General features: G+C 61.2%; 105 protein-coding genes, 1 tRNA gene, 1 rRNA gene and 2 pseudogenes. 59 read left to right on the forward strand and 50 right to left on the reverse strand.

Annotated features, from left to right (window positions below; all coding sequences use genetic code 11):
- Nucleotides 1-103: ribosomal RNA gene (gene rrf, locus CKW07_RS14675) — 5S ribosomal RNA — on the forward strand; the annotation flags it as partial.
- A 131-nt stretch (nt 104-234) separates the two neighbouring features.
- Here the strand turns inward: rrf and CKW07_RS14680 are convergent.
- The 4 genes from CKW07_RS14680 to potE form a co-directional block, all read right to left on the reverse strand.
- Entirely contained in the window at nt 235-723 is a 489-nt protein-coding gene (locus CKW07_RS14680; protein WP_095145536.1) for a copper chaperone PCu(A)C, read from the reverse strand.
- A complete protein-coding gene (locus CKW07_RS14685) occupies nt 723-1,328 on the reverse strand; it encodes an SCO family protein (protein WP_095145537.1) in 606 nt (201 codons plus the stop codon). Before CKW07_RS14685 ends, CKW07_RS14680 begins: the two co-directional genes overlap by 1 nt.
- Before the next feature lie 140 nt (nt 1,329-1,468).
- Nucleotides 1,469-2,374, reverse strand: coding sequence for an amino acid ABC transporter substrate-binding protein (locus CKW07_RS14690; RefSeq protein WP_095145538.1), 906 nt, complete (start codon nt 2,372-2,374; stop codon nt 1,469-1,471).
- Nucleotides 2,375-2,417: 43 nt separating this feature from the next.
- Complete coding sequence (potE, locus tag CKW07_RS14695) at nt 2,418-3,758, reverse strand: putrescine-ornithine antiporter (protein ID WP_095145539.1); 1,341 nt, start codon at nt 3,756-3,758, stop codon at nt 2,418-2,420.
- A gap of 313 nt (nt 3,759-4,071) precedes the next feature.
- Here potE and CKW07_RS14700 point away from each other — a divergent pair, with 313 nt between their 5' ends.
- The 4 genes from CKW07_RS14700 to CKW07_RS14715 all read left to right on the forward strand — a co-directional run bounded on the left by CKW07_RS14700 (nt 4,072) and on the right by CKW07_RS14715 (nt 9,263).
- Nucleotides 4,072-5,676, forward strand: coding sequence for a tetratricopeptide repeat-containing response regulator (locus CKW07_RS14700; RefSeq protein WP_095145540.1), 1,605 nt, complete (start codon nt 4,072-4,074; stop codon nt 5,674-5,676).
- Nucleotides 5,673-6,365, forward strand: coding sequence for a sensor histidine kinase KdpD (locus CKW07_RS14705; protein ID WP_095145541.1), 693 nt, complete (start codon nt 5,673-5,675; stop codon nt 6,363-6,365). The genes CKW07_RS14700 and CKW07_RS14705 overlap by 4 nt, the downstream gene beginning before the upstream one ends.
- A 199-nt stretch (nt 6,366-6,564) precedes the next feature.
- A complete protein-coding gene (locus tag CKW07_RS14710; RefSeq protein ID WP_176465328.1) occupies nt 6,565-7,806 on the forward strand; it encodes a glutamine synthetase family protein in 1,242 nt (413 codons plus the stop codon).
- Between the two features lie 71 nt (nt 7,807-7,877).
- The gene (locus CKW07_RS14715; protein ID WP_095145543.1) at nt 7,878-9,263 is read left to right on the forward strand and encodes an MFS transporter; all 1,386 of its coding nucleotides are present in this window, start codon (nt 7,878-7,880) and stop codon (nt 9,261-9,263) included.
- A 57-nt stretch (nt 9,264-9,320) separates the two neighbouring features.
- Here CKW07_RS14715 and CKW07_RS14720 read toward each other — a convergent pair whose 3' ends face one another.
- The 4 genes from CKW07_RS14720 to flgA all read right to left on the reverse strand — a co-directional run bounded on the left by CKW07_RS14720 (nt 9,321) and on the right by flgA (nt 11,918).
- Nucleotides 9,321-10,067, reverse strand: a complete 747-nt coding sequence (locus CKW07_RS14720; RefSeq protein ID WP_095145544.1) for a flagellar brake protein — start codon at nt 10,065-10,067, stop codon at nt 9,321-9,323.
- A 94-nt stretch (nt 10,068-10,161) separates the two neighbouring features.
- Nucleotides 10,162-10,629 (reverse strand): flagella synthesis protein FlgN, encoded by a 468-nt coding sequence (locus CKW07_RS14725; RefSeq protein ID WP_095145545.1) that lies wholly within the window; start codon nt 10,627-10,629, stop codon nt 10,162-10,164.
- 49 nt (nt 10,630-10,678) lie between these two features.
- The gene (flgM, locus tag CKW07_RS14730) at nt 10,679-11,005 is read right to left on the reverse strand and encodes a flagellar biosynthesis anti-sigma factor FlgM (protein WP_095145546.1); all 327 of its coding nucleotides are present in this window, start codon (nt 11,003-11,005) and stop codon (nt 10,679-10,681) included.
- 151 nt (nt 11,006-11,156) lie between these two features.
- The gene (gene flgA, locus CKW07_RS14735; RefSeq protein ID WP_095145547.1) at nt 11,157-11,918 is read right to left on the reverse strand and encodes a flagellar basal body P-ring formation chaperone FlgA; all 762 of its coding nucleotides are present in this window, start codon (nt 11,916-11,918) and stop codon (nt 11,157-11,159) included.
- A gap of 81 nt (nt 11,919-11,999) precedes the next feature.
- On the opposite strand from flgA, the gene CKW07_RS14740 reads away from it, so the two are divergent.
- The 6 genes from CKW07_RS14740 (at nt 12,000) to flgE (ending at nt 17,229) form a co-directional block, all read left to right on the forward strand.
- Complete coding sequence (locus CKW07_RS14740; RefSeq protein WP_095145548.1) at nt 12,000-12,932, forward strand: chemotaxis protein CheV; 933 nt, start codon at nt 12,000-12,002, stop codon at nt 12,930-12,932.
- A 45-nt stretch (nt 12,933-12,977) separates the two neighbouring features.
- Nucleotides 12,978-13,805 (forward strand): protein-glutamate O-methyltransferase CheR, encoded by an 828-nt coding sequence (gene cheR / locus CKW07_RS14745; protein ID WP_095145549.1) that lies wholly within the window; start codon nt 12,978-12,980, stop codon nt 13,803-13,805.
- A gap of 445 nt (nt 13,806-14,250) precedes the next feature.
- Entirely contained in the window at nt 14,251-14,658 is a 408-nt protein-coding gene (gene flgB / locus CKW07_RS14750) for a flagellar basal body rod protein FlgB (protein WP_095145550.1), read from the forward strand.
- 3 nt (nt 14,659-14,661) lie between these two features.
- The gene (gene flgC / locus CKW07_RS14755; RefSeq protein WP_095145551.1) at nt 14,662-15,105 is read left to right on the forward strand and encodes a flagellar basal body rod protein FlgC; all 444 of its coding nucleotides are present in this window, start codon (nt 14,662-14,664) and stop codon (nt 15,103-15,105) included.
- A 15-nt stretch (nt 15,106-15,120) separates the two neighbouring features.
- Nucleotides 15,121-15,846 carry a flagellar hook assembly protein FlgD gene (flgD, locus tag CKW07_RS14760; protein ID WP_095145552.1) on the forward strand — a complete coding sequence of 242 codons (726 nt, stop codon included), beginning with the start codon at nt 15,121-15,123 and terminating at the stop codon, nt 15,844-15,846.
- 30 nt (nt 15,847-15,876) lie between these two features.
- Nucleotides 15,877-17,229: a flagellar hook protein FlgE gene (gene flgE, locus CKW07_RS14765; RefSeq protein ID WP_095145553.1), complete on the forward strand. Its 1,353-nt coding sequence runs from the start codon at nt 15,877-15,879 to the stop codon at nt 17,227-17,229.
- 70 nt (nt 17,230-17,299) lie between these two features.
- On the opposite strand, the gene CKW07_RS14770 is transcribed toward flgE, so the two are convergent.
- Complete coding sequence (locus tag CKW07_RS14770) at nt 17,300-18,733, reverse strand: M48 family metalloprotease (protein ID WP_095145554.1); 1,434 nt, start codon at nt 18,731-18,733, stop codon at nt 17,300-17,302.
- A gap of 97 nt (nt 18,734-18,830) precedes the next feature.
- Between CKW07_RS14770 and CKW07_RS14775 the strand changes: the two genes are divergently transcribed.
- Nucleotides 18,831-19,070 (forward strand): sulfurtransferase TusA family protein, encoded by a 240-nt coding sequence (locus tag CKW07_RS14775; RefSeq protein ID WP_095080359.1) that lies wholly within the window; start codon nt 18,831-18,833, stop codon nt 19,068-19,070.
- A gap of 32 nt (nt 19,071-19,102) precedes the next feature.
- Nucleotides 19,103-20,173 carry an AI-2E family transporter gene (locus CKW07_RS14780; RefSeq protein ID WP_095145555.1) on the forward strand — a complete coding sequence of 357 codons (1,071 nt, stop codon included), beginning with the start codon at nt 19,103-19,105 and terminating at the stop codon, nt 20,171-20,173.
- A gap of 74 nt (nt 20,174-20,247) precedes the next feature.
- Here CKW07_RS14780 and CKW07_RS14785 read toward each other — a convergent pair whose 3' ends face one another.
- Nucleotides 20,248-20,721, reverse strand: a complete 474-nt coding sequence (locus CKW07_RS14785) for a peroxiredoxin (protein WP_095145556.1) — start codon at nt 20,719-20,721, stop codon at nt 20,248-20,250.
- 11 nt (nt 20,722-20,732) lie between these two features.
- Nucleotides 20,733-21,293 carry a glycine cleavage system protein R gene (locus tag CKW07_RS14790; RefSeq protein ID WP_095080353.1) on the reverse strand — a complete coding sequence of 187 codons (561 nt, stop codon included), beginning with the start codon at nt 21,291-21,293 and terminating at the stop codon, nt 20,733-20,735.
- 328 nt (nt 21,294-21,621) lie between these two features.
- Between CKW07_RS14790 and dapA the strand changes: the two genes are divergently transcribed.
- The 5 genes from dapA to CKW07_RS14820 all read left to right on the forward strand — a co-directional run bounded on the left by dapA (nt 21,622) and on the right by CKW07_RS14820 (nt 25,308).
- Nucleotides 21,622-22,500, forward strand: a complete 879-nt coding sequence (gene dapA / locus CKW07_RS14800; RefSeq protein ID WP_095080349.1) for a 4-hydroxy-tetrahydrodipicolinate synthase — start codon at nt 21,622-21,624, stop codon at nt 22,498-22,500.
- Nucleotides 22,501-22,517: 17 nt separating this feature from the next.
- The gene (gene bamC, locus CKW07_RS14805; RefSeq protein WP_095145558.1) at nt 22,518-23,630 is read left to right on the forward strand and encodes an outer membrane protein assembly factor BamC; all 1,113 of its coding nucleotides are present in this window, start codon (nt 22,518-22,520) and stop codon (nt 23,628-23,630) included.
- A gap of 4 nt (nt 23,631-23,634) precedes the next feature.
- Nucleotides 23,635-24,393: an MBL fold metallo-hydrolase gene (locus CKW07_RS14810; RefSeq protein ID WP_095080341.1), complete on the forward strand. Its 759-nt coding sequence runs from the start codon at nt 23,635-23,637 to the stop codon at nt 24,391-24,393.
- 28 nt (nt 24,394-24,421) lie between these two features.
- Nucleotides 24,422-25,135 carry a phosphoribosylaminoimidazolesuccinocarboxamide synthase gene (gene purC / locus CKW07_RS14815; protein ID WP_047526793.1) on the forward strand — a complete coding sequence of 238 codons (714 nt, stop codon included), beginning with the start codon at nt 24,422-24,424 and terminating at the stop codon, nt 25,133-25,135.
- An 83-nt stretch (nt 25,136-25,218) separates the two neighbouring features.
- Nucleotides 25,219-25,308 (forward strand) — tRNA-Ser (locus CKW07_RS14820).
- A gap of 183 nt (nt 25,309-25,491) precedes the next feature.
- Here the strand turns inward: CKW07_RS14820 and nadS are convergent.
- Nucleotides 25,492-25,779 carry a NadS family protein gene (nadS, locus tag CKW07_RS14825; RefSeq protein WP_095145559.1) on the reverse strand — a complete coding sequence of 96 codons (288 nt, stop codon included), beginning with the start codon at nt 25,777-25,779 and terminating at the stop codon, nt 25,492-25,494.
- Nucleotides 25,780-26,042: 263 nt separating this feature from the next.
- Between nadS and CKW07_RS25980 the strand changes: the two are divergent.
- The 4 genes and pseudogenes from CKW07_RS25980 to CKW07_RS14845 form a co-directional block, all read left to right on the forward strand.
- A pseudogene (locus CKW07_RS25980) lies at nt 26,043-26,294 on the forward strand (nickel permease); the annotation flags it as partial.
- A 210-nt stretch (nt 26,295-26,504) separates the two neighbouring features.
- Nucleotides 26,505-27,686, forward strand: a complete 1,182-nt coding sequence (locus CKW07_RS14835; RefSeq protein WP_095145560.1) for a pyridoxal phosphate-dependent aminotransferase — start codon at nt 26,505-26,507, stop codon at nt 27,684-27,686.
- A gap of 100 nt (nt 27,687-27,786) precedes the next feature.
- Nucleotides 27,787-28,707 carry a LysR family transcriptional regulator gene (locus tag CKW07_RS14840; protein WP_095145561.1) on the forward strand — a complete coding sequence of 307 codons (921 nt, stop codon included), beginning with the start codon at nt 27,787-27,789 and terminating at the stop codon, nt 28,705-28,707.
- 78 nt (nt 28,708-28,785) lie between these two features.
- On the forward strand, nt 28,786-29,151 hold the full coding sequence (locus tag CKW07_RS14845; RefSeq protein WP_095145562.1) for a 5-carboxymethyl-2-hydroxymuconate Delta-isomerase: 366 nt from the start codon (nt 28,786-28,788) through the stop codon (nt 29,149-29,151).
- A 16-nt stretch (nt 29,152-29,167) separates the two neighbouring features.
- Here the strand turns inward: CKW07_RS14845 and CKW07_RS14850 are convergent, their stop codons facing one another.
- From CKW07_RS14850 to CKW07_RS14870, 5 genes are all read right to left on the reverse strand, one after another.
- Nucleotides 29,168-30,103 carry a LysR family transcriptional regulator gene (locus CKW07_RS14850; protein ID WP_095145563.1) on the reverse strand — a complete coding sequence of 312 codons (936 nt, stop codon included), beginning with the start codon at nt 30,101-30,103 and terminating at the stop codon, nt 29,168-29,170.
- A gap of 144 nt (nt 30,104-30,247) precedes the next feature.
- Nucleotides 30,248-31,165: a DMT family transporter gene (locus CKW07_RS14855; RefSeq protein WP_095145564.1), complete on the reverse strand. Its 918-nt coding sequence runs from the start codon at nt 31,163-31,165 to the stop codon at nt 30,248-30,250.
- Nucleotides 31,162-32,376, reverse strand: a complete 1,215-nt coding sequence (locus tag CKW07_RS14860; RefSeq protein ID WP_095145565.1) for a cyanate transporter — start codon at nt 32,374-32,376, stop codon at nt 31,162-31,164. The genes CKW07_RS14855 and CKW07_RS14860 overlap by 4 nt, the downstream gene beginning before the upstream one ends.
- Before the next feature lie 593 nt (nt 32,377-32,969).
- Nucleotides 32,970-33,440 (reverse strand): cyanase, encoded by a 471-nt coding sequence (gene cynS, locus CKW07_RS14865; RefSeq protein WP_095145566.1) that lies wholly within the window; start codon nt 33,438-33,440, stop codon nt 32,970-32,972.
- 37 nt (nt 33,441-33,477) lie between these two features.
- Nucleotides 33,478-34,137: a carbonic anhydrase gene (locus CKW07_RS14870; protein WP_095145567.1), complete on the reverse strand. Its 660-nt coding sequence runs from the start codon at nt 34,135-34,137 to the stop codon at nt 33,478-33,480.
- A gap of 108 nt (nt 34,138-34,245) precedes the next feature.
- On the opposite strand from CKW07_RS14870, the gene cynR reads away from it, so the two are divergent.
- The 7 genes from cynR (at nt 34,246) to CKW07_RS14905 (ending at nt 41,740) form a co-directional block, all read left to right on the forward strand.
- Nucleotides 34,246-35,127 carry a transcriptional regulator CynR gene (gene cynR, locus CKW07_RS14875; RefSeq protein WP_095145568.1) on the forward strand — a complete coding sequence of 294 codons (882 nt, stop codon included), beginning with the start codon at nt 34,246-34,248 and terminating at the stop codon, nt 35,125-35,127.
- Between the two features lie 365 nt (nt 35,128-35,492).
- A complete protein-coding gene (locus tag CKW07_RS14880) occupies nt 35,493-36,875 on the forward strand; it encodes a glutamine synthetase family protein (RefSeq protein ID WP_095145569.1) in 1,383 nt (460 codons plus the stop codon).
- A 168-nt stretch (nt 36,876-37,043) separates the two neighbouring features.
- Nucleotides 37,044-38,693, forward strand: a complete 1,650-nt coding sequence (locus CKW07_RS14885; protein ID WP_095145570.1) for a phosphoethanolamine transferase — start codon at nt 37,044-37,046, stop codon at nt 38,691-38,693.
- A gap of 143 nt (nt 38,694-38,836) precedes the next feature.
- Nucleotides 38,837-39,142, forward strand: coding sequence for a hypothetical protein (locus tag CKW07_RS14890; protein ID WP_095145571.1), 306 nt, complete (start codon nt 38,837-38,839; stop codon nt 39,140-39,142).
- Nucleotides 39,143-39,260: 118 nt separating this feature from the next.
- Nucleotides 39,261-40,394 carry a ribonuclease D gene (gene rnd, locus CKW07_RS14895; RefSeq protein WP_095145572.1) on the forward strand — a complete coding sequence of 378 codons (1,134 nt, stop codon included), beginning with the start codon at nt 39,261-39,263 and terminating at the stop codon, nt 40,392-40,394.
- Nucleotides 40,391-40,684: a YcgL domain-containing protein gene (locus tag CKW07_RS14900; protein WP_095145573.1), complete on the forward strand. Its 294-nt coding sequence runs from the start codon at nt 40,391-40,393 to the stop codon at nt 40,682-40,684. The genes rnd and CKW07_RS14900 overlap by 4 nt, the downstream gene beginning before the upstream one ends.
- A gap of 123 nt (nt 40,685-40,807) precedes the next feature.
- Nucleotides 40,808-41,740 (forward strand): D-2-hydroxyacid dehydrogenase, encoded by a 933-nt coding sequence (locus CKW07_RS14905; RefSeq protein WP_095145574.1) that lies wholly within the window; start codon nt 40,808-40,810, stop codon nt 41,738-41,740.
- A 69-nt stretch (nt 41,741-41,809) separates the two neighbouring features.
- Here the strand turns inward: CKW07_RS14905 and CKW07_RS14910 are convergent, their stop codons facing one another.
- Entirely contained in the window at nt 41,810-42,403 is a 594-nt protein-coding gene (locus CKW07_RS14910; RefSeq protein ID WP_095145575.1) for a nitroreductase family protein, read from the reverse strand.
- Between the two features lie 279 nt (nt 42,404-42,682).
- Between CKW07_RS14910 and CKW07_RS14915 the strand changes: the two genes are divergently transcribed.
- Both CKW07_RS14915 and CKW07_RS14920 read left to right on the forward strand, forming a co-directional pair.
- The gene (locus tag CKW07_RS14915) at nt 42,683-43,132 is read left to right on the forward strand and encodes a YcgN family cysteine cluster protein (RefSeq protein ID WP_095145576.1); all 450 of its coding nucleotides are present in this window, start codon (nt 42,683-42,685) and stop codon (nt 43,130-43,132) included.
- Between the two features lie 39 nt (nt 43,133-43,171).
- Nucleotides 43,172-44,401: a hypothetical protein gene (locus tag CKW07_RS14920; protein WP_095145577.1), complete on the forward strand. Its 1,230-nt coding sequence runs from the start codon at nt 43,172-43,174 to the stop codon at nt 44,399-44,401.
- Between the two features lie 32 nt (nt 44,402-44,433).
- Here CKW07_RS14920 and CKW07_RS14925 read toward each other — a convergent pair whose 3' ends face one another.
- The 4 genes from CKW07_RS14925 to CKW07_RS14940 all read right to left on the reverse strand — a co-directional run bounded on the left by CKW07_RS14925 (nt 44,434) and on the right by CKW07_RS14940 (nt 46,643).
- On the reverse strand, nt 44,434-44,799 hold the full coding sequence (locus tag CKW07_RS14925; RefSeq protein ID WP_095145578.1) for a DUF2892 domain-containing protein: 366 nt from the start codon (nt 44,797-44,799) through the stop codon (nt 44,434-44,436).
- A 78-nt stretch (nt 44,800-44,877) separates the two neighbouring features.
- Nucleotides 44,878-45,348 carry an RNA methyltransferase gene (locus CKW07_RS14930; RefSeq protein ID WP_095080264.1) on the reverse strand — a complete coding sequence of 157 codons (471 nt, stop codon included), beginning with the start codon at nt 45,346-45,348 and terminating at the stop codon, nt 44,878-44,880.
- A gap of 182 nt (nt 45,349-45,530) precedes the next feature.
- Entirely contained in the window at nt 45,531-45,908 is a 378-nt protein-coding gene (locus CKW07_RS14935) for a YajD family HNH nuclease (RefSeq protein WP_095080263.1), read from the reverse strand.
- 48 nt (nt 45,909-45,956) lie between these two features.
- Entirely contained in the window at nt 45,957-46,643 is a 687-nt protein-coding gene (locus CKW07_RS14940; RefSeq protein ID WP_095145579.1) for a spermidine synthase, read from the reverse strand.
- A 99-nt stretch (nt 46,644-46,742) separates the two neighbouring features.
- Between CKW07_RS14940 and CKW07_RS14945 the strand changes: the two genes are divergently transcribed.
- A complete protein-coding gene (locus CKW07_RS14945; RefSeq protein WP_095145580.1) occupies nt 46,743-47,033 on the forward strand; it encodes a hypothetical protein in 291 nt (96 codons plus the stop codon).
- Here the strand turns inward: CKW07_RS14945 and CKW07_RS14950 are convergent.
- Nucleotides 47,030-47,503 (reverse strand): cyclic nucleotide-binding domain-containing protein, encoded by a 474-nt coding sequence (locus tag CKW07_RS14950; protein ID WP_095145581.1) that lies wholly within the window; start codon nt 47,501-47,503, stop codon nt 47,030-47,032. The genes CKW07_RS14945 and CKW07_RS14950 overlap by 4 nt on opposite strands.
- 134 nt (nt 47,504-47,637) lie before the next feature.
- The gene (locus CKW07_RS14955; RefSeq protein WP_095145582.1) at nt 47,638-49,692 is read right to left on the reverse strand and encodes a S9 family peptidase; all 2,055 of its coding nucleotides are present in this window, start codon (nt 49,690-49,692) and stop codon (nt 47,638-47,640) included.
- A 100-nt stretch (nt 49,693-49,792) separates the two neighbouring features.
- Here CKW07_RS14955 and CKW07_RS14960 point away from each other — a divergent pair, with 100 nt between their 5' ends.
- The 3 genes from CKW07_RS14960 to CKW07_RS14970 are packed head-to-tail and all read left to right on the forward strand — an operon-like array spanning nt 49,793 to nt 51,652.
- Nucleotides 49,793-50,290 carry an MFS transporter gene (locus CKW07_RS14960; RefSeq protein WP_095145583.1) on the forward strand — a complete coding sequence of 166 codons (498 nt, stop codon included), beginning with the start codon at nt 49,793-49,795 and terminating at the stop codon, nt 50,288-50,290.
- A 30-nt stretch (nt 50,291-50,320) separates the two neighbouring features.
- Nucleotides 50,321-51,097, forward strand: a complete 777-nt coding sequence (locus CKW07_RS14965) for a class II glutamine amidotransferase (RefSeq protein WP_095145584.1) — start codon at nt 50,321-50,323, stop codon at nt 51,095-51,097.
- Nucleotides 51,098-51,109: 12 nt separating this feature from the next.
- Nucleotides 51,110-51,652 carry a DUF2937 family protein gene (locus CKW07_RS14970; RefSeq protein WP_095145585.1) on the forward strand — a complete coding sequence of 181 codons (543 nt, stop codon included), beginning with the start codon at nt 51,110-51,112 and terminating at the stop codon, nt 51,650-51,652.
- A gap of 55 nt (nt 51,653-51,707) precedes the next feature.
- On the opposite strand, the gene CKW07_RS14975 is transcribed toward CKW07_RS14970, so the two are convergent.
- From CKW07_RS14975 to CKW07_RS14990, 4 genes are all read right to left on the reverse strand, one after another.
- Entirely contained in the window at nt 51,708-53,819 is a 2,112-nt protein-coding gene (locus CKW07_RS14975) for a TonB-dependent receptor (RefSeq protein WP_095145586.1), read from the reverse strand.
- 14 nt (nt 53,820-53,833) lie between these two features.
- Nucleotides 53,834-55,045, reverse strand: a complete 1,212-nt coding sequence (locus tag CKW07_RS14980; RefSeq protein WP_095145587.1) for an MFS transporter — start codon at nt 55,043-55,045, stop codon at nt 53,834-53,836.
- The gene (locus CKW07_RS14985; protein ID WP_095145588.1) at nt 55,035-56,957 is read right to left on the reverse strand and encodes an IucA/IucC family siderophore biosynthesis protein; all 1,923 of its coding nucleotides are present in this window, start codon (nt 56,955-56,957) and stop codon (nt 55,035-55,037) included. Before CKW07_RS14985 ends, CKW07_RS14980 begins: the two co-directional genes overlap by 11 nt.
- 108 nt (nt 56,958-57,065) lie before the next feature.
- The gene (locus CKW07_RS14990; RefSeq protein WP_095145589.1) at nt 57,066-57,995 is read right to left on the reverse strand and encodes a LysR family transcriptional regulator; all 930 of its coding nucleotides are present in this window, start codon (nt 57,993-57,995) and stop codon (nt 57,066-57,068) included.
- Between the two features lie 141 nt (nt 57,996-58,136).
- Here CKW07_RS14990 and CKW07_RS14995 point away from each other — a divergent pair, with 141 nt between their 5' ends.
- The 4 genes from CKW07_RS14995 to CKW07_RS15010 all read left to right on the forward strand — a co-directional run bounded on the left by CKW07_RS14995 (nt 58,137) and on the right by CKW07_RS15010 (nt 61,867).
- Nucleotides 58,137-59,429 carry an MFS transporter gene (locus tag CKW07_RS14995; protein WP_095145590.1) on the forward strand — a complete coding sequence of 431 codons (1,293 nt, stop codon included), beginning with the start codon at nt 58,137-58,139 and terminating at the stop codon, nt 59,427-59,429.
- A gap of 70 nt (nt 59,430-59,499) precedes the next feature.
- Nucleotides 59,500-60,252, forward strand: coding sequence for a 5-oxoprolinase subunit PxpA (locus CKW07_RS15000; protein WP_095145591.1), 753 nt, complete (start codon nt 59,500-59,502; stop codon nt 60,250-60,252).
- Nucleotides 60,249-60,953, forward strand: coding sequence for a 5-oxoprolinase subunit PxpB (gene pxpB / locus CKW07_RS15005; protein ID WP_095145592.1), 705 nt, complete (start codon nt 60,249-60,251; stop codon nt 60,951-60,953). The genes CKW07_RS15000 and pxpB overlap by 4 nt, the downstream gene beginning before the upstream one ends.
- Entirely contained in the window at nt 60,950-61,867 is a 918-nt protein-coding gene (locus CKW07_RS15010; protein WP_095145593.1) for a biotin-dependent carboxyltransferase family protein, read from the forward strand. Before pxpB ends, CKW07_RS15010 begins: the two co-directional genes overlap by 4 nt.
- 75 nt (nt 61,868-61,942) lie before the next feature.
- Here the strand turns inward: CKW07_RS15010 and CKW07_RS15015 are convergent, their stop codons facing one another.
- Both CKW07_RS15015 and CKW07_RS15020 read right to left on the reverse strand, forming a co-directional pair.
- On the reverse strand, nt 61,943-63,121 hold the full coding sequence (locus tag CKW07_RS15015) for a VWA domain-containing protein (protein ID WP_095080245.1): 1,179 nt from the start codon (nt 63,119-63,121) through the stop codon (nt 61,943-61,945).
- 33 nt (nt 63,122-63,154) lie between these two features.
- The gene (locus CKW07_RS15020; protein ID WP_093413295.1) at nt 63,155-64,000 is read right to left on the reverse strand and encodes a MoxR family ATPase; all 846 of its coding nucleotides are present in this window, start codon (nt 63,998-64,000) and stop codon (nt 63,155-63,157) included.
- Nucleotides 64,001-64,371: 371 nt separating this feature from the next.
- Here CKW07_RS15020 and cysK point away from each other — a divergent pair, with 371 nt between their 5' ends.
- The 3 genes from cysK to CKW07_RS15035 all read left to right on the forward strand — a co-directional run bounded on the left by cysK (nt 64,372) and on the right by CKW07_RS15035 (nt 66,863).
- Complete coding sequence (cysK, locus tag CKW07_RS15025) at nt 64,372-65,346, forward strand: cysteine synthase A (protein WP_095145594.1); 975 nt, start codon at nt 64,372-64,374, stop codon at nt 65,344-65,346.
- A gap of 377 nt (nt 65,347-65,723) precedes the next feature.
- Nucleotides 65,724-66,587, forward strand: coding sequence for a DMT family transporter (locus CKW07_RS15030; protein WP_095145595.1), 864 nt, complete (start codon nt 65,724-65,726; stop codon nt 66,585-66,587).
- Between the two features lie 42 nt (nt 66,588-66,629).
- Entirely contained in the window at nt 66,630-66,863 is a 234-nt protein-coding gene (locus tag CKW07_RS15035) for a hypothetical protein (protein WP_256577054.1), read from the forward strand.
- Between the two features lie 62 nt (nt 66,864-66,925).
- Here CKW07_RS15035 and CKW07_RS15040 read toward each other — a convergent pair whose 3' ends face one another.
- The gene (locus CKW07_RS15040; protein ID WP_095145596.1) at nt 66,926-67,828 is read right to left on the reverse strand and encodes a DMT family transporter; all 903 of its coding nucleotides are present in this window, start codon (nt 67,826-67,828) and stop codon (nt 66,926-66,928) included.
- Between the two features lie 130 nt (nt 67,829-67,958).
- Here CKW07_RS15040 and aceK point away from each other — a divergent pair, with 130 nt between their 5' ends.
- The 7 genes from aceK (at nt 67,959) to CKW07_RS15075 (ending at nt 78,818) form a co-directional block, all read left to right on the forward strand.
- Nucleotides 67,959-69,680, forward strand: a complete 1,722-nt coding sequence (gene aceK, locus CKW07_RS15045; protein ID WP_095145597.1) for a bifunctional isocitrate dehydrogenase kinase/phosphatase — start codon at nt 67,959-67,961, stop codon at nt 69,678-69,680.
- A 96-nt stretch (nt 69,681-69,776) separates the two neighbouring features.
- A complete protein-coding gene (hrpA, locus tag CKW07_RS15050; RefSeq protein ID WP_095145598.1) occupies nt 69,777-73,688 on the forward strand; it encodes an ATP-dependent RNA helicase HrpA in 3,912 nt (1,303 codons plus the stop codon).
- 310 nt (nt 73,689-73,998) lie between these two features.
- Nucleotides 73,999-75,120: a beta-ketoacyl-ACP synthase III gene (locus CKW07_RS15055; RefSeq protein ID WP_095145599.1), complete on the forward strand. Its 1,122-nt coding sequence runs from the start codon at nt 73,999-74,001 to the stop codon at nt 75,118-75,120.
- Nucleotides 75,120-75,728, forward strand: coding sequence for an RNA polymerase sigma factor (locus tag CKW07_RS15060; protein WP_095145600.1), 609 nt, complete (start codon nt 75,120-75,122; stop codon nt 75,726-75,728). Before CKW07_RS15055 ends, CKW07_RS15060 begins: the two co-directional genes overlap by 1 nt.
- Nucleotides 75,722-75,964 carry an anti-sigma factor gene (locus CKW07_RS15065; protein ID WP_095080234.1) on the forward strand — a complete coding sequence of 81 codons (243 nt, stop codon included), beginning with the start codon at nt 75,722-75,724 and terminating at the stop codon, nt 75,962-75,964. The genes CKW07_RS15060 and CKW07_RS15065 overlap by 7 nt, the downstream gene beginning before the upstream one ends.
- 239 nt (nt 75,965-76,203) lie before the next feature.
- Nucleotides 76,204-77,547, forward strand: coding sequence for an OprO/OprP family phosphate-selective porin (locus CKW07_RS15070; protein ID WP_095145601.1), 1,344 nt, complete (start codon nt 76,204-76,206; stop codon nt 77,545-77,547).
- A 146-nt stretch (nt 77,548-77,693) separates the two neighbouring features.
- Entirely contained in the window at nt 77,694-78,818 is a 1,125-nt protein-coding gene (locus CKW07_RS15075) for a GNAT family N-acetyltransferase (protein ID WP_095145602.1), read from the forward strand.
- A gap of 20 nt (nt 78,819-78,838) precedes the next feature.
- Here the strand turns inward: CKW07_RS15075 and aqpZ are convergent, their stop codons facing one another.
- The 5 genes from aqpZ to CKW07_RS15100 all read right to left on the reverse strand — a co-directional run bounded on the left by aqpZ (nt 78,839) and on the right by CKW07_RS15100 (nt 84,016).
- A complete protein-coding gene (gene aqpZ, locus CKW07_RS15080; protein ID WP_095145603.1) occupies nt 78,839-79,537 on the reverse strand; it encodes an aquaporin Z in 699 nt (232 codons plus the stop codon).
- A 249-nt stretch (nt 79,538-79,786) separates the two neighbouring features.
- Entirely contained in the window at nt 79,787-81,619 is a 1,833-nt protein-coding gene (locus CKW07_RS15085) for an ABC transporter ATP-binding protein (protein WP_095145604.1), read from the reverse strand.
- Between the two features lie 88 nt (nt 81,620-81,707).
- Entirely contained in the window at nt 81,708-82,271 is a 564-nt protein-coding gene (locus CKW07_RS15090; protein ID WP_095145605.1) for a peptidylprolyl isomerase, read from the reverse strand.
- A 3-nt stretch (nt 82,272-82,274) separates the two neighbouring features.
- Nucleotides 82,275-83,078: an alpha/beta fold hydrolase gene (locus CKW07_RS15095; RefSeq protein ID WP_095145606.1), complete on the reverse strand. Its 804-nt coding sequence runs from the start codon at nt 83,076-83,078 to the stop codon at nt 82,275-82,277.
- A gap of 14 nt (nt 83,079-83,092) precedes the next feature.
- Nucleotides 83,093-84,016, reverse strand: coding sequence for a LysR family transcriptional regulator (locus CKW07_RS15100; protein WP_095080403.1), 924 nt, complete (start codon nt 84,014-84,016; stop codon nt 83,093-83,095).
- A 49-nt stretch (nt 84,017-84,065) separates the two neighbouring features.
- Here CKW07_RS15100 and CKW07_RS15105 point away from each other — a divergent pair, with 49 nt between their 5' ends.
- The 3 genes from CKW07_RS15105 to CKW07_RS15115 all read left to right on the forward strand — a co-directional run bounded on the left by CKW07_RS15105 (nt 84,066) and on the right by CKW07_RS15115 (nt 86,220).
- Nucleotides 84,066-84,383 carry a 3-phosphoglycerate kinase gene (locus tag CKW07_RS15105; protein ID WP_095145607.1) on the forward strand — a complete coding sequence of 106 codons (318 nt, stop codon included), beginning with the start codon at nt 84,066-84,068 and terminating at the stop codon, nt 84,381-84,383.
- A 152-nt stretch (nt 84,384-84,535) separates the two neighbouring features.
- Entirely contained in the window at nt 84,536-85,135 is a 600-nt protein-coding gene (locus tag CKW07_RS15110; RefSeq protein ID WP_095145608.1) for an FMN-dependent NADH-azoreductase, read from the forward strand.
- A gap of 218 nt (nt 85,136-85,353) precedes the next feature.
- Nucleotides 85,354-86,220 carry a carboxylate/amino acid/amine transporter gene (locus CKW07_RS15115; RefSeq protein ID WP_095145609.1) on the forward strand — a complete coding sequence of 289 codons (867 nt, stop codon included), beginning with the start codon at nt 85,354-85,356 and terminating at the stop codon, nt 86,218-86,220.
- A 68-nt stretch (nt 86,221-86,288) separates the two neighbouring features.
- Here CKW07_RS15115 and CKW07_RS15120 read toward each other — a convergent pair whose 3' ends face one another.
- Nucleotides 86,289-87,587 carry a mechanosensitive ion channel family protein gene (locus CKW07_RS15120; protein ID WP_095145610.1) on the reverse strand — a complete coding sequence of 433 codons (1,299 nt, stop codon included), beginning with the start codon at nt 87,585-87,587 and terminating at the stop codon, nt 86,289-86,291.
- 193 nt (nt 87,588-87,780) lie between these two features.
- On the opposite strand from CKW07_RS15120, the gene CKW07_RS15125 reads away from it, so the two are divergent.
- Complete coding sequence (locus tag CKW07_RS15125) at nt 87,781-89,127, forward strand: DEAD/DEAH box helicase (protein WP_095145611.1); 1,347 nt, start codon at nt 87,781-87,783, stop codon at nt 89,125-89,127.
- Between the two features lie 124 nt (nt 89,128-89,251).
- On the opposite strand, the gene CKW07_RS15130 is transcribed toward CKW07_RS15125, so the two are convergent.
- From CKW07_RS15130 to CKW07_RS15145, 4 genes are all read right to left on the reverse strand, one after another.
- Nucleotides 89,252-89,983 (reverse strand): thioredoxin family protein, encoded by a 732-nt coding sequence (locus tag CKW07_RS15130; RefSeq protein WP_095145612.1) that lies wholly within the window; start codon nt 89,981-89,983, stop codon nt 89,252-89,254.
- Between the two features lie 183 nt (nt 89,984-90,166).
- Nucleotides 90,167-91,036 carry a DUF6279 family lipoprotein gene (locus tag CKW07_RS15135; protein WP_095145613.1) on the reverse strand — a complete coding sequence of 290 codons (870 nt, stop codon included), beginning with the start codon at nt 91,034-91,036 and terminating at the stop codon, nt 90,167-90,169.
- 66 nt (nt 91,037-91,102) lie between these two features.
- Nucleotides 91,103-91,819 carry a TorF family putative porin gene (locus CKW07_RS15140; RefSeq protein ID WP_095145614.1) on the reverse strand — a complete coding sequence of 239 codons (717 nt, stop codon included), beginning with the start codon at nt 91,817-91,819 and terminating at the stop codon, nt 91,103-91,105.
- 265 nt (nt 91,820-92,084) lie between these two features.
- A complete protein-coding gene (locus CKW07_RS15145; RefSeq protein WP_030131898.1) occupies nt 92,085-92,273 on the reverse strand; it encodes a hypothetical protein in 189 nt (62 codons plus the stop codon).
- A gap of 351 nt (nt 92,274-92,624) precedes the next feature.
- On the opposite strand from CKW07_RS15145, the gene CKW07_RS15150 reads away from it, so the two are divergent.
- The 3 genes from CKW07_RS15150 to CKW07_RS25730 all read left to right on the forward strand — a co-directional run bounded on the left by CKW07_RS15150 (nt 92,625) and on the right by CKW07_RS25730 (nt 94,898).
- On the forward strand, nt 92,625-93,461 hold the full coding sequence (locus CKW07_RS15150; protein WP_095145615.1) for a S1 RNA-binding domain-containing protein: 837 nt from the start codon (nt 92,625-92,627) through the stop codon (nt 93,459-93,461).
- 208 nt (nt 93,462-93,669) lie between these two features.
- On the forward strand, nt 93,670-94,602 hold the full coding sequence (locus CKW07_RS15155; protein WP_095145616.1) for a DMT family transporter: 933 nt from the start codon (nt 93,670-93,672) through the stop codon (nt 94,600-94,602).
- 167 nt (nt 94,603-94,769) lie between these two features.
- A complete protein-coding gene (locus CKW07_RS25730; RefSeq protein ID WP_256577055.1) occupies nt 94,770-94,898 on the forward strand; it encodes a PA1414 family protein in 129 nt (42 codons plus the stop codon).
- A gap of 94 nt (nt 94,899-94,992) precedes the next feature.
- On the opposite strand, the pseudogene CKW07_RS25735 reads toward CKW07_RS25730, so the two are convergent.
- The 6 genes and pseudogenes from CKW07_RS25735 to speB form a co-directional block, all read right to left on the reverse strand.
- Nucleotides 94,993-95,244, reverse strand: a pseudogene (locus CKW07_RS25735) (acyl carrier protein).
- 70 nt (nt 95,245-95,314) lie between these two features.
- Nucleotides 95,315-96,040, reverse strand: coding sequence for an MBL fold metallo-hydrolase (locus tag CKW07_RS15165; RefSeq protein ID WP_095145617.1), 726 nt, complete (start codon nt 96,038-96,040; stop codon nt 95,315-95,317).
- A gap of 88 nt (nt 96,041-96,128) precedes the next feature.
- The gene (locus tag CKW07_RS15170; RefSeq protein ID WP_095145618.1) at nt 96,129-97,508 is read right to left on the reverse strand and encodes a sodium:solute symporter; all 1,380 of its coding nucleotides are present in this window, start codon (nt 97,506-97,508) and stop codon (nt 96,129-96,131) included.
- A 115-nt stretch (nt 97,509-97,623) separates the two neighbouring features.
- Nucleotides 97,624-99,135, reverse strand: coding sequence for a cytosine permease (locus CKW07_RS15175; protein ID WP_095145619.1), 1,512 nt, complete (start codon nt 99,133-99,135; stop codon nt 97,624-97,626).
- A 55-nt stretch (nt 99,136-99,190) separates the two neighbouring features.
- A complete protein-coding gene (locus tag CKW07_RS15180; RefSeq protein ID WP_095145620.1) occupies nt 99,191-99,598 on the reverse strand; it encodes a nuclear transport factor 2 family protein in 408 nt (135 codons plus the stop codon).
- A gap of 9 nt (nt 99,599-99,607) precedes the next feature.
- Nucleotides 99,608-100,558 carry an agmatinase gene (gene speB, locus CKW07_RS15185; RefSeq protein ID WP_095145621.1) on the reverse strand — a complete coding sequence of 317 codons (951 nt, stop codon included), beginning with the start codon at nt 100,556-100,558 and terminating at the stop codon, nt 99,608-99,610.
- 216 nt (nt 100,559-100,774) lie between these two features.
- Here speB and CKW07_RS15190 point away from each other — a divergent pair, with 216 nt between their 5' ends.
- Nucleotides 100,775-101,668: a LysR family transcriptional regulator gene (locus CKW07_RS15190; protein WP_095145622.1), complete on the forward strand. Its 894-nt coding sequence runs from the start codon at nt 100,775-100,777 to the stop codon at nt 101,666-101,668.
- A gap of 13 nt (nt 101,669-101,681) precedes the next feature.
- Complete coding sequence (locus CKW07_RS15195; protein WP_095145623.1) at nt 101,682-102,275, forward strand: tRNA-uridine aminocarboxypropyltransferase; 594 nt, start codon at nt 101,682-101,684, stop codon at nt 102,273-102,275.
- A 174-nt stretch (nt 102,276-102,449) separates the two neighbouring features.
- Here CKW07_RS15195 and CKW07_RS15200 read toward each other — a convergent pair whose 3' ends face one another.
- From CKW07_RS15200 to CKW07_RS15210, 3 genes are read right to left on the reverse strand one after another with little or no spacing between them, the layout of a single operon-like run.
- On the reverse strand, nt 102,450-103,829 hold the full coding sequence (locus CKW07_RS15200) for an HlyD family type I secretion periplasmic adaptor subunit (RefSeq protein ID WP_095145624.1): 1,380 nt from the start codon (nt 103,827-103,829) through the stop codon (nt 102,450-102,452).
- A 9-nt stretch (nt 103,830-103,838) separates the two neighbouring features.
- Nucleotides 103,839-105,998, reverse strand: coding sequence for a type I secretion system permease/ATPase (locus CKW07_RS15205; protein WP_095145625.1), 2,160 nt, complete (start codon nt 105,996-105,998; stop codon nt 103,839-103,841).
- Nucleotides 105,999-106,016: 18 nt separating this feature from the next.
- Nucleotides 106,017-107,381 carry a TolC family outer membrane protein gene (locus tag CKW07_RS15210; protein ID WP_095145626.1) on the reverse strand — a complete coding sequence of 455 codons (1,365 nt, stop codon included), beginning with the start codon at nt 107,379-107,381 and terminating at the stop codon, nt 106,017-106,019.
- A gap of 583 nt (nt 107,382-107,964) precedes the next feature.
- Here CKW07_RS15210 and CKW07_RS15215 point away from each other — a divergent pair.
- On the forward strand, nt 107,965-110,191 hold a 2,227-nt coding region (locus CKW07_RS15215), incomplete at its 3' end, for a retention module-containing protein (RefSeq protein WP_141234454.1).

Consider the following 110,191-nt stretch of genomic DNA (forward strand, 5'->3'; position numbering starts at 1 on the left):
GAGCATTGGAACCACCTGATCCCATCCCGAACTCAGCAGTGAAACGATGCATCGCCGATGGTAGTGTGGGGTTTCCCCATGTGAGAGTAGGTCATCGTCAAGATTAAATTCCGAAACCCCTATCTGCATCTGCAGGTAGGGGTTTTGTTTTTGTGCGCGAAAAAGTTTCAGCCAAAACAAAGGGCCCTATGAGGGCCCTTGTTTGTACCAAGGTTGTGTTCGAGCCTTGAGCAATCAATGCATCATGCTGTGATCTGCCATGTTCAGTGCCCGCGCCTGGGCCTCGACCGTGATCGACTCTTTCTCGCCTTTGGCATTCTCGACCGTCAGGGTCAGCGGCACCTTGTCGCCTTCTTTGACCTGGGCAACCAGATCGATAAGCATCACGTGATAGCCGTGCGGGTCCAGCGAGACGGCTTTGCCGGCAGGCAATGCCACGAACGCCACCGGTTGCATTCTCATCACGTCGTTCTTCATGGTCGACTGGTGGATCTGCACGGTTTTAGCCACCGGCGACGCGACACTCAGCAGCTTGCTGTCGTCGCTTGCGGTGATGGTCATAAAGGCTCCGCTCGCTTGTTGTCCCGCGACGGTTGCGCGAACCCAGGCGTCGTCAACCTGGGTCTGGGCCGAAACCTGGCAGGCCAGCCCCAGCAGGGAAAGCCCGAGCAGGGCATGTTTGACGCGCTGGGTGATGCCGGTTTTATTGGCCGTTGAGTTCATTAGCAAACCTCCATGACGGTGAGCAAATCTTCCGCGCACTCTTGCGCGGTAAGTGAGTGGGACAAGCCAAGGCGCAACGTTCCCCTGGAGTCATAGACATAACTCGTGGCGGTGTGCGAAAGGGTATAGGTGGACCCACTGGGTATTTTTTCGTAGAACACATCGAACTCTTTGGCGGTGGCGGCCGTTTCCTCCAGCGTCCCGTAAAGCGCGACAAATGAAGGGTCGAAGGTTTTGACGTAGGCATCCAGTACGTCCGGCGTATCACGCTCGGGGTCCAGGGTGATGAAGATCACCTGCAGGCGGTCGCCATCCTTGCCCATCAACTTCTTGGCCTGTACTGCGCGAGCCAGGGTCGTGGGGCAGATTGCCGGGCATTGGGTGAAGCCGAAGAACACCATCGGCATCAGGCCGCGAAAGCTGGAGAGCGTTCTTGTGTTGCCCTCGGTATCTTTCAACTTGAAGGTACGCCCAAGGATCTTGTCGCTCAGGTCCTTGCCGTACTTGTAGGACAGCTGGCCTCGACTGTCGCAACCGCTGAGGAGGCCAAGGCCCAGCAGACCCATACCTGCAATCACCTTTCGGCGAGTCAAATCAACACTCATCTAGTACCGCCCTTTGAATGGCCCGACGGTCCTGAGATCTGTCGAGGCGTGTCATCTTCAAATTGCGACATGGTATCAAAATGACGGTGATCAATAGCTTGCTAATGGACGATAGGTCACACGTTTACCGTCGACGGGTACTAAGGCAATGCATAAATTTTGAACAGCTTCTTCACCGTATCGCTGGCTCCCCCCAAGTACTTGGCATACGCCTGTTCCATCGCTCCCGAGCGGTAGGCTTCGCTGAGTGCGGTATCGACCAGCAGGCGCAGGTCCTCATTACCGCGCTCCATGACCATCGAGGCCGGTGCGTATTCGTAGATGCGGTCAAGCACCATCAGGTTGCCGTCGGGATAGTCTGCCGCCAGCTGGTTCTTGAGCAGCATACGCTCGGCGAAGAAAGCGGCAACCTTGCCATCGGCCACTTGCTTGAGCCCTTCGTGGCTGTTCTCGACCGTGACCAGGGTGGTAATGACACCCAGGGTGCGCATCTGCCCACGAATCCACTGTTCGGTGACACCGCCTGCCGGTGCGGCAAAGGTCTGGTTGGACAGGCCGCGGTTGAGGGTTGCGCGCCAGGTCGGGCCGGTATGGGCCTCTTGGCCGTTGAGCACATTGAGCAACGCAGGCGGCGCGTCCTGGCGGACCACGGCCGAGAGACCGGCGGTGTAGATCGGCACGGAAAAACTCACGCTTTTGCGTCGTTCGAGACTTTGCGGGGTGGGTGTGCAGAGGATGTCGATCTTTCCTGAGCGCACGGCACTGATTTCATCGGCCTGCCTGACCGCCTGATAGCGCACCTGCAGCGCGGGCAGCGCTAGTTCGGCCTTGAATTTGTCGACGACGGTCTGGCACAGGTCGATGGCAAAGCCTTTGGCCTTGTCACCGTCCTGGGTGCTGAAGGGCGCAAAGTCATTCAGGTAACCGAGGGTGAGGCTGTTGCTGGCCCGCACCCGCTCCAGGGTATCGGCCCGGGTCGTGATGGGCAGCAGCACGAGCATGCAGGCAAGCAGCATGGGGGTAAGGGGTGGCCTCTTCATGTTCATGTTTTTCCCGTGATCAGTTGTCGTGCCGTCCTGATGGGCGCCACTAAGCGTCCCCAACCTCGCTCAGGGGCGGCGGCGGGGTGCCGACAAAGCGCTTGGCAATGGAGGCATAGAGCAGGTAGCCGATCACCAACACCAGGGTGCCGCCGAACACGGCCTCCATGCCACAAGAGTAAAGGGCATAAAACGAGTACGTCAGCGCCACCAGCAACACCAGGCTGTTGCGTACATACACCGAGGCACTGACCTTGGCCTTGTACATGATCACCAGCAGGCCTGTCAGGGCGGTGACGTAGGGCACCAGGTTGGTCACCGCGGCCAGGCTCACCAGTTTGCTGAACTGGGCACTGGCATTGGGTGAAATGGTTGAGAGTGCCATCAGCGTCTGCAGTACGGCGCACACCGCCATGCCGATGATCGGTGCGTTCATTGCCGTGACCTTGCTGAAAAAGTTGGGGAACATGCCCTGGTCGGCGGCCATCTTTGCCGTTTGTGCCAGGGTGAACTGCCAGCCCAGCAGTGAGCCGATGCAGGCCATGACGGCCAGCACCATGATGATGTTGCCGATCATGGGGGTGAACATCCGGGCATAGACGAGGGCGAAGGGCGCGGAGGAGTTGGCCAGCTCCGCATTGGGAATGATGCCCTGGATGACGGTGGTCGACAGCACATAGATCACGGCGGCACCCAGTGTCCCGAACAGGCAGGCCAGGGGCACCGTGCGCTTGGGGTTTTCCACCGCATCGATGGCTTGAGCGGCGGATTCCATGCCCAGGAACGCCCACAGGGTCAAGGGAATGGTCCTGCTGACGGCCTCGGAGATCGGCAAGTTGTTCGGGTTCCAGGCGGCCGTCAGTACCTCGGGCTTGAACCAGAACCAACCGATGATACACAGGCCCGCCACTGGAATGATCACCCCCCAGACCGTGATCGCGCCGATCCTGCCGGTAATGCCGGGGCCGCCAAAGTTGGCCAGGGTGGTTACCCAGATCAGGCCGATCGTGCCGATGAACAATGGGATGGCACCGCTGCCCAGCCATGGCAGGAACTCCGTCATGTAGCCCACGGCGGAAATCGCCACCGCCACGTTGGCGATGGCCAGCGACAGGAAGTAGAGGTAGGAGCACAGAAAGAAGCCCGACTTGCCATGGGCCTGTTCGGTGTACGCCGACATCCCGCCCGAACGAGGGCAAAATATCCCGCATTGGGCAAAGCAATAGGCGATGGCCATTGAGCCTATTGCGGTGAATACCCAGGACAGCAACGAGACGGCCCCAAGCTGGGCCATGTTGGTGGGCAGCATGATGATGCCCGAGCCCATCATGTTCACCGCCACCAGTGTGGTCAGCCCCGTGAGGCTCATTTTCTTGCCTGACTCAGCCATTGCTGACTCCTTGCCCGGTTCAAGGCATTGACCATGAGTCCGGCGCAATACGACGGGCCATTGGCAGTCTGCGATCGAGGGGGGATCAACACCCGCAGTACTGGGTATAGATCAAATTGGCCCGTCGTCATGCCATCGGCCATGGGATTTCCCGACAAATTCGTGATTGTTTGCCGACGCCTTCAAGGGAATGCCCATTGCGGCCGATAACCCGACGGGTCGTTGTCCTGCGCTGCGCCAAACCGGGCCGCGACATTGAGCTGGCTGTTGCATGTGTCTTTGGGTTCATCTTCTTAATTGCCTGGAATCTTCGATGCTGGCGTACCACCAAAAAAGTTTTTTGATCGTCGATGATTTCTCGGATTTCCGCAGTTCCGTCAGGTCGATGTTGCGTGAGCTGGGGGTCAAGGATGTCGACACGGCCGACACCGGCGAGGCCGCGCTGCGCATGTGTTCGCAAAAGCGCTACGACTTCATCCTGCAGGACTACCACCTGGGCGATGGCAAGAAAAACGGTCAGCAGGTACTCGAAGACCTGATGGTCGATAAGCTGATCAGCCACGAAAGTGTGTTCCTCATGGTCACCGCCGAGAGTAGCCAGGCGATGGTGCTCAGCGCCCTTGAACATGAGCCGGATGCCTACCTGACCAAGCCGTTCAACCGCGCCGGGCTTGCCCAGCGGCTGGAGCGGCTGGAGCAGCGCAAGACCTTGCTCAAGCCGATCATGCAGGCGCTGGATCGGGGCAAGCCGGTCGAGGTGCTGAACGCCTGCATTGCCCTGTGCAAGCAGGACCCGCGCTATTCGCCGCTGTGCCTGCGCTATCGTGCCGATGCGCTGCGCGACATGAACCAGAACGAGGCACTGGAGCGGCTGTACAACAGCATTCTGGCGGACCGCCCGCTGCCTTGGGCCTATGCCGGTCTGGGGCGATTACTGTTCAAGCGTGGTCAGCCCGGTCAGGCCAAGGCGCTGTACGAAAAGGCGCTGAAGGTGTTCCCGATGATGCCCGGGTTGTACGACGGACTGGCCGATGTGCTGGTGGCCCAGGGCGACACCAGGACGGCACAACGCGTACTGGAGGAGGCGGTTCGCCTTTCCCCCCTGGCGGTACGTCGACAGGCCCTGCTGGGCAAGCTGGCGATGACCAACGAAGACTTCGACACCTCCGCGCGCGCCTATCGCCAGGCGGTATCCCAAGGTGCGCAGTCGCGCTTCAAGGACCCGGAGAGCAACCTCGGCCTGGCGCACGCGCTGATCAGCAAGGGCAGCGAAAGAGGCCTGGATACCCGCACGCGCCTTGAGATCAACCAGACGTTGAGCGCGGTCGCCAAGGACAATCCCAATGACCCGGGCCTGCAGATCCGGGCCCGCCTGATGAAGGCCACCAGCCTGCTGATCAACGATGCGGAAACCGCGGACAAGCTCACCGAGCAAGCGATGATCCGCCTCGATGGCATGGAGCAGTTCATGAGCGCCGAAGCGGCGTTGCTGGTGGCCAAGCAGTTGAAGATGCTGGGGCAGGCTGAAGCCGGTAATTCGATGTTGAAAAACTGCGCGGAAATCTACGGTGACGACCCGGTGGTGATGCAGGGCATTGCCAAGCAGACCGACGACCCTGCGATTCTCAATTCCGGTACCGCGGCGGCCGACCTCAACCGGCAGGGCGTTCGCAGCTACAAGGCCGGTGCGCTGACCGAAGCCCGGGAATTGTTTCGCGGTGCGCTGCTGCTGCAACCGAAGAACATCAGCATCGCCCTCAACATGGCGCAGTCGCTGCTGCACGGGAGCACGGCCAGCCTTGACGCGACGCTACTGGACGAATGCCGTCGCTGCTTGAAGATGGTCGGCCTGATGCCCGAGAGTGACCTGCGGTATCCGCGTTATCAAAAGTTGCGAGACAAGGCGTTTGGCGAATGAATGAGAGTGAACCGGGGCTCGATTTTTCCACGGTGATTGCCTCCACCGTACACGACATGAAGAACTCCCTGGCCGTGCTGATGCAGGCGCATGGTCAGTGGCTGGCTCGCTTGCCAGAAGCGCAGCAGCAAAGCTGTGAGCAGGGCGTGATCGACTTCGAGTTCGCCCATCTCAACGGCATGCTGGTGCAGTTGCTGGGGCTCTACAAACTGGGCGTCAACCAGTTGCCATTGCGCCCGGACTACCATGAACTGGACGATTTCATCGAAGCGCAATTGGCCGCGCATCAAGAGGTGTTCAAGAGTCGCGGCATTCTGGTGACGTACGAGGTCGACCCCTTGAGCCCGCTCGGATTCTTTGATCGTGAGTTGATCGGCACGGTACTGGCCAACGCCATCAACAATGCCATCCGCTATGCCCGCAGTTCGCTGCTGATCAGTGTGGGCGAGGAAACCGGGCAGTTGGTGCTGACGATCAATGACGATGGCGAGGGCTACCCGGCCCGGATGATCGAGCGTCAGGCTGACTATGTGCAGGGCATCAATCCGGCCAGTGGCAGTACCGGGCTGGGTCTGTATTTCGCCGCGCGCATTGCCCGGCTGCACCAGCGCAATGGCGTGCAGGGGCGCACCGAGATCAGCAATGGCGGACCGCTGGGCGGCGGTCTGTTCAGCCTTTACCTGCCGTAGGCGCTTTATTCGTTGGGCCTGCTTGATATTCCGAACGGCTGAAGCCTATTTTGTACATGTCGCCGTTCGCGGCCCGCATTACAACAAGGATTGAGTCATGACGACCGATGGCCAGAGCTCACTCGCGCAGCGATTGACCGGCATTGATGAGATTGAGTGTGTCACGCCGGACCTCAATGGCGTGCCGCGCGGCAAGGTAATGACCGCTGAGGGCTTCCTCGAGGGGCGACGTTTGCAGATGGCGCGGGGCGTGCTGCTGCAATGCATCATGGGCGGTTACCCGCCCGCACGCTTTTACGGCAGTGACGACGGCGACCTGGCGCTCAACGCTGACCCGCAACAGATCCATCGTTTGCCCTGGAGCCAGCCGCCTCGTGCATTGGCCATCTGTGACGCCGACGAGTTGAGCGGTACAAGCTCGCAACTGTCCACTCGCGGCCAGTTGAAAGCAGTGATCGCCCGTTATGCTGCGCTCGGCCTGGCACCGGTGGTGGCGACCGAGATGGAGTTCTTCGTGTTTGCCCCCAACACTGACCCGACCCAGGCCTTCCAGCCGCCTGTCGGCCTGGATGGGCGCCGGGAGAACGGTCAGTCGGCCTTCAGCGTCTGTTCCAACAACGGCTTGCGGCCGTTTTTCACTGAAGTCTACGAATGCATGGCGGCGCTGGGGTTGCCGCGCGACACCTTTATGCACGAGATGGGCGTCAGCCAGTTCGAGATCAACCTGTTGCACGGCGATCCCTTGCTGCTGGCCGACCAGACCTTCCTGTTCAAGCACCTGCTCAAGGAAGTGGCGCTCAAGCACGGCTTGACCGTGGTGTGCATGGCCAAGCCGCTGCCGCATACGCCGGGCAGTTCGATGCACATTCACCAGAGCGTGGTCGAGATCGGGACCGGGCGCAACGTGTTCAGCGATGAGGCCGGGCAACCGACGGCCCGGTTCCGGCACTTCATTGGTGGCCAGCAGGCGGCCATGGCGGATTTCACGGCGCTGTTCGCGCCGAACGTGAACTCTTATCAGCGGCTGTGCCATCCTTACGCATCACCGAACAACGCCTGCTGGTCTCACGACAACCGGGCGGCCGGCTTGCGGATTCCGGCCAGCGCAGCGGTTGCACGACGGGTCGAGAACCGCCTGCCGGGTGCTGACGCCAACCCGTACCTGGCCATTGCCGCCAGTCTTGCGGCGGGCCTGCACGGTATTGAGAACCAGCTGGAGCCAACAGCGCCCATCCAGGGCGAATTTGAAGTGCCAGAAAGTTTGTCGCTGCCATGTACCTTGCATGCGGCTCTTGAGCGTCTGAAACGTAGCCAGTTGGCGAAGGAACTGTTCGGCAAGGAGTTCATCGAAGGCTACATCGCTTCGAAGACCATGGAGTTGACCAGCTTCCTTGATGAAATCACTCCCTGGGAGCGGCGCGTTTTAGCAGCCCAGGCATAACCGACCCGTCGCCGTCGGGCTATCGTTGACGGTAGCCCGACACTCACTGCAAGGAGCCGCCCGGAACGCCGATGCGCCAAATCTGGAAATCCTTTCGAGCGCTTTATTTCGCCTCGCTGATGATGTTGATCGGTTCGGGCTTACTCAGTACCTACCTGGCGCTGCGCCTCGCTGCGGACCATGTCGACGGTCTGTGGGTTGGTGCATTGATGGCCGCCAACTATTTCGGCCTGGTGCTGGGCGGAAAAATCGGTCACCGGCTGATTGCCCGGGTCGGGCACATACGGGCTTATTCGGCCTGTGCGGGGATCGTCGGCGCGGCGGTACTCGGTCACGGGTTGGTCGACTGGCTCCCGGCCTGGCTGATGCTGCGGGTGGTCGTGGGGCTGGGCATGATGTGCCAGTACATGGTCATCGAGAGCTGGCTGAACGAGCAGGCCGACGCCAAGCAGCGTGGCGTGGTGTTCAGCGGCTATATGATCGCCTCTTACCTGGGCCTGGTGTTGGGCCAGCTGATTCTGGTCATGCACCCGGCCCTGGGGCCGGAGTTGCTGATGCTGGTGGCGCTGTGTTTTGCCCTGTGCCTGGTGCCGGTGACCCTGACCCGGCGCATTCACCCGGCGCCCTTGCACCCAGCCCCCATGGAGCCACGCTTCTTCATGAAGCGGGTGCCGCAGTCGCTCAGCACGGTACTGGGGGCAGGGCTGATTGTCGGCTCGTTCTATGGTCTGGCACCGCTCTATGCCTCGCAGCAGGGCTTGTCCACCGAGCAGGTGGGTCTGTTCATGGGCAGCTGCATCTTTGCCGGCCTGGTGGTGCAGTGGCCGTTGGGCTGGTTGTCGGACCGCTATGATCGGGCACTGCTGATTCGCAGCTTTGCGATTTGCCTGGCGCTGGCGGCCTTGCCTCTGGCGATCATGCCGCAGGTGCCGCTTGAGGTGCTGTTCATCGCCGGCTTCGCCTGCTCGCTCGTGCAGTTCTGCTTGTATCCGCTGGCGGTGGCGTTTTCCAACGACCACGTCGAGGGCGATCGCCGGGTGTCGCTGACGGCCATGCTGTTGATGACTTACGGCGTAGGCGCGAGTATCGGGCCGCTGGTGGCCGGTGTGCTGATGAAGTATTTCGGCAGCCAGATGCTTTATGCGTTTTTCAGTTTCTTTGCCCTGGTCCTGGTGTGGCGAATTCGCCCGAAAGCGGTGACCAACCTGCATCAGGTCGATGATGCGCCGCTGCATCACGTTGCGATGCCCGATAACATGACCAGCTCACCCTTGGTGGCGGCGCTCGACCCGCGGGTGGATGAGCAGGTGGTGCAGGATCAGATGCAAAACGGTGCCAGCCCTGAGCCGGACCCTGAGTCCGGGGTACAACCGGATAGCCAGGCCGATGAGTCCGGCACCGACCCCGAGGATCCGCCGCCGGAGTATCCGTCAGGCCTGAGCGGGGCCAGGCCCTGAGGGCAAAAAAAACGGGCAGTCACCGTCAGGGACTGCCCGTTTTTTGATGCCGTCGGATCAGAAGTCGTCTTTGTCGAAGCGACGTGCCTCGCGCTGCAACTGATAGACAAAACGCTCGACCTGGCGCTGCACCAGACCGCTCATGTTGTGAAAACGCACGCCGGCGAAGGTGGTGTCGATTTTTTCTTCGTGATGCAGGTAACGCAGTTCTACCGGGGCCGTCATGCTGCCGAAGGGCAGGGCGGCGACAAAGCGCTCGTAGACCTGGCCCAGTTGCAGGCCGTTGGTGATGTTACCGTCAAAACGCAGCTTGCAGCCGGTTGCCGAAATGTCCAGCAACTTGCCGTTCAAGGGCGTCTTGAGTTTTTCGCCAGCCAGTTCGATGTTGACCAGTTGCGCCAGTTTCAAGGCGGCACGAAAGGCATTGCGACGCTGGTGGTACACCACCTCATCGGGCAGCGTGCCACGGTAACAGCGACCACCCGTGGATTCGTCGATGGTCAACGGGCCGTTGCTTTCCCAGGCAATACGTACGCCTTCGTGAAAGCCTTCGATGCGGAAAGGTTCGCCTGCCAGCAGGAAGCGCTCGCCATCGCGGGGGATCATTTCGTCCAGCGCGAGCATGTTGTTCTCGCGATCCACTTCGACCAGATAGCTCTGGAAACGCTGGCTGCGTTCATGGAACGTAATGATCAGGGGATCGTGGCTCTCTTGCAGCATTCGCAGATGACTGGCGATTTCCAAAGGGGTCGCGAGCACCTTTGGTGGCTGCGGAGCATCTTCCGCGTTTGAGGCGTTGAACACGGCTTTTCAATCTCCAGGCAGGATACGGTCACACGCAAGGCTAGCATTCTGCCGGCATGTTTGGCGCCTTCATAGGGCGCACTGAATGATGGGGTCAGGCCTGGCTGAGTGGGCGAGGCTTCACCAGCATGGCGGTTGATCCGCGAGCGTCGTAAAGGGTTGGAGACTCGCCTCCGTTGAGGATTTTCAACTGATGGGCGGTGCTGGCTTGTTGCACCTGGATCGAGCGGCCATTGCGCTCATTGGCGGCCTGGCAGTCTTTGAGCAGTTGATTGAGCACATCGCTTTGCGCCAACAGTTCCTGGCCAATGCGGGAGTGGGCGGCGAGTTGCTCCAGGCCGCTGCGGTCAGTCGGCAGGTTGAGGCTGGCCAGCACTTCGCTGCGCCGGCGGCCATGCTGCTCCAGCAGAATGATCAGGCCTTGCTTGCTGGCCAGAATGGTCTCCAGCAGCGGCATGTCGCGACCGTGCAGGGCAAGGGATTCTTGCTGCAGCAAATCCAGCAACTGTTGCGCTGGAGCAAAATCGTCGGTGATCAGTTGCAGTAAATTAGTATCGTGCATGGCTGGCCTTGGGTTTTTAGCGTCCAAAAGCCCTGGCGCCGGCCGTCGGCTAGCGCTGGGCTTCGAAGTTGAGCAGTTTGCTGGCGACGCGGTTGCTGTCGACTTTATAACTGCCATCGGCAATGGCGGCTTTCAACTCGGCCACGCGGGCCTTGTCGACGGCAGGCTCTTCGCGCAGCGTGTCCGTGATCTTCTGCAACTGCTGAGCCTCGTTGCTGAGGTGTACCGATTCCCCGCTCTGGCTGGCCCCGACCTGTTCGGTCTGGGTCGACAGCGGCGCGGTTCTGGCGGCTTCACCGGTTTCCTGGGGGGCGCCGGTACGCGAACTGCTCGTGAGCGTGGGTGCGCTGTTTATGCGGCTGAAATCAATGACCATGGTAAAAAAACCTCTGGGAATTTGGACGCTTGCCATGTTTTCGGCCAATCCCGAAAAAACTTTAGGCTCATTTATCCATGAGCGCGGGCGCGTCGGTATTTGCCCTGCGTGAGGCACAGTTTAGGGAATGGGTCGATTACGCGCCAGTGCTCTACATGGCGACTTCAACCTGGCCGGGCGCGGTCACTTGCGCTTTGATGACCCGTTGAGAGTTCAGGTTCTTGACCCGGATCTGCTCGTTCAAACCGCCATTGGCCAGTGCTTCGCCCGGCATCCGTACGCTGAGGGTTCCGCTGCGGGCGGTGATCACGACCTGGTCGCCCTTGCGCACGACTTCTGCCTGTTCCATGTGAACCAGGGTAATGACCTGGTCATTGACCATGGAACGGACAAGTTTTTGCCCGATCGCCTGATCCACGTTCGTCAGGTACCCCTGGTTGATCAGGCTGATGTCGCGCTCGCGCAGCATCACGTCGAAAGGCTCGATGATTCCAGCGCGCTTGAGGGGCCGGGTGGTGGTCACGACCTCGCGGAACAGGCGGACCTGGGCGGGGACGAAGACTGTCCAGGGGGAGGCGCCGTCACATCGCACCCGCACCGTGACGCGTCCCAACGGCTTGGCGGGGCTTTCCAGCGTCGCTGTCAATTCCTTGTCGCACATGGGCATGCGCAAGCGCGGGTCGAGTTGATTGACCTCGATTTCATAGCGGCCTTCGGTTTGACTGGTGGCCAGATAGTCTTCTACGGTGAATTCAAGAAAGCCCTGAGTGACGCCGATAAGTAGATCAGGCAAGGTAACCGGGTCGGCAAGGGCAGTGCTGCCAGCGTTGAAAACACACGCCGCCGCAACCATGCAGCGCCATCGGCGGCAGGTTGAGGTCAGGCGTCGGAATAATGTCGTGTTCACGTTCATGGCAGTTCAAAAGCAAGCGCCGTGCCGTTTAGTGATGAATGTGCGTCGCAACACACTTAGCGTTGGTGTAGGAGTCTGGGCATGGCTGGTGTAATGGATGCAGTAAACCAGCGCACGCAACTGGTAGGGCAGAATCGCCTGGAGCTGTTGTTGTTCCGTCTCGACGGCCCACAGCTCTACGGGATTAACGTTTTCAAGGTCCGGGAGGTGCTGCAATGCCCGAAACTGACCGTGATGCCCAAATCCAACCCTGTCGTGTGCGGTGTCGCCAATATTCGGGGGGCGACCATTCCGATTCTGGATCTGGCCATGGCCACCGGGTCGGGCGGGTTGAAGGATCAAAGTAATCCCTTTGTGATCATCACGGAGTACAACACCAAGACCCAGGGCTTCCTGGTGCGCTCGGTGGAGCGCATCGTCAACATGAACTGGGAGGAGATCCATCCGCCACCCAAGGGCACGGGGCGCGATCACTACCTGACCGCTGTGACTCGAGTCGACAATCAGTTAGTCGAAATCATCGACGTGGAGAAGGTGCTGGCGGAAGTGGCGCCCACACCGGAGGCGATTTCCGTCGGCGTGGTGGATGTCGAGACTCAGCACAAGGCGTTGTCCTTGCGAGTGCTGACGGTCGATGACTCGTCGGTGGCGCGCAAGCAGGTCTCGCGTTGCCTGCAGACGGTGGGGGTCGAGGTGGTCGCGTTGAACGACGGTCGCCAGGCGCTGGATTACCTGCGCAAGCTGGTCGAGGAAGGCAAGAAGCCGGAAGAAGAGTTTCTGATGATGATTTCCGACATCGAAATGCCTGAGATGGACGGCTACACCCTCACGGCCGAGATACGCAACGACCCTCGCATGCAAAAGCTTCATATCATCCTGCATACTTCGTTGTCGGGTGTGTTCAATCAGGCGATGGTCAAGAAAGTCGGTGCCGATGACTTCCTGGCCAAGTTTCGTCCTGATGACCTGGCATCCCGGGTAGTCGACCGGATCAAAGCAGCAGACATCAGCTAGGGGGCTTTGCCCCTGGCGGTCAACACGATTTAAGAGGCAGCATCATTGTCTACGGGTAATTTGGATTTTGAACAGTTCCGGGTCTTCCTGGAAAAAGCCTGTGGCATTTTGCTCGGTGAGAACAAGCAGTACCTGGTGTCGAGCCGTCTTAACAAGCTGATGGAACAGCAAGGCATCAAGTCCCTGGGGGAGCTGGTCCAGCGTATCCAGGGCCAGCCACGCAGTGGCCTGCGCGAAATGGTCGTGGACGCGATGACCACCAACGAAACCCTCTGGTTTCGTGACACCTACCCGTTTGAAGTCTTGAAGAACAAAGTCCTGCCCGAGGCCATCAAGGCCAGTCCCGGCCAGCGTCTGCGGATCTGGTCGGCCGCTTGTTCGTCGGGGCAGGAGCCGTACTCGTTGTCGATGTCGATCGATGAGTTCGAGCGCGTCAACATGGGCCAGTTGCGGATGGGGGTGCAGATTGTTGCCACCGATCTGTCCGGCACCATGCTGAACAACTGCAAGACCGGCGAGTACGACAGCCTGGCCATTGGCCGTGGGCTGTCGCCCGAGCGCCTGCAGCGCTACTTCGATCCGAAAGGGCCGGGGCGCTGGGCGGTCAAGGCGCCGATCAAGAGCCGGGTGGAGTTTCGCTCGTTCAACCTGCTCGACAGCTACGTCAGCCTGGGCAAGTTCGACATCGTGTTCTGCCGCAACGTGTTGATCTACTTCTCCGCCGAAGTGAAGAAGGACATCCTGTTGCGCATTCACAGCACGCTCAAGCCGGGGGGCTACCTGTTCCTGGGGGCCTCCGAGGCACTGAACGGTTTGCCGGATCACTACCAGATGGTCCAGTGCAGTCCGGGAATCATCTACCAGGCCAAGTGATGGTCGGGTGACAAAAGCGGGAGTCCTCAGGGGCCAATGCCAGTCAGTTAAGCGAACGTCGACCTTTGTAGGAGCGAGCGTGCTCGCGATGGACATTAACGATAACGCGTGTTTTCTGATTAAACGCGTTGCTCTTGAGTTCATCGCGAGCCCGCTCGCTCCTACACATTCGACCTCATCTTCTTAACTGATCGGCATTAGTCAGGGACTCCCTTTTTTTGCCCGATACAGGCTTCTGGACGGTCGCGCACACCGGGTGTGCTGTTGAGGCGGTGCGCTGTTCAGGGCGGCAGAAAAGCGGCAGGTGACGGAAATCGATTGCCGCTTTTCTGGCATTGCCGCGTTGCCGCCGCTGGCAAAGCCCCTATTTACGGGGTTTTACCAGCTGGCACGGGGCTTGCTAAGTACCTGGTACGAAAAATCAGGTCACCCAAAGGTTTCCGACATGAGCATCAGCTTCGATAAAGCGCTCGGTATCCACCAGCAAGCCCTGGGCTTCCGCGCCCAGCGTGCCGAAGTGCTGGCCAACAACATTGCCAACGCCGACACCCCGAACTACAAGGCTCGGGACCTGGACTTCTCGGCCGTCCTGGCCGCCGAGAACGACAAGCACAAGAACGGCACCTTTGCCTTGAACATGACCAACAGCCGTCATATCGAAGCGCAAGGCCTGAGCAGTGGTGACGAGACGTTGCTCTATCGCACACCGATGCAACCGTCGATTGACCAGAACACCGTGGATGCGCAGCTGGAACAATCCAACTACGCCGAAAACTCGGTGAACTTCCAGGCCAGCTTCACGCTGCTCAACAGCAAATTCAAAGGGCTGATCTCGGCCCTGCGCGGAGAGTAATCCATGTCCCTATCCAGTGTTTTCAATATTGCCGGTAGTGGCATGAGTGCCCAGACCACTCGCTTGAACACCGTGGCCAGTAACATCGCCAACGCCGAGACCGTCTCCTCGAGCATCGACCAGACCTACCGTGCCCGGCATCCGGTGTTCGCCACCATGTTCCAGGGCGGCCAGTCGGGCGGCAGCGACTCGTTGTTCCAGAGCCAGGAGGCCGCGGGCCAGGGCGTTCAGGTGCTGGGTGTGGTCGAAGACCAAAGCAACCTGGAAGCCCGCTACGAGCCGAACCATCCGGCGGCTGACGCCAAGGGTTATGTGTTCTACCCCAACGTCAACGTGGTCGAAGAAATGGCCGACATGATTTCCGCCAGCCGTTCGTTCCAGACCAACGCGGAAATGATGAACACCGCCAAAACCATGATGCAGAAGGTCCTGACCCTCGGTCAGTGATAAGGGGCAACTCAGATGAGTGTTACCGATACCACAAGCGGCCTGAGCCTCAAGGACATTCTTGCCAATTCCTCGAAGAAGACGTCCACCACCAACAATGATGGCCTGGCGGCCGCCACCAACAGCAAGACCGGCAAAAACGAACTGGGCAAGGATGCGTTCCTGCAATTGCTGGTGACCCAGCTCAAGAACCAGAATCCGCTGGATCCGCAGGACAACAGCGCATTCGTGGCGCAGTTGGCCCAGTTCAGCAGCCTGGAAGGCATCACCACGTTGAACACCTCGGTGAACAACATTTCCAGTGCGTTCGGTTCCTCGCAAGCCTTGCAGGCCTCATCGCTGGTGGGGCGCTCGGTCATCGTTCAAACCGGCTCGGCCTATGTCGACACCAGCAAGAGCATGACCGGCTCGGTGGTCGTGCCGGCTTCGGTGGCCTCGTCCACGGTGACCATCACCGACAAGGACGGCAAGGCGGTGAAAACCATCGACCTGGGTAGCCAGCCGCAGGGTAATGCCAGCTTCGTCTGGGACGGTACCAATGCGGCGGGCGAAAAAGTCGAGCCGGGTACCTACAGCTTCAAGGCCAGTGCACCGATCGACGACAAGCCTGTCGACCTGATCACTTACCTGCCTGCGACAGTCAACAGCGTGACCGTGAGCCAGACCGGCGGCGAGATGATGTTGAACCTCGCCAACATGGGCACCATCGCACTGTCCAAAGTACAAACTATCGGTCTATAGCGCCGGCTAACGCGGCACAAGGAGTGGAATATGGGTTTTAACGTCGGCCTCAGCGGCCTCTCTGCAGCCAACAAGCAGCTGGACGTTACCGGCAACAACATCGCCAACGTCGGCACCACCGGTTTCAAATCCTCGCGTGCGGAATTCGAAGACGTCTACTCGGCGACCAAGTTGGGTACCGGCAGCAAGAGCATTGGCAATGGCGTGCGCCTGGGCAACGTTTCCCAGCAATTCAGCCAGGGGGACGTGAGCAACACCGGCAACGTGCTGGACATGGCCATCCAGGGTTCGGGGTTCTTCGTGCTCAACGACAGCGGCTCGCTGACCTACACCCGTGCCGGTACCTTCAGGGTCGACAAGGACGGCTTCGTCACCAACAGCGCCGGTACCGCGCGCCTGCAAGGCTATGGCGTCGATGCCAATGGCAAGATCATCAACGGTGTGCTCAGCGACCTGAAAATCGACCAGTCGAACCTGGCGCCGAAAACCACCAGCACCATTTCTTCGAGCATCAACCTGAACTCGAGCAAGCCGAACATCGATCCGGCCGTGACGCCGTTCGACCCGAACAAGCTCGAGACCTACACCGAGATGTTCAGCACGCCGATCTATGACAGCCAGGGCAACCAGCACACCATGGACCAGTATGTGGTCAAGACCGGTGCCAATACCTGGCAGACCTACACCCTGGTGGACGGTCGTAATCCTGACGGCGGCGCCTACGTACCCGCCGGTACTGGTACACCGCCCGTGACGCCGAGTAATCAGGAACCGATGACAATGAACTTCGGTTCGGACGGCAAGCTGCTGAGTATCGTGCCGCCAGCCTCTGGCAGCCCGTACACGGTGAGCGGCACCTCGGTCGTCATGGGTGCGGGTGTCTGGACCCCCGGCACCGTCACCGACGGTGTGTGGGCGGCGAACGGGGCGGTGGGTAACGCCACCGGTATCAGCAACGACCTGACCAAGACCACCCAGTTCAACTCCGAGACGGTACGCAACCTGCCAACCCAGGACGGCTACGCCACGGGCCAGATCACCAACCTGAGCATCGACGGCACCGGCACGCTGTTCGCCAACTTCAGCAACAGCAAGTCCAAGGCCATCGGTCAGATCTCCCTGGCCAGCTTCAACAACGAGCAGGGCCTGCAGCCGGTAGGCGGTTCGGGCTGGAAGGAAACCTACGCGTCTGGTTTCGCCGCCTACGATACCGCTGAAACCGGTACCTTGGGCTCGGTGGTGTCCAACTCGCTGGAAGAGTCCAACGTCAACCTGACCAATGAGCTGGTGGACCTGATCAAGGGCCAGAGCAACTACCAGGCGAACGCCAAGACCATCTCGACCCAGAGCACCATCATGCAGACCATCATTCAGATGGCCTGATGCCGCCGGGCTGACCGCGCAACAGAAAAAGCCCCTCGTCGAGGGGCTTTTTCATTGGGGTCGCGAAGGGTCAGCCCATCATGTCCTTGATCAAGCGCTCTTGCTCCATCAGCTCGCGCTGACGGGCATCGATACGTGACGACAGCGGGAAGTTGTTGCCAGCCTTGCGCTTGGCGAAGTCCAGTTGCTGGATGGCCTGGCGGTAGTCGCCCACCAGTGCGAAGTACTCGGCGCGCGCCTGGTGCAGGCCGATGATGTTGCCGGACTGGCCACGGGTTTCGGCCACCATGTACCAGATGTCCGGATCGTCCGGCCGGGTCTTGAGCAGGGCTTCCAGGGCTTTTTCGGCGTCGGCGGGGCGGTTCTGCTTGAGCAGCAGGTCGACACGTACCTGGTTCAGCGGATAGTTGCCGGGGAATTGCGCCAGCATCCGGTCGACCCGCGCCTGCGCATCTGCCAGGCGATTGTTGGTCATGTCGAGATCGATCTGGGCCAGGTTGTAGATGATTTCGTTGGGGGCCTTGGCCAGCAACGGCTTGAGACTCTCACGTGCGTCGCTCAGCTGTCCTCCCTTGATCTGGGCGATCGCCAGGCCGTAGCGCGCCACGTCGTTTTTAGGGTTGTCATCGAGCTGGGCGCGAAAGCGCTTGGCGCCAAGGCCTGGGGTTTCCTCGTAAATCAGCTGCACGCGTGCGCGAATCAGTTGGTACGTCAGGCTGTTTTCCTTGCCGCCCGGTGGCGCCTGGTCTGCGCGGTTGCGGGTGTCGGCGATCCGCGATTCGGTCACCGGGTGAGTCAGCAGGAATTCCGGCGGCCTGGCATCGAAGCGGTACTGACGCATCAAGCGCTCGAACATGGTGGGCATCGAACGTGGGTCGTAACCGGCTTTTTCCAGGTTGATGATGCCGATGCGGTCGGCCTCCTGCTCATTCTGCCGGGAGAAGCGTCGTTGTTCCTGGATGGCGGCGGCCTGGGTGCCGGCAATCGCGGCGATACCGGCGTCACCGCCACCGGCTGCGGCGACGATGATCCCGGCGAGCAGGGCGGCCATCATCGGCACTTGCATGCGCTGCTGGGCTTCAACGCCGCGGGCAAAGTGGCGTTGCGACAAGTGAGCCAATTCGTGGGCCATGACCGAGGCGTATTCGCCTTCGGTCTGGGCGTTGAGAAACAGACCGCCATTGACCCCGACAATCCCGCCGGGAGCGGCGAAGGCGTTGAGCTGCGGGCTGTTGATCAGAATGAATTCCAGCCTCCGGTCGTTGAGCTGGCTGGTTTCCACCAGGCGGTAGACACTGGTTTCAACGTAGTTTTTCAGCTGTGGATCGTTGAGTTGCGAAACCTGGCTGCGCAACATGGCCAGCCAGGCACGACCCAGATCGTGCTCTTGCTGTGGCGATACGATGGCAGAACTGGCGTCGCCAAGTGACGGCAAGTCGTCGGCGAAGCCTGGCGAGGCGAGCAGGCAAGCGAGCGTCAGCAGCGTGGGGCGCAGAAAAGTCATGCACAAAGCCTTAGTCGACAAAGACCTTACTGTAGCCGGACACTTGCGCTGCGACCAGATATTCTAGGTAACTCAATCACCTATCCGGAGTGAAGCAATGACCGACGCTGTAGAGCATGATGCCGAGCTGGACGCCAGCGGACTCAATTGCCCGTTGCCGTTGCTCAAGGCCAAGATGGCGCTCAACGGGCTGGCCAGCGGTGCGGTGCTCAAGGTGATTGCCACCGACGCCGGCTCGCAGCGGGACTTTCGCACCTTTGCCCGTTTGGCCGGTCATACGCTGCTGCATGAAGAAGACGAGGCCGGGGTTTATCGCTACTGGCTGAAAAAAGCCTGATGATTCAGGGCGCTGACTGATAGGGATCATTAATGTTCAAAGTGCTTCGCGACTGGGTCCAGCGCTACTTCTCCGATGAAGAAGCGGTGGTGCTCGCCGTTCTGCTGGTCCTGGCCTTCACCGCCGTCCTGACCCTGGGCGGCATGCTGGCCCCGGTACTGGCGGGGATGGTGCTGGCCTACCTGATGCAGGGGCTGGTGAGCACCCTTGAGCGTCTGCGCCTGCCGGGTGGCGTGGCGGTGGGGCTGGTGTTCGCGTTGTTCATGGGGCTGTTGCTGGTGTTCATGGTTGTGGCGGTGCCGCTGCTCTGGCATCAACTCATTACCTTGTTCAACGAACTGCCCGGCATGCTCGTCAAATGGCAGTCGCTGCTGCTGTTGCTGCCCGAGCGCTATCCACACCTGGTGTCGGATGAGCAGGTGTTGCGCGCTATCGAGGTGGCCCGCAGCGAGATCGGCAAGTTCGGTCAGTGGGCATTGACGTTCTCGCTGTCCAGCCTGCCACTGCTGGTCAACATCATGATCTACCTGGTGCTGGTGCCGATCCTGGTGTTCTTCTTCCTCAAGGACCGGGTGATGATCGGGCAGTGGGTGCGCGGTTATCTGCCGCGAGAGCGTGCGCTGATTACCCGGGTCGGCCAGGAAATGAACCGGCAGATCGCCAACTACATTCGCGGCAAGGTCATGGAAATGGCCATCTGCGGCGGGGTGACCTACATCGGTTTCATCGCGCTGGGCCTCAACTATTCCGCCTTGTTGGCGTTGCTGGTCGGCGTTTCGGTGGTGGTGCCCTATGTCGGCGCGGTGGTGGTGACGGTGCCGGTCATGCTGATTGCCTTGTTCCAGTGGGGCTGGAGCGATCAGTTCATCTACCTGATGGCGGTCTACGGGATCATCCAGACCCTGGATGGCAACGTGCTGGTGCCGTTGCTGTTCTCGGAGGCGGTGAACCTGCACCCGGTGGCGATCATTTGCGCGGTGCTGCTGTTTGGCGGGCTGTGGGGATTCTGGGGGGTGTTCTTCGCGATCCCGCTGGCGACCCTGTTCAAGGCCGTGCTGGATGCGTGGCCCCGCAAGGAACCGGTGGTGTCGCCGCTGTTGTAACGCGAGAACGCTGTCCCCGTGGCGAGCAAGCTCGCTCGCCACGGTGTGGGAGGGGCTGAACAGGCGTTAACGCATCAGGCCTTGTTCAGCGCCTGGGCTGCGGCCAATACCGCATCCACATGCCCCGGTACCTTCACGCCGCGCCATTCCTGGTGCAGCACCCCGTTCTTGTCGATCAGGAAGGTGCTGCGGTCTACGCCCATGTATTCCTTGCCATACAGCTTCTTGAGCTTGATCACGTCGAACAGCTGGCAGAGGGCTTCGTCCTTGTCGCTGATCAGCTCGAAGGGGAACGCCTGCTTGCACTTGAAGTTCTCGTGAGACTTCAGGCTGTCGCGGGAGACGCCGAACACTTCGGTATTGGCGGCCTGGAACTGCGCGTACTGATCGCGAAAGCCCTGGCCCTCGGTGGTGCAGCCCGGGGTGCTGTCCTTGGGGTAGAAGTAGATCACCGCCTGCTTGCCCTTGAGGGCGGCCAGGCTAATGGTCTGCCCGCTGGTGGCGGGCACTTCGAAGTCGGTGACCGGTTGGTCGAGTGTGACGGCCATGAGCTAGGTCCTTACATCGGGTTCTGTGGGCGCCAAGGTTCGATCAGCGCGTCGAGGTTCAGCGCGTCGGCGAAATCCAGGAACTGATCGCGCAGCCAGCTGATTTGCACGCCGGCCGGCAAGGTCACGGTGAACGTGGCGTTGAGCATGGTGCCGCCGGTTTGCGGGGCCTGGTAGGTGTCACAGGTCAGGTTTTCCAGCTCGACGTTATGGTCGATGAAGAACTGGCACAGCTCATTGACGATGTCCGAGCGGTAGGCGGAGCTGACATAGGCCACATACGGCAGGGCTTGCGGGCGGTTTTCCAGCGCGGCGCTGCGCACCACGTTGACGGTGAAGGCGTGTTTCTTGGCCAGGCTCGGCAAGCCGGCTTCAAGGCGCGCCAGGGCGTCCCAGGAACCGGAAATCTCCAGGATGAGCGCGCTGCACTCGCCATGGCGAGTCAGGCGGGAGGTGACCACGGCACAGCGATTTTCATGGCTGGCGCGGCACAGGACGTTAGTCAGCTCCATGGGGTTGGCGCCGAGGGCACTGATGACAAGGAATTGTTCGCGAACTGTGGGGGTGGACATGCAGCCTTCCTAAAGCGATGAGCGGTCGGTACGTCCATGGACTGATGTGTCGGGCGTGCGTCCATATGCGAAATCAACAAAGCCCGTTCCAGACGGTTGCTTCGAGCTCAAACAGGGCGAGTTCGGGGAGTTGGCAACGCAGGAACGGGGCTTGTGAGGCCGAAAATGGAGGCTTGCACCCGGCGCTCGAGCCTGTCGGTACGGATCAAAGTCTGAAGGGTAGCGAAAACCGGCGCCAAGGGGAATGGCACGAGCGCAGTACTTCGCTTGTGCAAGCATCTTGGCGCCAGTACCATTACGGCTCTCTTTTTCCGGCAGGAGCGGTTGCATGATTGCGGGCAGTATGGTGGCACTGGTCACACCCATGGATGCACAGGGTCGTCTGGACTGGGACAGCCTGAGCAAACTGGTGGACTTTCACCTGCAAAACGGCACCCACGCCATCGTGGCGGTCGGTACTACAGGCGAGTCGGCAACCCTGGACGTCAACGAACACATCGAAGTGATTCGTCGCGTGGTCAAGCAGGTCAACGGTCGCATTCCGGTGATCGCCGGCACGGGCGCCAACTCGACGCGCGAGGCGATCGAGTTGACCACCAATGCGAAGACTGCCGGCGCCGATGCGTGCCTGCTGGTAACGCCGTACTACAACAAGCCGACGCAAGAAGGCCTGTACCTGCACTTCAAGACCATCGCCGAAGCCGTCGACATCCCGCAGATCCTCTACAACGTGCCGGGTCGTACCGCGTGCGACATGCTGCCGGAGACGGTCATCCGCCTGTCGACCGTGAAGAACATCATCGGCATCAAGGAAGCCACCGGCGACCTGTCCCGCGCCAAGGCCATCATCGATGGCGTGAGCGAGGACTTCCTGGTGATTTCCGGTGACGACGCCACGGCGGTCGAACTGATCCTGATGGGCGGCAAAGGCAATATCTCGGTCACCGCCAACGTTGCCCCTCGCGAGATGGCCGATCTGTGCGACGCTGCCCTCAAGGGCGACGCCGAGACCGCGCGCGCTATCCACGAAAAACTGATGCCACTCAATAAAACCCTGTTTATCGAGTCCAACCCTATTCCCGTGAAATGGGCGCTGCATGAGATGGGCTTGATGCCGGACGGTATCCGTCTGCCGCTCACCTGGCTCAGCGAAGCCTGTCACGAACCGCTGCGACAGGCCATGCGCCAGTCCGGCGTACTGGTTTAATTGAGGAAGTACTACGCATGAAGCGAATGGCCGGACTTTCCGCACTTGCCTTGATCATCTCCAGCACCAGTGGCTGCGGATGGCTGTGGGGCCCGGAAGGTTATTTCCGTGACCGTGGTAGCGATTACCTGAACGCGCAACAGACTGCGCCGATGCAACTGCCGCCGGACGTCCAGACCGCCAAGCGCCTGGACCCTTTGCTGCCGATTCCGCGCAACGTAGCCGACGACAGCGTCAAGGGTGAGTACATCGTTCCTCGTCCGCAGCCCTTGTCGGGCATTGCCGAGGCCAGCGATTACAGCCTGCAGAAAAGCGGCGACTCGCGTTGGGTAATGGCCCAGCGTCCACCGGCTGAAGTCTGGCCAGTGGCGGTGCAGTTCTTCCAGGACAACGGTTTCCGCCTGGATGAACAGCGCCCGCAAACCGGCGAGTTCACCACGACCTGGCAGCGTTCCGACGACCTGTCGGCGACGATGGCCAAGCGCATGGCCAGTGCCGGTATCGCGTCCGACAGCGAAAGCCGTGTTCGGGTGCGTATCGAACCAGGCGTGCAGCGCAACACCAGTGAAGTCTACGTGGTCAGCGCCGAGCGTCCTGCCGGCAGCACCGAGGACGTCGCGTTCACCAATCGTTCGGTCAACACCAGCCTGGACGCCGCGCTGGTCGACGACATGCTGGTCAGCATGAGCCGCATCTCCGAGAAAGGCGGTTCGGTGTCGATGCTCGCTTCCCGTGACTTCGATACACCAAGCCGGATCAGCCTGACCGAAGACGGCAGCGGCAACCCGGTACTCAACCTGGGCAACGACCTCGATCGTGCCTGGTCGAGCGTGGGGCGTGCGCTGGAGCAGGGCGAATGGCGGGTTGAAGACATCAACCGCAGCCTGGGCCTGTACTACATCAACCTTGCCGAAAAAGCCGAGAGCAACGAGAAGCCTGGCTTCTTCGCCAGCCTGTTCGGCAGTTCGCCGGCCAAGGAAGAAGTCGAGGCACGTGCCGAGCGTTATCAGGTTCGCCTGAGCAAGGTGGGTGAGAACGTCCAGGTGACCGTCGAGAAAGACATCAACACCGTGGCGCCGGCTGATGTGGCGCGCAAAGTGTTGGGCATGATTCAGGACAACTTGGGCTGATCAGATGCGTTTCGCCGTTCTCGGCAGCGGTAGCCAAGGGAACGGCACGCTGATAGCCAGTGATGACACCTACATCCTGGTCGATTGTGGTTTCTCCCTGCGGGAAACCGAAAAACGCCTGCTGCGCCTGGGTGTAAGCCCGACGCAGCTGAGCGCGATACTGGTGACCCACGAACATGCCGACCACGTGCATGGCGTGGGTTTGTTGTCTCGGCGCTACACTATTCCTGTTTACCTCAGCCGTGGCACCTTGCGCGGGATGCGCAAGCCGGTTGAACCGGCAGGGTTCGTGGCCGGTGGTGAACAGCTGCAGATCGGCGGGTTGAGCATTGGCGTCATTGCCGTGGCCCACGATGCGCAGGAGCCGACGCAGTACGTCTTCAGTGACGGCACGCGGCGTTTCGGTCTGCTGACCGACCTGGGTTCGTATGGCTCCACCGTGCTGGACGGCTATCAGGACCTCGATGCATTGATGATCGAGTCCAACCACTGTCGCGACCGGTTGGCCCGTGGTCACTACCCGGTCTTTCTCAAGCAGCGGGTCGGTGGCGAACTGGGACATTTGAACAACCATCAGGCCGCAAGCCTGGTGGCGGAGTTGGGCTGGCAAAACCTGCAACATCTGGTACTGGCCCACTTGAGCAGCAAGAACAACCTGCCGCAGCTGGCCCGGCAATGTTTTGTCGACACCCTCGGGTGCGACCCGGACTGGCTGCAACTGGCCGATCAAGATTCAGGGCTCGACTGGCGACATATCGCCTAGCCCATCTACTTAGCAAGCGGAGCCCATCATGGAAAAACGTGAAGAACTCTACCGCGGCAAAGCCAAGTCGGTTTACAAGACCGACGACGCTAACCGTCTGATCCTGCTGTTTCGCAACGACACCTCGGCGTTCGACGGCAAGCGCATCGAGCAGCTCGACCGCAAAGGCATGGTGAACAACAAGTTCAACGCGTTCATCATGCAGAAACTCGAAGCCGCCGGCGTGCCGACCCAGTTCGACAAACTGCTGGGCGACAACGAGTGCCTGGTGAAGAAGCTGGACATGATCCCGGTCGAGTGCGTCGTGCGTAACTACGCCGCCGGCAGCCTGGTCAAGCGCCTGGGTGTTGAAGAGGGCATGAAGCTCAACCCTTACACCTTCGAGCTGTTCCTGAAAGACGACGCCAAGGGCGACCCGTTCATCAACGAATCCCACGTCGTGGCATTCGGTTGGGGCACCGCTGAGCAACTGGTTCGCATGAAAGAACTGTCGCTCAAGGTCAACGAAGTGCTGAGCAAGCTGTTCGACGACGCCGGCCTGCTGCTGGTCGACTTCAAGCTGGAATTCGGCGTGTTCCACGACGGCACCATCGTCCTGGGCGACGAATTCAGCCCGGACGGCTGCCGCCTGTGGGACAAGGCTACCGGCAAGAAGATGGACAAGGACCGCTTCCGCCAGGGCCTCGGTGACGTTATCGAAGCCTACGAAGAAGTTGCCAACCGCCTCGGCGTACCGCTGTAATCGACGCAAGCATCTGATAGCACGGAAAAAATTTCACTTGAGGGTTTGCTTTCGGTGACCGTGCTGTTATGATGCGCGCCGTTGGAGAGATGCCAGAGTGGCCGAATGGGACGGATTCGAAATCCGTTGTACCTTCACCGGTACCTAGGGTTCGAATCCCTATCTCTCCGCCATTACATAGAAAAAGCCCCCGTCGCTGAAAAGTGACGGGGGCTTTTTCGTTTCTGGCGTTTTTATTGGGCGTGATGGCGGATGTCGCGGGGGGAGATTGCCCCGGGAAGGTTCGGCGCGTCGCCGAACGACGTCCAGCTAAGGGGTAGCATCAGGGGAGAAGGCCGTTACCTGTGCTGCGCCGTTCAACCCGCCAACGCATTCAAGACATGCACAGGATCATTATGAATGGCCTTGAGCAATGCTTTAGCCGGCCCTGTCGGCTCGCGGCGACCTTGTTCCCAGTTGCGTAGCGTGCTGAGTTGTACGCCAATCAGCGCCGCGAACCTGGCCTGGGTCAGACCGGTTGCCTTGCGAATTGCTTTGACTTGCAGTGCGTCAACATGGAAATCACGCGAAGGCTGACGCTCCCCTCGTACGATTTCATCCATCTGTTGCACGCTTTCCATCAGCTCATCAAAAAATGTGCTCATGGTTATCTCCAGTATTCGATGACGGCCTTCAACGCTTTTCGCTCGTCGGCGGTCAGTACATGTACGCCATTGGCTTACTTTTTTGCCATGCTAATCCGGCCTGAATGGACTTTCATCTGCTCGGTTGTAACAGCGTTTTGAGTAGCGTTCGATCAACAGGCGAGCGGTAAACATGCGATCACGCCGTACCCACCACCCCACCCTTTAACACCGCCGCAACCCGGATCGCACTGCGCATAGTCATCACCTCCACCCACTGAACTACACACCACCTGCGTGGCACGCCCTTGCTGGTGCGGATCTACGTGCTTTACTTCGGCGTGGGCAGTCTGTTCGCGATACTCCCGCTGATTCGCGGCAGCCTGTCCTGGCCATACTTGCGTGGAGGTTTCTGGTACGTTGCGTTCGCCCTGACCCTGAGCGTTTCGGCTTAGGTGGGTGAAGTCTTGCGCGGTAGCCTGCGTGCGGTTCCGCGCGGCGAACTGGAAGCGGCGCGAGCCTATGGCATGCGGCCCTGGCCGTCACCGTCCCGCCGGGCGCAGCGAACCAGGCGTGAACCCACACAGTGCGGGTCCATGAGCCACTGCGGGTGGTGGCCGTCATCTACATCATTCTGGTGATCGTGATTGAACAGGGGTTTGCCTGCATCGGCAAAATGCCCCAACGACAGGCCTGATTTCAAGGTGTATGGAAACGTTGGCCTGCGGGCTGATAAGGAGTTTCAGATGAAATACTCATCGATGGTCAAGCGCATCAGCGGTGAAACCGTCACGGCCTGGGATATTCATTACGCGGCGTGTGAGGCACAGGAGCGGGGTGAAGATGCGATCGTGCTGAGCATCGGCGACCCGGACTTCGCCACCGCCGATGACATTTGCGCAGCGGCGGTCGAGGCTCTGACGCAAGGGGACACCCATTACACCCACGTGATCGGTCGCCCGGTATTGCGTGAAGCGATTGCCGCCAAGCAATCGGCCCTGCTGGGACAGCCGGTGTCGGCTGACAACGTCGCCCTGGTGGCCGGGGCGCAGAACGGTTTGTATGCCACCGCGATGTGCCTGTTCGAGCACGGTGATGAGGTGCTGGTGCCGGCGCCGATGTACCTGACCTACGCCGCGAGCATTCAGGCCTCGGGTGCGCGGTTGGTGCCGATTGCCCAGCCTGCGGAAAAAGATTTTCGCCTGACCCTGGCCGCGCTCGAAGTGCTGGTGACCGACAAGACGCGCGGCATTGCCCTGGCCACGCCGAACAACCCGACCGGCAACGTCTATACCCGTGAAGAGCTGGAGGCCGTGGCGCTGGTCGCCCAGCGCCACAACCTGTGGGTCATCAGTGACGAGGTCTATGGGCAATTGACCTATGATCGTCCGCACCTGAGCGTGGCGTCGTTCGAAGGCATGGCCGAGCGCACCATCGTGCTCAACAGCCTGTCCAAGTCCCACGCCATGACCGGTTGGCGGGTGGGCTGGGTGGTCGCACCGCTCGAGCTGATCGGCCATCTGGATAACCTGATGCTGTGCATGCTCTATGGCTTGCCGGGCTTTATCCAGGCGGCCGCGCTCAAGGCGCTGGAGCTGGATGAGCAGGTGGTCGGCGAGGGGCGGGCACTGTATCGCCGTCGCCGCGACCTGGTGGTCGAAGGGCTGCGCGATGTGCCGCTGCTCAAGTGCAAGGTGCCCGAGGCCGGCATGTTCATGTTGGTCGATGTGCGCGACAGTGGCCTGTCGAGTACTGATTTCGCCTGGCAACTGTTCCGTGAAACTGGGGTGGCGGTACTCGATGCCAGTGCGTTCGGTGCCAGCACCGCAGGTTTTGTGCGCATCTCCTTCACCGTGTCCGATGCCGCGCTGAGCGATGCCTGTGGTCGCATCGCCGGGTTCATCAAGCGGCTTCAGGCGCGCCACTGAGGACGGTGGCCACGCCGGCTCAATCAATCCGCGATGTGGATAGACGGCGCTCCCTGGCGCTTCATAAACTGTCGCCAGTCTTGAAGACCGGGGGCGGTAGATGAATCGCAATGAACTGCGCAAGGCCGACATCAACCTGATGGTGGTGTTTGAAACGCTGATGCTTGAACGCAACGTGACGCGGGCCGCTGAAAAACTGTTTCTCGGCCAGCCGACTATCAGTTCGGCGCTCAACCGTTTACGCGTGATGCTCAATGACCCGCTGTTCATCCGGGTCGGCCACCGCATGGAACCCACCGCACGGGCCGAAGAGCTGATCCAGCACCTCTCGCCGGCGCTGGACGCCTTGTCTTCGGCGCTGAGCCTGACCCGCGAGTTTGATCCTGCCACCAGCACCATGACCTTTCGCATCGGTCTGTCTGATGACGTTGAATTCGGCTTGCTGCCACCGCTGTTGCGCGCCTTGCGGCAGGAGGCGCCGCAGGTGGTGTTTGTGGTTCAGCATGTCGACTATTGGCGCATCCCCGATTTGCTGGCGTGCGGCGACATCACCGTCGGCATCAGCCAGACGCGTGGTTTGCCGGCCAACGCCAAGCGCAAATTGCTGCGGCACATCCAGCCCAGTGTGTTGCGCGCCGATGCCTGCGATACGCCACTGACCCTCGATGAATATTGCGCGCGCCCCCACGTGCTGGTTTCGCACACGGCCAATGTCAGTGGCTTTGCCGATGAGTGGCTGGCCGAGATCGGCCGTACGCGCCAGGTGGTGTTGTCGGTGCCGCAATACAGTTCGTTGCCGGCCTTGCTCGCCGGCACCGACATGATCGCCAGCCTGCCGGACTACGCGGCGACCGCGATGGCCGCGTCGGGCCAGTTGTTCAAGGAGCCGTTCCCGTTCAAGACGCCGACCCTGGACCTGTCCATGGTCTGGCTCAGTCACGTCGACACCGACCCTGCTGAACGCTGGCTGCGTTCGCGACTCGAAACCTTCATGAGTGAACATGGCGTACCAGAGCCATAGGACCTGTGTCGTATGCAGAGGCAGGACCGCGCTGTGATATAGGTAGGACCTTTCACCAAAACCCCAAGGAGCTTCACAATGCCTCACCTGCACATGGAATACACCGCCAACCTGCCTGAGCTCAATGCCGATGTGGCGTTGCTGCGCTTGAACCATGCGTTGGTCGCCTCCGGCCAGTTTTCCGCGGAGTTCGACATCAAGAGCCGTGCGGTGCAGGTGAGCCGGTTCCGGGTCGGCACCGGGCTGGGCGAGCGCGGCTTTGTCCATGTGCAACTGGCGATGTTGAGTGGCCGCTCGCCGGCGATCAAGAAGCAATTGTCCGAGAGCCTGTTGGCCGTGTTGCAGGAACTGTGCGCATGGCCGGCCGAAGTCGATGTGCAACTGTGCGTCGAGATTCTGGACATCGACCGCGAGTCCTACACCAAGACCGCCATCGGTCATTGATACCCGGTACGCGGTATCAGGACAGGTCTTGCCCGGTACAGGCCTGGATGACTTGCTCGCGTAGCCAGGTGTTGGCACTGTCCCGCTCGCTGGCCTGGCTCCACTGCATGTCGAGGGTGAAACCAGGCAGGCCGTTGGGGGCCTCGCGGGGGCTGAACAACGACCGGTCTGCCAGCGCTTGCTGGATGCGTCGGGGCAGGGTCAGCACGAAGTCGGTGCCGCGGATCAACTGGAGTGCCGCGCTGTAGCTGTTGGCGCGGGCCACGATCTGGCGCTTGTGCGCCTGTTGCGCGAGCCAGCCGTCGACCATGTTGGTGGTGGACGTCCAGGGGGTGGGGAACACGTGGCGGCGTTCGACGAAGGCTTTCAGGCTCAAGCGCGGTTCCAGTGGGGCGGCCGATTTGTCGACCACGCATACCAGATCGTCCTCGAGCAGCACCTGTGACCTGAAGTCGCCGTGGGCGCGATGGAAGTGGGGGCCGAAGCACACCACCAGGTCGATGGAACCCTCGCGCAGGTCCTCGGCCGGGATGTCGGTCTCCAGTTTCTGCACGTTGATGGTGACCGGCAGGTCGGCGTCATCGAACGCCTTCAACAGGCGCGGCAGGATCAGCTGTTCAAAATACTCCGGCGCACAGATGTTGAAGGTCACGGCCTGTCGGGTCGGGTCGAAGGCCTGGACCCCGGCATGGCACAGGTTGATGCTTTCGAGGATCTTCAGCACATGGGGGTACATGCTGCTGGCCTTGTAGGTCGCCCGCATGCCGGTGCGGGTACTGATGAACAATTCATCCTCGAAACTGGTGCGCAGTTTCTTCAGGCAATAACTCACCGTGGACTGGCTGACACAGAGTGAGTCGGACGCCCCGGTGACGTTGCGCTGTTCATACACGGCGATGAACACCATCAGGTCCTGCATGTCGAGCTTTCTAAGCGAGTTACTGTTGAGCATCCGTACCGTCTCGTTCTGCTCGTTGCGCAGGACCTGCGCAAACGTGTGCGAGCGATGCTAACGGAACGATGGTCCCAGGAGAATGGTCGGTAGGACGATTCACTGACAGGTGTGGGACAGAAACTGTAAACAACACGACGTCCGTCACAGTCCTACGGCAGCCGGGACTGCACGGCGACTGGACAGCACCAGCGCCAACATGCCGATGGCCACCAGCAGGGCCCCGAGGATTTCCGGCAGCAGGGGTGGTTGCCCGAGCCAGAACCAGTGGAACGCGGTCAGCAATAGCGTGCTGAGGTAGATGTAGGAAATCACTGTGGATGCTGCGATCACCCCGATTGCCCGGTGCAGCAACCAGAAGGTAGCCAGCGTGGCGAACAAGGCCAGATAGACCAGCCACAGCAGATCGCCGGCCGACAACAACGCCCCGGTTCGCCAGCCGCCACTGAGCAGGCAAAGCGCGAACAGAAACAGCGAACCAAAGAGCATGTTCCAGAATGTCATGGCCACCGGGCCGCAGTCTTTCAGGCTGTTGGCTTTCAAGCGCTGACTGAGGGGCGAGTACAGCGCCATCGCCAGGCAGCCGACGGCATAGACCGATACTGCGTACTGCGAGGGCCACTCGCCGGGGCCGGCGCCCCTGAGGATCAGCAACAAGGCACCGGCCGCTGCAATCAGCATCGGCAGCAAGCGGCGTCCGGTGCTATTGCCCGGGCTCAGGAAGGCTTCGAAAAACAGGGTCATCAGTGGCACCAGGGTGAACAGGGTGCCGGTGTTGACGGCCGAGGTGTGGCGCAAGGCTTCAAACAACGAGCCGAAGTACACCGCCAGCAACAAGCCGAGCCAGGCATGGCTGAGCAGTCCCTTGGCAGTGACAGTGGTGCGGCGGCCGAGCAGCAGCATCGGTAAAAACGCCAGTGCCGAAAACAGCAGGCGTAATGCGGTCAGCAGGATCGGGTCGATGGCGTGGCTGACTTGCGCCGCGGCGAAAAACGACGCGGCAATCAACACGGCCCACAGCAACATGCCAACGTTGGCGGAGGTAAAGCTGGTGGGTTTCATTGACAGGCTCCCGATCCATCCATGTGGTTGGCGTAGTGCCGTGGATCGAAGCGCAACACCATCAGCATCATCAGCACCATCACGGCGGCCAGGGACCACCAGGCCCATTCGAAACTGCCCAGTTGGTCGCGGATCAACCCGGCAAGCAGGGGCGAGACCCCGGCGATCAGGTAGCCGATGCCTTGCACGAAGGCGGTCAGACCACCGGCGCGCTGCGGGTTGTCCAGGTGATCGAGGGAAACGATCAGGCTCATGGGAAACAGGCCGCCGATGCCCAGCCCCAACAGGCACGGCCACAGCAGACTCAGGTGCTGCGGGCTGAGGACCAGGCCGCAGAAGCCGGCCGTGATCAACCCCAGCAACACCACCAGCACCAGGCGTTTATCGCGGCGGCGGTTGGCCAGGGCAGGGGCCAGCAAGCCAGACAGGACTTCCATCGCTGTCAAGAAGCCCAGCAACAGGCCGGCACTGTGTTCGCTCCAGCCTTTCTCGACGTAGTACGGCGCCAGCCAAGCCAGTACGCAGGTGTAGGACGCCGTACCCAGACCAAAGAAGATCGCCAGCAGCCAGGCGCGGGAATTGCCGGCGAACGATGCCTGGCGCGGGACGCTGATGGTCCGGGTGCTGATTACCGAGCGCTGCGCGCACCAGAACAGCAAAGCCAGCAGCGACAACACCGCCCAGATTGCCAGGCCCATGCGCCAGCTGCCGGTACGGGTCATCACCAAGGGGGCAAACGACGCAGCGATCGCCGCACCGCCCATGATCGAGGTGACGTAAAGCCCCATGAACAGTGAGACGTTATTGCTGAAGCGGGATTTGATCAGGGCCGGCATCAATGCCTGGATCAGCGCAATGCCGACACCGGCGAGCACCGCGCTGAGGATCAGTTCGGCTGCCGAGTCGAGGAACAGGCGTGAGGCGGTGGCCAGGCCGATGATCAGCAGTGACAGCACCACGGTGCGATGCTCGCCGAAGCGTTGGCTGATGTTCGTGCCCAAGAGCATCGCCAGTCCCATGGCCATCACTGGCAGCATGGTCAGGAGCGAGGCGAGGCTGAAGCTCAGCGGGATATCACTGCGAATGCCTGACAGTAGTGGGCCGACGGCGGCCATTGACGGGCGCAGGTTCAGTGCGACGAGGATCACGGCGATCATTAGCCAGAGGGCGGTGCGAGGGGTTGTGCGAGGGGTAGTGCGGACGTTTTCCATGACCAGACCTTGAAGAGCAAGGCAGGTATTAGGCGGCGGGGTGTCGGTGTGGGCAAATCAGAAAGTACTGGGTCGGATTTAGAAATTAAATAACTGTCGACCGTATTCATGGCCGGTGTATGCGGGTTTGCTTTTTTGTGGGAACGGGTTGGGCGGTGCTCCGCTTGCCTGCGAAGGCGGCCTGATAGCCGGCCTGTGTTTTGTGGGTGTACATATCCGTTGTTGTGGTCACGGCTGCTGGCGGTTTCGCCTGACGGCGACTCACTTTTTTTACAAGCGCCTAAAAAAAGTAAGCAAAAAAACGCTTCGCCCCGAGCGTCCGGCCCCTCGCCAAGGCTCGGGGTTCCCTCGACTCCGGCATTCCTCAGGGGGCATCGCTCTCCGGTCGGCTTCGCTCGACCTCCATGCGATGTCCTCGACGGCGTCGAGGGGCTCAGGGCGTGAAGGGGCGGGTGGATCAAGATCAAAAGCCGAATCAAAAGCAGAGCAAAGCAAAGCACAACACAGCAGCCCCGCCTTCGAGAGAAATGCGGGGGCTGTTCAGTGGGGGGGAGTTGACTCAGTGGTTGATTACGCTGGGGTAAACCCTGTGATCAGAACGGTTTGGTCGGCAGGTATTTGCCGTCCAGGGTGATCACGGCGCGGGATCCGCCATCCGGGTCTTCGACTTTCTTGATGTCGAGCTTGAAGTTGATGGCGCTGATGATGCCGTCGCCGAATTGTTCGTGAACCAGGGCTTTGAGGGTCGAGCCGTAGACCTGCAGCATTTCGTAGAAACGGTACATGGTCGGGTCGGTCGGGATGCCACCCTGGAAGCTGCCGCGCAGGGGCACGCTTTGCAGCAGGCGGCAGGCGTCCTGATCCAGTTCCAGCTTGGCGCAGACCACTTCGGCGGCGTCGGCGGGGAGCGGGTGCTGGCCGAGGAGGGCGGCGGTGACGAAGGCCAGGCTCAGGCCGGTGCCATCGGTGAGGTCCTGCCAGGACAGGTTTTTGCGGGCCTTGGTGTCGATGATGGTGTCGGCCAGGGCCAGACGAGGTGCTTGAGCGAATTGAGAGTGCAGCATGGTGATTTCCTATTTCGTTGCGTAAGAAAAACTCTGATCAGGCGGTGAGGACCTGTTTGCGCGTCAGGGCGCAGGTGGTTGGGTGTTCGGCCAGAGGGACAAAGCGTTGGGTGGTGCCATCCAGGGCGGCGATGCACCCGCTTTCGATGTCGTAGACCCAGCCGTGCAGGTTCAGGCGACCCTGTTCCAGGGCCAGTGCGACGCAGGGGTGGGTCTTCAGGTTGGCCAGTTGGGCCACCACGTTTTCCCGGACCAATGAATCCAGGCGGTCTTCGGCCGAAGCGTGAGTACGCGCCGCGTTGACCACCTTGGCCGACTCGGCATGGCGCAACCAGTTGGCGACGGCAGGTAGGTGATCCAGGCATTTGCAGGTGGAGATGGCGGTCATGGCGCCGCAGTCGGAGTGGCCGCAGATCACGATGTCGCTCACGCCCAATACGGCTACGGCGTATTCGACAGTGGCGGACACGCCTCCCGGCTCTGGTCCGTAGGACGGCACGATGTTGCCGGCGTTACGGATGACGAACAGGTCGCCGGGTTCTTGCTGGGTCAGCAGTTCCGGGACGACACGGCTGTCGGAGCAGGTAACAAACAGGGTGCCGGGGCTTTGGGTACTGGCGAGTTGCTTGAACAGTTCGCTGCGCTTGGGGAACGCCTCGCGTTGAAACTTCAGGAAGCCGTCGATGATGTCTTGCATGGCGTGTTTTCCTTGCGTCGTTGATGGGGCAAGGATGAAAGTTTTCGGCTATAGCGTCCAAGATTGGCTTATTATCAAGTCCATAAGTCAGGCCTATAGTTGGAAAGCATGCTGTTACGTCATGTTCGTTACCTGCTCGCCGTTGCCGAGCACTGCAACTTCACCCGGGCCGCCGAGGCGCTGCATGTGTCGCAGCCGACACTGTCCCAGCAGATCAAGCAACTGGAAGACTCCCTGGGGGCGCCTCTGCTCGATCGCTCCGGGCGCACGGTGCGCCTGACCGATGCCGGCGAGGCGTACGTGCGTTATGCACGTCTGGCCCTGCAGGATCTGCAAGCCGCCAAGCGGGCGATGCATGATGTACAGGACCTGACGCGAGGTTCGTTGCGCCTGGCCATGACCCCGACCTTTACCGCCTACCTGATCGGCCCCTTACTGTCGCGCTTCAACAGCCTGTACCCGGGGCTCAACCTGAGTGTCGAGGAAATGACCCAGGACCATATCGAGGCCGCGCTGGCCGAAGACCGGCTGGACATCGGCATCGCCTTCACCGGCCGTCACCTGGCGGACATCGACAGCCAGCCGTTGTTTGCCGAGAGCTTGAGCCTGGTGGTGAGCGAGACGCACCCGAGCCTGACAGGTCAGTTGGTACTGGATGCCCAGGCATTGGCCGAGCAGTCGTTGGTGTTGCTGAGCGGCGACTTTGCCACTCGACAGCACATTGATCTGTATTGCCGCCAGCAAGCCATCGCGCCACGCATTGCCATCGAAGCCAATTCCATCAGCGCGATTGTCGAGATCGTCCGTCGTGGCGCGTTGGCCACCATCCTTCCCCAGGCCATTGCCCATGAGTTGCCTGGCCTGCGACCGTTGGCCTTGCACCCGGCACTGCCCCCGCGCACTGTGGCGCTGCTCAGTCGCAAAGGGGCCTATCGCAGCGCCGCGTGCCGGGCATTTGTCGAGCACGTGGTGAAGGCGGCGAATGTTTAGCCGATCTGCAACCAAGGTTCTTCAAGTCTGGATTTAACGACTTATCGCCCCGTGTGACGCTGCTCAGCCTCTGTGTTCCGCGGTTTACGTTATGCACGGTTGTTCAGTCGACACCCACCCCGAAGCTTCGCCCGGCGCTCCTGCGTCAGGCCGACAGCATCCGTGTCGATTCATGTCCGCCACCGCACTGAACCTGTCTGCACTTCCCTCTGAACTGGCCTTTTGGGCGCTGTGGCACTGTCGCCATGCGCGCCCACCGGATTCGCGCATCCCCTGCTGATTTTTCAGACATATTCACGCCTATGGCGATGGATACACTCGGCAGCGCCTCTGCGCTTGCCTGACGCGGATATACGAGAGCCCTCATGAGTTCAGCCACGACCCCCTTTGCCAACCTGCAAGAAGCCAGGACCTTTCTTGAGCACAACCCGGATATCGAGATGTTCGAGTTGTTCATCCTCGACAACAACGGTGTGCCACGGGGCAAGTTGTTGCACCGCGATGAGTTGTTGGCGGTCTACGAAAGCGGTCGGCCGTTGCCGAGCACTATTCTCGGGCTGACCATCAATGGCGAGGACGTGGAAAACTCCGGGCTGGTCTGGGAAGTCGGCGACATCGACTGCCGTGCCTATCCGCTTAGCGGCAGCCTGCAACGCATGCCGTGGCGACAGATTCCGACCGCGGCGGTGCAGGTCAGCATGCACCCGCAGGAGGGGATGCCGGCCACCGTGGCCGACCCTCGGCATTTGTTGAGCAAGGTGATCGACGGGCTCAAGGCCGACGGCTATTACCCGGTGATGGCGGCGGAGCTGGAGTTCTACCTGCTCGACCAGCAGCGCGACAGTCACGGTCGCCCGCAACCGGCGCGGGACGTCGACGGTGGACGGCCGCGCTCGACCCAGGTCTATGGTTTACGCGAACTGGAACAGATCGAACCCTTCCTCGCCGATCTCTATGCGGCCTGCAAACTCCAGGGCATTCCAGCGCGCACAGCGATTTCCGAGTATGCCCCGGGGCAGGTGGAAATCACCCTTGAGCACCGTGACGACGCCCTGCAAGCCATGGACGAGGCGGTGCGCTACAAGCGCCTGGTCAAAGGCGTGGCGCACAAGCACGGCATGGCCGCGTGCTTCATGGCCAAGCCCTTTGACGACCTGGCCGGTACCGGTATGCACATGCACGTCAGCATTGCCGACAAGGACGGTAACAACCTGTTCGCCAGCGACGCGCCGGACGGCACACCGCTGCTCAGGCAAGCGGTGGGTGGCATGCTCAGCACCTTGCTCGACACCTTGCTGATGTTCTGCCCCAACGCCAACTCCTATCGACGCTTTCAGACCAACAGCTATGCGCCGCTGGCCGCCACCTGGGGGGTGGACAACCGTACCGTGAGCTTGAGAGTACCGGGTGGGCCGGCATTCTCCCGGCATATCGAGCACCGCATCTGTGGCGCGGACGCCAACCCCTATCTGGCCGCGGCAGCCATTCTGGCCGGCATTCATCGCGGCATTCGCGAGCAACGCGACCCTGGCGCACCGGTTGAAGGCAATGGTTATGCCCAGGCCAAGGAGTTGTTGCCCACGGACTGGCTGACCACCCTGCGTACGCTGGAAGGTTCTGCCTGGGCGCGTGACGCGTTTGGCAGTGAGTTCCTTGGGGTATACCTGGCGGTGAAACGCGCAGAGTACCGTCAGTTCATGGGCGAAGTCGGTGAGCAGGACTGGCGCTGGTACTTGCATCAGGCGTGAGAGGGGTTGAATAACTGTCACTGTTTTGAAAAAGCCATGAACCAACTATTTGTTGGCTTCTTTTTCACGAAAAATTGATAGGAGGCTGCTTAAAGTTTGTGCTGTCGTGAGGAACGAATAGTTCGTTCTTTCCTGGCGGCACTTACTTCAGGAATCAGCAGACCTCTCATGTTTAAAGTCAAAGCCGTGCGCCCCGAATGGGTGACGTTGATTGCCAGCGCGTTTTTTTTGGCAGGCTTCAACGCTGTACTCTGGCAACACCTGTTCCAGATTACTGCAAACGATGCCCAGGGCATCGGCATGCGTGTGGCATTTGGCGTGATGATCCTCTGCGGGTTCAACATAGTCCTGACCCTGCTGGCCTTTCGGCCGGTGTTCAAACCCCTGTTGATGCTGATGTTCATGGTCAGTGCCAGTGTGGCGTATTTCATGAGCCAGTACGGTGTGCTAATGGACGCTGGCATGTTGCGCAACTTGGCCGAGACCAATGCCACGGAAGTGCGTGACCTGCTGTCGCTGAAGTGGCTGGGGTATAACCTGCTGTTGGGTGTGTTGCCATCCTGGCTGTTGTGGCAAACCCCGATTAGTTATCGTCGCTGGCACCGTGAGTTATTGGCTAAAGTTTTAGTGGGGGTGGCATCGGCTGCTGTTATTGGCGGTGTAGCACTGGTTAATTATCAGGGCTTGTCTTCGTTGTTTCGTAATCACCACGAATTGCGCTTGATGCTGGTGCCGAGCAATTACATTGGTGCATCCATGGGTTACTTGCGTGAGCAGGTGAAATCCGCCCATCAACCCTTCGCCAAGCTGGGTGAAGACGCGCAGCGTGACCCGGCCTGGCGCGGCCATGCGCGCAAGTCCTTGACGGTGCTGGTGGTGGGGGAGAGTGCGCGCGCGGAGAACTTTGGTGTTCTGGGCTATGAGCGCGATACCACGCCGAAACTGGCTCACGAGGCCGGGTTGATCGCCTTTACCGATGTGCATTCCTGCGGTACGGAGACAGCGGTTTCGGTGCCCTGCATGTTTTCCAACATGGGGCGCAAGGACTACGACGCCAGCAAGGCGAAGAATGAAGAGGGCTTGCTGGACGTGCTCAAGCATGCTGGGTTGGACGTGATCTGGCGTGATAACCAGTCTGGTTGCAAAGGCACTTGCGACCGGGTCACCGTGGACGATGTCAGCCATCTCAAGGACCCGGTGTTGTGCGCCAACAGCGAATGCCGCGATGAAATCCTCCTGCAAGGCTTGCAGCATTTCATCGACACCCTGGACAAGGACACGGTGCTGATACTGCACCAGATGGGCAGCCACGGTCCTGAGTACTTCAAACGCTATCCCAAGGAATACGAGCACTTCACCCCCGTGTGTGAAAGCAATGCCCTGAATAATTGCAGCCGCGAAAGTATCGTCAACGTTTACGACAACACACTGGTCTATACCGACTATGTGCTCTCGACCCTGATTGACCTGTTGCGCGGCAATCAGGACAAGGTCGATACCGCGATGCTCTATCTGTCGGACCATGGTGAATCGCTGGGTGAGTACAACCTGTTCCTGCATGGCACGCCGTACATGCTGGCACCCGAGCAACAGAAGCATGTCGCCATGCTTGCCTGGTTCTCCGACAGCTATCAGAAGTCGTTCTCGATCGACACCCATTGCCTGCAATTGAGCCGGGACAAACCCCTGAGCCAGGACAACCTGTTCCATTCAATGCTGGGTCTGCTGGAAGTCGACACCCGGGTCTACAACGCCGGCCTGGATATGTTCGCCGGTTGCCGGGGCGCGGTGGTCGATGGCGTATTGGCCAGGGATTGAGTGGGGTGCCCCTTATTTCATGCACCCGCCATCCGGCGGGCTTGCACCGTTAGCCAACAAGAGTCGCCCGTCATGGCAGCGCAGCTCCCATCCTCCCTCGAGCGTGAAATCGCCGGGCGTTACCGCCAGGCGCATGCCTGTGCGTGCGTAGCACCGCAACCGCCAAGTACCTGGACCGTGCCGACCACCACATGGCCCTGCTGCAAGAGTGCCAGCGAGTCAGTCGTGACACGGTGATTGTTTCGGTACGCCTCGATGGTGGGTTCATGCCGGGGCGCGATCAGGCTCAGGCGAAGCTGTCGCTGGTGCGGGCGCGTCCCCGGGTCAGGAAAAGCACGGTCGAGGCCGAGTTCAAGGCCGCTGGATTCGAGATCGTCAGGCATCGGGACTGGCTGGCGGGCTTTGCCGCGTCGCGTATTTACATGCTGCGCAAAGCCCCTCAGGACTGATGTGTCGAACGGCGTTTGCGCCACGGTGAGTGATTTCGCTCGTGCTCTTGCATCAGTGGAGGCGCGGAAACTGCCGACGGCGATATATACTGCGCGCCATTCTTCAAGGGAGAGCCGTGTGGCCATCGATATTCACTGGATTCGCGACAACGATAGCCTCGGTCAGTTTTGCGCCCAATGGCAGCAGTTGCCGTTCGTCGCCCTCGACACTGAATTCATGCGGGTCGACACCTTTTATCCGATTGCGGGCCTGCTGCAGATCGGTGATGGCGAGCGCGCTTACCTGATTGACCCTTTGACCATCGACAATTGGCAGCCACTGGCCGCATTGCTGGAAAACCCGGCAGTGGTCAAAGTGGTGCATGCCTGCAGCGAAGACCTCGAAGTCCTGCTGCGCTTGACCGGCAGCCTGCCAGAGCCCCTGTTCGATACCCAGTTGGCCGCCGCCTACCTGAACCTGGGGTTCTCCATGGGCTACTCGCGCCTGGTGTCGGAGGTGCTTGGCATCGACCTGCCCAAGGGCGAAACCCGTTCGGACTGGCTGCAACGCCCGCTCTCGGAGACCCAGATCAGCTACGCCGCCGAAGATGCCGTGCATCTGGCCGAGGTGTTCGTCCGTTTGCGCGCCAAGCTGGCGGACGACAAGTACGCCTGGGTGCTGGAAGATGGCGCGGAGCTGGTGGCCAACCTGCGCCGCGAAGTCGACCCGTATGAGGTGTACCGCGAGGCCAAGCTGGCCTGGAAACTGTCGCGCGCGCAACTCGCGGTCCTGCGCGAACTCTGCGCCTGGCGCGAGCGTGAAGCCCGTGCCCGCGACCTGCCGCGTAACCGTATCGTGCGCGAGCATTCGTTGTGGCCGCTGGCCCGTACCCAGCCGGACAACCTCGCGGCACTGGCTAAAATTGAAGACATGCATCCGCGCACCGTGCGTCAGGACGGTGAGTTTCTGCTGGACCTGATCAAACAGGCGGGCAGCGTCCCGCCTGAGCAATGGCCGCCAGCCGTGCCGGAGCCATTGCCAGTCGAAGCGGCAGCGCTGGTCAAGCGCCTGCGTGCGCTCGGTCAGGCAGAGGCGCAGCGGTTGAACATCGCCCCTGAACTGATGCTACGCAAGAAAACCATGGAAGCGCTGCTCAAGAGCGGCTTCCCGAACGGTCCTTACCAATTGCCTGACTCGCTGCGTGGCTGGCGCCGCGAGTTGATGGGCCAGGCCTTGCTCGACAGCCTGGCCACTGCCGGAGAACAGCCTTGAAACGTATTTGTTCCATCTACCGCAGCTCCAAGAAAAACGAAATGTACCTCTACGTGCTCAAGAGCGATGCACTGGAACGTGTGCCGGACGCGCTGATGGCGGCTTTCGGCAAGGCGATCCACGCCTTTGACCTGGTACTGAGCCCGGAGCGCAAGCTCTCGCGCGAAGACATCTCGCAGGTCCTGGAAAACCTCGAAACGCAGGGCTATCACCTGCAAATGCCGCCGGCCGAAGATGAGTACATCGAGCACTTGCCCGAAGAGTTGCTGCGCCGTAACGATCCGGTGTGATCGGCCGCTGTAGAGGCTCTGTCCAGGGCCTCTGGCAACAAGGGAATTGATTTTTCTGGCAAGGGCCGCCGAGGTGCTATACGCCCTCGGCGGCCCTGTGCACTGTTTTTGAAGGTTTGAACCATGCGCGTTCTGATTGCTGAACACGACCACGCTGTGTATGCCCAACTGCTGCGCGAGGCGGCTCCCGAGCTGCAGGTACTGACCAGCGGCGACTCTGCCGAGCTGGCCAGCCTCGCTGCCGACTGCCCGGTGTGGCTCGGTCAACCGGACCTGCTGGCGACCCTGTTGCGCCAGGGCCACCAGCCACAGTGGCTGCAGTCGACCTGGGCCGGGATCACGCCGCTGCTGGCGGAGGGCTTGCCACGTCACTACCGGCTGACCCGTGCCGTGGGCATTTTTGGCCAGGTCATGGCCGAATACGTACTGACCTACATGCTCGGCCACGAGCGTGAAGTACTGGCGCGGCTGGTCAGCCAGGTCGAGCGCAAGTGGGATAACCGTCTGGGCCAGAGCCTGGCCGGGCGCAAGGTGCTGATTGTCGGGACCGGTGACATCGGCCAGAGCGTGGCGCAGTTCCTGCTGCCGTTTGGCGTCAAGCTGTACGGTATCGCCAGTGCCCCGCGCGAGCAGGCACCGTTCATTGAAGTGGCGGGGCTGGAAGACCTGGGGCGCCTGGTGGGGGAAGTCGACTACGTGGTCAACCTGTTGCCCAACACCCCGAACACCCACGACCTGTATGACGCCGCGCTGTTCAAGCAGTTCAAGTCGACCGGTTTGTTCATCAACGTTGGACGCGGTGTGGCGGTGGTCGATGCGGATCTGGTGGAAGCCTTGAAAGAAGGGCATCTGGCGGGCGCGGTGATTGACGTCTGCCGCCAGGAGCCGCTGCCGCAGCGTCATCCGTTCTGGACCGCCTGGGGTCTTTTGCTGACCGGCCACAGTTCGGCGCCGACGTCACCGTCGATGATGGTGCAACTGTTCGTCGAGAATCTGCGGGCGTATCAGGCCGGTGAAGCGCTGCGCGGGGAAGTGGATTTCGCGCGGGGTTACTAGCTCCACGGCGCTCGAATGTGGCGAGGGGGCGTTCCGACAAGCCCTCTCGCCACAGGCTTACAGCGCGACTTACAGGGTGAAGTCGCCTTCAGCCGCCAGTTCGCTCAGCGGCACGCGCGGGCTTGGCACTTCACGGGCCTGCAGGTACTCGGCCAGGGTGGCCTTGTCACCCAGCTTGCCGATCGCGACGGCGGCGTGCAGCGCGTAGCCTTGCGGAATGTTCAGCTCCTTGCGGGTCAGCTCCTGGTCGAAACCGGCCATGCCGTGGGTGTGCCAGCCACTGAGGGTCGCTTGCAGGGCCAGGTGGCCCCAGGCCGAGCCCGTGTCGAAGGTGTGCCACAGGGCTGGGGTCTCTTCCTCGGCGCCCGGGGCGGTGAAGGTGGTTTTCGAGATCACGATCACCAGGGCCGAGGCGTGTTGCGCCCAGCCGCGGTTGAATTCGTTCAGCAGGCCCAGGTAACGCTCCCAGTTCGGCGTATCACGGCGCGCGTACAGAAAACGCCACGGTTGCGAGTTGTAGGCCGACGGCGCCCAGCGCGCGGCTTCGAAGAAGCTCAGCAGGGTTGCTTCAGGGATGGTTTCGCCGGTAAAGGCGCGCGGTGACCAGCGGTCGGTGAACTGTGGGGCAATGGCGTATTCGGCAACGCGGGGATTGGCGCTCATCAAGAAGTTTCCTGGCAACGTTTATGAGTGGGCAGTTGAGTAGAACCGGTGCGCGCGGTGAGCGGGGCAGTGAGGTTTTCGGACCCTTGGCGATTCACCGTGATGCAACGCGTTAGCGCGTTAATGGCAGCCTGGCATGGGCCGCTGCGACCCGCCAAGCTACTGCGCCGGCTGAAAACTGACAAGTGCTCTCGTACCGGCAGTCGCCAGCGCTTGGCCCAAGGGGCCGCGGGCACTAGACTGGCGGCCTTTTCTCCACCTGATGTAGATGCTTGAACCATGGCCGCCAAAGTCGAACCTTTCTGGATACGCAAAACCCTCGAACAACTCGATCAGCAGGAGTGGGAGTCGTTGTGCGATGGCTGTGGCCTGTGCTGCCTGCAAAAACTCGAGGATGAAGACGACAACAGCGTCTACTACACACGCATCGCCTGCAAACTGCTGGACCTGAAAACCTGCCAGTGCACCGACTACCCGAATCGTCGCGATTCGGTGCCCGACTGCATTCAGCTCACGCCGGGCAAGGCCGATCAATTCAAGTGGTTGCCGCCGACCTGCGGCTACCGTCTGGTCAGTGAGGGCAAGGACCTGCCGCTCTGGCACCACCTGGTGTGTGGTGATCGCGACGCAGTGCACCACGAGCGAATCTCGCAGTCCGGGCGCATGCTCGCCGAGGGCAGCGTGCCGGAAGATGATTGGGAAGATCATCTGATTTTTCGCGCAGGTTGAGACTGACGCGTTGTACGAATGAATCACGAGGGAGTGTGTATGGCGGTAGGGGTGCGATTGCCGACGGCATTGTCGCTGTTGGTGCTGGGGTCGCCAGTGTGGGCGGTCGAGAAGGTCGATCTGGATTACCACGTGCGCTTGCTGCCGCAAAGCGATCAGGCCGAAGTGCGCTTGACGCTGGCCCAGGGCTCGGCCGTGCGCAGCCTGGATTTCGACCTGGGTGACGGCAGCCATTACAGCGACTTCAAGGCCGATGGCCAGTGGCAGCTTGCGCCCGGAAAAGCCGTGCGCGGCGTCTGGCGCCCGGCGGTCGACAAGGCCAGCCTGACCTACCGCGTACGCATCAGCCATACACGCAAGAATGCGGCCTTCGAGACCCGCATGACGCCGGCTTGGGCGTTGATGCGCGGTGACGAGCTGGTGCCGGCTGCGCGCCTGGATCAGCGTGACGGTGTTGAACTGGTGGCGCGCCTGGAGTTCGAGTTGCCGTCCGGCTGGAAGAGTGTCGAGACCGCCTGGCCGCGCATCGGCAAGAACCGCTTTCGCATCGACAACGTTTCACGATTGTTTGACCGGCCCACGGGCTGGATGCTCGCCGGCAACCTGGGCAGCCGCCGAACGCGCCTGGGGGAGACCGACGTGACGGTGGCTTCGCCGCGCGGGCAGGGCATGCGTCGGATGGACGTACTGACGATGCTGACCTTTGTCTGGCCGCAAGTGCAGACGCTCTACCCCCGCCATCCCGGCAAGCTGTTGATCGTTGGCGCCTCGGACCGGATGTGGCGCGGTAGCATGGCCGGGTATGAGTCGATCTACCTGCACAGCCGCCTGCCGGTGATCAGCGAAAGTGGCAGCAGCCCTCTGATCCGCGAGTTGACCCAGACATTCGGGCGGATCAGCGACCAGGACCGCAGTGACTGGATCAGCGAAGGGTTTGCCGAGTACTACGCCATCGAGTTGTTGCGTCGTGCCGGTGGCATGAGCGATGAACGGTACCAGGTGTTGGAGAACTCGATGCATTCGCTCGGGCAGAAGGCCGGCACCTTGCGCGGGGAGCAGGCCAGCCCGGCGCAGGTCGCCAGGGCGGTGTTGCTGCTGCAGGAACTGGATCGCGAGATTCGCCTGAAAACCCGTAACAAGCGTTCGCTGGACGACATGCTCCGAGGTGCCATGCACCTGGAGCAGGTGAGTACCCAGGCGTTCGTGGCGCTCGCCGAAAGCGTGATCGGCGAGCCGTCGAAGGTGCTCGATACCGAGCTGCTCAGATAACCTGAGTCAAACACAGGGTGATGGGGTGTTGCTCAAGCCCCGGCTTCAGGCGGCTTCAATGGATCATTGCCGGTGACCGTTGCGGTGTGGGTGGGCGCGTCTGCGTGGGGCTTCAGGGATTTCAGCTCGTCACCGGTGCGCTCGATTTTCGCCCGCGCCTTGTCCAGGTCCCGGCGGCCTTGTTCCAGGAAACTTTTCGCCGAACTGTGGCCGGTGATACCCCGTGCCAGTGCCACGCCGCCGAGTGCGACCTGGACCAGGCCGAACAGTCCACCACGGCGCAGGCCCTTGCCCACCATCACCACGCCACCGGCCAACGAGCCGATGCGCTCCCAGCCCTGGACATTCTGTGTGGCGGCTGCCTGGTCGATAGGTTCCACGCGTTTGAACTCGCTCATGATCTGTCTCCTCAGGGGGCACTGGATAGAGAGCTTACTGCGCAGGCAGTCGACTCGTTCCGTTGGCGGTGCAACCGGTCAGCGAAATTTCGGACCGGAGCGGGTGTTGTTGCCCTTGGCCAGGCGGTCGTAGAGCACCACATTGACGGTGGCGGCCAGGTTCATGCAGCCGGTGGTCGGGATGTAGACCACGTCTTCGCACCACTCGCGGATCTCTTTGTCGAGGGAGCCATCTTCCGGGCCGAAGATGTACAGCGCGCGATCCGGGTGGGTGTATTCCGGCAGGGAGCGGGCGCCCTCGACCAGTTCGACCGCGACCGGGACGCAGCCCAGGGGCAGGATCTTTTTCAGGTCGTCGATGCCGATCAGCGGAATGTCGTAGTGGACTTTCTTGGTGTCGGTGACGAAATCGGCGGCGCGCTCATAACGTTTACCGGTGTAGAACACCGAGGCCACGCCATAACAGCCTGCGGCGCGCATCACCGAGCCAACGTTCTCCGGTGATTTGGGGTTATACAAACCAATGCAGCTGTACCGTTTGTCTGCCACGAGCGGGGTGCCTTCGGGAAAAAAACGTGATTATACGGGGATTGGGGGAGGGCGGTCAGATGATCGTTCCCGCGCTCTGCGTGGGAATGCTGCCAGGGACGCTCGGCGTTGCGCTTTGGATGTGACGCAGAGCGTCACGGGATGCATTCCCACGCGGGCGCGTGGGAACGATCAAATCAACGTTACTCGTCGTCTTTTTTCATCAACCCGGCCAGCGCGGCAAACGGGTTGTGGGTCGCCTTGGCGATTTTCGGGGTGCTCAGGGAGCCGTCGCCGAAGTATTGCTGGTCGGTGTAGCGCGAGTGTTCGTTGTCGTGGCAGTACAGGCACAGCAGCTCCCAGTTGGAGCCGTCCTGCGGGTTGTTGTCGTGGTTGTGGTCGCGGTGGTGCACGGTCAGCTCGCTCAGGCGTTTGCCGGAGAATTCACGGGCGCAGCGTCCACAGACGTGGGGGTACATCTTCAGGGCCTTGTCGCGGTAACCCATTTCCCGGTCGCGCTGGGCGTCGGCGAGGATGCGGTCCAGCTTGGCGGTATTGGACGGAGGTGTTGACGAACTCATGGGTTCACCTTTGTAAAAGACTAATGACGGTTATGACCCAAGTTTAGCTCAGCCCTTGAGCTTCTCGGCAATCCAGATGGTGTGACGGGTGCCCTTGTTGCCGTGGGCGAACACCTGCACTTCTTCGGCCTTGAAGCCGGCCTTTTTCAATTTGTCGGAAAACTGCCGGTCGGCGCTGGCCGACCATACCGCCAGTACGCCTTTAGGGCGCAGGGCTTTGGCGCAGGCGCTCAGGCCGCCCGCCGAGTACAGCCAGCTGTTGGCTTTCTGGGTCAGGCCTTCGGGGCCGTTGTCGACGTCGAGCATGATCGCGTCGAATCCCTGCGGCTCGGCTTGCAGCACCTTGGCCACGTCCTCCATGCGGATCACGGTGCGTGGGTCGAGCAGCGGGCGCCCGGACTTTTCTCCCAGTGGCCCGCGATTCCACTCCACCACGCCCGGCACCAATTCGGCGACCATCACTTCGGCGCTCTTGCCCAGGTGCTTGAGGGCCGAGGCCAGGGTAAAACCCATGCCCAGCCCGCCAATCAGCACCCGCGAGTTCGGCCGGCCGGCCACTTTGCGGCAGGGGATTTCGGCCAGGGCGTCTTCGGAACCGTGCATGCGGGTGTTCATCAACTGCCCGCCATCGCCGCCCTGGATCTTGATGACGAAATCTTCGCCGTACTCGAACAGGCACAAGGCACCGCCGTTTTCGGGGATCGGGGTGGTGTCGAGCAGAACGAAACGTTTCATGGGACTCTCATTGAGAAGGGAAAAGCTGTCATTGATCAGGGCAATCCTGCGCGCTTGGGAGTAGCCTTGAGGCCACAAGCCAGGGCAACGGAGCCATTGATGAAGCGCACCATTCTAACGGTCATTGTGTTGGCCGCGCTCTCGATAAGTGCGGCGCAGGTGCAAGCGATGCAAGCCGTCCCGGTGACACCCTCGGCGGCACCCGGTTCGCCGGGAACCGCAACACCCACCCCCTACCCGCAAATTACCCCGACCGCAGCGCCCAAGGCCGGTGGCGGCAGTGGTGGAGCTCCCTTTTTGCCGCCGATCAAGAACCCCGGCCCGCCCAAGGATCAACCCCTGCCGGGGCTTGAGCAGGTTGCGCCCAAACCCAAGACCCCAGGCGTCTAAATCTGCTGGGAAAGCAGCTGGCCGTCGGCCATGCGCAGGCGCCTGGACAATGACACGGCAATGGCGCGGATGATCTTGGCGGCAATCTTCGGCGCGTCGTTGAGCATCTTTTCCAGGGAATCCTTGCCCAGGTTGAGCAACTGGCAATGACTCGCCGCCACGCAACTGGCCGAGCGCCGTTCGCCGTCGAGCACGGCCATCTCGCCAAATGCCCGGCCGCTGCGCAGGGTCGCGATGGTGACCTGTTGGCCGTCATGGCCGGTTTTTTGCACGGCCACCTGGCCGGAGTGAATGATGCACATGAAGCTGCCGGCATCGCCCTCGTGGAAGATTTCTTCGCCCTGGGCAGTGGTGCTGATGCTGAAGTAGCCGGCAGCGGCCGTGAAGTCGGCCAGTTGCAGTTGATCGAACAGGCCGCAGTCCATCAGCCAGTCGCGAATTTCGGTGTTCAGTGAGCGTGGTTCTGGCATGTCGTCAATGTCTTTTCTTGTGTCTGTTGCGGGGCTTGATCAGGGGATAACCCTCTATCGCCTGCAGGAGCGGGCTTTCCCGGCCCGCTCCACATTGGCAAATGTCTCGTATCAGCGCCAGCGGGCGGAGTTCCTCAGGCGATCCCCAGTACCTTGAAGACAAATGCGTATTCGAGGGCTACGTCACGTAATCCTTGATAGCGCCCGCTCATCCCGCCGTGGCCGGCACCCAGTTCGGTCTTGAGCAGGAGCAGGTTGTCGTCGGTTTTGCTGGCGCGCAATTTGGCCACCCACTTGGCGGCTTCCCAGTACTGCACGCGGCTGTCGTTGTAGCCGGCGATCACCAGCGTGGCCGGGTAGGCCTGGGCGCTGACGTTTTCGTAGGGCGCATAGGCCTTGATCCGCTCATACACATGCGGCTCCTGCGGGTTGCCCCACTCGTCGTACTCGGTGACGGTCAGTGGCAGGTCCGGGTCGAGCATGGTGTTGAGGGTATCGACGAAGGGCACTTCGGCAATGGCCGCCGCGAACAGCTCCGGGCGTTGGTTGAGCACCGTGCCGATCAACAGCCCGCCGGCACTGCCACCGCTGATCGCCAGTTGTGACGAGGTGGTGTAGCCGTTGGCAATCAAGTGTTCGGCACAGGCGATAAAGTCGCTGAAGGTGTTCTGCTTGTGCTCCTGCTTGCCGGCGCGGTACCAGGCTTCGCCCAGCTCACCACCGCCACGCACGTGGGCAATGGCAAAGGCCACGCCGCGATCGAGCAGGCTCAGGCGCGCATGGGAGAACCAGGGGTCGAGGCTTTCACCGTAGGCGCCATAACCATAGAGGTAGAGGGGCGTCGGCTGGCCGAGCCGGTCGCGCTTGACCACCAGGCTGATGGGTACCTGCGTGCCGTCGGGTGCGGTCGCCCACAGGCGCTGGCTGATGTAGGCATCGGCATCGAAGGGGCCGAGTACGGGGGTTTCCTTGAGGACTTTCTGCTCGCCGCTGGCCAGTTCCAGCTGACGCACTTGAGCCGGGCGATTCAACGCCTCGTAGCGCAGGCGGATCCGCTCACTGGCAAATTCCAGGCTGTTGTGCACGTGCAGGCTGTAGGCAGCGTCCGGTAACTGCACCCGGTAGGTCGGCAGGCCCTGAGGGTGAACCTCGATGATCGGCAGCCCCCCTTCACGCAGGCTCAGGGTCATGGCCGTGGCGTTCAGGCTCATGCCGTCGAGCATCACCGTGTCGCTGTGGGGGATCAGGTTTTGCCAGTCGTCCTGGGTCGGCGCTACGCCGGTGTCGACGGCCTGGTACAGGGCAAAGTTGATGCCGTCGCGATTGCTGCGAACCAGCCAGGTCCACTGGTCGTCGAGCTTGCCGTGGTCGACGTCGTACTCGTGGTCTTCAATCCGCGGCGCCAGGCACGTGAAGGCCTGCTGCGGCTGTGTGGCATCCAGGGCCCAGACTTCACTGGTGGTCTTGCTGCCCAGGGACAGCAGTAACTGGCGCTCGGAGCTCGATCGATAGCAGTGCAGGAAAAACCGCCCGTCCGGTTCATGGAAGACTTCTTCGGCAGCCGTGCCGTCGAGGCGATAGCGAAACAGTTTGTGCGGGCGATGGGTCTCGTCCAGTTCAGCGAAGAACAGCGTCAGGCTGTCGTTGGCCCAGGTCATGCTGCCATCGCAGTCCTCGAACGCCAGCTCGCTGACCTTGCCGTTGGACAGCTCCTTGACGAACAAGGTGTAGGTCTCGTCGCCGATGGTGTCCAGGCTGTACGCCAGGCGCTGGTGGTCCGGGCTGATGCTGAAGGCGCCCAGCGAGAAGAAGCCGCCATTGGCCAGCTCGTTGGGGTCGAGCAGCAACTGCTCCCGGCTTTCATCGACCTGCAGGCTATCGTCGGCCGGGCGCGGGCAGCGGTAGTGCCGGGCATACTCGTCGCCGGCGATGGTACGGGTGTAGTACAGGTACGGCCCCCACGGAGACGGCAGCGACAGATCGGTTTCGAGAATCCGGCCCTTTATTTCATTGAACAGGGTTTCGCGCAGCCCGGCCTGATCGGCCAGTTGGGCTTCCTGGTAGTCGTTTTCGGCCTTGAGGTAGTCCAGCACGGGGGCTGTGTCCCGTTCCTGCAGCCAGGCGTATGGGTCATCACCGTCGGCCTTGCGGGCAATCGGGGCGCTGCAAACGTGGGCGGATCGGGGCATGTGGGGCTCTCGGACGGTGTGCAAAAGGGGCTTCACGGACAGCGGGGCAGCCTGATCCGCGAAAAGCCGTTATCATAAGCGCCTCTTTGCCTGCCATGCCATGGACACCATGACCGAGAACGACTATCTGATCGCTTGGGGCCTTTACGCCTTTGCCGCTTTGGGCTGCCTGTTGGTGTGGATGCGCATGACCCGCTGGATGTGGCGCTGGCTGCGCGAGCCGCTGCGCCTGATCGTGGCGGTGCTGTTGTTCAGCCCGACCATCATCGACCCGGTGAAGGAAAAGTTCGCACCGGCCATCGCCATCACCGCCCTGGACTTGTTGTTCAAGGTGGGGAACAACGCCTGGCGGGCCATTTCCGACCTGTTCATGTACGGCATGATCGCCCTGGGTATCTACCTGATATTCGTGTTCATCCGTTTCCCCATCGAGCGCGCCGCCAACGCGCGCAAAGAACAGGCCGCCGCCGCGAACGCCGCCGCCCGCGCCTCTGACCCCGACGATGACCAACCCTTCGGCGGTGCCGGCGATGATCGTTATGGTCGCCCCCCTGTGCCGAGCAACCCCCAGCGTTCGCGAGTCGAACCCCGCCTTTGATGGCCCCGGCATTGAAGCGAGAGTCCCGGCATGTGTGAATTATTGGGCATGAGCGCCAATGTACCGACCGATATCGTGTTCAGCTTCACCGGGCTGATGCAGCGTGGCGGTCGGACCGGCCCGCACCGGGACGGTTGGGGTATCGGCTTCTATGAAGGTCGCGGCCTGCGCGTGTTCCAGGACCCGGCCGCCAGTTGCGACTCGGAAGTGGCGCAGTTGGTGCAACGCTATCCGATCAAGAGCGAAGTGGTGATCGGGCATATCCGCCAGGCCAACGTCGGCAAGGTCTGCCTGTCCAACACCCACCCGTTCGTGCGCGAGTTATGGGGGCGCAACTGGTGTTTTGCCCACAACGGCCAGCTCGCCGATTTTCACCCAGTGGCAAGTTTCTACCGGCCGATCGGTGACACCGACAGCGAAGCGGCGTTCTGCGACCTGCTCAACCGAGTGCGCGAAGCCTTCCCGGAGCCCGTGGAGGTCGAACAGTTGTTGCCGAGCCTGGTGGCGGCCTGCGCCGAGTACCGCAACCAAGGCGTATTCAATTGCCTGTTGAGCGACGGCGACTGGCTGTTCTGCTATTGCTCGACCAAGCTGGCCCAGATCACCCGGCGCGCCCCCTTTGGTCCGGCACGCTTGAAGGACGTGGACGTGATCGTCGACTTCCAGGCCGAAACCACGCCCAACGACGTGGTAACGGTGATTGCCACCGAACCCTTGACCGAAAACGAAACCTGGACTCGCTACGAACCGGGCCAATGGAGCCTGTGGCGACGCGGTGAATGCGTCAGCCAGGGCAAGACCGAATAAGGAACAACCGATATGTTGCTCAGTTATTTGCGCCTGGTGTTGTTTGCCGTCGGCTTGTTGGTGGGGGTGCAGGTACCGGGGTTCATCAATGATTATGCCAAGCGGGTCGAGGCGCACCTGATCGAAGCGCAGACCGGCCTGCGGGGTTTTCAGGGCACGGCCGAGCAGTTTTTCAAGGGTGACCTGCAAGCATTGGTGGCCCATTACCGCGCCAGTGAAGACCCGGTATTTCGCAGCGATGCCGACAGCCTGAACACCCTGTTGACCCGGCAACTGGCGCTGGATAAACAGTTCCAGGCCATGCAGGGCCCGTGGTACATCCGCTTCCTGCAGGTGGTCCTGGCCGCCGACCCGGACATTCGCAAGGAAACCTGGAACGGCTACAGCTACCAGATCCTGCTGACCCCCGAAGCCATGGGCTGGGGGCTGGGTGGGGCGATGTTGCTGTCGTTCGGCCTGGAATGCCTGTTCCGCCTGATCGACTGGGTGGTGCTGGGCGGCAAGCGCCTGCGCCAGAGCCGGCCGATCGAAGAGCGGGATTTACGCGGCTTGTAATGCCGAAGAAAAGCCAGTCGCCCGCGCAGGAAGCAGTTCCTGCGCGGGCGAAGGTTTACCAGTCGAGCGAGTAGCTCATGCTGAACGTACGGCCTTCGGCGTTGGCATAGGGAGCCTTGGCGTTGGACTGGGCGTACAGGTTCTGGTAGTTGCGATCGGTCAGGTTGAATACCCCACCTTCCAGACGGCCGACCGGCAGTTCCACGGAGCCGAGCAGGTCCACCAGGGTGTAGCCATCGATGTCGCGTCCGTTGTCATCCTTGAGGGCTGCGTCGTAGCTGGCCAGCTGCATGCCTTGCAGGCGCAGGGTGTAATCGTCCTCGGTATAACCGACGAACAGCGTGGTCTTGGCGGGTGAGATACGCGTGGCCGGCAGGTCGATCCATTTGCCGTTCTGCTGGGTCTCGCCCTTGGCCCAGGCATAAGTGCCCCCCACCGACCAGCGATCGGTCGCGCGGTAGGTCAAGCTGTTTTCGATGCCACGAACCCGTTCTTTCTGATCGATCAGGCGCAATACGCGCTCATTGGCATCGTAGAACTGGGTCACGTCCGAGGTGTTTTCATACACGGTGACGTCGGCTTGCCATTGGTCCCAGTCGCCACGCCAGCCCAGCTCGTAGCTGTCGACCTTGATGGCCTGGGCGTCGAGGGTCTGGATGTTAAAGGAGCTGTTCACGTCACGCAGGAAACGCTGGATATCCGGCAGCGAAAAACCCTGGCTGTAATTGACGAAAACGTCCTGGTTCTCACTCAGGTGATAGACCGCCCCCAGGTTGTACAGGGTAGCGTCGTACTTGAGGGTTTCGCCGGGCAGCGTCGCATAATTGCCGGTCTGGACGATCTCGCCATAGGCGATGCTGTCGGAGACGTCGCTTTCGATCCATTCACGGCGAATGCCGCCGCGCACGGTCCAGTCGGCGATGTCCCAGGACATTTGCCCGTAGATGGCCTTGGTGGTGGTCTCGGTATCCGGGCCCAGTTCAAAGGTGGTGCCGGTCTTGGTGTAGTCCAGGCCCTTGACACTGTACTGGTCACCCCGCTGGGTGGAGCGCTCGTTATCGTAGTCGGCACCCCAGACCAGATTGCCCGTGGCACTGCCAATGGCCGGCAGCGGTGTATCAATGGCGGCGCGCAGGCCGTAGACATTCTGCACGCTGTTGTTGTCGGAGACGCCAGCGTAGCCCCGCGACACGTCAGGGAAAAACAGTGCGTCAGCGCGGCGCCAGTAGCTTTCCAGTTGCAGGCCCTGACCGTGGAAGTCCTTGTCGGTGTAATTGAGATTGACGGCCTGGTTATGGGTATAGGGCTGGTCGTCGAGGTTCAGCCCTTTGATCGCGACGGCTTCCTGCTTGTTTTTCGGGTCCTTGGTGTAGCCGGTGTCCTGTTCGTCCTTGTAGTCCTGCAGCGACAGGCTGACTTTCTTGTTCTCGTCCAGCTCGTAACCGAAACGACCTTGCAGGTCATAGGTCTCGGTGTCCATGCTGCTGCCCTGGGAGGTGTCTTGAGGGATGCGGTCACCGTTGCCGTCGAACTGATCGTTGCGTTGCGTCAGGTCGGCGGACACATACCAGTCCAGGGCATCCTTGCGCCCGGTGGCACTCTGGAAGGCTTCGTAGGCGAAGCCTTTGCGGTTGAAGTTGTTGCCAGTGGTCATGCCCAGTTTGCTGCTGTAGGCAGCTTCCTGGCCCTGATTGCGCTTGGTGATGATGTTGATGATGCCGCCTGAAGCGCCGGCACCGTAGACACTGCTGGCACCGGAGACCACTTCGATGCGTTCGATGCTGGCCGGGGAGATGCTGTTGAGCTGGCGGAAATTGTCGCGCGTGGCGTTCTGCGACACACCGTCGATCAAGACCAGCACGCTGCGCCCGCGCAAGGTCTGGCCGTAGTTGCTCATCCCGCCGGTGGACGGTGCAAGGCCGGGAACCAATTGCCCAAGAATGTCGGAGACCCGACGACCCGCGCCGCTCTGCTCGCGGATTTGCTGTTCGTCGATCACCTGGACCGAGCCCGGGATCGAGGCAATGCTCGCTTCACTGCGGGTCGCGGAAACGACAGTGGCTTGCATGTTCAGGGCGCCGGACTGCTGTTCGGTGTCATCGGCCCAGCTGTGAGCACTGAAGCCACCGAGCAACGGAATCAGCAATGAGAGTTTGGTTCGGGTCATGAGGTCGTCTTTTTCTAGTTTTGATTAGCGTGGGTAGATAAAGGTGTGGGAGCGGGTGTCACGGTGAATGCCCGCACCCAACGGATTCCGAGGGCGGCCAGTGCGTAGGTCAGGGCCACCAGCCAGAAGCTGTGGGCCAGGCCGATCACGCCCATGCCGATTCCGCCGAGCACAGTGCCGAGCAAGGCACCGGCCTTGGCCGCGCTGTTGCCCAGGCCGAGGGCAAAACCCTGCTGGCTGGCGCAAACGGTATTGGCGATCAATGCATAGGCGACGGGAAGCAGGGCGCCTTGCCAGATGCCCCAGACCAGGCGGCTGGCGAGAAACCCCAGCCATTCGTTGGCCAGTGCCGTGGCGGCCAGCGTCAGGGCACACAGCCAGGCGACACCCTCGATGACGCGCAAGGTATAGGCCGGTTGCCAGCGGTCGAACAAACGCCCCCACAGCGGTGCGGAAATCGCCAGGGTGGCGGCACTTGCGGCGTAGGTGGCGCCGATCAGCCAGCCCGGTGCGTGCAGGATGTTGGCGACGTACAGGGCGTAGAAAGGCTGCGGGATCATCTTCGCGGCCTGGATCAACACGATCACCAACAAGATTGCACTCAGCCAGCCTTTGGGCAGGGCCACTGACGCAACGGTTTTTTTCTGCGAGGCCCGCGCCTTGTCGGCCGGCAGGAAAAAACTGCCCAGCGCGCATAACAGGCAAATCGCCGTTGCGCCGTAACAGAGCAAGGCGAAGCCCGAGACGTCCATCAGCCAGCCGCCCAGCACCGGGCCGATCAACGAGCCGACGGCGGTCGCCGATTGCAGGCGCGCCAGGGTATGGCCCCGCCGGGAGCTGTCGCAGCAGGCCAGGGCATAGGCTTGAGCCGCTGCGAGGAAGCCGGCCAGTGCGCCTTGCATCACGCGAATGGCCACCAGCAACCAGGGGTCGTGGGTGATGGCCGCGAGCCCTTGGCAGAGCGCCAGCGCCAGCAACGCACGAATGATCATCGGCTTGTGCCCGGTGCGGTCGCCCAGGCGACCCCACGCGGGTGTCAGGAGCATGGCCGCGAGCATCGGGCCGGCATAGACGAGTGCCGATAGCAGCGCGGTGTAGCCAGCACCCTCTGGCCCGAGCAGATGCTGGATCTGCAAGGGCCAGAACGGGCCGCTCATTTCCATGGCGCCCATGGAGACAAACTGGATGACGATCAGCAGTCTCAATGCACGCCCGTCAGCGAGCATCGGCGCTAGCTCGCAGTGGGTTGCTGAGGCGTCCGACAATGTCGGCATGACTGTCGAGCAAGCGCATGCGCATGAACGACTTTGCCGGCCAGTCCTGCTCCAGCAAGGCCTGGCGTTCGCTTTCCCAGCGTGCCGGTTCGACGCGCTCGCGCACGCTGTCGAAACACTGTGCAACCTGCGTTGCCAGGCGATCCCAAAGGATGCTTTGCGACACATTCCAGTGGCGGGCACAGAGCAATGTCAGTTCACCCAAGTGGCACATGAACGTGGTGTGCAGGAGCTTGTCGCGGACAAAACCTGCGTCGTCGTACAGGGTCATTTTCGGATCGTGCAACTGGATATCCAGGCCCTGGGCGTGCAGGGTCTTGCGATCGATGCGAATGTCACCGAAATCACGCAACAACAGACGATTCAACTGACCGTCAGCACCCATCACCATGAAGCTGTTTTGCTGGTGGGCTTCGAACGCCACGCCATACATCAGGTAGATGTCCAGCAGCGCCGGCACGGCAATCGACAGGTAATCATCGAAGAACGCCAGCATGGCCTCGCTGTCATCGCGACCCTGAGCCAGTTGGACCCAATCACGCAGCAGCGGTTGTTCGAATTCGTTGACGGCGAACAGGCTGCCGACCGGTACCGCCAACTCGCCTGCTTGCAGCAGCGTCAGAGGGTTGTCACGGTACAACACGCCGGCATGCCGGGAACGTTCCTCGTCTACCGGTTGTGCGGCGTAATGCACGCCGATGCGCTCCGGCACGATGTTCAGCAGGCGCTGAATCTGTGGCTCCTGGTCGAGAATCTGCAGCATCAACTGGCTGATGCGCGGCCCCATCCGGGCCGAGCGTGGCGACACCGTGCGTTGCACGCTGGTCAGGCGCAACGCCACGGGCAGCTTGACCATCGGCGCAACACGGCTGGCCTCGGGTACAACCGTGCGGAAGGACATGGTCGGGTGGCCGGTGAAGGCGACGATGTCAGTGATGATCAGCAGGTTGTCCGCGATCTCGTTGGCGAACGAGTGCGGCAGTTCCTCATGGACTTGCCAGGGGTGCGACGGCAGCGGTAGGTAGTCCGCTACGTCCAGGCCCCGCTGGTGCAAGTGGTGCTGTAATTGTTCGGCGGCCTGGGGGAAGTGGCCTTGCCACCAGTCCCAGTAGTCGGCGGTGCCAGCCAGCGCTTCGACGTGGGCGTACTGGCGGTGCAGGGCGCACAACACGATCGGAAAACTCGCTTCGAACTCGGGCGAGAACGCGATGACCTGAGCGGCGCTCAAGCCCAGTTTGGTCTTGTAGTTCGGGTGCCACGGATGGCCGAGCGTTCCCCACTGTTCGAGCAGCGACGTCGGGTTCGGGTGCCCGGGACTGGCGTGGAGCCAAGCCAGCAGATTGTTGTCGTACCCAGCGCCGATTTGCTCTCTCAGGCGCTCGGTCCAGCCATGGTGGAACGCCAGGCACAGTGTGTCGTTGCTGAAGCTGTCATCCAGTTCCAGGGCCAGACGTTCCAGGACCTGCGGGGAGGCGGACGGGGTGAGCAGCGTGCCGAGGAGAGCGAGCAGTTCGCTGGGCAACTGGATCTTGTGCGGTTGGCGGTCGGGTGTGTGCAGGACGATGCTGCCGCGCACGTCCCAACTGTTCATCCGTGTACCGGACAGGTGATCGAAGCAGAGTTGCGAACCGTCGCCAAGCGGCAACCAGCAGCGGTTATTGTCGTCGAACCTGCAAACATCAGGGTTGATCAGGCCTTCGCGAAACAGCGCCTGGATCAGGCGCTGGAAACTGCGTTGGGCGGCAGGATCCAGGGCATTGCACAAATGATCGAGGGTGATGCGGTGGGACTGGAACGCCTCGGTGCCGAGGGCTTCGCTCCAGCGAGAGAGCAACTGCTGTTGATTTTGCGTATAGGCGCGCATCAGGCCCTGTTCCTTGAGGCTGTGGTTGACTGAAAGCGCGCTGAGAATACCGAATTAAAAAATTAATGCAAATGATATCAATTCCTAATTGTATGCAGGAAGAGCCTCTCAGATTCTGTCCAGGGGTTTGCTCAACACCATGTACTGATCGCCAACCTCCAGCGCATAGCGCTCCACCACGTGCTGGCACAAAGTCACGATTTCCTCGACCCATTCCGCGCCGACCCGCCATGACACCACCACCTGCAGATTGGGTGGCCGCTGCTCGATGGCCAGCAAGGTCAATTCGCTGCGCGCCAGTTCTTCTCTGACCAGTACCGGCGGCAGTGCGCCGATACCGAAGCCGTCCCGCAGCAGTCGGGTGATCGCCGACACCGAGTTCACACAACTGAGTCGTGGGCTGGACACGCCGTTGGCTTGCATCAGGCTGAGCACGTCCTGATGGGGGTGGGAGTTTTTCGAGTAGGTGATGATGCGCTCGTGGCCCAGTTCCGCCACGCTGGTGTAGTCGCGGTTGTAGATCGAGTGGCTGGCGACGATCCAGCCCATGGGGTGGCTGGCCAGGTCCAGGCTGCGCACACTTTCCTGGCGCAACAGGTCGGTTTGCAGGATCAGGTCCAGAAACCCTTTTTGCAGCTGGTCGCAGAGGTTCAGTGACGTATCGGCGACCAGTTCGATTTCCAGCTGCGGGTAGTGATCGGTGATCTGCGCCACCAGTGGGCTGAGCCAGGTATGAATCACCGTGTCCATCACGCCGATGCGCACCCGCCCGGCCTTGCTGGAGCGGGTTTCCAGGGACTGCTTGAGGGCTTGCATGGTGTCCATCATCTGCTCGGCGTAGTCGAGCACCTTCAAGCCTTCGGGCGTCAGCTTCACGCCCCGTGAGTCGCGCAGAAACAGCTTCACCCCCAGCTCGCTTTCCAGCACCGCGATGCGGCTGGAAATCGAGGCCTGGGTGGTGAAGAGTTTGTCGGCGGTCAGGCGAAAACTTTTCAGCCGGGCGACCCAGACAAAGGTTTCAAGGAATTTGAGGTTCATGGGATCAACTTTTTCTTATGCCTTGGCGGGGGTTTTATTAGTTGGACGGGCAGGGGGCTGTCGTCGAAAAATGCGCCAGACCCACGATATGCGTCGTTGGCGTTCATCACAATACCAATAAAAATCAGCTGGAGATTCGCCATGAGTGCGCCCGACACGACCTCTGTCGCCCAGGACAAGGCCTTGAGCCGCCCCGGTCCCTTTGACTGGTACCGCAATATCAACCAGCAGGAGCGGCGTACGTTCTGGAGCTGCAAGATCGGTTATGGCCTGGATGGCATGGACACCCAGATGCTCAGCTTCGTGGTCCCGACGCTGATCGCCATGTGGGGGATCACCACGGGCGAAGCCGGGCTGATCCACACCAGTACGCTGATCGCCTCGGCCATTGGTGGTTGGGTGGCCGGGATTCTGTCCGACCGTATCGGTCGCGTGCGCACCCTGCAACTGACCGTACTGTGGTTTGCCTTCTTCACCTTCCTCTGCGGCTTTGCGCAAAACTACGAACAACTGCTGATCGCCCGGACCCTGATGGGCTTCGGCTTTGGTGGTGAGTGGACAGCGGGCGCCGTGCTGATCGGCGAAGTGATCCGCGCCAAGGATCGCGGCAAGGCGGTGGGTATGGTGCAGTCAGGCTGGGCCCTGGGCTGGGGCCTGACGGCGATTCTCTACGCGATACTGTTTTCGATCCTGCCGCCGGAAGATGCCTGGCGCGCGCTGTTCCTGCTCGGCATTGTGCCAGCGGTGTTCGTGATCTTCGTTCGCCGCCTGGTCAAGGACCCGGAAATCTACCGCGAAGCCAAGGCCAAACAGGAGCCGAGCAACCCGTCGAAGTTCTACGAGATCTTTGCCCCCGGCATGCTCAGCACCACCTTGCGTGCGTCCATGCTGACCACCGGTGCCCTGGGCGGGTACTACGCGATTACCTCCTGGTTGCCGACCTTCCTGAAAAACGAACGCGGACTGAGCGTGCTGGGCACCGGCGGCTATCTGGCGATGGTGATTGTCGGGTCTTATGTCGGCTACGTGATCAGCGCCTACCTGACCGACATTCTCGGGCGCAAAAAGAACTTCATTTTGTTCGCCGTGGGCTCGTTCACCATTGTCCTGCTCTACACCCAGCTGCCGGTCAGCAACGGTGTCATGCTCTGGCTGGGCTTTCCGCTGGGGTTCTTTGCCTCGGGGATTTTCAGCGGCATGGGCGCATTCCTGACCGAGCTGTTCCCCACCCGGATTCGTGGTTCAGGCCAGGGCTTTTGCTACAACGTAGGGCGCGCACTGGCGGCACTGTTTCCGCTGCTGATCGGCCTGCTCAGCCAGACCGTGCCACTGAGTGTCGGTATCGGTGCGTTCGCGGCGGTGTCTTACGGCGTGGTGATCCTGGCGGCGTTGAGCCTGCCGGAAACCCGTGGCAAGCAACTCGAGGCGCAGTAACGGTCAATCGACGGGGGTTGCTGGAAAGCCCCCTCGGTTAAAATGACAAAACTCCACAGGAGCACTCACCGTGAGCCGCCTGTTATTGAACTGCGACATCGGCGAAAGCTTTGGCAGCTGGACCATGGGTCTGGATGCCGAGGTGATGCCATTCATTGATTGCGCCAACATTGCCTGCGGTTTCCACGCCGGTGACCCGAGCATCATGCGCAAGACCGTCAGCCTGGCATTGAGCCATGGCGTACAGATCGGTGCCCATCCTGCCTATCAGGACCTGGTGGGGTTCGGCCGGCGTTCGATGGCGTACAGCGCGCAAGAGCTGCAGGACCTGCTGCATTATCAGATCGGCGCACTGGACGGCATTTGCCGTGCCCAGGGCGCTCGCGTCAGCTACGTCAAACCCCACGGTGCGATGTACAACGACATGATGGCCAACCCCGCACAGTTGCGGGCAGTGATTCAGGCGGTCGCCGCCTATGACCGGCAACTGCCGTTGATGTTGATGGCGACCCGCGACAACAGCGCGGCGCAGTTGATCGGTGACGAGTATGGCGTGACGCTGTGGTTCGAAGCGTTCGCCGATCGGGCCTATGACAGCGCCGGACGCCTGGTGTCGCGGCAACAGCCAGGCGCAGTGCATCACGACCCTGCGGTCATCATCGAGCAGGCACTGACCATCGCCCGCGGTGGCAACCTTGTCGCCAGCGACGGCAGTGCCTTGCGGCTGCAGGCCAACACCTTGTGCGTCCACGGTGACAACGCCAGTTCCGTGGCGGCCGTGCAGCGTATCCGCGAGGCCTTGAATCAGCAGGGCGCGCTATGAAACCACGGGTTGAAGTGGTAGCGATCGATTGCCTGATGGTGCGTTTGTTCGATGAAATTGCCGAAACCAACATGCCCTGGATGCTCGCGGCCTGTGCGCGATTGCGCGAAGGTTTCGGTATTCATTTGATCGACCTGGTGCCGTCCTACACGACGCTGATGGTGCATTACGATCTGCTGGCGTTGAGCCCCGCCCAGGCGCGAGAACTCATCGCCCAAGCGTTGATCGAGCTCAAGCCCGATACACAGGCGGGCGGCCAGTGTCATGTGTTGCCGGTCTGGTATGACCCCAGCGTCGGGCCTGAGTTGAGCCTGCTGGCGCAACGCAGCGGCCTGGAGGTGGAGGAGGTGATTCGCCGCCACAGCGGGCGTGAGTATCAGGTGTTCGCCTTGGGGTTTGCCCCAGGCTTTGCCTTTATGGGGTTGGTCGAAGAGGCGTTGGCCGCGCCGCGTCTGAGTACGCCGCGCAAGCGTGTGGCAGCCGGGAGTGTGGGGATCGCCGAGCGGCAGACCGCCGCCTATCCGGTGGAGTCCCCCGGTGGCTGGAACCTGATCGGTCGTACCCCGGCCAGGCTGTTCGACCGTGGGCGTGATGGCTACAGCCTGATGCAACCGGGAGACCGGGTGCGCTTCGAAGCGGTCAGCCATGCAGAGTTCGTCAATCTGGGCGGCGACGATACGCCGCTGGAGGTGGTGGCATGAGCCGCTTGACCGTTGAGGCCAGCACCCCGCTGTGCCTGTTGCAGGATGCTGGCCGCTTCGGCGTGCGGCACCTGGGCGTTACTCAGGGTGGGGCGGCGGACTGGCTGTCGATGTCCTGGGCCAACAACTTGCTGGGCAACGCCATGGACGCCGCGGTGATTGAAATCACCCTCGGCGGGCTGACACTGGAGGCACAGGACGATTGCTGCCTGGCGCTGGCAGGGGCTGACCTTGGGGCGCAGCTGGAGGGCCAGTCGCTGGCACCATGGCGTAGTTTCCACCTGCGCAAAGGCCAGCGCTTGCAGTTCACGTCACCGTTGCTCGGTGCCCGTGCGTACCTGGCGGCGCCGGGCGGTTTCAACGCCCCGGCGGTGCTGGGCAGTTGTGCAACGGTGGTGCGTGAGGAACTGGGTGGTCTGGATGGTTTTGGTCGTCCCCTGGCCAAGGGCGCAGAGCTGACTTACTCGGGGCAGGGGCAGACCTTGCGCGAGGTCCCGCGTGACCAGCGCCCCGACTTCACCCGGCAACAACCGCTGGATCTGGTGCTCGGTGCGCAACATGGCCAGTTCAGTGGCCAGAGCCTGTTTGATGCCTTCAACAGCGGCTGGATCCTGGACAGTCGCGGCGATCGCATGGGGATTCGTTTGCTGGGACCTGCGTTGCAGTATCAGGGCCAGCCGATGATCTCCGAAGGCATCCCGCTGGGGGCGGTCCAGGTCCCACCGGACGGGCAGCCGATCGTGCTGCTCAATGATCGGCAGACCATTGGCGGGTATCCACGGCTGGGGGCATTGACGCCACTGTCATTGGCGCGGCTGGCGCAGTGTTTGCCGGGGCAGCAGGTGCGCTTGGCGCCGGTGGTGCAGGAAACGGCGCACCGGCAGCATGTCGAGTATTTGCAGCGGTTTATCTAGACACCGCAGCCCACAATGATCGTTCCCGTGCTCTGCATGGGAACGATCAGTATCAGGTCAGGTGGTACGGCTGGTTTACTTGGAAAGAAACCGCATCCCTTCTTCCAGCCCGCGCAAGGTCAGCGGGTACATCTGGTCTTCGATCAGGTCGCGAACGATGTTGGTCGAACTGGTATAGCCCCAAGTGTCTTTCGGGTACGGGTTGATCCAGATGAGCTTCTTGTACTTTTCCATGAACCGCTGCATCCAGACGTAGCCGGCTTCTTCGTTCCAGTGTTCGACGCTGCCACCGGGCTGGGTGATTTCGTAAGGCGCCATCGCGGCGTCACCGACGAAAATCACTTTGTAGTCGGCGCCGTACTTGTGCAGCAAGTCCATGGTCGAGGTGCGCTCCGAGCCACGGCGCATGTTGTTCTTCCACACCGACTCGTAGACGAAGTTGTGGAAGTAGTAGTACTCCAGGTGCTTGAACTCGGTCTTGCAGGCCGAGAACAGCTCCTCGCAGATCTTCACATGGGCATCCATCGAGCCGCCGATGTCGAACAGCAGCAACAACTTGATGTTGTTGCGGCGTTCCGGACGCATCTGGATGTTCAGCAGGCCGGCATCGCGGGCGGTGTGGTCGATGGTGCCGTCGATGTCCAGTTCGTCCGCGGCGCCCTGGCGGGCAAACTTGCGCAGTCGGCGCAGGGCCACCTTGATGTTGCGCGTCCCCAGCTCGACCTGATCGTCGAGGTTCTTGTATTCGCGCTGATCCCAGACCTTGACCGCACGGCCCTGGCGCTTGCCGGCATCGCCCACCCGGATGCCTTCCGGGTTGAAGCCGCCGGAGCCGAACGGGCTGGTGCCGCCGGTGCCGATCCACTTGTTGCCACCGGCATGGCGTTCCTTCTGTTCTTCCAGGCGTTTCTTGAACTCTTCGATCAGCTTGTCCAGGCCGCCCAGGGACTGGATCTGCGCCCGTTCCTCATCGGTCAGCGAACGCTCGAATTCCTTGCGCAGCCAGTCCTCGGGGATCAGTGCCTGCAGGTGGTCGTCGAGTTTTTCCAGGCCATTGAAGTAGGCGCCGAAAGCCCGGTCGAACTTGTCGAAATGCCGCTCGTCCTTCACCAGAATCGCCCGCGACAAGTAATAGAACTCGTCCATGTCGGCGAAGGTCACGCGCTGTTTCAGCGCGTTGATCAGGTCCAGCAGCTCGCGCACCGACACCGGTACCTTGGCGGCGCGCATTTCATTGAACAGGTTAAGCAGCATGGCTATCGCCCTCGCTCTTGTTGAACCGAGGGCTTAACGCGTGCCGCGACGGCTCATGAACGCCAAGCGCTCAAGCAATTGCACGTCTTGTTCGTTCTTGACCAGGGCGCCGGCCAGCGGCGGGATGGCCTTGGTCGGATCGCGCTCGCGCAGCACCGCTTCACCGATGTTGTCGGCCATCAGCAGTTTCAGCCAGTCCACCAGTTCGGAGGTCGATGGCTTTTTCTTCAGGCCCGGCACTTTGCGCACGTCGAAGAACACGTCCAGCGCTTCGCTGACCAAGTCCTTCTTGATGTCCGGGTAGTGCACGTCGACGATCTTTTGCAGGGTGGTGCGGTCCGGGAAGGCGATGTAGTGGAAGAAGCAGCGGCGCAGGAAGGCGTCGGGCAGCTCTTTTTCATTGTTGGAGGTAATGATGATGATCGGGCGCTGCTTGGCCTTGATGGTCTCGTCGATCTCGTAAACGTAGAACTCCATCTTGTCGAGTTCTTGCAGCAGGTCGTTGGGGAACTCGATGTCGGCCTTGTCGATTTCGTCGATCAACAGGATCACGCGCTCATCCGACTCGAAGGCTTCCCACAGCTTGCCCTTTTTCAGGTAGTTGCGGATGTCGTGGACCTTCTCGTTACCCAGTTGCGAGTCGCGCAGGCGGCTGACCGCGTCGTACTCGTACAGACCCTGGTGGGCCTTGGTGGTGGACTTGATGTGCCAGGTAATCAGCTTGACGCCAAAGGACTCGGCCAGTTGCTCGGCGAGCATGGTCTTGCCGGTGCCCGGCTCGCCCTTGACCAGCAATGGCCGCTCCAGGGTGATGGCGGCGTTGACCGCCAGCTTCAGGTCATCGGTGGCGACGTATGCACGGGTGCCTTCGAACTTCATCGGTAATTCCTCGAACGGTGACGCCGACCAGCACCGGGCAGGGCGGGCGAAATAAAATGTAATGCCCGACTATAACGCGGTGCCCGGTCGACTGTGAACGCAGACGGCTTATTCAGTCTCTGAATGGGGCGTCACATGTTGACTCGGTCAGGGTTACTGGCTCGTATCAAGAGTCAGGTTGGCGCTGACTTCTATCGAAAATCAGCAACTGGCATCGAACAGGCCTGATGATTGGCATCGCTTTGCGCGGTTGCAATCGTTACAGGACGAGTGTGTGTTTGCCGATGTGCAGCCAGGCTACGACGGCTGGACGCACCGTGGCGTGAGGCATACCCTTGAAGGCTACTCCAACGCTGCACAAGGACCCAGCCATGAGCCGTATTTTTGCTGACAACGCCCATTCCATTGGCAATACGCCGCTGGTGCAGATCAACCGTATCGCGCCACGTGGCGTGACCATCCTGGCCAAGATCGAAGGGCGTAACCCGGGTTACTCGGTCAAGTGCCGTATTGGCGCGAACATGATCTGGGACGCTGAAAGCACTGGCAAACTCAAGCCGGGCATGACCATCGTCGAGCCGACTTCGGGTAATACCGGCATCGGCCTGGCCTTCGTGGCGGCCGCTCGCGGCTACAAGCTGATGCTGACCATGCCGGCGTCCATGAGCATCGAACGTCGCAAGGTGCTCAAGGCCCTGGGCGCGGAGCTGGTGCTCACTGAACCCGCCAAAGGCATGAAGGGCGCCATTGAAAAGGCGGCAGACATCATGGCCAGCGACCCGGCCCGCTACTTCATGCCGCAACAGTTCGATAACCCGGCCAACCCGGCGATTCATGAAAAGACCACCGGCCCGGAAATCTGGAGCGACACCGACGGCGCGATCGATGTGCTGGTCGCCGGCGTGGGCACCGGCGGCACCATTACCGGTGTTTCGCGTTATATCAAGAATACCCAGGGCAAGCCGATCCTGTCGGTGGCGGTGGAACCCGTGGTTTCGCCTGTGATCACCCAGGCCCTGGCCGGCGATGAAATCAAGCCAAGCCCGCACAAGATCCAGGGCATCGGTGCTGGATTTGTGCCGAAAAACCTGGATCTGTCGATGGTCGACCGGGTTGAGCTGGTCAGTGATGAAGAGTCCAAGGCCATGGCCCTGCGCCTGATGCAGGAAGAAGGCATTCTGTGTGGTATTTCCTGTGGTGCCGCGATGGCGGTTGCCGTGCGCCTGGCGGAAACCCCGGAGATGCAGGGCAAGACCATCGTGGTGATCCTGCCCGATTCCGGTGAGCGTTACCTGTCGAGCATGCTGTTCAGTGACTTGTTCACCGAGCAGGAAAACCAGCAGTAACCCGGGTTATTGGTTGTTTGGCTGAGTGGTTGCTAAACGTATCGAGCGCTGGTTATAGTCAGCGCTCGTCGAGCGTTGCGCCCGACGTTTCATTCTCTTCAAAAAAGATCAGCCCATGCCTGCATTCCACGTCAACGCGGTAGTCGATTCAGCGGTCAACGCTGGCGTCGTGCCGTGCGGGAAACAGCAGCCAGGGCAGATCAGTCATTACCCCCCTCCTGTCAGTCGCACGCCAGTGTGCGCGGTGGTCTCACCGCCAGGTGTCGGCATTTCGGGCTGATCGGCATTTCTGCTGCTCCCTGTGCCTGCCTGAACACAAAAAAAATGAATTTCGGCTTCGGCTGAGTTGGCTTATTGCCTGATGACAGGTGGTTTTCATGTTGCTCATTTCCAAAAAGACCGCACTGGCGGCGGCCTCCACGAGTCTGTTTGTTCTGCTCTGGAGCAGTGGGGCGATTTTCTCCAAGTGGGGACTGGCCCATGCCTCGCCCTTTGCGTTCCTGTTGATCCGTTTTGCCATTGCCCTGTGCGGGCTGGTGCTGTTGGTCCCGTTGTTCAATCTCCAACGGCCCCGTGGCGGCCGGTCGCTGTGCTATGCGGCGGCCACCGGTCTGGTGCTGTTGGGCGCCTATCAGATTTTCTATCTGTTGGCGCTGGACCTCAACGTCACGCCGGGGGTCATGGCGACCATCATGGGGGTGCAGCCGATACTCACGGTGGTGTTGATGGAGCGTCAGCGTTCCTGGAGCCGGATATTCGGCCTGACGCTAGGCCTGGCGGGATTGATCATGGTGGTGTACCAGGGCATCGGTCTGGCCGGGATGTCGCTGGCCGGGATGCTCTATGGCCTGCTGGCGCTGCTGAGCATGACCGTAGGCTCCATCATGCAAAAGCGCATCACTGACAATCCGCTGGGCACGCTGCCGGTGCAGTACCTGGCCGGGCTGTTGTTGTGCGGGGTGTTCGTGCCGTTCCAGCCGTTCCACTTTGAACACAGTGTCGGCTTCATCGTACCGGTGTTGTGGATGGGGCTGGTGGTGTCGCTGTTGGCCACCTTGCTGCTGTATCGCCTGATTGCCCGTGGCAACCTGGTGAACGTCACCAGCCTGTTCTACCTGGTGCCCGCAGTGACCGCGGTGATGGACTACCTGATCTTCGGCAACCGGCTGGCGACGTTGAGTCTGCTGGGGATGGTGCTGATTATCGTAGGGCTGGTGTTTGTGTTCCGCAAGTCAGGCTGATGCGGGCGCGACCTTCGTGATGGACGAAGGTCGCGTTTTTTCATGGCGGGCATTGCGGATCCGGCCAGCCGGAGTTCACGTCATGTCGGCGACAGTGTGCAGAGCGTCGAGCCAGTTCGCTCGGTCAGCGCGCTCGATCATTCCCGTGTGGATGTGAAGCGGGTGGTCGACAGGACCCAGGATGGCCGTTACTACGACCAGCATTACGCCTTGGTGGACGGTGCCGGCAAGCCGGTGACGTCAGGGGCTTACCTGATTACGCTGGCATATCCTTGAGCTGAGGTGCAGGCCGTCCGGGCAGCGCATTGAGCGTATCGATGCGCCGCCATCCCTTGTTGTCAGGCCTGCCTTGAGGCTTTCGCCGCCACGGGTTTGAGCACCAGCCACAGCGCCGCCGCAATCAAAACCCCGCCATATACATGGACCATCGACAACGGCTCATCGAGAAACAATGCCCCCCACAACACCCCGAATGGCGGGATCATGAAGGTCACGGTCATGGATTTGATCGGGCCGATCGAGGTGAGCAAGCGGAAGTACAGGATGTAGGCCAGCGCGGTGCACCCCAGGCCCAGCCCCAGCAGCGACAACCAGACGCTCCAGCCGCCCCAGCTCACGGGTGGCTGACTGATCACGCTGTAGCCGAACAGGGGAAGCAGGAACAGGGTGGCGCCGAGCATGCTGCCCAGTGCCGAGAGCCGACTGTCGAGGCCGCCTTGATGGTCGAGCCAGCGTCGCGCCAGGAACCCGGCGAAGCCGTAGCAGGTGGTCGCCAGCAGGCAGGCGAGGGCGCCCAGTAACAGTTCCATATCAAAGGCCATGGGGCCGGCGCGGGTCAGTACGGCGACACCCAGCAGGCCGAGGGCGACGCCCGCCATCTTCGACAGGCTGAGTCTTTCGCTGAAGAACAGCCCGCCGATCAATACGCCCATCAGCGGGGTGGTGGCATTGAAAATCGCCGAGTAACCCGCAGGCAGCACTTGGGCGGCCACCGAGTACAGGGTCGCCGGAATCCCGGAGTTGATCACCCCGAGCAACAGCACCGTCTTGAACTTGCCGCGAAAGTCCCAGCTGACGCGCATCAGCGCCAGGATCACCAGCAAGCCGGTGGCAGCGATGGACACCCGGAAAAAGGCAGTGGGGATTGTGCCAATCTCTGGGGCAATGATGCGCATGAACAGAAAGCTCGCTCCCCAAATGGCGGCAAGTGACAACAAACGCAGAATATCGACGGGGTTCACGGCTCGTTCCTTCCTTATCGGGGCGCAAGTGTCGCTGCCGCACGGGGCCAAGGCAATGGTTGCGTTGCCTGACAATTGACCTCTAAGCTCAGCCTCCAACGATAAGAACCACCCCCGCAGAGGTCTCCACATGCCGCAGCCATGGCCCGCCGCCGATATCGCCCAGATGATCCTCGACGGTTTCGATGATTATCGCGAGCATTTCCGCCAGATCACCGATGGCGCCCGGGCCCGCTTCGAACAGGCGCAGTGGCAGGAGGCGCAGGTAGCGTCGGCGGCGCGGATCAACCTCTACGAAGAGAAGGTCGGCGAGGTGGTGGGTCGCCTGCATGCGGCCTTTGCCACCGAGACGCTGCTGGATGTCAGCAGTTGGCCACTGGTCAAAAGTGCCTATATCAGCCTGATCGACCTGCGTTTCGACGATGAGTTGTCTGAGACCTGGTACAACTCGACCTTCTGCGGGCTGTTCAGCCACGACCTGATCAGCGACGGCAGCATGTTCATTCACACCACCCGGCCGAGCCTGCGTCGGGCCCGTGCCGCACAAACCCGCACCTACAAGCCCCACGGCCAGTTGACGGGGATGCTGGCGAGTATCTTTGCCGACTACCGCTTCAGCGAGGACTATGCCGACCTTGCGGGTGACCTGCGCCGGCTCGAATCGCAACTGCGCGAGAACCTGCCCGATTGGGTGTGCAAGGATCCTGAGTTGAGCGTCGAGCTGTTTTCTTCGGTGCTCTATCGCAACAAGGGTGCCTACCTGGTGGGACGCATCTTTACCGCGGACGAACAATGGCCGCTGGTGATTCCATTCCTGCACCGCGAAGGGCGGGGCATCCAGATCGATGCGTTGATCACCGATGAAGCCGACGTGTCGATCATTTTCTCGTTCACCCGCTCGTATTTCATGGTCGATGTGCCGGTGCCGGCGGAATTCATCGGCTTCCTCAGGCGCATTCTGCCGGGCAAGCACATCGCCGAGCTGTACACCTCGATTGGCTTCTACAAGCACGGCAAGTCGGAGTTCTACCGGGCGCTGATCAATCACCTGGCCAACACCGATGACCCGTTCATCATGGCGCCCGGTGTACGCGGCATGGTCATGAGCGTGTTTACCCTGCCGGGGTTCAACACCGTGTTCAAGATCATCAAGGACCGGTTCTCTCCGTCGAAAAACGTCGATCGTGCGACGGTCATCGAGAAGTACCGGCTGGTGAAAAGTGTCGACCGCGTCGGGCGCATGGCCGATACCCAGGAGTTCGCCGACTTCCGTTTCCCATTGAGCAAGTTTGACCCGGCGTGCCTGGCCGAATTGCTGGAAGTCGCCGCCTCCACGGTGCAAGTGGAGGGCGATACGGTGTTGATTCGCCACTGCTGGACCGAGCGCCGGATGACCCCGCTAAACCTGTACCTGGAGAACGCCAACCCCGCCCAGGTGCGCGAGGCGTTGGAGGACTACGGGCTGGCGATCAAGCAGCTGGCGGCGGCCAACATCTTTCCCGGCGACATGCTGTTGAAGAACTTCGGTGTCACCCGGCACGGGCGCGTGGTGTTTTATGACTACGACGAGATCTGCTTTCTCACCGAAGCCAACTTCCGCCACATTCCGCAACCGCGTACCCCAGAAGACGAAATGGCCTCCGAGCCCTGGTATTCCATCGGCCCGCTGGACGTGTTCCCGGAGGAGTTCCCGCCGTTCCTGTTTGCCGATGCCGGCCAGCGCCGGCTGTTCAACCAGTTGCACGGAGAGCTGTACAACGCCGACTACTGGAAAAGCCTGCAAGAGGCGATTCGGGCCGGCAAGGTGATCGACGTGTTTCCGTATCGGCGTAAAGGGGGAGAGCAGCTATAAGCTGCAAGCGACAAGCTTCAAGTTAAAAGCGAATCAGCTTGCGGCCGCATCTCTGTTACTCTTGCCGCTTTTGGCTTAAAGCTTGCCGCTGCTTCTATGACTGACGAATCGCCCTCCATCGACAAACTGCTGAAAAACCTCGATCACGCCATGCTCGCCGACCGTCACCGGTTGCGGCGCCAGTTGCTCGAGCTGCGCAAGAAACCCGACGAAGCCAAGCTGGCCCAGTGGGTGGCGCGCATGCAGGCGTCCTGCGACCAGGTGCTGGCGCGACGTGCCAGCCTGCCGGTGATTCGTTACGACGACAGCCTGCCGATTGCCGCCAAGCGCGATGAAATCAAGGCGGCACTGCAACAGCATCAGGTGCTGATCATTGCCGGTGAAACCGGCTCGGGCAAGACCACCCAGTTGCCGAAGATCTGCCTGGAAATCGGGCGCGGCCAGCACGGCCTGATCGGTCATACCCAGCCGCGCCGGATCGCTGCCCGCAGCGTCGCCAGCCGGGTGGCCGAAGAACTGGCCACGCCGCTTGGCGCCCTGGTCGGTTATCAGGTGCGGTTCGAGGACCAGAGCGATGCCAACACCCTGATCAAGCTGATGACCGACGGCATCCTGCTGGCGGAAACCCAGAACGACCGCTACCTCGAACGCTACGACACGATCATCGTCGACGAAGCCCACGAACGCAGCCTGAACATCGACTTTTTGCTCGGTTACCTGAAAACCCTGCTGCCCCGTCGCCCGGACCTGAAAGTCATCATCACCTCGGCGACCATCGATCTGGAGCGCTTCTCCAAGCACTTCGACGATGCACCGATTGTCGAGGTCTCCGGCCGCACCTTCCCGGTAGACACCTGGTACCGGCCGTTGACGCTGGAGCAGGACGAAGAAGGTAACCGGGTCGAGGACGACCTGACGGTGGATCAGGCGATCCTCGCCACCCTTGACGAAATCGCCGCCCATGAGCGCAGCGAGCGCCGCAGCCCGGGGGATGTGCTGGTGTTCCTGCCGGGTGAGCGCGAGATTCGTGACGCCGCCGACATGCTGCGCAAGGCCCAGCTCAAGCACACCGAGATTCTGCCGCTCTATGCACGGTTGTCGCCGGCCGAGCAGCAGCGAATCTTCCAGTCCCATCCGGGCCGTCGCGTGGTCCTGGCGACCAACGTCGCGGAAACTTCGCTGACCGTGCCGGGCATTCGCTACGTGATCGACAGCGGTACGGCGCGCATTAGCCGCTACAGCTACCGCGCCAAGGTTCAACGCTTGCCGATCGAGGCCATTTCCCAGGCCAGTGCCAACCAGCGCAAGGGTCGCTGCGGGCGGGTCGAGCCGGGCATTTGCGTGCGCCTGTACAGCGAAGAGGACTTTATCGGCCGTCCGGAATTTACCGACCCGGAAATCCTGCGCACCAACCTCGCGGCGGTGATTTTGCAGATGCTCCATCTGCGCCTGGGCGAGATCACCGATTTCCCGTTTATCGAACCGCCGGATGGCAAGGCCATCAGCGACGGCTTCAACTTGCTGCAAGAACTCTCGGCGGTGGACCGCAACAGCCAGTTGACCCCGTTGGGCCGTCAGCTGGCGCGCTTGCCGGTGGACCCGCGCATGGGTCGCATGCTGCTGGAAGCCGCGAAACTCGGCAGCTTGCAGGAAGTGCTGATCGTTGCCAGCGCCATGTCGATCCAGGACCCGCGCGAGCGGCCACCGGAGCGGCAACAGGCCGCCGACCAGGCCCACGCACAATGGAAGGATGTGGATTCGGACTTCGCCGGGCTGGTCAATCTGTGGCGCGGTTTTGAAGAGCAGCGCCAGGCCCTGACGGCCAGTCCGTTGCGCAACTGGTGCCGCAAGAATTTCCTGAACTACCTGCGCTTGCGCGAGTGGCGCGACTCCCATCGTCAGTTGAGCCTGATCTGCCGCGACATGCAGCTGTCCCTCAATAAAGAGCCGGCGGATTATCCGAAGCTGCACAAGGCTGTGTTGTCCGGCTTGCTCAGCCAGATCGGCCAGAAGACTGACGAGGGCGATTATCTCGGTGCGCGTCAGCGACGCTTCTGGATTCATCCGTCCTCGGGGCTGGGCAAGAAGCGTCCGCAATGGTTGATGACCGCCGAACTGGTGGAAACCACCAAGCTCTATGCGCGCATGGTGGCCAAGATCGATGCCGACTGGATCGAACCCCTGGCCGGGCACCTGATCAAGAAAAATCACTTCGAACCCCATTGGGAGAAGAAGCGCGGACAAGTGGTGGCTTACGAACAGATCACCTTGTTCGGGCTGATCATCGTCGGTCGCCGGCCGGTGCACTATGGGCCGATCGACCCTGGGGTTTCCCGCGAACTGTTTATCCGCGAAGCCTTGGTACGTGGTGAAATCCAGTCTAGGGCCAAGTGCCTGTCGGCCAATGCGCAACTGCTCGAACAGCTCGATGAGCTGGAAGCCAAGGCCCGGCGCCGTGACATTCTGGCGGACGAAGAAACCTTGTTCGCCTTCTACGAGGCGCGCCTGCCCGCCGAGATTCATCAGACCGCGACCTTCGACAGCTGGTATCGGGTCAACAGCCAGAAAGAGCCGCAGTTGCTGATCATGCGTGAAGAGGACGTGCTGGCCCGCGAAGCCAACGAAATCACCGCCGCGCATTATCCGGACACCCTGCGCCTGGGGGACCTGACGCTGCCGTTGAGTTATCACTTCGAGCCCAACCACCCGCGTGATGGCGTGACCCTGCGGGTGCCGGCACCGTTACTGCCGATGCTGCCGCCGGAGCGCCTGGAGTGGCTGGTGCCGGGGGTGATCGAGGCCAAGTGCATCGCTCTGGTGCGCAACCTGCCCAAGGCCTTGCGCAAGAACTTCGTGCCGGTGCCGGACTTCGTCAAGGCCGCGTTGCAACGCATCACCTTCGCTGAGGCTTCGCTGCCGCAAGCGCTGGGTCGCGAGCTGTTGCGCATGACCGGTGCGCGGGTCAGCGATGAAGCCTGGGCCGAAGCGGCGCAGCAGGTGGAAAGCCATTTGCGGATGAACCTGGAAATCGTCGATGGCCAGGGCAAGTTCCTCGGCGAGGGCCGCGACCTGGCCGAGCTGACGGCGCGTTTCGCCGAGGCCAGCCAGGCGGCGTTGGCCGTGCCGCAAACCGCGAAAAGCCAGCAGCCGGTGGAGGCGAAAGTCTTTGCCGCCGTGGCCGAGAAAACCCAACAGAAGATCGCCGGGCTGTCGATGACGGTCTATCCGGCGCTGGTGGAGGAGGCGGGCACGGTCAAGGAAGGGCGTTTCTCCACCCCGGCCGAAGCCGAATTCCAGCACCGTCGCGCCTTGCAACGCCTGCTCATGCAGCAACTGGCCGAGCCGGCGAAGTTCCTGCGCGGCAAACTGCCGGGGCTCACTGAACTGGGCTTGATGTACCGCGAACTGGGGCGCATCGACAGTCTGGTGGAAGATATCCTGCTGGCGAGCCTGGACAGTTGCATTCTTGACGGCGAAGCCAGTCTGCCCCGGGACGGCGCCGGCCTGGCCTCGCTGGCCGAACGCAAACGTGGCGCCTGGACCGAACACGCCGAGCGCCTGGCCCGATTGACGCTGGAGATTCTCAAGCACTGGCACGCGCTGCAGAAGCGCTTCAAGGGCAAGATCGACCTGGCCCAGGCCGTGGCCTTGAACGATATCAAGCAGCAGTTGAGTCATCTGGTGTACCCGGGCTTTGTCCGTGAAACCCCGATGCAGTGGCTCAAGGAATTGCCGCGCTACCTCAAGGCAGTCGAGCAGCGCTTCGAGAAACTCGGCGCGCAGGTGCAAAAGGATCGGGTCTGGAGTGGCGAACTGAGCGGGCTCTGGGCGCAATACCAGGCTCGCGCCAGCAAACACGCTCAGGAAGGCAAGCGTGATCCTGCGCTCGAGTTGTACCGTTGGTGGCTGGAGGAGTACCGCGTTTCGCTGTTTGCCCAGCAGTTGGGGACCAAGGTGCCAATCTCCGACAAGCGTTTGAGCAAGCAATGGAGTCAGGTCGAACCTTGATCCTGTGGGAGCGGGCTTGCTCGCGAAGGCGGTATGTCAATCCATGACGGCCTCTTCGTCGGATCGCCGCCCGGAGCAAGCCCGCTCCCACATTCGATCGGCGTTTCATCCTGCAAATAGGGGCCAAACGCCAATGTTTATGGCAAACTTCGCGCCTATAAACGCCGGCCCCGCGGTTTTGAGCCTTCGACGGCAAGGGTGGATCGGAATAAAGCGACGCCAGGTTGATTCCCGCTGACGGGATAAGACCCTTTATGTGTTGGTACGTCGGTGCCAACGCTTTCTGCCTGACCAGATTAGAGAAACGACCATGCATAACGTCGTCATCAGCGGCACCGGCCTGTACACCCCGGCCAACAGCATCTCCAACGAAGAGCTGGTGCAGTCTTTCAATACCTATGTCGCCCGGTTCAATGCCGACAACGCCGATGCCATCGCGCGCGGCGAGGTCGAGGCGCTGACCGAGTCCAGCGTGGCCTTTATCGAAAAGGCTTCCGGGATCAAGAGCCGCTTTGTCATGGACAAGGAAGGCATCCTTGACCCGGCACGCATGGCTCCCCGCCTGCCTGAGCGCTCCAACGACGAATGGTCGGTGCTGTGCCAGATGGCCATTGGCGCCGCCGAACAGGCCCTGCAACGCGCCGGTAAAACCGCGGCGGACATCGACGGTGTGATCGTTGCGTGCTCCAACCTGCAACGCGCCTACCCGGCCATTGCCATCGAAGTCCAGGAAGCCCTGGGTATCGAAGGCTTCGGGTTCGACATGAACGTAGCCTGCTCCTCGGCCACCTTCGGTATTCAGGCTGCCGCCAACAGCGTACAGCTGGGCCAGGCGCGGGCGATCCTGATGGTCAACCCGGAAGTCTGTACCGGTCACCTGAACTTCCGCGATCGCGATAGCCATTTCATCTTCGGTGATGCCGCCACGGCCGTGATCATCGAACGCGCCGATCTGGCCACCTCTGCGCACCAGTTCGACGTGGTCAGCACCAAGCTGCTGACCAAGTTCTCCAACAACATCCGCAACAACTTCGGCTTCCTCAACCGCGCCGCGGAAGAGGGCATCGGTGCCCGTGACAAACTGTTTGTGCAGGAAGGCCGCAAGGTGTTCCGTGACGTCTGCCCGATGGTCGCCGAGCTGATCGCCACCCACCTGGAAGAGAACACCCTGAACATCAGCGACGTGAAGCGTTTCTGGCTGCATCAGGCCAACCTCAGCATGAACCACCTGATCGTCCGGAAGTTGCTGGGCCGTGAAGCCACCGAAGAAGAAGCACCGGTGATTCTCGACACCTACGCCAACACCAGTTCGGCCGGTTCCGTGATTGCCTTCCACAAGCATCAGGACGACTTGCCCGCAGGTTCCCTGGCGGTGCTTAGCTCCTTTGGCGCCGGTTACTCCATCGGCAGCGTGATTCTGCGCAAACGTTGATGACTGACGACAACCAACTGCTCGAGCGCCTGCTGGCGGGCGAGCAGAGGGCTTACAAGGAACTGGTCGGCACCTATCAAAGTGCGATGCGGGCGGTGGCGTATGCCATCGTCGGCGCGCGCCATGCCGATGAAGTGGTGCAGGACGCCTGGCTGTCGGTGGTGCGTAACCTGGCGGGATTTCAAGGCCGTTCGAGTCTCAAGACCTGGTTGTTGACCATCACCGCGAACGCCGCGAAAAGCCGCTACAAGCAAAACCGTCGGGAAGTGTTGCTGGACGACTTGCCGTCGCCCCATGGCACCCTCGGGGACGACCGGTTTTCAGCCGCCGACGGTCACTGGCTGGTGGCGCCTTTTGCCTGGCACCAGGACACGCCCGAGGCCTTGCTCACCGAAGACGAACTGCGCGAGTGCATGGAGAAGACCTTGCTCAGCCTGCCTGAATTGCAGAGCAGCGTTCTGCTGTTGCGCGACCGGCAAGGGCTTGAGCTGGAGGAAATCTGTAATCTTCTGGAGATCTCGCTCTCCAATGTCCGGGTGCTGTTGCACAGGGCACGCCTGAAGGTCTTCGCGACCGTTGAGCATTTTGAGGAAACCGGCCAATGCTGACGTGTAAGGAACAGGTGGCACGCTCCAGCGATTATCTCGATGGCCAATTGAGCTTTCGAGAGCGCTTGATGGTGCGCCATCACCTGATGTTTTGCCCCAATTGCCGACGCTTCGTGCGGCAAATGCGCTTGATGCAGGCGACCTTGCGCGCCATGCCTGAAGAACCGGTACCGGGTGTCGACGACCTGGCCGGACGACTGGCGGCCGAACGCCAGAAGCACAATACACAGCCCTAGGTTCCTCTGAAAGCTGTTGCTTCCTCCCCTGTGCCCCCCCCTCTATCTCGCGGCTTTCAGCCCGCTTTTCAACGCGTAGCAGATTTATTTCGATTCGAAGTAAAAAAGTTCCGTTGTCATCAAATCTTTATCTAATGGCAACTTGCCTGCAATCACCCGCCGCCAAGATCCCCTCCCAACACCAGCGGGCCTGAACCGCGTGTAACCAAGCTTTGACCACCAATTAGGGGAACTTTTCGATGATCCGTAAGCACTTCGCCGGTTTTGCTGCCAGCGTACTGGCCATGGCAGTGACCGCCCAGGCTTTCGCTGGCACCGTGACCACTGACGGCGCCGATATCGTAGTCAAGACCAAGGGCGGCCTTGAGGTCGCAACCACCGACAAAGAATTCAGCTTCAAACTGGGCGGCCGCTTGCAGGCTGACTACAGCCAGTTCGACGGGATCTACACCAAGAACGGTGATACCGCGGATGCGGCCTACTTCCGTCGCGCATTCCTGGAACTGTCCGGCGTGCTGTATACCGATTGGGCTTACACCATCAACTACGACTTCTCCCACAACACCGGTGACTCCGAGAACGGTTACTTCGACGAGGGGTCGCTGGCCTACAACGGCTTCAAGCCGGTCTCGATCAAGGTCGGTCGTTTCGACCCGGACTTCGGCCTGGAAAAAGCCACCAGTTCCAAATGGGTCACCGCACCAGAGCGCAACATGGCCTACGACATGGTCGACTGGGCAAACACCCACCAGAACGGTATGGGCCTGCAAACCTCCGGCGTATTCGCTGATTCGTTCTATGCCTCCGCCGGTGTGTTCAGCAAGGACACCGACGACACCGATGGCAACAGCGTCAAGCAGGTCAACGGTCGCTTTGTCTTCGCGCCCATGCATGAAGGCGGCAATGTGCTGCACTTCGGTGTGAACGTCGCCTCCCGAGATGTCTCCGACACGGCCTTCGATTCCCGTTATCGCACCCGAATGGGCATGCGGGGTGTTGAAACCCAAGGCGGTAACGATGCCGGTTCCAACGGCAACCGTCCGGTGCTGGGCGGCAGTTCCTCGTCGCCGGCCGGCTCCTACTCCCGTGACGATGCATTCGGCCTGGAAGCGGCATTCGCCATGGGCCCGGCCTCGATCCAGGGTGAGTACATCACCCGTAAGACCAAGGCCGACGACAACGCTTATGAAGACATCAAGGGTGATGGCTTCTACGTTCAGGGCGCCTACACCCTGACAGGCGAATCCCGCGGCTACAAAATCGGTAAATTCGATGCGATCAAGCCAGACAACAAGTCCATCGGTGCCTGGGAACTGTACTACCGTTACGACAGCATGATCGTCGATGACGACAACGTCACCACCGCCACCCTGACCCGTGACGTTGGCGATGCCGAAGCCCGGGTTCATACCGTCGGCGTCAACTGGTACGCCAACGAAGCGGTGAAAATCTCCGCGGCCTACCTCATGGCCGACACTGACAATGTGACCAACGCCACGGCGGCCAGCGGGACTACCCCGGCAGAGCGTACGGGCGATGACAGCGGCGATGGCTTCGTGCTTCGTGCTCAATACGTGTTCTAAAACGCGGTAACGGCAGCACGAGCTCTTTCTTCATCCGTTAAAGCTCCTTTCGTTTCACCCCGCCTCGGCGGGGTTTTTTTATGACGGCCAATGCCACGGATGGGCGATACTCGGAGGGTCTTGAGGCTGCACCTGCGGGGAACAGAATGCCGTTACACGTTTTGGACAGTTTGTCCGCCATTGCGCCTCAGGAATGGGATGCCCTGGTGCCGGACACCCAGCCGTTCCTGCGCCATGCATTTCTGGGGGCGCTGGAAGACAGTGGCAGTCTCGGCCCCCATTCCGGCTGGCAACCGGAGCACTTGCTGCACATCGAAGACGGCCATCTGCTGGCGGCGTTGCCCAGTTACCGTAAATGGCACTCTTATGGCGAATACGTGTTCGACCATGGCTGGGCCGATGCCTGTGAAAAGGCCGGGATCGCGTACTACCCCAAGCTGTTGACGGCCGTGCCGTTCAGCCCGGTCAGCGGGCCGCGCTTGTTGGCCGCCAAGGTGCAGGATGGCTTCGAACTGCTCAAGAGCCTGCCCGGGTACCTGGAGATCGAGGAACTTTCCAGCGCCCATATCAACTTCACCGATGCCTTTACCGATGCTGCCCTGGCCGAGCAGCCGGGTTGGCTGCAACGTGTCGGCTGCCAATACCACTGGCAGAATCGCGGGTATCGGGACTTCCAGGATTTCCTCGATGCGCTGAGTTCACGCAAGCGCAAGCAAATGCGCAAGGAGCGCGAGCAAGTGGCGGGGCAGGGCATTGAGTTTGAATGGCTAGAAGGGCACCAACTCGACCAGGCACAGTGGGATTTCGTCTATGCCTGCTACGCCAACACCTATGCGGTGCGTCGGCAGTCACCTTACCTGACCCGGGAATTCTTCAGCCTGCTGGCCGAGCGCATGCCCGAAGCGATACGGGTGGTGTTGGCCAAACAAGGGGCGCGGCCCGTGGCCATGGCCTTCAGCCTGGTGGGGGGCGACAGTTTTTATGGGCGCTACTGGGGCTGCCTGGCGGAGTTCGACCGCCTGCACTTCGAGACCTGTTTCTATCAAGGCATGGACTACGCCATCGCCAACGGTTTCCAGCGATTTGATGCCGGCGCCCAGGGTGAGCATAAGTTGATTCGTGGGTTTGAACCGGTGATCACCCATTCCTGGCACTACCTGCGTCACGCGGGATTGAAGGCGGCGGTCCAGGATTTTCTCGAGCGCGAGCGCATCGGGGTGATGGGGTATGCGCAAGAAGCGAGGACAGCCTTGCCATATCGACAGGGCTGACCCTCGCGCCTAGGCGTCGCTTAACTGTCTTCCTTGCCCAGCCAGCGGTACATTACGCCGCCAATCACCGCGCCCAGCAGCGGCGCCAGCCAGAACAGCCAAAGCTGTTGAATCGCCCAGCCGCCGACAATCAGCGCAGGGCCGGTACTGCGCGCGGGGTTGACCGAGGTGTTGGTGACCGGAATCGAGATCAGGTGAATCAGGGTCAGCCCCAGGCCGATGGCGATCGGAGCCATTCCGGCCGGGGCGCGTTTGTCGGTGGCGCCAAGGATGATCAGGATGAACATCGCCGTCATCACCAGCTCACTGACAAAGCCAGCGGTCATCGAGTAGCTGCCTGGTGAGTGTTCACCGTAGCCGTTGGAGGCCAGGCCGCTGGCCAGTTCGAAGCCCGGCTTGCCGCTGGCGATGAAGTACAGCAGGGCGGCGGCAATGATCGCGCCGATCACCTGGGCGATGATATAGGCCGGCAGTTCCTTGGCCGGGAATCGCCCGCCGACCACCAGCCCCAGCGACACCGCCGGGTTGAGGTGGCAGCCCGAGATATGGCCGATGGCAAACGCCATGGTCAGCACCGTCAGGCCAAATGCCAGGGAAACCCCCAGCAGGCCAATCCCGACCTCGGGAAAGGCTGCCGCCAACACCGCACTGCCACAACCACCCAACACCAGCCAGAACGTACCTACCAACTCTGTAGCCGAACGTTTTAACAGAGACATAAGAGAGAGCCCTTTGGAGTTATCGCGACCGTTTGCCTCCAGCAGATGGACGACAGCACCATCTCCCGAACCTGCCCTGAGTACAGCAGGATTCTTCTGGAATTCCAGTGATCATAAAAACGCCGGTGCCCGTGCTTGAGGGGTTGTGACGGTTATCGCAGATCGGGTGTGGGAAGGCGCGGGGATAGCGGATACATGCCCTGTGGCGAGCAAGCTCGCTCGCCACAGGGGGGAGCGTATGGGCTCGACTCAATCGATGCCGACAAACCCTCCGGTCTGGTGTTGCCACAGCCGGGCATACAACCCGCCATGGGCCAACAGTTCGGCGTGGGTGCCGCTTTCGGCGATCCGGCCGTTTTCCAGCACCACCAGGCGATCCATCCGGGCGATGGTGGAAAGCCGGTGCGCGATGGCGATCACGGTCTTGCCCTGCATCAGGGTTTCGAGGCTTTCCTGGATCGCTGCCTCTACCTCCGAGTCCAGTGCCGAGGTGGCTTCATCCATGATCAGGATCGGCGCGTCCTTGAGCAGCACCCGGGCGATGGCGATGCGTTGCCGTTGACCGCCGGAGAGTTTGACCCCGCGCTCACCGACGTGGGCGTCGAAGCCCGTGCGGCCTTCAGCGTCCGACAGCAACGGGATGAACTCGTCGGCACGGGCTTTGTGCGCGGCCTCCCAGAGTTCGGCGTCGGTGGCATCGGGTTTGCCGTACAGCAGGTTGTCACGGATCGAGCGGTGCAGCAGCGAAGTGTCCTGGGTGATCATGCCGATTCGTTCGCGCAAGCTTTCCTGAGCCACATGGGCAATGTTCTGGCCATCGATCAGGATCTGCCCGTCCTGCAGGTCGTACAGGCGCAGCAGCAGGTTGACCAGGGTCGATTTGCCGGCGCCGGAAGGACCGATCAAGCCGATTTTCTCGCCGGGCCGAATGGTCAGGTTCAGGTCGCCGATGATTCCGCTTTTCTTGCCATAGTGAAACGCCACGTGTTCGAAACGCACTTCGCCACGGTCCACTTGCAGGCGGGGAGCCGGTTCACGATCGGTGACGCTGATCGGTTGCGCGATGGTTTGCAGGCCGTCCTGGACCATCCCGATGTTCTCGAAGATGCCGTTGACCACCCACATGATCCAGCCAGACATGTTGACGATGCGGATCACCAGGCCGGTGGCCAGGGCAATGGCGCCGACCGAGATCAGCGACTGGGTCCACAACCACAACGCCAGGCCCGTGGTGCCGACAATCAGCAGGCCGTTCATGCTGGTGATGACCACGTCCATGCTGGTGACGACGCGCCCGGCCAGCTGGGATTTTTCAGTCTGTTCGGCAATGGCTTCACGGGCGTACTGCTGTTCGAAGTTGGTGTGGGCAAACAGCTTGAGCGTGGTGATGTTGGTGTAGCCGTCGACAATCCGGCCCATCAGTTTGGAGCGGGCGTCGGAGGACACCACCGAGCGTTCCTTGACCCGAGGCACGAAGTAGTAGAGCGCGCCGAGGTAGGCGGCGATCCAGGTCAGCAACGGAATCATCAGGCGCCAGTCGGCCTCGGCGAACAGCACCAGTGAGCTGATCGCGTAGATCAGCACATGCCACAATGCATCCACCGCTTGCACCGCGGAGTCGCGCAGGGAGTTGCCGGTTTGCATGATCCGTTGGGCGATGCGCCCGGCGAAGTCGTTCTGGAAGAAATTCAGGCTCTGCTTGAGCACGTAGCTGTGGTTCTGCCAGCGAATCAGGCTGGTCATGCCGGGGCTCAGGGTCTGGTGCACCAGCAGGTCGTGCAGACCGACGAACACCGGGCGCAGGACCAGCGCGACCACTGCCATCCAGGCCAGTTCAACACCGTGGACCTTGAAGAAGTCGGCATTCGGTGTGCCCTGGGCCAGGTCGATGATCCGGCTCAGGTAACTGAACAGCGCCACTTCGATCAGCGCACCGAACAGGCCGATGATCAACAGCGCGGCGAAGCTCGGCCAGACCTGGCGCAGGTAATAGGTATAGAAGGGCAGGACTCGATCGGGCGGGGCCGCCGTCGGGGCGTCACGGAATATGTCGATCAGTTTTTCGAAGCGGCGATAAAGCATCAGTCAAACGCCCGCGTGCGGGCTCTCCTTTTTTCGATGCGAGCGGCACGCCGTTCCTTGCGCGGCCGCTCGGGACGCCCTGTACAGCTTAGTCGATGCGCTTGGCCGACTTGATCAGCACCGGGTCGATAGGCACGTTCTGCATGCCTTGTTTAGTGGTGGTCTGCGAGTTGACGATGATGTCGACCACGTCCATCCCCTTGACCACTTTGGCGAACACTGCATAACCGGCATCGCGTCCCGGGTTCAGGAAGTCATTGTCGGCGACGTTGATGAAGAACTGGCTGGTGGCCGAATCCGGGTTCGAGGTGCGGGCCATCGACAGCGTGCCGCGTACGTTATGCAGGCCATTGCTGGCTTCGTTCTTGATCGGCGCCTTGGTGTCTTTCTGCGCCATTTGCGGGGTGAAGCCACCCCCCTGGACCATGAAGCCCGGAATCACGCGGTGGAAAATGGTGTTGGTGTAGAAGCCGCTGTCGACGTAGGCCAGAAAGTTCTTGGTGCTGACCGGCGCCTTGACCGGGTCCAGTTCGATTTCGATCGAGCCGTTGGTGGTCTCGAGCAATACGTGGGGTGCCTTGGCTGCTTCGGCAGCCATCAGGTTGGCGGCGAACAGGACTGCGCCTGTGGCGAGGGCGATTTTTTTCAGCATGGGTCAGTGATCCTGGGTAGTAGTGTCGACTGTGGTTAGAAATTCAAGCAGGGTCTGGTTGAAGCGCTGCGGCTGGTCCAGTGGCGTGGCATGGCGTGAATCCTCGATCACCACCAGTCGCGCATCGGGCAACAGTTTTACATAGGCTGCTTTCAGCGCCACCGGTGTGTAGTCATGGTCGGCGCTGATGACCAGGGTTGGACAGGTGACTTTCGCCAGTCGTTCCTGAACCCCCCAGCCAACAATGGCATTGAAGCTGGCGAGATAAGCACGTTTGTCGTTTTTTGCCCAGCGCTCGGCCATCTTTTGCCGCAGGTCGGCCTGTTCGGGTTTGGGGAACAGTTTGGCGCCCAGGGCCTTGCCGATGCTGCCAAGGCTCAGCAGGTGCATCAGGCCCCAGCGCTTGAACCATTGCCAGTAATCGTCTGCGGTGCGGACCTTGACTTGCGGCGCGCTGTTGACGATGGACAGGCTTTTGAGCAACCCCGGCTGGTCCACCGCCAGTTGAAAACCGATCATGCCGCCCATGGACAGCCCCACCAGGTGAGCCGGGCCCAGGTTCAGGTGTTCGATCAGCGCGACCAGGTCGGCGCTGAAGCCGGCAATGCTGTAGCGCTCCCGGGGTTTGTCGGAGCGGCCATGGCCGCGCACATCGGGGATGATCAGGCGGTAGCGGGCCGAGAGCTCGGGGATCTGCTTCTCCCAGTCCAGCGTGCTCGAACCCAGCCCGTGAACCAGCAGCAACGGCGTGCCGTGGCCATATTCCTCGTAGTGCAGCGTGCAACCTTCGTGTTCGAAATAGGCCATGGTGCAACTCCTTGTCAGGCTTGTTCCGGGGCGGCGAAAGGGGCATCCAGCGGCGCGGTATCGAAGGTGCGCAGCAGCTCGATGAGAATCTGCGTGGCCGGACCCAGGGGTTTGTCCTTGTTCGAGTACAGGTAAAAGCTGGGGTTACGGCTGCCACCCTGGTCCAACGGTAGCAGCTTGAGCAGGCCCTCCTTGAGTTCCCGTTCGATCATGTGCCGTGGCAGCCAGGCAAAGCCCAGGCCGCTGCCGACGAAGGTCGCCGCGGTGGCCAGGCTGCCGACAGTCCAGCGCTGCTCGGCGCCGAGCCAGCCGACGTCGCGCGGCTGTTGCCGACCGGAGTCACGGATCACCACTTGCAACTGGCTTTCGAGGTCCTGGAAATTCAGCTCGCGGTTCAGGCGATGCAAGGAGTGCTCGGGATGGGCGACGGCGACGAACTCGACATGGCTCAGTTCCGCCCCCAGATAACCGGGAATGCTGAAACCGCTGATGGCCAGGTCGGCCACGCCTTCGAGCAGGACTTCCTCGACCCCGGACAACACTTCTTCGCGCAAGCGAACCCGGCAACCACGGCTTTGCGGCATGAAGGCAGTCAGGGCACGCACGAGGCGGGCGCTCGGGTAGGCGGCGTCGACCACCAGGCGCACTTCGGCTTCCCAACCTTGCTCCATGTGGTGGGCCAGGTCTTCCAGTTGACTGGCCTGTTTGACCAGCTGTCGCGAGCGCCGCAGCAGCACGCCACCGGCTTCGGTCAACACGGCCTTGCGCCCGTCGATGCGCAGCAGCGGCACGCCGAGCTGGTCCTGCATACGCGCCACGGTGTAGCTGACGGACGATTGCGAGCGGTGCAGCGCTTCGGCGGCCTGGGCAAATCCGCCGTGGTCGACCACGGCTTGCAGCGTGCGCCATTGATCCAGGGTCACGCGGGGCGCTTTCATCATGGGCTCCTCTTGTCCTAAGCTGGCAGCTTCCTTTGGAGGCTGTCGAATGAAAAAAGTCTGTTGTGCGGTGCTGGCGATGTTGCCGTTGAGTGCGTTTGCCTATCCCATCGATGTACAAAAAGAACTCAATGGCCTGGGGGTCGACTACACCACCTACGCGACCGACTACGATATGGGTTCCATCACGCTGAACAACTACGGCAAGACCGACGCCGATTGCACGGTGGTGTTCGCCAACGGCCCGGAATCGCCTCGCACGCGGCGTGTCAGCCTGGTCGCGGGGAAAAGCACCGATGTCACGGCCAAATTCAGCCGCAAGATCATCAAATTGCGCATCGGCCTGACCTGCATCGAGAAGCAATAAGCACTCAAGCGAAGCAGATGCCCATGGCATGCTTCGCTTATAAACGAATTTATTGATGGGTTGTAGCAGTTATTTGCGCTTTTTCATCGATATGACTCTGTTTAATCTCCACTCCATCGACTTACAGCATTCACCGATGGAGGCTACATCCCATGTCCCGCGTTCTGATCATCGAAAGCAGCGCCCGCCAGCAAGACTCGGTTTCCCGTCAACTGACGCAAACCTTCATCAATCAGTGGAAAGCCGCGCACCCGGCCGACCAGATCACCGTCCGTGACCTGGCGACCCACCCGGTCCCCCATCTGGACGTGAGCCTGCTGGGTGGCTGGATGAAGCCTGCCGAGCAGCGCAACCCAATCGAACAGGCCGCGCTTGAGCGCTCCAACCTGCTGACCGACGAATTGCTGGCCGCCGACGTACTGGTGATGGCCGCGCCGATGTACAACTTCGCGATCCCCAGCACCCTCAAGGCCTGGCTCGATCATGTGCTGCGTGCCGGGGTGACCTTCAAGTACACCGAGACCGGTCCCCAGGGCCTGCTCAGCGGCAAGCGTGCCTACGTGTTGACCGCTCGCGGCGGCATCTACGCGGGCAGCACCGCCGATCACCAGGAACCGTACCTGCGTCAGGTCATGGGCTTCATCGGTATTCATGACGTCAGCTTCATTCATGCCGAAGGGATGAACCTGGGCGGTGACTTCCAGGAAAAAGGACTGAACCAGGCCAACGCCAAACTGGCCCAGGTCGCCTGATAGGTTAATCGCCCGTTAATCGCTGGATGGTCTAGTGATCTGGCGCAACCCTTCAAGGCTCCACGCGCATCGAACCTCCCTTTGCACTTATTGCTCCTGAGTGCCCTGGCCCGATTGAACGCTTTAGCGAGATCGGGCTTTTTTTTGCCTGTTGTTACCCGGCCTTCACTGTCCGTGGCAAAACCGCTATCGTCGCCGCCACTTTGGACGAGGCGCGTATGGGCTATCTGCTATTTGTCACGCTGATTCAGGCGTTTTCCTTCAGTCTGATCGGCGAGTACCTGGCCGGTCATGTCGACAGTTACTTCGCGGTGCTGGTGCGGGTACTGCTGGCCGGTCTGGTGTTCATCCCGCTGACCCGCTGGCGTTCGGTGGAGCCTGCGTTCATGCGCGGGATGCTGCTGATCGGCGCCTTGCAGTTCGGGGTGACCTACGTCTGCCTGTACCTGAGCTTCCGGGTGCTGACGGTGCCGGAAGTCCTGCTGTTCACTATTCTCACGCCCTTGCACGTGACCTTGATCGAGGATGCGCTCAACCGCCGCTTCAACCCTTGGGCGCTGGTGGCGGCATTGGTTGCTGTGCTGGGGGCGGCCGTGATCCGCTACGACCGCATCAGTCCGGACTTCCTCATGGGCTTCTTGCTGCTGCAACTGGCCAACTTCACCTACGCCGCGGGGCAGGTGCTGTACAAGCACCTGGTGGCACGCCATCCAAGCGACCTGCCGCATTATCGACGCTTCGGTTACTTCTACCTGGGCGCGCTGGCGGTGGTGCTGCCGGCCTTTGTGCTGTTCGGTAAAAGCGACTTCCTGCCTGAAGCGCCGCTGCAGTGGGGCGTGTTGCTGTTCCTCGGGCTAGTGTCCACCGCACTGGGCCTGTACTGGTGGAACAAGGGCGCCTGCCTGGTCAACGGCGGGACCCTGGCGGTGATGAACAACCTGCATGTACCCGTGGGGCTGCTGATCAATTTGCTGATCTGGAACCAGCATGAAGAGCTGGGGCGGCTGATGTTTGGCGGGTTGGTGATACTGGCGGCGGTGTGGATCAGCCGGTTGGGTGTGCGTCAGACGGCAAGCGCGTCCTGACTTTATACGTGAGCCCTGTGCAGATCGTTCCCGTGTAGCAGGAACGATCTGAGCAAGGAAAAACGGTGTTACCGCATGGACGTTTCCAGCAGCGGGAGATGGCTGGCGCCCAGCACGGCCGGCAGCACCCCGGCGCGCAGGTCATTGCCGCTCGGTTGCTGATACAGGCTCAAGCCAAACTCCGGCAGTACCGCCAGCAGGTAATCGAAGATATCGCCCTGGATGCGCTCGTAGTCGGCCCACGCGGTGGTGCGGGTGAAGCAGTAGATCTCCAGCGGCACGCCCTGGGCGGTGGTCTGCATCTGGCGGACCATGCAGGTCATGTTCGGCTGGATCTCCGGGTGGCCCTTCAAATACGCCAGCGCATAGGCACGGAAGGTGCCGATGTTGGTCATGCGCCTGCGGTTGGCCGACATTGCCGCGACATTGCCCTGGGCTTCGTTCCAGGCCTTGAGCTCAGCCTGTTTGCGGCCCATGTAGTCGGTCAGCAGGCGAACCTGGGTCAGCCTCTGTTCCTCTTCGTCGGTGATGAAGCGTACGCCGCTGGCATCGATGAACAGGCTGCGTTTGATCCGACGACCACCGGAGGCCTGCATGCCGCGCCAGTTCTTGAACGACTCGGACATCAGGCGCCAGGTCGGGATCGAGACGATGGTCTTATCGAAGTTCTGCACCTTGACCGTGTGCAAGGTGATGTCCACCACATCGCCGTCGGCACCGACTTGCGGCATTTCGATCCAGTCACCGACCCGCAGCATGTCGTTGCTGGTCAGTTGCACGCTGGCGACGAACGACAGCAGGGTGTCCTTGTAGACCAGGATGATGACGGCCGACATCGCACCCAGGCCGGACAGCAGCAAGAGCGGTGATCGGTCGATCAGGGTGGCGACGATGATGATCGCGCCGAACACATACAAGACCATTTTCGCCAGTTGCACGTAACCTTTGATCGAGCGGGTGCGGGCATGTTCGGTACGGGCGTAGATGTCCAGCAGGGCATTGAGCAGGGCGCTGATGGCCAGCATCAGGAACAGGATGGTGAAGGCCAGGGCAACGTTGCCGAGAAAGTGCTGGGTGACCTTGTTCATCTCGGGGATCAGGCCCAGGCCGAACTGGATCACCAGCGAGGGCACGATCTGCGCCAGGCGATGGAACACTTTGTTTTTGAGAAAGTCGTTGAGCCAGTACATCGCCGGCTGGCGACCGAGCAATTCCACGCCGCGCAGGATGAGGTAGCGCGCCGCTCGTCCGACTACCAGTGCGACGAACAAGAGCAGCAGGAATGCCAGGAAGGAGTAAATCCGCGGGTGTTGTCCCAGGGCATTCCAGAGATCCTGGGTATTGAGCCAGAGCTGTTTGAGATCCATAGGCGAAAACGATTCTTCTGTAGGATGAGACCGGTCGATTAGAGCACTTTAGAAGCATCGAGTTACGGTCTGGGACAAATCAACTGACAAAAAAGCCACTGTTTGCGTTCGATTGCATAAAGAAACTCGGCCTACGCGCTCGAAACCGTTACCCTATGCAGCTGATTTTTTGTATTTCTTCGAGGTAGCACCCGTGTTTTCCCAATTCGCCCTGCACGAACGCCTGCTCAAAGCCGTGGCCGAGCTTAAATTTGTCGAGCCAACGCCTGTGCAGGCAGCGGCTATCCCGCTCGCGCTGCAAGGGCGTGACCTGCGGGTGACGGCACAAACCGGTAGCGGCAAGACCGCTGCATTCGTTCTGCCAATCCTCAACCGTTTGATCGGCCCGGCGAAAGTCCGTGTCAGCATCAAGACCCTGATCCTGCTGCCAACCCGCGAGCTGGCCCAGCAGACCCTGAAGGAAGTGGAGCGTTTTTCCCAGTTCACCTTCATCAAGTCCGGCCTGATCACCGGCGGTGAAGACTTCAAGGTCCAGGCCGCGATGCTGCGCAAGGTGCCGGACATCCTGATCGGTACCCCGGGCCGGATGATCGAGCAACTGAACGCTGGCAACCTCGACTTGAAAGAAGTTGAAGTGCTGGTGCTCGACGAAGCCGACCGCATGCTCGACATGGGCTTTGCCGAAGACGTGCAGCGTCTGGTGGACGAGTGCACCAACCGTCAGCAGACCATGCTGTTCTCCGCCACCACCGGCGGTTCGGGCCTGCGCGAGATGATCGCCAAGGTGCTGAACAACCCTGAGCACTTGCAGCTCAATGCGGTCAGCCAGCTGAATGCGACCACTCGCCAGCAAATCATCACCGCTGACCACAACCAGCACAAAGAGCAGATCGTCAACTGGTTGCTGGCCAACGAGACCTACCAGAAGGCCATCGTCTTCACCAACACCCGGGCCATGGCCGACCGTATCTACGGCCGCCTGGTGGCGCAGGAGTACAAGGCGTTTGTCTTGCACGGTGAGAAAGACCAGAAGGACCGCAAGCTGGCGATCGACCGTCTGAAGCAGGGCGGGGTGAAGATCCTGGTGGCCACCGACGTAGCCGCTCGCGGCCTGGACGTGGACGGCCTGGACCTGGTGATCAACTTCGACATGCCACGCAGCGGCGACGAATACGTGCACCGTATCGGCCGTACCGGGCGTGCCGGTAACGATGGCCTGGCGATCTCGCTGATCTGCCACGGCGACTGGAACCTGATGTCGAGCATCGAGCGCTACCTCAAGCAGAGCTTCGAGCGCCGCACCATCAAGGAAGTCAAAGGCACCTACGGCGGACCGAAAAAGGTCAAGGCGTCGGGCAAGGCCGTTGGCGTGAAGAAGAAAAAAACCGACGCCAAGGGTGACAAGAAGAAGTCAGCCGCCAAGGCACCGACCAAGCGCAAGATCGCCAACCGGCCGAAGACCGACGCCCTGTCGCTGGTCAGCAAGGACGGCATGGCCCCGCTCAAGCGCCGCAAGCCGGAAGCTCCGGCCGCTGAGTAACGCGCCATCGCTCGCTGACAACATGTAGCTTGCTGTCAAAAACCCGGACCCTGTCCGGGTTTTTGTTTTTCAGCGATCGGCTTTTTCTCTGCGGTGCCGACCAGCCTCGCGCCTGTCGATCAGATCATGAGTGGCAGCAACTGGTCGGCGCCTGGTCATCGTAGCGATCGTGATGGCGCACCCAATCCATGATTTCGTCCTCGTTACGGCCCTTGGGTGTCAGGTCGAGGTAGTTGTAGGTACCTACCAGCAAGTCCAGGCCCCGGGCGTAGGTGGAGTAGGTGTGGAATATTTCGCCGGCTTCGTTGCGATAAAACACGCTGAGACCGGGGAGTTCTTCTTCGCTGCTGTCGGTTTTTTCGTAGTTGTAGGTGGCGCTGCCGGCCGTGACTGCTTCTGCTCGAAGCGAGACGCCGAAGTCGTAGTTGAAGTCGCAGCCTTCGGACGACACCCAGTCGAACTTCCAGCCCATACGCCGTTTGAATGGCTGGAACTCGGCGAAGGGGGCGTGGGACACCGCCACCAGTGCTACGTCATGGTGGGCCAGGTGCTGGTTGGCGCCGTCAATGTGATCGGAGAGAAAGGAACACCCCGGGCAACCCTCGTCCCAACCCGCGCCGAACATGAAGTGGTAGATGACCAACTGGCTGCGGCCGCCGAACAGGTCGGCCAGTTTCAGTTCGCCGTGAGCACCCTGAAACCGGTAGTCCTTGTCGATTTTCACCCAGGGCAGGGCCCGGCGTTCGGCGCTGAGTTTGTCCCGTTCCCGGGTGAAGGCTTTTTCGTGGGCCAGGTGTTCGCGGCGCGCGGTGAGCCACTCTTCCCGGGACACGACGGGATGATTCTGGATGTTCATGGTGTTATCTCCTGCCAGCGGTGGCGAAAATCGACCCGTGCTGTGGGGTTAGACCCTCTTGCACAGAGTAGTCGTCGGGCGCTGGGGGAATTCGACATACCGTCGGTCGGTACAGGGGAGCACCCGGTGCGATGTGCGGGATCCGTTCACGTTGGCTGATGGGGGCTCCAGGGCGCAGGCCGCTCAGGAGGTGCCCGCCGTCCTCAAGCACTTCAGTGCGTTGAACTGATCGCGCACCTTGTCGATCCGGTTCTGCAAATGCTGGCGCTGCTCGTCGCTGCTGTCGGCCATCAGGTCGACCAGCAGGCCGCGGGCCTGGGCTTCGGCGTTGGCGTTAGCCTGGCGGTAGGCCGGGGTCCATAACGATTCGCGATCCACCAGCAGGGTTTCGATGCGTTGGGCAAAGTCGCTGGTGTGGCGCTGGTCCATCGCCTGGCTGAACAGCGCCTGCCAATGGGCCCGGTTGGCGATCCATAGCCGATTCTGATCGCCCAGGGCGGTGGACCAGGCGAGCACTCGCTGTTGCTGAGCCTTGTTGAGTGGGCCGAGCCAGTCGGTCAGGCGCTTGTCCATGCGTTGGCTGCGTCGCTGGATTTGTCGGGCCAGAGGCGGTTTGACGTATTTTTCCTGACGCTCGCGCACATCCTTGGCGAAGGCCTGCTTCATCTCATTGACCTGCTGATCGTTCATCCCACGCAACAATTCGACCGCCGACGGCGTGATTTGCCGAGCGGTCCGGGCGATGGCTTGCTTGGCTTCCAGGGTCCGGGCTTGCAGGGCGGTATCGGTGACCTGGCGGGTGATGACCATTTGTCGGGCGCGGGTGAACCAGTCCAGGTAGTCGGGCAACTGCGTTGCACAGTGCCATTGCAGGTGCTCCTCAAGACGTTCTTCGAGCCAGTCCTTTTGCTCGCGATCCATGTTCAGGTAATCGTTGAGCGTCCAGGGAATGATCGTGTCGAGGTTGCGGTAGGCCAGGTCCACGCGGTTGCAGGCCGTCAGGGCAAGGCACAGGGGCAGCAGCAGACTCAGGTGTTTCAACCAGCGCGTCATGGGCCAATCCTTGCGCAAGCGTTGTTCTGGTATTTGAACGCAGGATGGACCCGGGCGTTCAACCAATCAATAGAACCTGTGTTCGGCCTTGAAGGTGAATAAGCCATCGCATTGGCTGTTGTGCCCGGAATAGGCACTGCAATCATTGCCATTAAGGCTTGAGTCGCTGTAGATCAGGTTCAGGTCGATGCCCATCCAGGGCCGGGAGAGCTTGACCGACCAATCGTTGAAACCGCTGACATAACTGCCGTCGGCAATCGAAGTCGGGGTAAAGAGCCTGTGGGTGGTGTACTTGACACTGAGCCCTACGCCGAACGGCTGGGTGCCGCTGAGGTCGGCGAACAGGGTGCTGTTGCGCTTGTCCGGATCGTTGCTGAACGCTGCACCGAAGCGGCTGCCCAGCAAGGTAAGGCCGCCGAAAAACTCCTGGCTGTCGAGGGTGTCCAGTTGCGGGTAGCTGTAGTGGATCATGCCCACTTCATAACCCAGGGTCCGGTCGAAAGGGCGCTTGAATCCCACGTACGAGTCGACTTCCAGGTTGCTGGCGGGCGACAGGCCCATGCTCGGGGCCCATTGACCCACATACCAGCCACTGTCATGACTCAGGTCCAGGCCACCGTGGAATGAGCCGGTGCTGGACGGCTTGACCAGGCCCTGGGCCATGCTGCGACTAGGGCTTGTGCCTAGTTTGAGGTCATAGTCACCGAGTTCGCGCTGGAAGATCTGTGCATCGGCACTCATGCACACCAGCAGGCCGATCAGTAGCGTCGTCAGTTTGAGCATGCTTCACTCTTGAAGGTGCGGCAGGCCTGGCGGTTCATGATGGCGGCCTCTCTACTGGAGTCGGCCTGTGTCGGGAAACGCGCGGTCTAGAGCGTTCAAAGCATACCGGCGAATGTCGACGGCTGGCTACCGTTCGTCGATTGACGGGCCAAAAGTCATGGGCTTGTCGATTCGGCGGGCTGACAGGGGGAGGGAGTGGGGAGGGTTCCAGTCCTAGCGCTTCGATGCTCAAAGCGCTTAGGGACCAGGGTGACGCGAGGGGGTATTACTTTTTGCCCAGGGTAATCTGCTTGGACGGGCCGAATGTCTGGCCACTGACGCCTTTGGCAATTTGCTGGATCTCGCCACCGGATTTGAGGAAAGCGGCAATCTGGTCGTTGATCGACTCGCTGGTTTCAACGGCTGGAGCTGGCTTTGCTTTGCTGTTGGATGCTTTTACACGCATGGCGGCCATTAACCTGTAGAAAATTAACTTGGCCAGCCATCATACAGGAAATGCTTGACAATTGCTTGGTAAATATCTTCCTGGAATAACAGGGGGCGTCCGTCGACCAAGCAGAAGTTGCTCTTTGGATTATCACCCTAAGCGACTGTTTTAAATAAGAACCTTGCTCTGAAATATCGCCTGCGCGGGGCAACGATTTCGGTGGCTGCGGCCGCGACGGGCTGACGAGCGGGCCGCGAGCTGACACAAAACCCAGGAAAATAGAGCCTTGCGGCGGTTTTTTCTGCGCAGGCCCTGCGCTCACCCAACGGCGCGAGCAAAAACGGGTAGAATGCCGCCCAAGCAATGAGGGTATTGGAAATGGCTTTAGTCGGGCGTTACAACAGTTTGCAAGTGGTTAAACACACTAACTTCGGTTTATATCTGGACGGTGGCGCGGATGGCGAAATCCTTTTGCCCAATCGTTATATTCCCAAAGATATTCCCAGCGAAGATGAAGACTGGCTGAACGTTTTTGTTTATCTGGACAGCGATGACAAACTCATCGCCACGACAGAAAAACCAAAAGTTCAGGTCGGTGAATTTGCCAGCCTCAAAGTTGTTGAAGTCAACAGCATCGGTGTGTTTCTCGACTGGGGCCTGCCCAAGGACCTGCTGCTGCCGTACTCCGAGGAAAAGCGTCAGATGACCGCGGGTGAATACTGCGTGGTGCATGTCTACCTCGACAAGCACACCCGTCGTATCACTGCGACCGCGCGCCTGGATCGCTATCTGGACAAAACCCCGGCCAACTACACGGCTGGCCAGGAAGTCGACCTGCTGGTGGCCGAAGCGACCGACATGGGCTTCAAGGCGATCATCAACAACAAGCACTGGGGTCTGATCCACAAGAACGAAATCTTCAAGTTCATGCGTGCCGGCAAGGAAGAGAAGGGCTTTATCAAGGAAGTGCGTGCCGACGGCAAGATCAGCCTGAGCCTGCAGCCTGTGGGTGTCGAGGCCGCCACCAGCTTGAACTCGAAGATCCTCGCCAAGTTGCGCGACAATAACGGCACCTTGCCGGTCAGCGACAAGAGCGACCCGGCACTGATCAGCAGCTTGTTTGGTGTCAGCAAGGGCAACTTCAAGAAGGCCATTGGCGCGCTCTACAAGAACGGCCAGATCGTTATTCACGCCGACCGTATCGAGCTCAGCTAAGTTCGATAATCCGGCCGTAGGGCAGGGTGAACCTGACCGACGGCCGGAATGCGTGCCGCACCTGATCATGTGAAGGTCTTGTTCAGGCCTGTCCTTTGGCCAGTCTGGTTAATACTTCACCGCGTCAACCGCCGCCCTGGTCAAGTACCGGGGCTTTTGTTTTCTGTCGAGCCACCGCCATGTCATTAACCGTTCGCGAGGTTTCGTGATGATTGCCACTCGGCGCAGCGCCGATGCGTTTGCCCTGCAAGTGATGGTGGGGCTGTGCCTGGTGTGGGGCATCCAGCAGGTGATGATCAAGTGGGCCGCCGCGGACATTGCCCCTGTGATGCAGGCCGCTGGACGTTCGGGAATCTCCGCGTTGCTGGTGGGCCTGTTGATCTGCTGGAAGGGCGGTTGGGACCAGGTCGGCAGCACCTGGCGTGGCGGTCTGCTGGCCGGCAGCCTGTTTGGCCTCGAGTTCCTGTTCATCTCCGAAGGCCTGCAACTGACCACAGCGGCCCATATGTCGGTGTTCCTCTACACCGCGCCGATTTTTACCGCGCTGGGCGTGCATTGGTTGCTGCCGAGCGAGCGCTTGCGCCCGGTGCAATGGCTGGGGATTCTGCTGGCCTTTATCGGCATTGGCATTGCGTTTGCCGGTGGCGTGTCCTGGGACAATCTGGACCGGCGCATGTTGCTGGGCGACGCGCTCGGTGTACTGGCCGGAGCGGCCTGGGGTGCAACCACCGTGGTGGTACGCGCCTCTCGGTTGTCGGAAGCACCGGTGACCCTGACCTTGTTCTATCAACTGATCGTCGGTTTCGTCGGCCTGTTGCTGATCGCGGTGGCCAGCGGCCAGGTGACCCATGTCCAATTGACGGCCGTGGCGGTTACCAGCGTGCTGTTTCAGGGGCTGGTGGTGTCATTCTTCAGTTACCTGATCTGGTTCTGGTTGCTGCGCCGTTATCTGGCGGCGAACCTGGCGGTGTTTTCGTTCATGACCCCGCTGTTCGGTGTCACGTTCGGGGTGCTGTTGCTGGGGGAGAAATTGACCCTCAACTTCGTCATGGGTGCTGTGCTGGTGCTGCTGGGGATCACCTTTGTCAGCGCCGAACAGTGGGTCCGTCGCCGTTTGCGCAAGGCGCTGGGGCAATATTGACTGGTGGCCGCGATGGGCCGCGAGCACGGCCCGTTGAAGATGATTCAGATCAATTAAGTAACAGATCTTTGCGTTCTTGGGCGAGCATTGCGTAGGAGTTAAGGCTACTATCTGTATGAAGCGTCTACAGAACCCGGTCGCTCGGCATTACCCTGAAGGGGGGCACCATGAAAGAGAAACTGCAAAACTGGCTCCATGACCTCGGTGTCGCGCTTGGTTTGATCGAACCGCCTCTGCAACCTGTGCCTATCCGCACCGACGACGATCAACGTCGACGTCAACAACGCCGCCGGTAACACGCAACACATCAGCAGGTCGCAGCCGCCCGCATCGCCAAGGTGCCGCGTGTGGCTGCGACATCGCACCCGCCCATTTCCACTGAGCACACACTCACTGTTGGCCGATCTGCTCCAGAAACCGGATCAGGTCCTCGGCGGTGGTGGCTGACTTGAGTAGTTGATCTTCTTCATGAGTGAAGGCGGTCAGCTTCAGCTCATCTTCCAGATAAAAAATCAGCTCCTCGATGTCCTGCTTGTCCAGCCCCAGTTGCGACAGGCTGGCGTTGTCCGCGAAATCCTCACGACCCTAGAGCAAGCGGCTGATGAAGCGATGCACGGCTTTGCGAATGGCCTCTGTGTTCATGATCTTGCCTGGCTGAAGAGGTGCGTCTCCTGCAAAAGTATTAATCCTTTGGTGTGAGTACAGCACAGCCTCAGCGGTGTTGACGTTGCCATTGGTCAATCATGTCGCGCAGCTTGTCCCCGGAGAAGCTTGGGAAGTGGCCGCCATGCACCGTACGGATCGGTAGCGTGCGCAGGCGTTGCAGGCTGCTGGCGTAATCCTCGAGGTTGGAGTGGTAGGCGTCTTCAACCAAGGGGCCGTCGTAGATGATGTCGCCACTGAACAGTGTGCCGGTGGCGGCTTCGAACAGGCTGATGCCACCAGGTGAGTGGCCGGGCGTGTGAAGCACCTGCAGGGTGCGGTTGCCCAGGTCGAGCACATCACCGTCCTCAACGAAACCGGTCGCCGGTGCGGCTTTGACCCGGTATTCGGCGTAACACAGCGGGCAGTCGGGGTGCGCCTCGAACATGTCGTCGCCGACGCAGGCCCTGGACAGGGTGTTGTCGCCATCCGGTGCCGCGAGGATCCGTGCCTCGGCCGGGTGTACCAGGCGCTCGGGAAATTCGTGATGACCGGCGATATGGTCGAAGTGGCAATGGCTGGCCACGGCGACCAGCGGGCGTTCGGTCAGCCACGGCAACTGCTCGCGCAGGCTGACCAGGCCTGAACCCGTGTCGAGCAGCAGGTCCTTGTCGCGCCCCTGGATATGCCACAGGTTGCAGCGGTAGAACGGCCGGATGTACGGCTCGTGGATCAGGCGGATAGCGTCGTTCAGTTGTTTGACTTCGAACCATTGATTGCGACTGACAATGAGCATGGTGTTTTTCTCCAGGCGAAAAAAAACGGGTGCAGCAACCGACGCTGCACCCGCCGAAGAAAAGGTTCAAGCCGTTGTTGGTTTCAGCTTATATCGCGTTCGCCACGGTTGCCGGGCGACGGGATGCCAGGCTGACCACGACGAAGCTCACCAGGCCGACTGCCAGGCTGTAGTAGATCGGCGTGTTGGCATCCAGGCCATCCGTGACCATGAACACCAGGGCCGTGGCGAAGCCCAGGCCCATGCTGGCGATGGCGCCGGCGGTGGTGGCTCGTTTCCAGAAGATGGCGCCGATCAGCGGGATCAGCATGCCGCCCACCAACAGGTTGTAGGCCAGGGTCAGGGCGCTGATCACGTCGTTGACGATGAGGGCGATACCCAGCACCACGATACCGGTCAACAGGGTGACCAGGCGGTTGACCGCCAGGCTCGACTGCTTTCCACCGCGCAGTTTCGGCAGCAGGTCTTCGGTCAGGGTGGTGGCCGCGGCGAGCAGGCCGGCGCTGGCGGTGGACATCATGGCGGCCAGTGCCGCGGCGATCACCAGGCCACGAATACCGTCCGGCAGGGACAGTTTGACGATGGCGGCGAAGGCGTTGTTGACGTTGTCCAGGTCCGGAATCAGCACGTGGGCCGCCATGCCGATCAGGGCGCAGGCCAGGCCGTAGAGGATGCAATAGACCCCGGCGAAGGTACCGGCGTATTGAGCGACCTTGGCGGTCTTGACGGTGAACACCCGTTGCCAGATGTCCTGGCCGATCAGGATGCCGAAGAAGTAGATCATGAAGTAGGTAATGATGGTGTCCCAACCGATGGTGGTGAAGCTGAAGGCGGCTGCTGGCAGTTTCATCACCAACTCATCCCAGCCGCCGACGCGGTACAGGCAGATTGGCAACAGGATGAACATCAGGCCCACGGTCTTGATCACGAACTGGACGATGTCAGTCAGGGTCAGGGACCACATGCCGCCGATGGCCGAGTAGATCACCACCACGCCACCACCGAGCAGCACCGAGATCCAGAACGGCAGGCCGAACAGCACTTGCAGCACGGTGCCGATGGCCAGGATCGAGGTCACGCCGATCATCAGCGCGTAGGCCAGCATGATCACCGCGCTCGCGGAGCGGGCCATCGGGTTGTAGCGTTTTTCCAGGACCTGGGTAACGGTGTAGATTTTCAGTTTCAGCAGCGGTTTGGCGAGGAACAGGTTCAGCGCCACGATCCCGCAGCCCAATGCGGCGCAGAGCCAGAAACCGGAAATGCCGTGCACATAGCCCAGGCGCACGGTGCCCACGGTGGACGCGCCACCCAGGACGGTGGCGGCCATGGTGCCCATGTACAGGCTCGGGCCGAGGTTGCGACCGGCGACCAAAAAGTCTTCGTTGGTCTTGGCCTTGCGCATGCCGTAGTAGCCCAGTATCAGCATCGCGGCGGCGTAGATGAGTACGACGAATAAATCCAAAGCCATGATGGCGTGTCTCCGATTGTCTTTTTTATGTGGAACGCGGGATCAGGTTTTCTCTGTGGCGAGGGAGTAAGCTCCCTCGCCACAAAAGCTCAAAACCTTCCTGTTTTCTTTTGAGTCAGGCGGCTTGCCGCAACGCCGCTTTACCGGGCGACTCCGCGCCCTGGCTCCGTGCATCCTTCGGGCCGTACATCAGCGCCGACTCCGGGAACAGGCTCAGCAGGGCCAGGTACACCAGCGAGGCCAGGCCCAGGGTTACCGGCAAACTGATATCGATGCCGCCCGCCAGTTCGCCCAGCACACCGACAAACTGCCCGGGCAGGTTGACGAAACACAGGCCGACCAGTGCGCTGGGGATCCAGGCACCCAGGCCGCGCCAGTTCCAGCCATGGCTGAACCAGTAGCGGCCACCTTGCTCGCCACGGGTGAACACTTGCAGGTCATCCGGGCAGTAGAAGCCGCGACGCTTCACCAGGCCGATGATCATGATCACCATCCACGGAGTGGTGCAGGTGATGATCAGCACGGCGAAGGTCGACACGCTCTGCACCAGGTTCGCCGCAAAGCGCCCGATGAAGATGAAGGCAATCGACATCACCCCGATCAGCAGTGTGGCCTTGACCCGCGACAGCACCCGCGGGAACACGCTGGACATATCCAGCCCGGTGCCATACAGCGACGTGGTGCCCGTGGACATGCCACCAATCACCGCAATCAGGCACACCGGCAGGAAGAACCAGCTCGGCGAGACGGCCAGCAGGCCACCGACATAGTTGTTCGCGGCAATGTAGTCCGGTGCCTTGATTGCCACGATGGTCGCCGTCGCCAGGCCGAACAGGAACGGGATCAAAGTGGCGATCTGCGCACCGATCACCGCCAGCATGATCCGGCCCTTGGGGGTTTCGCGCGGGATGTAGCGCGACCAGTCGCCGAGGAACGCGCCGAAGGAGATCGGGTTGCTCATGGCCACCAGCGCTGCGCCAATGAAGGCCGCCCAGAACCCGGCCTGGCCGAGGGCCACGCTGCCGGCGTACTGGCTGTCGAACGCCGGGGCGAAGGCAAAGATTCCCAACAGGAACAACAGGCTCGCGGCCCATACGGCAATGCGGTTGACCCACAGCATGAAGCGGAAGCCGTAGATGCACACCGTCAACACCAGGATCGCGAACACCCCGTAGGCCAGGCCCAGGGTCAGGTCGGTTTCCGGCAGGTCGATCAGGCGTTTGGCCCCACCGATCAGCGCATCCCCCGAGCTCCACACCGAGAGCGAGAAGAAGGCGATGGCAGTCAGCAACGACAGGAACGAACCGACGATCCGTCCGTGGACGCCAAAGTGTGCACCGGACGACACGGCATTGTTGGTACCGTTGATCGGACCGAACAGGCCCATGGGGGCGAGGATCAGGGCGCCCAGCAATACGCCCAGCACAATCGCCCAGACGCCCGCCTGGAACGACAGGCCGAACAGCACCGGGAAACTGCCGAGCACGGCAGTGGCAAAGGTGTTGGCGCCGCCGAAGATCAAGCGAAACAGGTCGCTGGGTCGGGCGTCGCGTTCGTGGTCGGGGATCTGTTCGACCCCGTTTGTTTCGATGCTGCTAAGGCGGTGTTCTTTGTTGTTGTTATTCATGATCTGCTCCGATCATCAAGGCGCGCTCATCGTGTGTGAGCGTCACCTGTCTTGGCTAAGGGGGTGGCAGCCCTTCCGGCATGGCGGACAAATGTTCGTGGCAGGCCAGCCAATGGCCTTCTGGTTGTTTGCGAAACACAATGGTTTCGCGTTCCTGGCTGAAGTGTTGCTCCCCTTGCATGCGCAGCTTCGTGGCCACGTCATGGACAAACACCGCCACGTCACCCTGCAGGCTGACGAAGGCGTTGCTTGAGGTGCATGCCAGCACCTCGAAGCCTTCCTCGATGCGCCAGTTGTCCCACAACACCTGATAGGCATCGCGCGACAGCAGTGGCTTTTCGAGGGTGTGGAACACGAAGCTGGCGTCCGCGCTGAACGCGCCGAAGTAAGCTTCGCGATCATTTCGGGCGAACGCCGACACCAGTTCGGCGGCCGCGTTGAGAACCTGATCATGTGCGTTCATGGTCAGGCCTCAGCGGTGCGCCACGCCCGGCAGTACGCAGAGCATTTCGTACAGCAGGTTGGCGCCCAGCAACGAGGTGTTGCCGGTAGTGTCGTAAGGCGGCGAGACTTCTACCAGATCGCAACCGACCAGGTCGAGACCCTGGCAACCACGGACGATTTCGATGGCTTGAATGGTGGTCAGGCCACCGATTTCCGGGGTGCCGGTGCCCGGGGCCCAGGCCGGATCGATGCCGTCGATGTCGAAGCTCAGGTACACCGGGCCGTTGCCGACCTTTTCGCGTACTTCAGCCATCAATGGCGCCAGCGACTGGTGCCAGCACTCTTCGGCCTGCACCACACGGAAGCCCTGTTTTCGGCTCCAGTTGAAGTCTTCAGCGGTGTAGCCCTGGGCGCGCAGGCCGATTTGCACCACACGGTCGCAGTCCAGCAGGCCTTCTTCGACGGCGCGACGGAAGGTGGTGCCGTGGGCGATTTTCTCGCCGAACATGTGATCGTTCACATCGGCGTGAGCATCGATGTGCACCAGGCCGACCTTGCCGTGCTTTTTGTGGATCGCACGCAGGATTGGCAGGGTGATGGTGTGGTCGCCACCGAGGGTCAGCGGGATCACGTCGTGCTCGAGGATCTCGTCGTAGGACTCTTCGATGATGCGCACGGCGTCCAGCAGGTTGAACGTGTTGATCGCCACGTCACCGATATCGGCAACGGACAGCGAATCGAACGGCGCGGCGCCGGTGGCCATGTTGTACGGACGGATCATCACCGACTCAGCACGAATTTCCCGTGGCCCGAAACGGGTGCCGGCGCGCAGCGAAGTCCCGATGTCCAGGGGCACGCCTACGAAGGCAGCGTCCAGGCCGGCAGCGGTTTTCAGGTGGGGGAGTCGCATCATGGTGGCGATGCCGCCGAAGCGCGGCATTTCGTTGCCGCCCAGTGGTTGGTGAAGAATCTTGTCCACGGGTATGGCCTCATCGTCATTGTTTTATTTATGGGGTTGCTCGGTGCATAGGGCATGCACAGGCACCTGTTGGGCGGATTCTGCGAAATGGAGTGCCGCAGAAGAATCGCTACCGGCAAATACTTAGTTCAGATTTTTCTAAACTAATGTTGCTGGCAGTTATAGACTTGGTTCCGATCGTTCCCACGATCTATGGTCTTGCAATCGGAGCCCCCCATGGCCAACGCTTTACCCGACCTGAAACTATTGCGCATCTTCGTCAGCGTGGTGCGTCATCAGGGGTTTGCCAACGCCCAGCATGAGCTCAACCTGTCGACGTCGGCCATCAGCACCTACATGAGCCAGCTCGAAGGGGCGTTGGGGCTGGTGCTGTGTCATCGAGGCCGGGGCGGCTTCAGCTTGACCAGCAAGGGCGAGCTGTTCCATCAGGAGACCTTGCGCCTGCTGGGGGAACTCGAAGGTTTCGAACAATACGCGGCGGCCCTCAAGGGCGAGCTGCGCGGCACGCTCAACCTTGGGGTGATCGACTCCACCGTCAGCGACAAGGCCTTGCCCTTCGCCGAAGCCATTGGCGCCTACAGCCAGGAACACCCGGCGGTGCACCTGCACCTGTCGGTGATGAGCCCCTACGAACTGCAACTGGGGGTGCAGGACAACCGCCTGGACCTGGCCATCGGTGCGTTCTCCACACGCATGAGCGGCCTGGTCTACATGCCGCTCTACCGCGAGCAGCACTGGTTATATTGCAGCAATCGCCATCCATTGTTCACCGAGCGACGGATTCCCGAGCAACTGATCACCCAGCAACGCATGGTCGGTCGCGGTTACTGGAGCCAGGCGGAACTGGCGCGCCACGGCTTCAAGCACAGCGCGGCGACGGTGGACAGTATGGAAGCTCAGTTGATTCTGGTGCTGTCCGGTGCCTACATCGGTTACTTGCCGGAACACTACGCCCAGGCCTGGGCTGACAAGGGCGACCTGCGCGTGTTGCTGCCGGCCACCTTCGGCTACCAGGCACCGTTCTCGATGATCGTGCGCCGGGGACGTAGCCGCGAGCCACTGATCCAGACTTTCCGTGACTTGCTCAAAGCACAACTCAATCAGGCCTGATCGGGAGAGCCCCATGTCCAGAAAACAATGCGCCCGTTGCCTGCGCCCGCAAACCCATTGCCTGTGCCCGCTGATCCCGAGCCTGGACAGCCGCACCCGGGTGCTGTTGTTGCAGCATCCCAGTGAAGTGAGCCATGCGCTGAACACCGCGCGCCTGGCGGCGTTGGGCCTGAACAATGCCGAGTTGATCGTCGGTGAGGTATTCGAGGACTTGTCGACGCTGCTCAACCCGCCCGGTTATCAGGCCCGCCTGCTGTTTCCAGCGGACGATGCGCAGCCGATGCAGGCGTATACCGCGACGGATGAGCCGCTGCTACTGGTGGTGCCGGATGGCACCTGGCGCAAGGCGCGCAAGATGTTGCACCTCAATCCGCTGCTGGCCGCGTTGCCAAGGGTGACCCTGGCCGATGGCGGTGTGTCGCGCTATCGCTTGCGCAAGGCGCCGGGGCCTGGTGCGTTGTCGACGGTGGAAGCGATCGTGCAGGCGTTGCAAGTGCTCGAAGCGCCGACTTCGTTCGATGCGTTGCTCAAACCGTTTGAGGCATTGATCGAGGGACAGATCGCGGCGATGGGTGAAGAGACTTACCGCAAGAATCATGGGCAATGAAGTCTTCTGTGGCGAGCGAGCTTGCTCGCGCTGGGCGGCGTAGCGGCCCCAAGAGCGGCCGCCAAAGTCTTGCTGAAAGACCGCGGTAGCTTTTTTTGGGGGGGGGCGCTCCACACCCCAGCGCGAGCAAGCTCGCTCGCCACGGAGATGGTGTGCACATTAAACGATACAGGCCTACCGCTCGCGCATCGCCTCGGTCCTGGCCTTGAGTACGGGTTTGAGCAGGTAATCGAGCACGCTTTTCTCGCCGGTAATGATGTCCACCGTGGCGACCATGCCGGGGATGATCAGCAGGGGTTTGACGTCGCCCCCCAAGTGGTTTTTGTCGGTGCGCACCTGGATCAGATAGAAGCTGTTGCCCTTGTCGTCGGTGATGGTGTCGGCGCCGATCAGTTCGAGTTTGGCCGACAGGCCGCCGTAGATCGTGTAGTCATAGGCGCTGAACTTGACCATGGCTTTCTGACCCGGATGCAGGAAGGCCACGTCCTGCGGGCGGACCTTGGCTTCGATCAGCAGGTTGTCCTCCAGGGGCACGATTTCCACCATGTCGCTGCCCGGTTGAACCACGCCGCCGATGGTGTTGACCTTGAGCACCTTGATGATCCCGTGAACCGGCGAAACCACAGTGGTGCGGGTCACCCGGTCGTCGATGGCAATGCTGGTGGCGGTGATTTTCGACAGGTCGGTGCGTTTCTCGTTGAGTTCCTTGGCGGCGTCCGAGCGGAAGCCCTGCACCGACTCATCGAGTTTGCTCCTGATCTCGTCAATCGCCGATTCGGCCCGTGGGATCGCCAGGGTGGTGGCATTCAGCGAGCCACGGATTTCCACGGCGCTGCGCTTGAGCCGCAGGATCTCCACCTGTGACACCGCCCCGGTACCCACCAGCGGCGCGGACATGTTCATTTCCTGGTTCAGCAGCGCCAGGCTTGAACTGTATTGCCCTTGTTTGGAGCGAAACTCCGCCAGTTCCTGGGTTTTCTGCCGAAGTTGTTCGGTCAGCGTGCGCTGTTCGCTGGCCAGTCGGCGTTGCCGTTGGTCATACAGGGCGCGCTCGTCTTCGGCCACTTGCGGGGCCTTGGACACGACCTCGTCCGACAGCTTGAGCGGCCGGCCCTCGGCTTCGGCAGACAGGCGTTCGACCTGGGCCATCAGGGCATAACGATCGGCCTCGCTTTCCCCCTTGTTTGACAGGAAGCGTGTGTCATCGAGGCGGATCAGGGTGTCGCCCTTGTTCACCATCTGCCCTTCGCGCACGAAAATCTCAGTGACGATCCCGCCTTCAAGGTTCTGGATGACTTGAACCTTGCTCGACGGAATGGCCTTGCCTTCACCCATGGTGACTTCCTGCAAGACCGCCAGCTTGGCCCACACCAGGGCGGTGATGATCAGCGCGGCGGTCAGCCACACGGTGATCCGCGACCTGCGGGGCGAATCCTGCAGCGAGGCGTCGGCGGTTTCGTGCATGAACTCGCGTTCTGCGCTTTTGCGGAAACTGCCAAAGTAGCCGCGCGGCTCAGGTGAAGAGGGCAATGATCCAGGGGGGGACTCAGGCATAAGCGACTCCTAGACGGCCGCAGAGCCGACACGGCCCTTGCGCAGTGCATCGATAACCGCTTCTTTCGGGCCGTCCGCGACGATCCGCCCGTTGTCCAGCACCACCAGCCGATCCACCAGGCTGAGCATCGAGGTGCGGTGGGTGACCAGCAGCAGGGTCTTGCCTTTTACCCAGGGGTGCAGTTTCTGGCGCAGGATGTCTTCACTGCTGTTGTCCATGGCACTGGTGGGTTCGTCGAGGACCATGATCGGTGGGTCCAACAGCAATGCGCGGGCCAGCAACACCGCTTGACGCTGACCGCCGGACAGCAGTTGGCCGCGCTCGCCCACTGGCCGGTCGAAGCCGTGCGGGTGTTGGCGGGCCAGTTCGGTGACACCGGTCAACTCGGCGACTTCGAGCATCCGTGAGTCGCTGATGTAGCGCGCGCCGAGCGTCAGGTTGTCGCGCAGGCTGCCGGCCAGCAGCGGCAGGTCGTGGGCCACATAGCCGATCTGTTGGCGCAGGTCGGCGACGTCCAGTTGCCGCAGGTCCAGGCCGTCGAGCAACAGCTGGCCTTCATCCGGGGCGTAGAACCCCATCACCAGGCGGGCCAGGGTGCTTTTGCCTGATCCGCTGCGGCCGATGATGCCGATACGTTCGCCGGGTTTGACACTGAAACTGACGCCAGACAATGCCGGGGCATTTTGCCCGTTGTAGTGGAAGGTCACGCCACTGACGTCCAGTGCGCCTTGCAGTTGGGTACGCTCCAGTGGCCGTTGCCGGGTGTCGCGCTCCTGGGGTAGCGCCATCAATGCATCGGTGCTGCGCATGGTCAACCGGGCTTGCTGGTAGCGGGTGATCAACCCGGCGATCTGTCCCAGTGGCGCGAGGACGCGGCTGCCAAGCATGTAGGTTGCCACCAGCGCGCCCACGCTGAGGTTGCCGGCGATGATGCTGTAGACCCCGGCGACGATGGTCGCCATGCCGCAGAACTGCTGGATGAACAGGGTGCCGTTGGTGGCCAGCGCCGAGAGGTTGCGCGCATGGCTGTCGAGGCGGGTGAGGGCGCCGTGGGTGCTTTCCCATTTGTGCTGGCGTTCGCTCTCGGCGCTACAGGCCTTGAGGGTTTCCAGGCCGCCCAGGGTTTCAATCAGCACGGCCTGGCGTTCGGCCCCCAGTGCCAGGCTTTTCTGGACGGTGTCGCGCAGACGTACCTGAATCATCATCGCGAAGAGGATGGTGAGCGGGAAGGCCATCAGCGGGATGACCACCAGCCAGCCGCCGAGCAGGCCGATTACCACCAGCATCAGTACGGCAAAGGGCAGGTCGATCAGGCTGGTCAGGGTCACGGCGGTGAGAAACTCGCGCAGGCCCTGGAAGTCATGGATGCTCTGGGCAAACCCGCCAATGGTGGCGGGACGTGCTTTCATCGACATGCCGGTGATGCGTTCGAACAGGGTGGCGGACAGGATTACGTCGGTTTTCTTGCCGGCCGTGTCCAGCAAGTGCGCACGTACGATCCGCAGCACCAGCTCGAATCCGGTGCCGATCAACAAGCCGATAGCCAGCACCCACAAGGTTGAGGTGGCCTGGTTCGGTACCACCCGATCGTAGGTCTGCATCACGAACAGCGGGACCATCAGGCCCAGCAGGTTGATCAGGAAACTCGCCAGAATTGCGTCGCTGTAGAGCCAGCGCGACAGCTTGAGCGTGTCGCGAAACCACGCCTCGACCCGAGGTACCAACGGTGAGCGCAGGTCCTCGAGCTCATGCCGTGGCCGGGCGAACAGCGCCTGGCCACTGTATTCCTCGGCCAGCTCCTCACGGCTGACCCATTGTTCTCCGCCCTCAGCCTCACTGGGCAGAATCAGCGCCTTGCCGTTTTCCCCCCAACGCCGCAAGACCGCGCAGCGACCATTCCGGAGCAGCAACATGACCGGCAGGTTGAGCGCTGAAATCGACTCCAGTTCACGCCTCAATACACGTGCCTGCAGGCCGGCACGGGCTGCCGCGCGAGGGAGTAGATCCTGGCTCAGGCGCTGTTTGGCCAGTGGCAGGCCAGCACTGAGGCTGGCCCGGCTGACGGTGCAGTCATGTAGCTTGCACAGGATCAGCAACCCATCCAACAGCGGATCATCAAAGCTCAGGCGCGGGTCAACGCCAGTGTTGCCGGATTCCATGCTGGTCACATCAGGCCCCCCAGTGAACTAGCGTATTTCGGGTAGGCGGGCTTCGCTTTTCACGTCGGTTTGCGCAATCGCTTCGGCCGGAACCACCACCTTGGCTTTCGTCAGCAGTTCGCCCATGTTCGCCAGGACGCGGTACATGGAGAACTCCTCGGTGTAGCGCACTTCGGTGTAGCGCCGGCTGGAGTTGTACAGCTCGTTTTCACTGTCGAGCAGGTCGAGCAGGGTCCGCTGGCCGAGGCCGAACTGATCCTGGTAGGCCGCCCGTACGCGCACCGAGGTCTCGGCGTATTCGCGGGCGGTCGGGAGTTGTTTCTTGGCGTTGACCATGGCGTTCCAGGCCAGGGTGATGTTCTCGTTGAGCATGCGCAAGGCGTTGTTGCGGATATCCATGGCCTGGTTGATCTTGTGTGCGTCCGATTGCAGGCGGGCCTTGTCGCTGCCGCCGCGGAACAGGTTGTAGTTCATGATCACGCCCACGCGCCACTCGTTGTCGTGGCCCAGGTCGCCCTGGAGGTTGTCGTCGGCACCGACCGCCGCCTCTGCATCGAAGCGTGGATAGAACGGCGACTTGGCGACCTCGTACTGGCTTTCGGCGGCGTTCACGTCGGCCTGCGCGGACTTGAGGTACGGGTTGTTATCCATCATGGCCTGGCGGGCGTCCGGCAGGGTTTGGGGAACCTCGCCGCGAATCGACGGCAGGGTTTCCAGCTCGTCGGGCATACGCCCCACTGCACTGAAGAAGTTGGCTTCGGCATCGGCGAGATCGACCTGGGCGGTGTCGAGGTTGTTTTGCGCCAGGGCCAGGCGCGCTTTCGATTGGTCAAGGTCGGCGGTGCTGCCGATGCCGCGATCGGTGCGCAGGCCGATCTGGTCGTTGACCCGCAAGTGCGCTTGCAGGTTGTTGGTGGCCAGGGTCACCAGTTCGCGGCGCTTGAGTACTTCGAGGTACACCTCGATGGTGCGCAGGGACAGGCTTTCGGCGGTACCACGGGTGAAGTAGGCGCGGGAGTTGACGACCGACCGGGTGCGTCCGACTTCATTAGCGGTGTTGAAACCGTCGAACAGCATTTGCCGCAGGCGCAGTTCGGATTGGGTGTACCACTCGGTTTCAGTGTTATGGCCACCGGGCGTCAGGCCGCGGGTCGTGGAGTTGTCGCTGTAGCCGCGGCCGTAGCCGGCATTCAGGTCCAGTGACGGATAGAAACCCCCTTTGGCGACCTTCACGTCTTCATCGGCGGACAGGCGGTTGTTCTCGCTGGCATGCAGTTCCGGATGGTTGTCCAGCGTGCTTTGAATTGCGTCGGTCAGTGACATGGCCTGGGCCTGATGAGTGCAGGCCATGGCCAACAGAATCGCGCTGCAGAGGGGCGTGAAAACGCGCATGGGGTACTTCTCCCTGTGTCCTAATAGTGCTTTGTTGTCGCCAAAAAAATGACGCGACTTATAGTTCAAACCGTTCCAAGCTTGTAACAACAGAGCTAAGAACATCCTAGGGAGAAGCTAAGAAGCATTTCTCATAAGAACTATGTCGAAAAAAACTTATGCGCCCTGAAAAATCCAGCACATTGTTCACACCGTAAGTCCCGTGTTTACGAGCTTTATGGCGCTTTTCGGGACTGAAAAAGTTCAACCCATTTTGCAACATAGGGTGGAGAAGTGTTGGAGGGGATGGAGGCTGCACGGTTTTAGGGGCGACAAAATATTGTCACTTTTCCGGTAGGATACCGTGGGGTCACCCTCGTAGAACGGCTGGCGGCGCTGAGTGGATGATTCCATTGAGTTTTGTTCTGCTCAAATCCAGGCCATCTGCGTAGGGCAAGCGAGGCGAGATCGTCGTCAGGCAAGGGCTTTTACCTTGGGGTGGAAGTGCTGCCGGGCGCCAGGTCCGCCAAGCCACCCGTTAGTGCCATGCGTACTTCTCTGCACAACCCAGATGCCGATGGATGTCGGCAGCGGAGGACGTCACATGGCAACGCTCATCGGTACCGTCAGCAAGGTTGTGGGTCAGGTTTTCGCACAGGCAGCGGATGGCACCAGGCGTCCCCTGATCGAGGGGGATCGGCTGTTTGCCGGCGAGCAACTGATTACCGGTGCCGCGGGCGCGGTGGCCGTGCACCTGAGCAACGGTCAGGAGTTGACCCTTGGGCGTGACAGCAGCCTGTCAATGACGGCGCAACTGCTGGCCAATCAGGCCGGGCACGTGAGCACGCCCGAAGTGGTGGCGCCGAGTGCCGCGCAATTGACCGATGTCGAACAACTTCAAAAAGCCATTGCGGCCGGTGCCGACCCGACCCAGACCGCTGAAGCCACGGCTGCCGGGCCTGGCAGCGGTGCAGGTGCAGGCGGGACTGGCGCGGCGGGAGGCGGGCACACCTTTGTACTGCTGGAAGAGGTGGCCGGGCGGGTTGAGCCGATCATTGGCTTTCCCACCGCCGGTTTCAACGGTATCCCTGAATTCGTCCCGGAGCGCATTGCACCCGTGCCAGAAGAGGACGGCGATGATGGATTTGTTCCGCCACCGGTGAACAACGGGGTGAGCCTGTCCGGCCTGTCGGTAGAAGGCGGCGAGTTGACCCTCAGTGAAGCCAACCTGGCCCAGGGTTCGGCCAGCAATCCTTCGGCGCTGACCCAAAGCGGTACCTTCAGTGTTTCGGCGCCAGATGGCCTGTCGAGCCTGAACGTGGGCGGGATCAGCGTCGTCAGTGGTGGCGTGGTCGCGGGTTTCCCGCAATCGATGATCTCTGCCGCGGGCAACACCCTGACCATCACCGGTTTTGACCCGGCCACAGGCGTGGTCAGTTACAGCTACACCCTGGTGTCCAACGAAGCCCATTCGGCAAGTGATGGCGCCAACAACCTGAGCGAGCATTTCAGCGTCATTGCCACGGACGTCAACGGCGACACGGCGACCAACTCGCTAGACATCAACATCACCGACGACGTGCCGACGGTGGTGAATGACAGCAATGCGGGAGCCGCCAGCGAAATACAGACCATCCTCAGCGGCAACGTGCTGAGCAATGATGTGCAAGGCGCCGACCGTGTACCGACCGGGCCGGTCACCGCGCAGACGGTCAATGGCACCTACGGCAAACTGGTGCTGGCCGCCGATGGCGCTTACACCTACACCGTCGACACCAGCAATCCGGCATTTTTGGCGCTGAAAGCCGACGGCAGCGAAACCTTCACCTACACCCTTACCGACGTGGACGGCGATACCAGCACCGCGACCCTGGTGCTCAATGTCCACAACAACGACGATCCGGTGACGATCACCGGGCTCAAGGTTGAAGGTGGCGAACTGACGGTCTACGAAAAAGCCCTCAGCGACGGTTCCACCCCTGGCACTCCTTTATTGACCCAAAGCGGCACCTTCACCGTCACGGCGCTGGACGGTGTGCAAACCCTGAGCGTCGGTGGGATCAACGTGGTCACCAATGGCGTGAACGCCGGCTTCCCGCAGGCCGTCACCACCGGCCTGGGCAACACCCTGACCATCACCGGCTACGACTCGGCGAGCGGGCTGGTGAGCTACAGCTACACCCTCAACGACAACGAAAACCACCCGACCGCCAGCGGCACCAACAGCCTCAGCGAATCTTTCAGCGTCACGGTCACCGACAGCAACGGCACTACCGCCAGCGATTCGCTGGACGTAAACATCGTCGACGATGTGCCGACGGCAGTGAACGACAGTAACGCCGGAGCCGCCAGCGAAATACAGACCATCCTCAGCGGTAACGTACTGAGCAACGACACCCAGGGCGCCGACCGCGTGCCGACCGGACCCGGTGTTGGACCGGTCACCGCGCAGACCATCAACGGTACCTATGGCCAACTGGTGCTGGCCGCCGATGGCACCTACACCTACACCCTCGACACCGGCAACCCGGCGTTCCTGGCGCTGCAAACCAACGCCACTGAGACCTTCACCTACACCCTTACCGACGCGGACGGCGATACCAGCACCGCGACGCTGACCCTGGCTGTCGACAACGACGACGATCCGGTGACCATCACCGGGCTCAAGGTCGAAGGCGGCGAACTGACGGTCTACGAAAAAGCCCTCGGCGACGGCTCGGCACCGGGCAGTTCAAACCTGACCCAGAGCGCTACCTTCACCGTCACGGCACTGGACGGCGTACAGACCCTGAGCGTCGGTGGCATCAACGTGGTGACTAACGGCGTGAACG

The organism is Pseudomonas sp. Irchel s3b6 (genome assembly GCF_900187415.1).
Taxonomy (GTDB): domain Bacteria; phylum Pseudomonadota; class Gammaproteobacteria; order Pseudomonadales; family Pseudomonadaceae; genus Aquipseudomonas.

What these genes read in the sequence shown, in the direction of transcription:
- CKW07_RS14680 (WP_095145536.1), bottom strand. Translation starts at nt 723, where the DNA reads ATGAACTCAACGGCCAATAAAACCGGCATCACCCAGCGCGTCAAACAT.
- CKW07_RS14685 (WP_095145537.1), bottom strand. Translation starts at nt 1,328, where the DNA reads ATGAGTGTTGATTTGACTCGCCGAAAGGTGATTGCAGGTATGGGTCTG.
- CKW07_RS14690 (WP_095145538.1), bottom strand. Translation starts at nt 2,374, where the DNA reads ATGAACATGAAGAGGCCACCCCTTACCCCCATGCTGCTTGCCTGCATG.
- potE (WP_095145539.1), bottom strand. Translation starts at nt 3,758, where the DNA reads ATGGCTGAGTCAGGCAAGAAAATGAGCCTCACGGGGCTGACCACACTG.
- CKW07_RS14700 (WP_095145540.1), top strand. Translation starts at nt 4,072, where the DNA reads ATGCTGGCGTACCACCAAAAAAGTTTTTTGATCGTCGATGATTTCTCG.
- CKW07_RS14705 (WP_095145541.1), top strand. Translation starts at nt 5,673, where the DNA reads ATGAATGAGAGTGAACCGGGGCTCGATTTTTCCACGGTGATTGCCTCC.
- CKW07_RS14710 (WP_176465328.1), top strand. Translation starts at nt 6,565, where the DNA reads ATGACCGCTGAGGGCTTCCTCGAGGGGCGACGTTTGCAGATGGCGCGG.
- CKW07_RS14715 (WP_095145543.1), top strand. Translation starts at nt 7,878, where the DNA reads ATGCGCCAAATCTGGAAATCCTTTCGAGCGCTTTATTTCGCCTCGCTG.
- CKW07_RS14725 (WP_095145545.1), bottom strand. Translation starts at nt 10,629, where the DNA reads ATGCACGATACTAATTTACTGCAACTGATCACCGACGATTTTGCTCCA.
- flgM (WP_095145546.1), bottom strand. Translation starts at nt 11,005, where the DNA reads ATGGTCATTGATTTCAGCCGCATAAACAGCGCACCCACGCTCACGAGC.
- flgA (WP_095145547.1), bottom strand. Translation starts at nt 11,918, where the DNA reads ATGAACGTGAACACGACATTATTCCGACGCCTGACCTCAACCTGCCGC.
- CKW07_RS14740 (WP_095145548.1), top strand. Translation starts at nt 12,000, where the DNA reads ATGGCTGGTGTAATGGATGCAGTAAACCAGCGCACGCAACTGGTAGGG.
- flgB (WP_095145550.1), top strand. Translation starts at nt 14,251, where the DNA reads ATGAGCATCAGCTTCGATAAAGCGCTCGGTATCCACCAGCAAGCCCTG.
- flgC (WP_095145551.1), top strand. Translation starts at nt 14,662, where the DNA reads ATGTCCCTATCCAGTGTTTTCAATATTGCCGGTAGTGGCATGAGTGCC.
- flgD (WP_095145552.1), top strand. Translation starts at nt 15,121, where the DNA reads ATGAGTGTTACCGATACCACAAGCGGCCTGAGCCTCAAGGACATTCTT.
- flgE (WP_095145553.1), top strand. Translation starts at nt 15,877, where the DNA reads ATGGGTTTTAACGTCGGCCTCAGCGGCCTCTCTGCAGCCAACAAGCAG.
- CKW07_RS14770 (WP_095145554.1), bottom strand. Translation starts at nt 18,733, where the DNA reads ATGACTTTTCTGCGCCCCACGCTGCTGACGCTCGCTTGCCTGCTCGCC.
- CKW07_RS14775 (WP_095080359.1), top strand. Translation starts at nt 18,831, where the DNA reads ATGACCGACGCTGTAGAGCATGATGCCGAGCTGGACGCCAGCGGACTC.
- CKW07_RS14780 (WP_095145555.1), top strand. Translation starts at nt 19,103, where the DNA reads ATGTTCAAAGTGCTTCGCGACTGGGTCCAGCGCTACTTCTCCGATGAA.
- CKW07_RS14785 (WP_095145556.1), bottom strand. Translation starts at nt 20,721, where the DNA reads ATGGCCGTCACACTCGACCAACCGGTCACCGACTTCGAAGTGCCCGCC.
- CKW07_RS14790 (WP_095080353.1), bottom strand. Translation starts at nt 21,293, where the DNA reads ATGTCCACCCCCACAGTTCGCGAACAATTCCTTGTCATCAGTGCCCTC.
- dapA (WP_095080349.1), top strand. Translation starts at nt 21,622, where the DNA reads ATGATTGCGGGCAGTATGGTGGCACTGGTCACACCCATGGATGCACAG.
- bamC (WP_095145558.1), top strand. Translation starts at nt 22,518, where the DNA reads ATGAAGCGAATGGCCGGACTTTCCGCACTTGCCTTGATCATCTCCAGC.
- CKW07_RS14810 (WP_095080341.1), top strand. Translation starts at nt 23,635, where the DNA reads ATGCGTTTCGCCGTTCTCGGCAGCGGTAGCCAAGGGAACGGCACGCTG.
- purC (WP_047526793.1), top strand. Translation starts at nt 24,422, where the DNA reads ATGGAAAAACGTGAAGAACTCTACCGCGGCAAAGCCAAGTCGGTTTAC.
- nadS (WP_095145559.1), bottom strand. Translation starts at nt 25,779, where the DNA reads ATGAGCACATTTTTTGATGAGCTGATGGAAAGCGTGCAACAGATGGAT.
- CKW07_RS14835 (WP_095145560.1), top strand. Translation starts at nt 26,505, where the DNA reads ATGAAATACTCATCGATGGTCAAGCGCATCAGCGGTGAAACCGTCACG.
- CKW07_RS14840 (WP_095145561.1), top strand. Translation starts at nt 27,787, where the DNA reads ATGAATCGCAATGAACTGCGCAAGGCCGACATCAACCTGATGGTGGTG.
- CKW07_RS14845 (WP_095145562.1), top strand. Translation starts at nt 28,786, where the DNA reads ATGCCTCACCTGCACATGGAATACACCGCCAACCTGCCTGAGCTCAAT.
- CKW07_RS14850 (WP_095145563.1), bottom strand. Translation starts at nt 30,103, where the DNA reads ATGCTCAACAGTAACTCGCTTAGAAAGCTCGACATGCAGGACCTGATG.
- CKW07_RS14855 (WP_095145564.1), bottom strand. Translation starts at nt 31,165, where the DNA reads ATGAAACCCACCAGCTTTACCTCCGCCAACGTTGGCATGTTGCTGTGG.
- CKW07_RS14860 (WP_095145565.1), bottom strand. Translation starts at nt 32,376, where the DNA reads ATGGAAAACGTCCGCACTACCCCTCGCACAACCCCTCGCACCGCCCTC.
- cynS (WP_095145566.1), bottom strand. Translation starts at nt 33,440, where the DNA reads ATGCTGCACTCTCAATTCGCTCAAGCACCTCGTCTGGCCCTGGCCGAC.
- CKW07_RS14870 (WP_095145567.1), bottom strand. Translation starts at nt 34,137, where the DNA reads ATGCAAGACATCATCGACGGCTTCCTGAAGTTTCAACGCGAGGCGTTC.
- cynR (WP_095145568.1), top strand. Translation starts at nt 34,246, where the DNA reads ATGCTGTTACGTCATGTTCGTTACCTGCTCGCCGTTGCCGAGCACTGC.
- CKW07_RS14880 (WP_095145569.1), top strand. Translation starts at nt 35,493, where the DNA reads ATGAGTTCAGCCACGACCCCCTTTGCCAACCTGCAAGAAGCCAGGACC.
- CKW07_RS14885 (WP_095145570.1), top strand. Translation starts at nt 37,044, where the DNA reads ATGTTTAAAGTCAAAGCCGTGCGCCCCGAATGGGTGACGTTGATTGCC.
- CKW07_RS14905 (WP_095145574.1), top strand. Translation starts at nt 40,808, where the DNA reads ATGCGCGTTCTGATTGCTGAACACGACCACGCTGTGTATGCCCAACTG.
- CKW07_RS14910 (WP_095145575.1), bottom strand. Translation starts at nt 42,403, where the DNA reads ATGAGCGCCAATCCCCGCGTTGCCGAATACGCCATTGCCCCACAGTTC.
- CKW07_RS14915 (WP_095145576.1), top strand. Translation starts at nt 42,683, where the DNA reads ATGGCCGCCAAAGTCGAACCTTTCTGGATACGCAAAACCCTCGAACAA.
- CKW07_RS14920 (WP_095145577.1), top strand. Translation starts at nt 43,172, where the DNA reads ATGGCGGTAGGGGTGCGATTGCCGACGGCATTGTCGCTGTTGGTGCTG.
- CKW07_RS14925 (WP_095145578.1), bottom strand. Translation starts at nt 44,799, where the DNA reads ATGAGCGAGTTCAAACGCGTGGAACCTATCGACCAGGCAGCCGCCACA.
- CKW07_RS14935 (WP_095080263.1), bottom strand. Translation starts at nt 45,908, where the DNA reads ATGAGTTCGTCAACACCTCCGTCCAATACCGCCAAGCTGGACCGCATC.
- CKW07_RS14940 (WP_095145579.1), bottom strand. Translation starts at nt 46,643, where the DNA reads ATGAAACGTTTCGTTCTGCTCGACACCACCCCGATCCCCGAAAACGGC.
- CKW07_RS14945 (WP_095145580.1), top strand. Translation starts at nt 46,743, where the DNA reads ATGAAGCGCACCATTCTAACGGTCATTGTGTTGGCCGCGCTCTCGATA.
- CKW07_RS14950 (WP_095145581.1), bottom strand. Translation starts at nt 47,503, where the DNA reads ATGCCAGAACCACGCTCACTGAACACCGAAATTCGCGACTGGCTGATG.
- CKW07_RS14955 (WP_095145582.1), bottom strand. Translation starts at nt 49,692, where the DNA reads ATGCCCCGATCCGCCCACGTTTGCAGCGCCCCGATTGCCCGCAAGGCC.
- CKW07_RS14960 (WP_095145583.1), top strand. Translation starts at nt 49,793, where the DNA reads ATGGACACCATGACCGAGAACGACTATCTGATCGCTTGGGGCCTTTAC.
- CKW07_RS14965 (WP_095145584.1), top strand. Translation starts at nt 50,321, where the DNA reads ATGTGTGAATTATTGGGCATGAGCGCCAATGTACCGACCGATATCGTG.
- CKW07_RS14970 (WP_095145585.1), top strand. Translation starts at nt 51,110, where the DNA reads ATGTTGCTCAGTTATTTGCGCCTGGTGTTGTTTGCCGTCGGCTTGTTG.
- CKW07_RS14975 (WP_095145586.1), bottom strand. Translation starts at nt 53,819, where the DNA reads ATGACCCGAACCAAACTCTCATTGCTGATTCCGTTGCTCGGTGGCTTC.
- CKW07_RS14980 (WP_095145587.1), bottom strand. Translation starts at nt 55,045, where the DNA reads ATGCTCGCTGACGGGCGTGCATTGAGACTGCTGATCGTCATCCAGTTT.
- CKW07_RS14985 (WP_095145588.1), bottom strand. Translation starts at nt 56,957, where the DNA reads ATGCGCGCCTATACGCAAAATCAACAGCAGTTGCTCTCTCGCTGGAGC.
- CKW07_RS14990 (WP_095145589.1), bottom strand. Translation starts at nt 57,995, where the DNA reads ATGAACCTCAAATTCCTTGAAACCTTTGTCTGGGTCGCCCGGCTGAAA.
- CKW07_RS14995 (WP_095145590.1), top strand. Translation starts at nt 58,137, where the DNA reads ATGAGTGCGCCCGACACGACCTCTGTCGCCCAGGACAAGGCCTTGAGC.
- pxpB (WP_095145592.1), top strand. Translation starts at nt 60,249, where the DNA reads ATGAAACCACGGGTTGAAGTGGTAGCGATCGATTGCCTGATGGTGCGT.
- CKW07_RS15010 (WP_095145593.1), top strand. Translation starts at nt 60,950, where the DNA reads ATGAGCCGCTTGACCGTTGAGGCCAGCACCCCGCTGTGCCTGTTGCAG.
- CKW07_RS15015 (WP_095080245.1), bottom strand. Translation starts at nt 63,121, where the DNA reads ATGCTGCTTAACCTGTTCAATGAAATGCGCGCCGCCAAGGTACCGGTG.
- CKW07_RS15020 (WP_093413295.1), bottom strand. Translation starts at nt 64,000, where the DNA reads ATGAAGTTCGAAGGCACCCGTGCATACGTCGCCACCGATGACCTGAAG.
- cysK (WP_095145594.1), top strand. Translation starts at nt 64,372, where the DNA reads ATGAGCCGTATTTTTGCTGACAACGCCCATTCCATTGGCAATACGCCG.
- CKW07_RS15030 (WP_095145595.1), top strand. Translation starts at nt 65,724, where the DNA reads ATGTTGCTCATTTCCAAAAAGACCGCACTGGCGGCGGCCTCCACGAGT.
- CKW07_RS15035 (WP_256577054.1), top strand. Translation starts at nt 66,630, where the DNA reads ATGGCGGGCATTGCGGATCCGGCCAGCCGGAGTTCACGTCATGTCGGC.
- aceK (WP_095145597.1), top strand. Translation starts at nt 67,959, where the DNA reads ATGCCGCAGCCATGGCCCGCCGCCGATATCGCCCAGATGATCCTCGAC.
- hrpA (WP_095145598.1), top strand. Translation starts at nt 69,777, where the DNA reads ATGACTGACGAATCGCCCTCCATCGACAAACTGCTGAAAAACCTCGAT.
- CKW07_RS15055 (WP_095145599.1), top strand. Translation starts at nt 73,999, where the DNA reads ATGCATAACGTCGTCATCAGCGGCACCGGCCTGTACACCCCGGCCAAC.
- CKW07_RS15060 (WP_095145600.1), top strand. Translation starts at nt 75,120, where the DNA reads ATGACTGACGACAACCAACTGCTCGAGCGCCTGCTGGCGGGCGAGCAG.
- CKW07_RS15065 (WP_095080234.1), top strand. Translation starts at nt 75,722, where the DNA reads ATGCTGACGTGTAAGGAACAGGTGGCACGCTCCAGCGATTATCTCGAT.
- CKW07_RS15070 (WP_095145601.1), top strand. Translation starts at nt 76,204, where the DNA reads ATGATCCGTAAGCACTTCGCCGGTTTTGCTGCCAGCGTACTGGCCATG.
- CKW07_RS15075 (WP_095145602.1), top strand. Translation starts at nt 77,694, where the DNA reads ATGCCGTTACACGTTTTGGACAGTTTGTCCGCCATTGCGCCTCAGGAA.
- aqpZ (WP_095145603.1), bottom strand. Translation starts at nt 79,537, where the DNA reads ATGTCTCTGTTAAAACGTTCGGCTACAGAGTTGGTAGGTACGTTCTGG.
- CKW07_RS15085 (WP_095145604.1), bottom strand. Translation starts at nt 81,619, where the DNA reads ATGCTTTATCGCCGCTTCGAAAAACTGATCGACATATTCCGTGACGCC.
- CKW07_RS15090 (WP_095145605.1), bottom strand. Translation starts at nt 82,271, where the DNA reads ATGCTGAAAAAAATCGCCCTCGCCACAGGCGCAGTCCTGTTCGCCGCC.
- CKW07_RS15095 (WP_095145606.1), bottom strand. Translation starts at nt 83,078, where the DNA reads ATGGCCTATTTCGAACACGAAGGTTGCACGCTGCACTACGAGGAATAT.
- CKW07_RS15100 (WP_095080403.1), bottom strand. Translation starts at nt 84,016, where the DNA reads ATGAAAGCGCCCCGCGTGACCCTGGATCAATGGCGCACGCTGCAAGCC.
- CKW07_RS15105 (WP_095145607.1), top strand. Translation starts at nt 84,066, where the DNA reads ATGAAAAAAGTCTGTTGTGCGGTGCTGGCGATGTTGCCGTTGAGTGCG.
- CKW07_RS15110 (WP_095145608.1), top strand. Translation starts at nt 84,536, where the DNA reads ATGTCCCGCGTTCTGATCATCGAAAGCAGCGCCCGCCAGCAAGACTCG.
- CKW07_RS15115 (WP_095145609.1), top strand. Translation starts at nt 85,354, where the DNA reads ATGGGCTATCTGCTATTTGTCACGCTGATTCAGGCGTTTTCCTTCAGT.
- CKW07_RS15120 (WP_095145610.1), bottom strand. Translation starts at nt 87,587, where the DNA reads ATGGATCTCAAACAGCTCTGGCTCAATACCCAGGATCTCTGGAATGCC.
- CKW07_RS15130 (WP_095145612.1), bottom strand. Translation starts at nt 89,983, where the DNA reads ATGAACATCCAGAATCATCCCGTCGTGTCCCGGGAAGAGTGGCTCACC.
- CKW07_RS15135 (WP_095145613.1), bottom strand. Translation starts at nt 91,036, where the DNA reads ATGACGCGCTGGTTGAAACACCTGAGTCTGCTGCTGCCCCTGTGCCTT.
- CKW07_RS15140 (WP_095145614.1), bottom strand. Translation starts at nt 91,819, where the DNA reads ATGCTCAAACTGACGACGCTACTGATCGGCCTGCTGGTGTGCATGAGT.
- CKW07_RS15145 (WP_030131898.1), bottom strand. Translation starts at nt 92,273, where the DNA reads ATGGCCGCCATGCGTGTAAAAGCATCCAACAGCAAAGCAAAGCCAGCT.
- CKW07_RS15150 (WP_095145615.1), top strand. Translation starts at nt 92,625, where the DNA reads ATGGCTTTAGTCGGGCGTTACAACAGTTTGCAAGTGGTTAAACACACT.
- CKW07_RS15155 (WP_095145616.1), top strand. Translation starts at nt 93,670, where the DNA reads ATGATTGCCACTCGGCGCAGCGCCGATGCGTTTGCCCTGCAAGTGATG.
- CKW07_RS25730 (WP_256577055.1), top strand. Translation starts at nt 94,770, where the DNA reads ATGAAAGAGAAACTGCAAAACTGGCTCCATGACCTCGGTGTCGCGCTT.
- CKW07_RS15165 (WP_095145617.1), bottom strand. Translation starts at nt 96,040, where the DNA reads ATGCTCATTGTCAGTCGCAATCAATGGTTCGAAGTCAAACAACTGAAC.
- CKW07_RS15170 (WP_095145618.1), bottom strand. Translation starts at nt 97,508, where the DNA reads ATGGCTTTGGATTTATTCGTCGTACTCATCTACGCCGCCGCGATGCTG.
- CKW07_RS15175 (WP_095145619.1), bottom strand. Translation starts at nt 99,135, where the DNA reads ATGAATAACAACAACAAAGAACACCGCCTTAGCAGCATCGAAACAAAC.
- CKW07_RS15180 (WP_095145620.1), bottom strand. Translation starts at nt 99,598, where the DNA reads ATGAACGCACATGATCAGGTTCTCAACGCGGCCGCCGAACTGGTGTCG.
- CKW07_RS15190 (WP_095145622.1), top strand. Translation starts at nt 100,775, where the DNA reads ATGGCCAACGCTTTACCCGACCTGAAACTATTGCGCATCTTCGTCAGC.
- CKW07_RS15195 (WP_095145623.1), top strand. Translation starts at nt 101,682, where the DNA reads ATGTCCAGAAAACAATGCGCCCGTTGCCTGCGCCCGCAAACCCATTGC.
- CKW07_RS15200 (WP_095145624.1), bottom strand. Translation starts at nt 103,829, where the DNA reads ATGCCTGAGTCCCCCCCTGGATCATTGCCCTCTTCACCTGAGCCGCGC.
- CKW07_RS15210 (WP_095145626.1), bottom strand. Translation starts at nt 107,381, where the DNA reads ATGCGCGTTTTCACGCCCCTCTGCAGCGCGATTCTGTTGGCCATGGCC.